A 109,357-nucleotide genomic window follows, 5' to 3' on the forward strand; every position below is an offset into this window, starting at 1 on the left:
CCGCAGTGAATCCGCCGAGTCAAAGCTTCGAAGAACCGCTTGCCACACGGGAGGCGTCCATATAAGTTTTTCCGCGAGGGCCCGCACCACTCAAGCGACGCGCGCAGCACTGCGAGCGCTAGCGAAGCAGGCGGAGAGGCACAGCATGAGCCCCCCGCCGGGGACCCCCTGCCGCAGGCAACGGACAGCAATGCGCCCGATCAACGCTGGCGCAGTCTGCAAACCTGTTCCGGCGAATACCTCCACACTCCCACCATGACCCTTCCGCCGAAGTACCTGCCCTTCTGGACCGCCGCCGAGCAGAGCCACGGGCCGCTCGACCGCAGCCGGTTCCTGGAGGCGTTCGCCTTCGGGGACGACGAGTCCATCTCGGCGGAGTTGGCCGGCCTGGTCCTGAAGGGCGTGAAGCGCGCCAGCGCTAGCCTGGCCTGGACCTACGAGGGCGGGGGAAAGGCCATGCCGAAAACGGGCGACCTGAGCATCGTCACCACCTGGACGCAGCAGCCGCTTTGCATCATCGAGACCACCGACGTCCAGGTCGTGGCCTTCGAGGACGTTGCAGCCGACTTTGCTCGGCTGGAGGGCGAAGGGGACGGCACCCTGGCGTCCTGGCGACGCGACCACACCGCGTTCTTTGCCAGGGAGTGCTCGCGGATCGGTCGCGTGCCGAACGAACGGATGCCCGTGGTCTGCGAGCAGTTCCGCGTGGTGTTCCAGTAGCGCCGCTCGAGGGCAGACCGCTTCTTACCGACGCCGCGGCGGGACCACGCCCGCGAACATCTCGAAGCTCTTCCACTTCGGCTCCAGCGGCGGCTCGGCGGCCTTGGGCAGGTAGGGCGAAGCTTCCATGAGACTCAGGTTCGGGATGTACCGCGGGCAGTTCGGAAAGATCGCCTCGGGCGTGACCCGCACCAGCAGCTGGGCGCCCGGGACGTCCGCCATCGCCGGGTCGTCCCGCACGATCTGCGCGCGCCCGTTCACCCGAAGCCGCTTGGGCGCGTCGCCCATGGCGATGAACAGGATCCCCACGTGCGCATTGACGGCGATGTTGCCCAGGCTCTTGAACATGCCGTTGCCGTCGTAGTCCGGAAAGACCAGCTGGTCGGGCGCCGCCACGCGCACGAAGCCCGGGGGCCCACCCTTGAACGAGCAGTCCGGCCGCCCCTGCGCGTCCGCCGTGGCCAGGAAGAAGAAGCCCACGCTCTGGATGAAGGCGGCGTCGTCGGGGGTGAAGCGGTCGCGCTTGAGCTTGTCCTCCAGGCGGTCGGCGAGCGCGCGGCTGCCGAAGGCGTCCTGAAGCTCACGGTTGCCGTCGTGGTACATGCTCATGGGGCCTCCTGGGGCTGCACGTGCAAAGGATAGCGGCGCCGAGGCCGTCGCGTGCAAGGTGAGCCGTGCGGTGGGACGGGCGATTTCCGGCCCGTTGGAGCCATTGCCCGCGGCGCGCGCGCGTCGGACGCTCGGTCACCACGGCGTTCCCGCAAGGGCCGCTGCAGCCCAACACCAAGAAAGAACGCCCATGGCCTCCATGTTTTCGCGCCGCGCATCCACCGCGGCGCTGGCCGCGCTTGTCGTCGTCGTCACCACGGCCTGCGGCGGTGGTGGGGGCGACTCCGGCGCGCAGGCCCCGGGCCCGGCGGCTTCCGCCGCGCCGCCGGTGGCGTCGGGCAGCACCCCGATCGCCCGCATGTTCGTGGCCGGCGACAGCCTGGCCGACGTCGGCACCTTCGGCCTGAAGGCCACGGTCCAGAACGCGGCCAACCCCGCGGCGGGCTACCCGGTCTATCCGGAACTCGTCGCCGCGGCCCTGGGCACCGGCAGCCAGTGCAACTTCTTCGCCAACGACGGCGGCAGCACCTTCACGACGCAGGCCGGCTGCACCAACTTCGCAGTGGGTGGCACGCAGGTCGTCAACCCGATCACCCGGGGCGGGTCCGCCTTGCCCCTGTCGCTCGAACACCAGCTGGAAGAGGCGGTGGCCGCCAATGGCGGCGCCTGGCGGGCCGGCGACCTGATCGTCGTGGACGCCGGCGCCAACGACGCCGCGGGCCTGGCCGACGCCTTCCTCGACGCCCGCGGGGGCGGCGCGGAAGCGGCGGTGCTGGCGGCCCTGCTGGCGCAGCAGCTCGACGCCTCCACGATCGCGGTCGCGTTCCGGCAATCCGATGGCGAGGCGGTCGCCGCCGGCCTCTACATGCAGCGCCTGGCCGGGACCTACTGGACCACCGTGAAGGCGAACACGCTGGACAAGGGCGCCACGCGCGTCGCGTTGCTCAACGTGCCCGACATCACGCTCACGCCGCGATTGCGCAGCATGGTGGCGGACCTCGCGGCCGCCGAGGGCCCTGCAGAGGCCACCGCCTTCCAGGCGGCCCTGCGGCAATGGATCGTCGGGTTCAACACCGAGCTGGCCCGGCTCGCGGCCGGTGAATCGCGCGTGGTCGTGGTGCCGTACTTCGAGGACTTCAGCGCGCAGGGCACCAACCCCGCGGCCTTCGGGCTGACCAACGCCAGCGACGACGCCTGCCCGCCGGGCGACTTCCCGGTCTGCACGGATGCCGCCCTCGACGCGTCGCCGCCCGTGGCCGGGCTGGCCCCGGGGTGGTGGCGGACCTGGTCCTACTCGGACGAGTTCCATCCTTCGCCGCGCGGCCACGAGCTGCTGGCGGCCACGGTGCTGCGCGCGCTGGCGCAGGCCGGCTGGCGCTGAAAGGGCAGGGGGCGTTTCGGCGCGTGCGCGGGCCTGCCCCGCCCCCAGGGCGGGATCACCTCAGCTGCACGCGCGCTACAGGCTCAGCCGACGAGGCGGTTCCACCAGCCGCCGTAGTCCTTGTCGACGGCCAGCACCCAGAGCGTCAGCACCACCGCGGCCAGGCCGGTGAACAGGGCGACCTGGACGGCGGCCGTCGTGCCCGCGAAGCCGAGCACCCACGGCGAGACCATCAAGGCGGCCCCGACGAGGGCGCCGAACCACTCCTCCCAGGCCCGGGGCAGGAGGATCGCGCCGACCGCGGTCGCCAGCAGCAGCACGCCCGCCACGATGAAGGTGGCCATCGCGGCCCGCGGCTGCTGCAGCCCGAGAACCCAGGGGGACAGAATCAGCCAGGCACCCAGCAATCCATTCACCGGGTCCTGCCAGTGCTTCCATTGCTTCATACCGAACTCCTTCTGCCGTGGGAGGGGCAGCATTGCTTGGATCGGATAAAGCTCGTCTTGTTCATCTCGGCAGCGGCCCGGGAGGGCCCTTCGCACCTCCTGCCGTTCCTTGTACGATTGCTGAAAACGGTTTCAGCAACCATGCCCAGCAAGCCCACGCTACCTGTCGTGACCGCCTACGGTGGACGCATCACCATCGCCGACGTCGCGGAGAAGGCCGGCGTGTCCAAGGCCACGGTCTCGCGCTTCCTGAACCGCCGCGACGAGTTGCTGACGCCGGAGATCGCCACCCGCGTCGAGTCGGCCATCGCCGCCCTCGGCTACACGCCCAGCCCGATGGCGCAGGCGCTCAAGCGGGGGCGCTCGCGGCTGGTGGGGCTGATCGTGGCCGACGTCACCAACCCGTTCTCGGTGGCGGTCCTGCGCGGTGCGGAGAAGGCCTGCCAGGACGCCGGCTACCTGCTGATGCTGTTCAACCTGGGCGAGGACGGGCAGCACGAGCGCGACGCCATCGAGACGCTGGCGTCCTACCAGGTCGAAGGGCTGATCCTCAACACGCTCGGCCGCGACGAGGGGGCCGCCGCGGCCGCCGCGCGCCGGGGCCGCCCCGTGGTGCTGGTCGACCGCCGCCACGCCAACATGGAGGCGGACTTCGTCTCCATCGACAACCAGGGCGCGGTGCGGATGGCCGCCGGGCACCTGGTGGAGCGCGGCTGGGACGACCTGCTGTTCGTCACCGAGCCGGCCGCCGGCGTCAGCTCGCGCGAGGAGCGCGCGGCGGCGTTCCGGGCCTTCGTGGCGGCCCATCCCCAGGCCGGGGGCCGCTGCTTCGAATCGACGGCGACGGAGGCCGCCGCCCTCGCGCAAGAACTGCGCGAGCTGCGCGCGCGTGGCCGCCGCCCGGCGGTGCTGGCCAGCAACTCGGTCATCACGCTGCGCGTGGTCGACGCCGTGCAGCGCCTGGGCTGGACGTTCGGTCGCGACCTGGGTTTCGTCGGCATCGACGAGACCGAATGGGCCTCGCTGGTGGGCCCCGGCCTGACCACGGTGGCCCAGCCCACCGACGCCCTCGGGCGGCTGGCCACGGCCTGCCTGCTGGAGCGCCTGCAGGGCCTGGACGTACCGCCGCGGCAGATCCTCCTGTCCGGGCAACTGGTGGTGCGCGCGTCTTCCGCGCAGCAGTAAAAAGCCCTCGGGTTTACCCCAATGAGTTTCTGAAACCGGTTTCTATAATCCGGCCAAGAAACCGGTTTCAGCCCAACAAAGCCGCCTCGCCGTGAACTACAACTTCCAGTTCCAGGACGTCTTCGCCGCCTGGCCGCTGCTGCTGCAAGGCACCTGGATCACGATCCAGCTGTCACTCACCGCCACGGTGCTCGGCCTCGCGGTGGCCATCGTCTGCGCCTGGGTCAAGACCTCGGGCCCGAAGCCGGCGCGCTGGGTGGTCAACGCGTACATCGAGTTGATCCGCAACACGCCCTTCCTGGTGCAGCTGTTCTTCTTCTTCTTCGCGCTGCCCGCCCTGGGCCTGCGCTGGTCGGCGCACTCGGCGGCGCTGGTGGCGATGGTGGTGAACCTGGGCGCGTACGCCACCGAGATCATCCGCGCGGGGATCGAGTCCATCCCGCGCGGCCAGATCGAAGCCGGCCTGGCCCTGAACCTCAAGCGCCACCAGGTGTTCCGCTTCATCATCCTGAAGCCCGCGCTCAAGGCCATCTACCCGGCGCTCACCAGCCAGTTCATCCTGCTGATGCTCAGCTCGGCGGTGGTCTCCGCGATCTCCGCCGACGACCTGACCTCGGTGGCGGCCAACCTGCAGTCGCAGACGTTCCGCAGCTTCGAGATCTACATCGTGGTGACGGCCATCTACCTGGCGCTGGCGATGAGCTTCTCGGCGCTGTTCCGATTCGTCTACCAGCTCACGCTGAACTACCCGGACCGCCGCTGATGCGCACCTTCGGCTTTCCCGAATTCCTGTTCATCCTCGAAGCCGCGAAGTGGACGATCGCGCTGTCGCTGATCGCCTTCGCCGGCGGCACGATCGGGGGCCTGCTGGTCGCGCTGGGCCGCACCAGCGGCAACGCCCTGGCCCGGCGCGCGGCCACCGCCTTCGTGCAGGTGTTCCAGGGCACGCCGCTCCTGCTGCAGCTGTTCCTGGTGTTCTTCGGCGCGCCGGTGCTGGGCATCGACCTGAACCCCTGGGTGGCGGCCGGCATCGCGCTGATCCTCAACACCAGCGCCTTCCTGGGCGAGATCTGGCGCGGCTGCATCCAGGCCATCCCCTACGGCCAGTCGGAAGCCGCGCACTCGCTGGGCCTGCACTACATCGACCGCATGCGCGACGTGGTCCTGCCGCAGGCCTTCAAGATCGCGCTGCCGCCCACGGTCGGCTACCTGGTCCAGGTGATCAAGGGCACTTCGCTGGCGGCCATCATCGGCTTCGCCGAAGTGACCCGCGCCGGCCAGATCATCAACAACGCAACCTTCCAGCCGCTGATCGTGTTCAGCCTGGTGGCTGCCATCTACTTCGCGCTGTGCTGGCCGCTGTCGCTGCTGGCCGCGCGGATGGAGCGTCGCCAGGCGGCGGCGCTCACGCGCTGACCCTTTCCCTTCCCTTCCAACACCGGAGACTTCCAAGATGCAAACCTTCTCCCGCCGTGCTTTCGCCGCCCTGGGCCTCGCGGCCAGCGTGTCCTTCCTCGCCGCGCCAGCCCTGGCCCAGAGTCCCGAAGAGCTGAAGAAGAAGGGCGAGGTCAACGTCGGCCTGCTGGTGGACTTCCCGCCCTACGGCACCACCAACGCGCAGAACCAGCCCGATGGCTACGACGCCGACGTGGCCCGCCTGCTGGCCAAGGAGTGGGGTGTCAAGGTCAACCTCATTCCGGTGACCGGCCCGAACCGCATCCCCTTCCTGCTGACCAACAAGGTCGACCTGCTGATCGCCTCGCTGGCGATCACGCCCGAGCGAGCCAAGCAGGTGCAGTTCTCCCAGCCGTACTCGGCCGCCACCATCGTCCTGTACGGCCCCAAGAAGGTCGCCATCAAGGCGCCCGCCGACCTCAAGCCGCTCAAGGTCGGTGTCGCCCGCGCCAGCACGCAGGACGTGGCGCTGACCGGCGTCGCCCCGCAGGGCACCGAGATCCGCCGCTTCGACGACGACGCCTCCGCCATGCAGGCGCTGATGTCCGGCCAGGTCGACGCGATCGGCTGCTCCACCACCGTGGCCGCGCAGATCGACAAGCGCCAGCCCGGCGCCTTCGAGCCCAAGTTCGTGCTGCGGCAGCAGGAGATGGCCGTGGCCATGCGGCCCGGCCAGGACGCGCTGCTCAAGCAGGTCAACGAGTTCGTGGCCAAGAACACGGCCAACGGCGAGCTGAACAAGCTGTACCGCAAGTGGCTGCAGACCGACCTGCCCAAGATGCAATAAGTCGGCGCGCGGGGAACAGCATGAACGACCGAGCCCAGGCCGGCGCCGAGCCCATCATCCGCATGGAAGGCGTGCAGAAGTGGTACGGCAAGTTCCAGGTGCTCACCGACATCGACCTGCAGGTCGCACCGGGTGAGCGCATCGTGGTGTGCGGGCCCTCGGGCTCGGGCAAGTCCACGCTGATCCGCTGCATCAACGGCCTCGAATCCGTCCAGAAGGGGCGAATCGAGGTCGACGGCATCGACCTCACGGGCCACAAGCGCAACGTCGACAAGGTGCGCGCCGAAGTCGGCATGGTGTTCCAGCAGTTCAACCTGTTCCCGCACCTGACCATCCTGCAGAACTGCACGCTGGCGCCCATGCGCACCCGAGGCGTGAGCAAGCAGGAGGCCGAAGCCACGGCGATGAAGTACCTCACGCGGGTGCGCATCCCGGAGCAGGCGCTCAAGTACCCGAGCCAGCTGTCCGGCGGCCAGCAGCAGCGCGTGGCGATCGCCCGCGCGCTGTGCATGACGCCGCGCATCATGCTGTTCGACGAGCCGACCTCCGCGCTCGATCCGGAGATGGTCAAGGAGGTGCTGGACACCATGATCGGCCTGGCCGAAGAGGGCATGACCATGCTGTGCGTCACGCACGAGATGGGGTTCGCGCGCAAGGTCGCCGACCGCGTGATCTTCATGGCCGACGGCCGCATCGTGGAGCAGGCGCCGCCCGAGCGCTTCTTCACCCAGCCGCAGCACGAGAAGACGCGCAACTTCCTGGGGCAGATCCTCAGCTCGCACCACCATCCCCAGCCGGTGCCGGTGTCGGCGTGATGCAGCAGGTCCTGATCTCGCTGTCGTCCTTCGGGGCCGCGCAAGTGCGCCGCCATGGCCAGCCGTGGTTCACCCGCCTGGCGCAGCAGGCCGGCGCCGACGGCGTCGAGGTGCGCAGCGAACTGCTGGTCGACCCGGCCACCGAACTGCCGGCGATCGCCCGCGCGGTGCGAGCGTGGGGCGCGCCGGTGGTCTATTCCAGCGCCGAGCCGCTCTGGGGGCCCGACGGCACGCTCGACTTCGCGGCGGTGCAGCGCGCGGTGGACGCGGCACGGCTGCTGGGCGCGGCGCGCCTGAAGATGTCGATCGGCGACGCCCGCGGCGCCTCCCGGGGCGATTTGCGCCGGCTCGCCGAGAGCGTCGGCGGCGTCGAGCTGCTGATCGAGAACGACCAGACCGCCGGCGCCGGCACGGTGGACGCACTGCAGGCGTTCTTCCGCGCTGCCGAAGAGGCCGGCTCGCCGCTGGCGATGACGTTCGACATGGGCAACTGGCACTGGGCCGGCGAAGAGCCGCTGGACGCCGCGCGAACCTTCGCCGCGCGCGTGCGCTACGTGCACTGCAAGGGCGTGCAGCAGCACGGCCGGCGCTGGGGCGCCGTGCCCCTGGCCGATTCCGCCGCACCCTGGCGCGCCGTGCTGCGAGCGCTGCCGCGCGGCCTGCCCTGGGCGATCGAATACCCGCTGGTGGGCGACGACCTGCTGCAGACGACGCGTGGCGAGATCGCCCAGCTGCGCGAGGCCTCGGCCCGCCTCGGAGCCTTCGCATGAGCTTGCGCTACGACGTCGTCACCTTCGGCGAGATGATGCAGATGCTCGTCGCCGACGGGCCCGGGCCGCTGGAGGACGTGCGCACCTTCCACAAGCGCACCGCCGGCGCCGAAACCAACGTGGCGATCGGGCTGGCGCGGCTGGGCCTGCGCGTGGGCTGGGCCAGCCGCCTGGGCGCCGATTCCCTGGGCCGCTACCTGCTGGCCGAGATGCAGCGCGAGGGCGTGGACTGCAGCAAGGTCGTGGTCGACCCCGAGCAGCGCACCGGCTTCCTGTTCAAGGGCCGCACCACCGACGGCAGCGACCCGCCGGTGGAGTACCACCGCAAGGGGTCGGCGGCCAGCCGGATGGGCCCGGCCGACGTCGACGAGGACTGGCTGCGCTCGTCGCGCCACCTGCATGCCACCGGCGTGTTTCCCGCGATCTCCGGCACGGCGCGCGCCGCCGCCCACAGGACGCTGGAGGTGATGCGCGCGGCCGGCCGCACCATCTCGTTCGACCCCAACCTGCGACCCACGCTCTGGGCCACGCCCGAGGAGATGCGGCGCGAGATCAATGCCCTCGCGTTCCAGGCCGACTGGGTGCTGCCCGGCCTGGAGGAGGGCCGCTTCCTCACCGGCGCGCAGACGCCCGAGGCCATCGCCGGCTTCTACCGCGAGCGCGGCGCCCGCTTCGTCGCCGTCAAGCTCGGGCCGGAAGGCGCGTACTTCGACACGGAGGAGGGCAGGGGCCACGTGCCCGGGTTCCCGGTCAAGGAGGTGGTGGACACTGTCGGCGCCGGCGACGGCTTCGCCGTGGGCGTGATCACCGCCTTGCTGCAGGGCCTCGGTGCGGCCGATGCGGTACGCCGTGGCGCATGGATCGGCGCGCGCGCGGTCCAGGTGCTGGGCGACACCGAAGGGCTGCCCACGCCCGCCGAGCTGGAGGCCGCCGGGCCATGGTGACGAACTTGAGGAAATCCGTCCTGGTCTTTCGCGAGCTGCCGCAGGACCAGCTCGCGCGCATCCGCGCGCTGCACGAGGTCACCGTCGCCAATCCGCGCAAGCCGGAACAGCAGGCCGCCTTCGAGGCGGCGCTGCCGCACGCGCACGGCCTTGTCGGCTCGAGCTACGCGATCACGCCGCAGCTGCTGGCGCGCGCGCCCCGGCTGGAGGTGATCTCCAGCATCTCGGTGGGCGTGGACAACTACCCGGTCGCTGCACTGCGCGAGCGCGGCATCCTGCTGTGCCACACGCCCGGCGTGCTGACCGAGACGACGGCGGACACCGTGTTCGCGCTGGTCATGGCGGCCAGCCGGCGCATCGTCGAGCTGGCCAACCACGTGCGCGACGGCCGCTGGGACCGCAACATCGGCGAGGACCTGTTCGGCTGGGACGTGCACGGCAAGACGCTGGGCATCCTGGGCTTCGGTCGCATCGGCCAGGCGGTGGCGCGGCGGGCCGCGCTGGGCTTCGGCATGCCGGTGCTCTACCACGGCCCGCGCGCGGTGGACGTGCCGGAACTCGTCGGTCGCGCCACGCACGTGCCGCTGGACGAACTGCTGGCGCGCTGCGACATCGTCGCGGCCACGCTGCCGCTCAACGACCGCACGCGGGGGCTGCTGGGCCCGCGCGAGTTCGGGCTGATGAAGGACGGCGCGATCTTCATCAACGGAGGCCGAGGCGCCACCGTGCAGGAAGACGCGCTGCTGCAGGCGCTGGACTCCGGGCGGCTGCGCGCGGCCGGGCTCGACGTGTTCTGCACCGAGCCGCTGCCGCAAGACTCGCCGCTCATGGGCCATCCGCGCGTGACCGCGCTGCCGCACATCGGCTCGGCCACCCACGAGACGCGCTACGCGATGGCCCGGATGGCGACCACCAACCTGCTGCAGGCCCTGGCCGGCGAGCGTCCCACGGCCGTCTACGCGTCCGGCGCCTGAAGCGCGGGCCGGGTCACCGGGCGGCCTGGCCGCGCATCCGCTACCCTGGACACCGATCACGATGAACGCACAAGACGCGACCGTCCTCACCTGGCAGGAAGGCGGCGAGGAGCGCCAGGCCGGCTGGCGCTCGGAGTCGGGCTGGCCCGCGCCCCGGCGCGTGCAGCTGGCCGACGACCAGATGCCCGCCGACCTGGCCTACCGCCTGGCCTGCGAGGGGACGGCGCTGCTGTGGCGCGGCGACTACCAGAACGCCCGGCAGCTCCTGCAGGCGCTGGCCCGCAGGCTGGACCGTGCGCCGCGCAAGGCGGCCGGCGCAGCGGCGTTGCCGGCGTCCTCCGCGTCCCCCGCCGAAACCTTCTACCGCTACCGTCAGGCGCAGGGGCGCCGGGCGCGGGTGCTGGGCATGGTGGTCATCGAGGTGGACGGCGATCACGGCATCGGCCTTCGCCGCGCACCCGACCTGCGCGTCGCCTGCGCCGAGGCCTGGGGGCCGCCGGACGGGCAACCCTGCGTCGTGGCGCTGCGCGAGCTGATCGGGCTGGTGGGCGCGCATGAGTGGCGCAAGAAGGGCGTGGAAGTTCCGGCGCTCGGGCCGCCGCCGGCCAACCGCGTCCACCCGCACTACGGCGTGTTCTCGCCGGTGCGCGGCGAGTACCTCGACCTGATCGCCAAGGCGCCGCTGCCGGCGGGCGCCTCGCTGGCCTGGGACATCGGCACGGGCACCGGCGTGGTTGCGGCGGTACTGGCACGACGCGGCATCGCTCGCATCGTCGCCACCGACCTGAACCCGCGTGCGCTGGCCTGCGCCGGCGACAACATTCAGCGCCTGCGTCTGCAGGAGCGGATCGAGCTCGTCGAAGCCGACCTGTTCCCGCGGGGGACGGCGCCGCTCATCGTGTGCAACCCGCCGTGGCTGCCGGGCAAGCCCAGCTCCACGCTGGAGCATGCGGTCTACGACCCCGACAGCCGCATGCTGCGCGGGTTCCTCGGCGGATTGCGGGAGCGGCTGGCGCCGGGGGGTGAAGGCTGGCTGGTGCTGTCCGACCTGGCGGAGCACCTGGGGCTGCGGTCACGGGACGAACTGCTGGCGCTCTTCACGGCCGGGGGGCTGGTCGTTCGCGAGCGCCTGGACGTGCGGCCCCGCCATCCGAAGGCCAGCGATGCGGGCGATCCGCTGGCGGCGGCCCGCAGCCGTGAGATCACTTCGCTGTGGCGGCTGGGCGCAGGCTGAGGCCCGCGCGGGTCAGTGGCTTTGCGGCCGCTCCGAGGGCAGGGGCGTCGTGATGTGCCCGGGCCCTTCGCGCCGGAACCGCTGGACTTGAACCCGTCGCGCAGCGCCTTCGAAGAGGCGCCGGCGAACGTCGGGGGTGAGCTCCTCCAGGCGCCAGGAATCCTGGAGCGGGTCCTGGTGGGACGGTGTCGCGGGCATGTTGGGAAGTCTGCGAGGCCCGGATCGCTCTCGCCATCAGCGGACGTGCTGAGCTTGTGAAGGAGCCGTCCTACAGATGAGCTTGGGGCCCGTGGCGGCCCCGCTGCTGATCAGCCCGGTGCATTGGCGAAGGCCGCGACGTCACCCGGCTTGCGCAGCATCTTGTCGACGTCGGCCGCGTGGAGTTCTTCGGCATGGATCATCTGCCGGGCGAACTCCTCCAGCGCCACCGAGCGCCCCTCGACCTTCCCCAGGAGTTCGCGGTACAGCGCCAGCGCGGCGCTTTCCGTCTCGAGGGATTCCTTCAGCATGGCCCCGATGTCATGCTTGTGCGAGTCGAGCAGGGGACCGATGGCCAGGGACGGGTAGGCACCCAGGGTGGTGATCCACTCGCCGACCTGCTGGGCGTGCAGCAGCGACTCGTCGGCCTGCTCGCGCAGCCAGGACACGATCGGTATGCGGCCGAAGCCGAACACCAGGAACGAGTAGTGCGTGTAGCGCACGACGCCGGCCAGCTCGGCTTCGAGCAGGCGGTTGAGTACGGCGACGACCTGGTCACGATCAATGTTCTGCATCGCTCGGCTCCTCGGTGATGAGCCCAGTCTACGCCGCCCGCCACCCTCCAGCTTGTCAGGCCGCGTCGTGGAAGATCAGGCCGAGCGTGCTGCGCGTGCCGCTGCGGATGCGGCTCACGCCGTGCCGCATGTTGACGCGATGGAAGCCCCGGCTTCCCTGCACGGGCCGGTGGCTGACGGCGAACACCGCCGCATCGCCCTGGCGAAGGGGCACGACCATCGGCCGCGATTGCATGCGGGGCCGCTGCTCGGTGAGAACGAGCTCGCCGCCGTCGAACGCCTCCCCCGGGGCGCAGAGCAGGATCACGGCCTGCAGGGGAAAGACGTTGGCGCCATACAGGTCCTGGTGCAGGCAGTTGAAGTCCCCCGGCCCATAGCGAAGCATCAGCGGCGTGGCGCGCGACTGGCCGGCCGCATGGCAGCGCTCCAGGTAGTCGGCGTGCGAGGGGGGAAAGGACGGCTCGAGTCCCAGCAACACGTTCCACCGGTTCGCCGTCGCGGCGAGGCGGCCGTAGAGCGCGGTGCGCAGCTGCGACACCAGCGCCGGCAGCGGGTAGTCGAAGTACTTGTACTCGCCCCGCCCGAAGCCGTGGCGCTGCATCACCACCGTGCTGCGGAAGGTGCCGGGCGCGCCGGTGTCGTAGACCGCAGCGAGGCCGGAGCATTCCGCCGGCGACAGCAGTGCGGGCAGCACCGCGACGCCGTCCCGGTCGATGTCCGCATCGAATCGGGACCAGTCCTGGGAAGCGAGGCGCAGCGCGGGGCCAGGGTCTTGCGTCGCGGCGATGGAGATCGGTTGGGGGCGGGTTGCGGCCATGGCAGGACGATAGGGCCGCAGGTCGGGGCGGTCTGGCCGGAAGCGGACATGTGGTCGTAGGGACGCGCGTGCGCCACGGATCGGATTCTTCCGCCCGCCTGGGCTCCACCGCTGCCCAAGGAATCAGCAACCTGCTGCGAGCCGCACCGGCAGTCGCGCCAACGCGATCCGCCGGTGGTTTTCCACAGCCTTTTCCACGCTTTCTGTGAGGAGCCCAAGGTCGTGACCGTTACAAAAGTTGGTACACAATCGGGCGATGCGCCGGGCCGGCCCCGGCCGCAAGCGGCCTTGGCCCCCTGGGGCATCCCCGAGGGCGGCCACGGTTGTCAGGGCCAGCCCGGCCGGGAGTACGGGCTGCCCCAGCGGTGTGCGAGGACCCGCGCGGCCCTGGATGCGGCGCTCTGGGGAGCACTGCCCGCAGCGCCCATGCGCCTGGCCTTCGACGCCGGACGCCCGGTTGCGTCCGCTTGCGCCGGGTACCGGCGCCATTCGAACGGTGTGATGATTTCGGCCGGGGCTTGCCGCTTGGAGGTCTGCATCCGTCTCGCCTTCCATCTTGTTGACGAGCCATGATGCTGGACAACGGAACAGCCAGCCTGTCGGACGGCATCGCCCGACGCCGTCATCGTTGGCACTCGTGGTCGCGTTGGCTGCAAGCCCACGACGCTCGAAGAAGTCGGAAGCACTGGATCCCCGCCTTCGCGGGGATGACGGGGGCAGAAAATGCGACGGGCGTGCGGGGGCGGGCGAAAGCGCGGCGCAAAAGATTTGTTCTGCTCGCACTCCCACTCTGTTCCACGCGGCAGGCGGTGCCTGGCCCGGGCGATTTGTGGGACGAGCCGGGCTTTCCGCGGCCCGGCCGTTGCGAGCCGCAGGCGAGCTTGATGTCAACCTCTGACTCGCGGCCGCTGTCTGAACGGAGCTGCGTAGCAGCGCAGTGAGTTCTGCCGCGCAGGCCGGGCCGCGGAATGCCCTGCGAGTTGCGAGNTGGCCCGGGCGATTTGTGGGACGAGCCGGGCTTTCCGCGGCCCGGCCGTTGCGAGCCGCAGGCGAGCTTGATGTCAACCTCTGACTCGCGGCCGCTGTCTGAACGGAGCGCTGCGCAGCAGCGCGCAGTGAGTTCGGCCGCGCAGGCCGGGCCGCGGAATGCCCTGCGAGTTGCGAGCGCGAAGCGCGAGCGACCGGCCCACCATGAGCCCGGGCCAGGCACCGCCTGCCGCGCGGGCGCCGTGCCAAACAAGGAGCGGCCCTCACCCCAACCCGGAACCGATCCATGTTGCGTGCGGCGAGGCGCGCCCGGCTTTCAAGCGCGCGTTCGCGGCCCAATTCGCCGTCTTCACGGGCAGCCAGCCGCGATAGGAGAAAGGCGAGCCAGCCGTGCTGCCGATCCTGTCCGTGCCTGCTTCTGCACGCCCGTGCGCGGGGTACATTGCGTGTGTCGCGTCACACGAAATCCGATGTCCAACCTTCGCGCGCTCTCCCTGTTTGAAGTTCGCGTTCTCGGCGTGCTGTCCGAGAAACAACGCACGGTGCCCGACAGCTATCCGCTGACGCTCAACTCGCTTGTCTCCGGATGCAACCAGAAGACGAGCCGCAACCCGATCATCGAAATCTCCGACGCCGAGGCCCAGGCCACCCTGGACAGCCTCAAAGCCCTGAGCCTCGTGACCGAATCGAGCGGCGGACGCGTCTATCGCTACGGGCACAACCTGGACGGTGTGCTGAAGATCCCCTCCCAGTCGATCGTCCTGCTCACCGTGCTGATGCTGCGAGGGCCACAAACGCCGGGCGAACTTCGGATCGCTTCGGAGCGCATGCACAATTTCGCCGACATCTCTTCCGTCGAAGGCTTCCTGGAGGAGTTGGCCGACCGCGCCGCCGGCGCTCTCGTGCGCAAGCTTGCGCGGCTTCCCGGCGCGCGGGAAAGCCGCTGGACGCACCTGCTGGCCGGTGAGCCGGCAGGGGGCGAAACGGCGGGCCTCGACGAAGCCGGCACCGGAGACCTCTCGCTGGGCGAGGTCGCGGCCTTGAAGGCCCATGTGGCGCGACTCGAGGCCGAGCTCGCGGGCGTGAAGGCGCTCCTGGGCCGTGTTTGCTCCGAGCTGGGGATCGATGGATCTTCCTGATGCCGAGCGCAGGGCCGCTCCTGGATGTCCGCCCGGACTGGGCAAGACGGGACGGCGCTAAGCTTTCGCCATGCCAGAAGCCGCCTTCACCACGCCCGATTACAAGCTCTTTCCGTCACCGCGAAACCAGCACCGCGAGGTGTTCCTGCACGAGGTGTTCGTGCCCCATCCTTACGCGCTCATCGACCTGCCCAGCTTCTACCTGCAGGGGAAGTACAGCCTGTTCGCGGCGCACCGGCTCGCCGACGGAAAGAACGGGCAGCTGGTCACCTTCGAGCTGGAGGCCGACGCGCTCAAGTTCAGCTCGAAGTTCAAACCCGACTGAAGCGGCGCTTCGCTCCGGTTACCGGTGCAAATGCCGGTAAACGCTCTCGACGGTACCGGGTGCGCCACCGTAACGTGAGCCGTTCCTTCGGAGCGCGCCCACCATGCAGTTCAGGAATCCCCGCAGTCTCACGCCGGCCGTGGTCACCCTCCTGGTGGCGGGATGCGGCGGCGGGGGAGGAGGGGGCGGCGGAGGAACCGCCCCCGAAGCCCAGGGCCTGGCGCTCAGGAACACCGCCGAGGGCCTGTGGACCGGCCAGACGTCGTCGGGCCTCACCGTCGATGCGGTCGTGCTCGAAGACGGCGAGACCTGGGGGTTGTATTCCGACGGCGACCTCATCGTGCGCGCCGTGCAGGGGAGCACGACGACGGCGGGCGGCAACCTGGTCGCCACGCTCACGGACTACTCGCTTGTCGACGACACGGTGGCGGATGCCGTCTTCACCGGCGCCGTGCGGGAGAAGGCCACCATCGATGCGACGGCTTCGACGGGAACCCGGCTGCTGCTGTCCTATGACGTCAACTACGAGAAGGCCGCATCGAGCGCGCAACTCGCGGGCACCTACGGTGTCGGCGCTGCCGGACAGGTCACCGTCGACACGTCCGGCCAGTTCACCTGGATCGCTTCCGCGCAATGCACGCTCGCGGGCCGGCTGACGCCCCGGCCGTCGGGCCGGAACGTCTTCGACGCAGCCTTGACCTATTCCGGGACCGCCTGCGTCCACGGCAACGGGACCCCGATCTCGGGTGTGGCCTACCTGGACGCGGCTTCCGCGCCGGCGCGCCTCGTGGCCCTGGCCCTGCGGCCGGACCGCGTGATCGGCTTCTTCGCCATCGGCGTGCGGCAGGCCGATCCTGTCGGCCAGGGCGCTGGCACTCCCGCGCCACCGCCACCGCCACCGCCACCGCCACCGCCTCCGCCTCCGCCTCCGCCTCCGCCTCCGCCTCCGCCTCCGCCTCCGCCTCCGCCTCCGCCTCCGCCACCGCCACCGCCACCGCCACCGCCGCCGCCGCCGCCGCCGCCGCCGCCGCCGCCGCCGCCAGAGCCACCAGAGCCACCAGCGCCACCAGCGCCACCAGCGCCACCAGCGCCACCAGCGCCACCAGCACCCCCAGCACCCCCGGCACCCCCGGCACCCCCGGCACCGTCACCGCCAGCACCCTCGCCGGACGACGACGACAACTCCGGTCCCGGCTCGGGCGGCTGAACTGCGACAGCTCATCCGGGTGCGCCGATCGAAGGGCGTCGGTAGCGCCCAGCTCTTCCCTGTCGCCATCCTCGCTCGATGTTTCCAGATGTCCTGGAGACCCCCCCACCGCCGAGGCACATGCCAAACTGAGCTGGTCTTCCCGTGCGCACGCTCCTGCGCCGGGAGCGCCGGGCAGTACGGGCGACCAAGGAGATGCACAGCCAGGAGGCGGGCATGCAAAGGCCTTTCCAGCTGACCCGGTGGTTCGCCCTGATCGGGCTCGCCGCGATCGCTGCCGTGACCATCGCTTCCTCGCTCCTGCTCTCGCGTTTCCTCATGGGCAACATGCTCTACCGCGACGCGGCGATCAGCATGGAGTTCGTGCGCAGCATCGCGGCGGTGCAGGAGGCGCGGGGCTACTTCACGGGCGAGCGCGCGGCCGACCGCAACCTGGTCGAGTTCTTCAACCACATCTCCACGATGCCGCACGTCCTGCGGGCCAACGTGTTCTCGCAGGAGCGCAAGATCATCTGGTCCAGCGACGCCAAGCTGATCGGACGGACCTTCGGCCGCAACCCCGAGCTGGAGGCGGCGCTGAACGGCAACCTCAGGATCACCGACGCGGGCAGCTGGAAACCCGAGCACCTGTTCCTGGAGGGCAGTGCCGGCCGCTTCGTGGAGCAGTACCTGCCGGTGCACAGCCAGGGCGAGGTCATCGGCGTGGTGGAGGTCTACAAGGACCCGCGCATGCTGATCTCCTCCATCAGCGAGGGGCTGCGCTGGGTGTGGGCCTGCAGCTTCGCCGGCGGAGCGTTCCTGTTCGCGGTCCTGTTCTGGCTGGTGCGCCGCGCCGACCGGATCATCCGCAGCCAGCAGACGCGGCTGGTGGAGAGCGAGTCGCTCGCGGCAGTGGGTGCGATGACCTCGGCGATCGCCCACGGCATCCGCAACCCGCTGGCCTCGATCCGCTCCAGCGCCGAACTGGAGCTGGAGAGCGCGCCGGCGATCCGGCGGGAAACCTGCGAGGACATCCTGGCCGAAGTGGACCGGCTGGAACGCTGGATCCGCGACCTGCTCGCGTACTCGCTGCCGGAAACCGGCGAGCCCGAGGACGTGCGCGTCTCGGACGTCCTGCACGACAGCCTCGCCGAGTTCTCCGATGCGTTCCTGCGCAAGAACATTGCCGTGAACTGGGTGGACAGGCACCCCTCGGTCCAGGTGCTGGGCGACCGCGGGCTGCTCACGCAGGTCTTCAACAGCCTGTTGACCAATGCGATGGAAGCCATGCCCGCCGGCGGGAGCCTGACCATCGAGACCAGCTTCCCGGAACGCGGGGGCCTGCTGCGCGTGCGTCTCACCGACACGGGCGTGGGCATCCAGCAGGAAGCCCTGTCCGACGTGTTCCTGCCGTTTCGCAGCAGCAAGCGCACCGGCCTGGGCGTGGGTCTTCCCCTGGCCAAGCGGATCCTCGAGCGCTTCGGCGGCAGCATCCGCCTGGCGAGCGCCCCGGGGTGCGGCACGACCGTCGACGTGCACCTGCTGGAGGCGCGATGAACAACGTCGTGCTGGTCGTCGAGGACAACGCCATCCTCGCGAAGAACATCGAGCGCTACCTGCGGCGCTTCGGCTACGACGTCCACACGGCCGGCGAAGCTTCCGAGGCCTTCTCGCTGATGAGCGTGATCGATCCGCGGCTGGTGCTGGTCGACTACGGCCTGCCCGGCCTGAGCGGGCTGGACATCCTGCACCGGCTGCAGCAGCGGCGCGCCCTGAGGACGGTGATGATCACCGGGCAGGGCAGCACCCAGGTCGCCGTGGCCGCGATGAAGGCAGGCGCGTGCGACTACCTGTCCAAGCCGTTCACGCTGGACGACCTGAAGCGGGTGGTCGACACGGCGATGTCGTCCGATGCGCATGCCCCGCTGGACCCGCCCGATCTCGTGCGGCAAGCCAGCAGTCCCCTGGCCCACGGGAGCCGCCTGGACGGGCTGCTGGGCCAGTCGCCCGCGATGCTGGCCGTCAAGGCCCAGGCGGCTCGCCTGCTGGACGACGAGTACGCGATGCGCCACGGGCAAAGGCCGGTCGTGCTGATCACCGGAGAAGCGGGAACCGGCAAGGAGATGCTGGCGCGTGCCCTCCATGCGGACGGCCCTTTCGGCACGCACCCGTTCGCCGTGCTCGATTGCAGGTCGATGACCGCCGACGAGGTCATGCCCACCAGCGGGACCGTGTTCCTCGACGACCTGGGCGAACTCGATCCCTCACGGGTGCCGCAATTGCTGCGGGTCCTCGACGCCGAGCCGCAGCCGGCTTCGCGGCTGTTCCGGGCGGCCCGCACGAACCGCCGGTTCATCGCCGCTGCGAGCGGCCTCCTTCGCGGCGACCTGCTGGCGCGGCTGAAGGGGGTCCACCTCGAGCTGCCACCCCTGAGGGAACGCGGCGAAGACATCCCGATGCTCGCGAACCACTTTCTCCGCGTGCATGGCGGGCGCTACGGCAGGCCGGGCCTGTCCCTCTCCGCTGCGGCACGCCGTCAACTCGCCAACCATCCGTGGCCCGGCAACGTGCGCGAGTTGAGCGATTGCATGGAGAGGGTGGTGGCGCTCACGCACGAGCACCTGATCGGCGGCCACGCGCTGAACCTGGGGCTGGGCGCGCCGGATGCGCAGGATGCGCAGGAGCTTCAGTTGCGCGAGGCCCTGGAGCGCAGCCGCTGGAACGTCGCGCGCGCGGCCAAGCTGCTCGGGGTCACGCCCGACACGCTGCGCTACCGCATGGAGCAGCGGGGCCTGCACCCGGGCCGGCCACCGTCGTGATCGCGACCCATGGGCGTCAATGCACGAGGTCCCCGTTCGGGATCACGAAGACCTGGTCCGTTCCCGACCGCACGAGCACGACGCTCGCCGCGGCATCGATGGACCGCAGCTCGACCTTCCAGCGGCCGTTCAGGAGTTGCTCGAGGGCCGTCACGCGGTACAGGTGAGGGTCGTTCGTGAGCTGCAGGAGGTCCGCCACGCTCAACTTGCGGACGGTTCGAAGTGCGTTCGCCCCCTTGGGCGCAACCTGGCGCGTGATGACATCCATGGGCAATCTCCTCGATGCAAGTGGTCCCGGCGGCTTCCTGCAGCTGTAGGTTTGCGCCGACCCGGGCGTAGGAGTTTGCTTGCGGCTGCTCGTCCATGCCTGTGAAGGACCATTGCTCACGTAATGAAAGGTGGAGCTGGCGCGCGCGCCTCGTGCCGGCGGCGGCCGTCACGTCCCTGCAAGCGATCAGCTCGAGTGCCGCGAGACAATCCGGCGTTTGGGAGGATGTGTGTCGCTGAGGTCCGCAGTCGCGTCATTCCAGGCCGAGGCGGTCGCCCTCGTGCGTCGACCCCTGTTCCGCGAAGGGGCAGGCGAGGCCCTCCCGATGGCGATCGGCGTGGCCGCGTGGGGCCTGGTCGCGGGCGTGGCGATGGCCAAGAGCGGGATGGGCGTGCCGCTCGCCATCCTGATGTCCATCGTCGTGTATGCCGGCTCCGCCCAGATCGCGGCCCTGCCGCTGATCGCGGCAGATGCGCCGACGTGGGTGGTCTGGGCCACCACCCTGTGCGTCAGCCTGCGGTTCCTGGCGTTCAGCTTCCACTACCGACCCTACTTCGCGCATCTCTCCCGCGGCAGGCGGGTTGCGCTGAGCTTCCTGATGGGCGACACGAACTTCGCGCTGTTCATCCGCCGGTTCCCCGAGGCCGTTGCGGGCCACAGGCACGAAGACTACTTCCTGGGCAGCTCGCTCGTGACATTCGGGGTGTGGCAGCTTTCCATCATCTCGGGAATCGTCGCGGGCCACGGCATCCCGGATGCCTGGGGGCTGGGTTTCGCCGGCACCATGGCCCTGCTCGCGCTCACCTGCACGCAGCTTCGCAACCCGCTCACCTGGGTGGCCGCGGTGGTCGCCGGCTGTGCCGCGATCGCGGCGTACGCGCTGCCCCTGAAGCTGAACATCGTTGTCGCGATCGCGGCCGCGGTCGCCGTCGGCGTGCTGGCGGACCGCACGTCGGCTTTCCGTGCAGGGGGCAGGCGGTGAGTCCGTTGGAGATCTTCTTCACCACGCTCGGCATGGCCTTGATCACGCTGGTCTGTCGCTCGTTCTTCCTCCTGCCGAAAGAAGACCTGCCCATGCCGCTCTGGCTGCGCGAGGGGCTCCGGTATGCCCCCATAGCCGCCCTTGCCGCGGTCGTTGCCCCGGAGCTGGTGATGACGCAGGGCCACCTGATCGGCACCTGGCGGGATGCACGCATCTTCGGCGCCCTGGCCGGCCTGGCGTTCTATGCATGGCGGGCGAGCCTGTTCGGCACCATCGTGGTCGGGACGGGCGTCATGCTGGTCCTGCGATTCGCGCTGGGTTGGTAGGCCGGGCTTGTGCAAAGGCCGGCAGCGGCTCACGCTACGGTTTTCCCTCTAAGCCTGGGAGGTCCTTGTGATGCCGCCTGAACCGGGAGATGCGCGGCTGGCGCTGGTGGAGCGGTTCTTCCAGGGCACGGGCAGCAGCTACGACCACATGGTCGATGCCGCCACCTTCGGCATCGACCGGTTGTGGAAGCGACGGATCGCCCGGCTTGTCCCGCCCCGGTCGCGGCGGGTGGCCGACCTGGCCTGCGGGACGGGCATCTCCACGTTGGCGATCGCGCGCCGCCTGCCCCACTGCCAGGTGGTCGGTGTCGAGCTGCGCGACGAGTACCTGGCGATCGCGCGCGAGAAGGTGCGACGGCGAGGTCTGTCCAGCATCGAATTCGTCCTCGGCCGCGCCGAGGACTACCGGTCCCAGGCGCCTTTCGACTGCATCAGCTCTTCCTACCTGGCCAAGTACGCCGACCTGCCACGGCTGGTGGCCAACGCCCGGGACATGCTCGAGCCTGGCGGGCTGTTCCTGATGCATGACTTCACCTACCCGCCCAAGCCTCATCTCGTGGCCGTCTGGCGCCTCTACTTCAAGGCCCTGCAGCGGCTGGGCAGCCCTTTGTTTCCAGCCTGGCGCGAGATCTTCCATGGCTTGCCGCAGCTGATCGAACAGACCCGGTGGCTGCAGGAGTTGCCCGATGCCTTGCAGGCGCACGGTTTCGTCGAGATCCGCCGGATCGACCTGACGCTCCATGGTTCGGCGATCGTCACGGCACGCCGACCGACATAGCCCGGACGATGTGGCGGGGAGCGCTGGCCAGCAGTGCGCCGTGCGGACCGTCTGGAAGCTGGGCTGCGGCAGCCAGTGCCTGCTGCAGGCGCACTTCGATCGCCGCCAGCATCTCGCTGCGCAGGCGCGGCCGCAGCCGTGCCGCATGGCCGGGCGTGAGGGGGAAAGGCTCCTGCGCCAGGTCGGCGCAGAAATGCCAGACGGCAGGGCCCAGCAGGCGCAGTTGCGCCGCCATGGGCGGACGGTCCGCGGCCCGCTCGACCAGGTCCTCGAGATCGTCGGCAAGCTGGTAGGCCTCGCCGGTTCGGGCGCCGTACTCGAACGCGTGCGCCGCGACGGACGCGGACGCACCCGCCGCGAGGGCCCCCATGCGGCCCGCCGTACCGAACAGGACACCGGTCTTGAGGTGGATGAGCTCCGGATAGAGCCTGGACCTCCCGGGGCCGGAAGACCGTGGGTCGGCCTGCACCAGCTCCTGGTAGGCCCCCGCGGCCATGGTGGCGATCGCCCCTGCCAATGCGAGACCGTCGTCCTGGCTCAGTTCCACCATGCGTTGCAACGCGGTGGCGAACATCAGGTCGGCCACCAGCACCGCGCCGCGCTGCCCCTCGGTGGTCCAGGTGGCCGGGCGATCGCGGCGCGAGGTGTCGCCGTCGACCAGGTCATCGTGGATCAGCGACGCCGCGTGCACGCATTCCACGGCCATCGCCCGCGGAACGGCCGCCGCCGGCTTTCCGCCCAATGCGTCATTCAACAGGCACACGAGGCAGCCCCGCAGGCGCTTGCCACCTGCGAGCGCCGCACGGACGGCGGCCAGACGGGTGGCAGGAAGACGGTCGAAGAAGCGCGGGAGGGTGCGTTCGAACTCGTCGTCCAGGCGCTCCCGGGTGGTCTCCCAGTAATCCTCGAACGAAGTCTCGAGGGGCGGCGCCATCTCGTCACTCGCTCAGCCAGCCCAGCGCCAGGCCGCCAGGCCTGCGCCCAGCACGATCACCCCCAGGCTCACGGCCTTGAGGATCGACTCGAACTGCCGCTGGCAGATGCGCTCCGTTTCGGACGGGGGCTCGGTTGCTGCCCTGCGCCGCAGGGTCTTGTAGGGCCGCGACGCCTTGATCTCGACCAGGGCCAGCAAGGCCGCGGCGGTCGCGACCAGCAGGGCCGCCCACGAAAGCGTGTTGGTCTGCAGGACATGGCCGGCCAGCACCGGCAGCCCTCCCCAGGACAGCGCGAACCAGCCATCGGTGTGGAACCGCCCTCGGTACCACTCGAGGTTGTAGGCGAGCAGGAAGAAGCCCTCGGCCGCGGCGATCCAGCCCAGCATGGGTGCGTCGCGCAGCATGTAGTAGATGCCCATGGCATAGGCGAGGACCAGCGAGCCGGCGGCCACGCCCCAGAGCTGGCGCCGCGAGAAGACGCTGCCCCAGGGCTTGGTGCCCCGGCTGCCCACGGCATCCAGCGCGTGGGCCGCCACGCCGAGGGCCAGGAAGTAGATCACCACGATGGCCGCCACCCGATCCCAGTGGACCGTCTCGGCCAGCATCGAGCCGATGACCGTGAACGCCAGGACCATCCCCGTGTAGGGCAGGAACAGCAGGCCCATCGCGACCCGAAAGCGCAGCGGACCGAAGCTCGGGACGAACCACTCGTTCAGCCTTGCCCCGTCTTCCGGGCGACTCATGGGGTCCTCCTGTGGGGCCAAACCTGCTCGGCTTGATGTTTACAGGATTTGGCCCTGGAGGGTGATACCGAACGTGGCCGCGGCGTTTCGCTCGACCGCGGGCGTGAGGCTCAACGTTGCCGGGCGCGTGGCGCCGGCGCGGGCAGGGAACGGGTCCGCCTACCGAGTGAACCGGACAAGCACCGTCTCGAAGTTCCCCGCGTACGCCGTGCGCCCATCCGGAGTCATCATCGGAGCAACCGAGTCGAGCACGACCCCGGCGGCATTGGCCAGGCTGCCCCCCGCGGGGGTGACAGCGCCACGGACCGCGGAGACGCTCTTCGTCGCGTCGACCAGTGCATAGGGCGGCGCAACCGTCGTGGCCGCAGCAAAGATCACCGTGCCGTTGCCGGCGACGCCCACGCCATGGCCGCTTTCGAACCCCGGTCCGCCCCACGTCACGGCGTCCAGGCCCTTGCCCTGGGCGTCCACGTGGAAGACGATCGCCTCGTCGGCGCCACTCTGGAAGCTCGCCTGTCCGGCGACATGGATGGATCCATCCGGGGCCAGAGCCACGGCGGCGCCGGAGGTGCCGTTCTTGCCGCCCCATTGGCGATCGAACACCAGCGCGCCGTCGGTCGAGAGCTTGACGACCAGGGCGTTGATGCCCACGAGCTTCTTTCCCGCCTGGATGGCGCCGGCAAAGATCGGGCCGCCGTCGGAGGCGACCGTCATCCCGCCCCGCGCGTCCACCGTCCCGCCGGCGGCGTACAGCATGTCCCAGACGAGCGCGCCGCCGCTCGTGAGCTTGAGGGCCAGGACATCGAACTCGAACGATCCGTCAGTGCGCATCTTGCTTCCTGCCGCGTAGACATGGCCGTCGGCTCCGACGGCGACCGCCGAACCGGAAGCGTCGTTCCAGATCCGTTGCCAGGGCGATGTCCCGTCCGCGTTGAACTTCACGACGAAAAGGCCGGCCGTCCCGGCCTGGTTGTCGCGTTGGGTGCCCGAGATGTAGGCGGCTCCTGCCGCGTCCGTGGCGACGGCCTCGCTCTCCTCGCGCGTGGCGCCGCCTCCCCAGGTCTTCTGCCACAGGAGGTTGCCCAGGGAATCGAACTTCAGCAGCACCGCATCGCCGCCGTTCTCCTCCGCAAGGCCGGTCACGTACACCGAGGCCTGGTCGGGCGTGAGCGCCACGGTCGGCGCACGTCCCCCGCCGCGCTGGGTGTTGCCGGTCCAGACGGTCTGCCAGTCGACCGATCCGGTGGGCGAGAACTTCACCAGGAAGATCGCCGGGCGCGGGCCGCCGAACTGATCCGTCGTGAAGCTGTCGGACAGGCCCACCATGTACGAACTGCCGTCCGTGGCGACGGCCACGCCGTGCGGGATGTCGGACCCCAGGCCGCCCCAGGACGTCTCGGACAGGAGCGTCTGGGCCTGGGCGGTTCCTCCAAGAAAGGCCGTCGCCAGGACTGCGGAACTCATCAGGCGGATGACCCGCGTGAGAAGGCAGGTTCCCCCACGGATCGCACTTGCAAGGTTCATGGCTACTCCTCGTGAAGCAAGGTTCCCGACGACTTCAAGGCGCGCCTGCGCGGCGGTGTCTCTGCATGGATGCGGCCGTGAAGTCCATCGGGCGATCACCGCCATCGCCAGTGCTGCATGGCGCGTGCCCGGCCGCGCGAGCGCAGCCCATCCGCAGCGAAGAGTCGCCAGCGTTTGCGCTTTCGTCCTTTTTTCCCAGCGTCAGCAAGAGCGTGGTGGGGGAATTCACCCTGGCACCGGGTCAACTGCCCCGCATCGGGGGGCAAGAAAAAACGGGGCCGACCTGGCCCCGCTCTGCTAACCCCGGGGCCGGCGCCAGGCAAACGTGGTAGCCCGGAGGTCTTCCTCGGCGCCCTCAGGCGAAGCTGGCGCGAACGCGACCGATCCAGCCGAAGTCCGCTTCCACGGCCTGGCCGGGGACGACCGGGATCGGCGCGACGCAGGCCCCGGTCGTGACGAACTGGCCGGATGCAATGGGCTGGCCGGCACCGCTCAGTTCGTTGACCAGCCACACCAGCGCGTCGACCGGGTCGCCCAGGACGTTGCTGCCAAGCCCCTGCGGGCGGCGGCCGTCGCTCACCAGGGCCTGCACCGCCAGCGTGGGCAGCTGCTGCAGGCGCAGCGCGTCCGGCGCCACCGGGGCGCCCACCACCATGTCGTTGGTGCAGGCGCAATCGGCGATCAGCTGCGCCTCGCCGGCGCGCTCGAACTCGAGGAACCTCGAGTCCGGCGCCTCGATGCCGGGATGCAGGCTGGCCACTGCGGCCAGCACCTCGTCCCGTCCATAGCCCGACGCGCGCGGCGCGAGGGCACGTGCGAAGCGGAACACGATCTCGCATTCGGCGACCCGCATGCGGTTGGCGTCCAGCAGGATCTGCGCGCCGTCCGCCCGCACGCGGTGCGCGAACACCGGTCCGGCGAGGGGGCCGCTCACGGCGATGTGCTGCTGGCCGGCCTGGCTGGTGGCGGCGATCTTCCATCCCGCCACCGGCTGGCCCAGCACGCCGGGCCACTGCGACTGGATGGCGTAGCCCTCGGCCCGCGTGGCGGGCCGCCACTCTTGCGGAAGGGCATCGATGTGCTCGCCGCCGGTCCAGCTGCGGGCAAGCAGCCGGGCGGCGGCGAGAGGGATGCTGGGTTCACGCATGGTCGGCTCTCGATAGCAAACGCTGGCCTTTCAGCATGGCCTCGCGCAGTTCGTCGTCGACGCGGAAACCCGGGAAGTGCGTCGCGACCAGCTTGTCGAGATCGGCCGAGTTCGGCTCCTTGCCGAGGGCGTCGAAAGCCTTGTCGAGCGTGTCCGGGTGGCACATGGTCGGTCTCCTGATCAGGGGTGCGCCAAGCTTACTGCGGCACAGCTGCAACGACGGCCTGGCTGCGCGACATGCACGCATCGCCCCCTCACGCGTTCGGTCGAGCAGGGCTAACGGTCAGCTAAGAGAGTGCTAAGGGCCGGCTAAGCGCGCTTTCCTACAGTGGGAACACGGTTGATGCGCGGCCCGCCAGGGCGGCAGCGGCCGCAAGAGCCATCCCGTTTGCTCGTTGTCCGTCCCACTGAATGCTCGAAAGGTTTGCACCATGAACACCAAGGCCCTCTTTGCCATCGCTGCCCTTGCCGCCGCCGCTTCCACGGGCGTGCGCGCCGACGAAGCCGATGCCTCGCAGTACGTGATCTCGTTCGAAGGCAGCCGCACCCGCGCCGAAGTCCAGGCCGAGGCCGCGCAAGTCGCCAGGAACCGCAGCATCGAGCCCGCGGGTTCGCGCGTCGCCGACCCGATCCGCTCCACCGTGGACGCGCAGGTGCTGCGCGCGCAGGCCGCGGAAGCCGTCCGCCTGGGCCGCATCTCCCATGGCGAAACCGGCGGCGTCTGAAACAGCCCCCGCAACCAAAGCAAAACGCCCCTTCCGGGGCGTTTTTTCATGCGGTGAACGCGCTGCTCAGCGGCTGCCGTGCTGCCGCTGCCAGCTGCCGTAGGCGTCGTCCATGCGCTGGCGCCGGTTGCTGTCGCCCCGGTCGTCGGTGGAGGCGCTGCTGACAGCGGGGCCGGCGCCCATGGCCGTGCGGCCGCCGCGGTCGTCGCCCATTCCACGCTCCGCCGGCCCCGGCGGCAGCTTGCGGGCGATGGCCTCGCCGGTGTTGCGCACCTTCGAGGCGGCCTTGCGGGTCACGTCGCCGGTCACTTCGGCGGCGCGATCGACGCCCCGCTTGGTCGCCTTGCCCGCGCGCTTGGCACCGTCGACGCTCTTGTCCGCGACGTTGCCGGCCTTCGCGCGGTTCTCGGCGCGCTGGGCGGCATCGGGGGTGGCCTTGTCCGCGACCTCGGCCGCCTTGGCGCGGTTCTTGGCGCGCTGGGCGGGGCCGGGGGTGGCCTTGTCCGCCATTTCACCGGCCTTGGCGCGGTTCTCGGCGCGCTGGGCGGGGCCGGGGGTGGCCTTGTCCGCCATTTCACCAGCCTTCGCGCGGTTCTCCGCGCGCTGGGCGGCATCGGGGGCCTGGGCGATGGCGGAGCCGCAAAGCAGGGCGGCGGCGATGGCGATGGGTACGAGCTTCATGGAGGGTCCTTCCAGCAGGGACTGCAGATGGTCCTATCAGAACCGTAAGGGCCGCGCGGGGGTGTCGGAGGATGCAGCAAGAGGATGTCGGGCGGCTTCCCCGGTGGCTCTTCCAGGATCGGACGGCGGACCGGAGCCGGGGCTGAAAGTCGCCGGGACTACGTGGTCCAGCTTCGAAAGGACTCTATCGGAGGGGATGCGTAGCTGTCGGTCCGAGTACGGCTCAGCAAGCGGCCGAGCCTGATCCAAGCCTGAAAAAGCCAAGTGTCAGGTCATTAGAAGCAGTGCGGGCAAGCCAGGAAATTGCAGCCGCCTCCTGGTCCATCTGGGCCTGGAACTTGCCGTAGTTCGAAAGATGAAGATGAAGATGAACCTTGGTCGCCCCTCGGGAGTAGAGGACCGGGAGGATCTCGGATGAACGACTTTGTGAAGTCAGCCAGGCAAAGCGTCTGCTTGCCAGCATGAGTCGCATCACACTCGCCGAAAGAAAGAAATGCTGGGGCTTCCCTGCAGAAATGAGTGAATCGATCCATCCCAAGTGGTCCACGGAAAAATCCGTTACTTCCAGCTTGTTCCGACCCACTGTCGGAACGTGCAGAAGCTCCACGAAGGACACGTTGGCCGCGTCGCCGCACTGGAAACCAAGACGCGCGAAGTTCTGGTGGTATCGCCTGCCGTCACCCCGGTACATAGGGGAGAGAAACGGGTGGTGAAATCCATGGCGTCTCCAGAACGACACTCCGTCTCGGTGGTACTCGAGCACGCTGTCATAGATGGACGATTGTTCGAGCGCCGGGGCGTAGTTCGCGTCCAACCCGATGAAAACGAACTGAGCCAAATCCGGAGATGCTCCCTGGAAGGGCCGATCCCGAAAAAGACTGTTCAACGCTGCGCTCGGATGAGTTTGATACACGCCGCCTCGCCTTGCGTCCTCGACGCTGTGATAGCTCAGGTCGGCCGGATCGTCCCACATCTGCCGTGGGTGCGGGGCGTCTCGATCGCGCGTACAGATAATTGCGACATGTCGTGCTCTTCAATGCTCCGTGATTTGCCTCCGGCATCAGTGAAATGTTGCTGAGCACTCTCGTTGAGAGAATGCCGGTTCGCTAAGGGCACCTGCATGTTCAACCTGGATTGGCTGAGAAGTGTTTTTCTCGGGGAGCCGCCCCCGAGTGCACGGTTCGATCTGCAAGTGCTACCTACGTCCAACGCCAGTGAGCTTCTATCCAGATTCGGTCGTGCGGAGTTCCCTGCGCCAGTTCAACGGCGCGGCCTCAATTTGCGACCTCGGGAGTCGATCCCGGAGGAATTCCTGGCGCGCCAGACTCCGGAAGGCCGTACGCGCCTTCTCGAAGTGATCGACTACAGAGACCGACTGCAGGAAGTTCTGGACTCCGACTGGTCAGAGCTCTCACCCGAACAGATGTACGTGCGAGCGCTCGAAGGCTACCGGTGGCTGAATCTGCTTGAGAACGCCATGGCGAAAGGACCGCAACAGTTCACGCTCCATCTGGACAACGTCACTGAGGTTCTGGAGTACGCAATCCATCAGGCGCAGCCGCGGCGTCGAGCGGCGTGAAGTGAGTCGCCTGCGCAGGCCGACTAGCCCAAAAGAGTCAGGCAATCAACTGCAGAGCTTCGCTATCGGCAATAGTGCCAGTGCCGAGCCAGCGTGCTGACCGGGAGTCCTTGCAAGCATGCATCGCCACTCGGGCAGATGGGAGATCGCCTGTGAGAGATTCAATTGATCCTATTCTTCGACGCGCCATCACCCCAAACGCGGTAAGGAGCGACGGCCCTCTCACCTTACCTCGCAGTTTTGGTGTGTACCGGATCCCAAGTTCCTCGCGTTCGACGCGCAGCTACAGATTTGGGAACCACCCGATACGGCAGTGGGAGCTTGAGCGCGAATTCGGTGAATGCCGGCTGGAGCATCTCTTTACCGCTCGGGAGGACGCGCGTGCCGTTGCCTTGGCTCTCGCCGAACGCACCGCAGGCCAAGTTCCATGATCGATCGGTCCCAGCATGGAGGCAGTTGTCATGGGTGACCTCTCGAGCCCTGAAGGCCGTGAGGTGGGGGCATACGTTTCGAGATGAACAGGTTCTTGGGGTGAAACATGAAACGCGCCTACCTCGGTGACTCGTACGACGCAGTGAAAAGGCTTTGGAGCGCGACGTTCGCTGAGTGGGCGCCGCTCTATGCGGAGTCGGGATTCGTTCCGAAGGAACTTCATTCTGATTACGAGAGACTCACTCGCATCCCCCTGCTTCGCGATCGAAGGCCGGAGGCCTACGCGATCCTGAACGATCCAGACACCGGTGTTTATCATCCCGCACGAGTGTCGCAGCGTGTCACCAGATCTCACGCGAGCCTTGATCTCATATGCATGCAGCTGGCGGACCCCTCTGTCAGGTGTGTTGTCACCTTCGACCAGAGCACCCTGCGATCGCCTGGAACGCCTGCGCTGAATCAGCGAGCGGCGAAACTCGCTTGGCTAAAGGAGAGTGGACTCTTCGCGTTTTACTATGCCTCGCATGCACCGTTCCTTTTCGCGTTCGGCAGCGAACATGCGCTTGCCCAGACGCGTCGTCGCCTTGAGAAGCAAGGAATTCCAGGCACCCGATTCCAGTACGCTGAGTGAAGGCCTGAAGGCCCAGATGGACTGAGCGGTCTGTCAATTCCCCGCCACCTCTGAACATGGCCATCTACAAGTTCAACCTTGAAAACGTTTCGCTCGCGGCCGTGGCCCCGTCGCAGTTCGCCGCTCTGGGAGTGAAAGAGCGCGAACACTTGCAACGCGCGCTTAAAAACAACATCGAAGTTATTGCCCCCGGCACGTTGGTCCTCACCGAGGAGTTCGGACGCTGGGAAGATGCCAAGCGCCGAATCGACCTGCTGTGCTTGGACAAGGATCGACAGCTGGTGGTCGTTGAGCTCAAGCGAACAGACGATGGCGGTCATCTGGAACTGCAGGCGCTCCGGTACGCTGCAATGGTCTCCGCAATGACCTTTCAGCAGGCCGTCGCTGCTCACGCGGCATACCTCGCGAATAAAGGGACTGAAGGAAGCACAGCTGAGGCGCGAGTACGTGAGTTTCTGGATGCGCCAGAAGGCCCCATCACATTGAGTACAAAGGTAAGGATCGTCCTTGCCTCTGCGGACTTCTCGCGTGAAATCACAACCACCGTGCTGTGGCTGAACAGTCAAGGACTGGACGTCACGTGTGTACGCCTGCAGCCGCTGCGCGTCGGAGGGTATTTCGTGATCGACGTGCAGCAGGTGATTCCATTGCCAGAAGCGCAGGCTTACCAGATCGCCATCCGCGACAAGGCAAATCAACAGGAGAAGGCCGAAGCTAGTGGGCGCGACTTCACAAAGTACGAAGTGACGACATCTTTCGGGACCTCCACTGGTTTGCCCAAAAGAAGATTTATGTTCGAGGTGGTCCGCGAAGCGATCAAGCATGGTATTACCCCAGAGAAGATCAACGAGGCGGTGCCATGGAGACGCACGACCATGTTCCTCAAGGCACCAGGCTTGCTCAAGGCTGGTGAGCTGATGGAGCAATTCGCGGACAAGAACCCAGCTCGGTACTTCAGCGATGACGAGGAATTGTTCCACGTCAACGACTACACCTACGCCATGAGCAACCAATGGGGCTTGAGTACCGAGGATGCTGCAAGAAACGTGATTCAGTTGCTGCCAGCGGGCGCTGTCACGTTTCTCGCGCTGACTGCGCAGGAGTGACTTGGCGTGCGGGGCGCGCGCCGTTGCTAGAAGGTGCCGGGGTCATCGCATGGGCCTGTATTACTCCGGCGAATCATTTCCGGGCGAGGCATCGTCCGGGATGCCTGCGTGCGCACCGCCCTCCGCAGGGCGACGCGCGCCGCATCAACAAGGATGCGTTTGGAGTGCATGGTTTCGTCTTCCTCCTGCAGCAAACGGGTTAAAGCCGGCCCGCATACCATCTGCGCGATGAGTGCTCACCGTGGTTTTCGATCCCCGGACCTCGGGCGCCGGGCGCTGCTGGCCACCCTGCCGTCGGCCCTCCTGGGTTGCGGGGTGGCCGTGCCTTCACGCTCGCAGGCCGTGCATTCGCAGCCACGCCCCTCGGCCAGGGTGCTGGCCTGCTACTACGCCGCGTGGGACACCCGGACGTACGCGATCAGCGACGTCCCCGGCGAATTCGCCGTGATCTACCTGTTCCACGCGAAGCCCGCCGGCCCCAGGGCCAACGGCAGCTGGAACAACGTGGGCGACGGCTCGTTCCGGTTCGAGCACCACGCCGAGGTCCCCTCCGCGCAGGTCCAGCGGTGCCGCGCCCGCGGGCAGAAGGTGATCCTCACGGTCGGCGGCGAGCGTGCGGGCTTCAATTTCGACGACCGGCGCAAGAGCCGCAACTTCGTCGACTCGTTCCGGGGCATGCACGACCGGCTGGGCGGCGTGGATGGCTGCGACTTCAACAACTTCGAGGCGAAGGTCGGCTCCTCGCCCGCCGAGATGGTCTGGATCGCGCAGCAGCTGAAGGCCTGGTACGGGCCGGACTTCGCCATCACGGCCCCGCCGGAGCCGAACTCGCTGGAGGACCGCGCGTTGCTCAAGGCGATGGCCGAAGCGGGCGTGCTGAGCTGGGCGGCGCCCCAGTACTACGGCTGGTCGGGCTTCAACGCCCCGGGCTTCATCCGCAACCGCACCGACGACTGGGTGCGCGACCTGGGCGCCGACAAGGTGATGCTGGGCCTGGCCGCCGACGCCACCAGGGGTCCATCGCTGCAGGACTGCATCCGGGAATGGGAAGCGGTGAAGGCCAGCCACCCCGGCATCCGCGGCCTGTTCTGCTGGAACGCCCAGTTCAACCTGGCCGGCGGCAACGCCTGGGGCAGGGCGATGAGGTCGCGGCTGTAGCCCGCGTCGGCGCGCGGGCGTGAGGCTGCTGTTCAGTGCACGGCGGGCTTGCGGCCGGCGCGGGGCGGCGCATCCGCCGCCGCGTCGCGCGTCTGCAGCAGCTGGCGCGAGACGACCCAGCCGTTGCGGTGGTGCTGGCGCAGCAGTTCCCGCAGCACGGCACCGGCGCGCTGGCGCAGCGCGTCCAGCACGGTGGCGTGCTCCTGCACGGCCCGCTCCCAGCGCTCGTGCTGCTGGTTGCCGGCGTAGCGGTAGCGCTGGATGCGCGCGCACTCGCTGGCGTAGATGCGCGAGAGCACCGGGTTGCGGGCGGCGTCCACCATGCGCTGGTGGATGGCCTGGTTGAGGCGAAAGTAGGTCATCAGGTCGCCGTCGCGCCAGGCCTGCTCCATGCTTGCATGCAGTTCCCCGATCGCGGCGAGCTCGGCGTCGGTGATCTGCTCGCAGGCCGGTTCGGCCGCCAGGGTCTCCAGCCCGATCAGCACCTCGATGGCCGCGGCCACTTCTTCCACGGACAGGGCGGTGACGACCGCGCCCCGGTTGGGCTCGATGCGCACCAGGCCCTCGGCTTCCAGGATCTTGAAGGCCTCGCGCAGGGGCGTGCGCGACATGCCCTCCAGCTGGTCGGACACCAGCCGCTCGGTGATGCGCTGGCCGGGCGTCAGCGAGCCCGAGACGATCAGTTCACGCAGCCGGCGGGCCGCCACCAGCGTGCGCGTGCCGCGGTCTTCCGGAAAGGAGGTCATGGACCGGTATTGTGTGGTGCATGCAATCCATGTCAATAACGAGCCATATACGGGGAATTACGGAGATCGGTCCGCAAGATTGCATGCAATAGTCGCGGACCCATGAATCTCCTGACCCACTACGCCGCCGCCCAACGCCCCGTCGAGACCTGCGTCGTCGGCAGCGGCGGCTTCGGCCGCAGCTTCCTGGCGCAGGCGCTGCGCATCCCCCTGGTGAAGTGCCGCGTGGCGGTGGACCGCGAGGCCGGCATCGCCGCCGAGGCCCTGCGCTCCATCGGCCTGTCGCCCGACCAGTTCGCCGTCTGCGAGACGCCCGAGCAGGCGGCTTCTGCCTGGCAGCGCGGCCTGCACATCGCCGCCGGCGACGTGTCGGTGGTCCTGGGCCTGCCGCTGGACCTGCTGATCGAGGCCACCGGCCATCCGGAGGCGGGCGCGCGCCATGCGCGGCTGGCGATCGAGGCCGGCCTGCACGTGGCCCTGACCTCCAAGGAAGTCGACAGCGTGGTCGGCCCCGGGCTGGCGCACCTGGCGCAGCAGAAGGGCCGTGTCGTGACGCCGGTGGACGGCGACCAGCCCTCGCTGCTGATCGGCCTGGTCACCTGGGCGCAGACGCTGGGCCTGGAGATCGTCTCGGCCGGCAAGTCCAGCGAGTACGACTTCGTCTTCGACGCCAAGGCCGAGACCATCGAGAGCAACGGCAGGCGCATCCCGGCGCCCGGCTTCGGGATGCTGTGGACGCTGGGCGATGGCGATGTCGCCACGCTCGCGCGCGCCCGCGCCGAGGCCTGCGCCGCCCTGCCGCAGCGCGCCGTGCCCGACCTGTGCGAGCTGCTGGTGGTGGCCAACTCCACCGGCCTGGTGGCCGACCGCAAGGACCTGCACGCGCCCATCGCCCGCATCACCGAGGTGCCCACCGCCTTCGTGCCGCGCGAGGCCGGCGGCCTGCTGGAGCGCCCCGGCACGCTGGACGTCTTCCATTGCCTGCGCGCGCCGCAGGAGGTGAGCCTGGCGGGCGGCGTGTTCGTGGTCGTGCGCTGCGAGGACGAGGAGACCTGGCGCCTGCTGGATGGCAAGGGCCACGTCCTGAGCCGCGACAAGAAGCACGCCATGCTGTCCATCCCGCGCCACCTGCTGGGGCTGGAGGCGGCGACCAGCGTGCTCGACGCGGTCGTCCTCGGCCGCTCCAGCGGCGCGCAGCAGCCCAAGCCGGTGCTGGACCTGGTGGCCCGCGCGACGCAGGCGCTCAAGTCCGGCACCCGGCTGGAGATGGGCGGCCATCACCACGCCATCGCCGGTGTCGCGGCCGACCTGATCGCGGCCGCCCCTCTGGGCGATGAAGCGCCCGCGCCGTTCTACCTGGCCGCCAACCGCCTGCTGGTGCGCGACGTCGCCGCCGGCCAGCCGATCCGCCTGGCCGACATCGCCATCGAGCCCGGCTCGGAACTGCTGTCGCTGCGCCGCCAGCAGGACGCCCACTTCTTCCCGCAGGGCCGCTGAAGCGCGGCCCGCACGACCCCACCCCCCAAGGAGACACCATGCCCCAGCCTTTCGCCTCCCTCGCCCAAGCCGGCGCGGTCGCCCTCGTGGCCGCCGCGGCCCTGCCCGCGATCGCCGCCGACTGGAAGCCCTCGCGCCCGGTCGAATTCATCGTCACCGCCGGCCCCGGCGGCGGCACCGACCAGTTCGCGCGGGTCGTGCAGTCGGTGGTGCAGAAGTACAAGCTGATGCCGGTGCCCGTGGTGGTCAGCAACAAGAGCGGCGGCGCCGGCACCGAGGGCCTGATCGCGGCCAAGGCGGCCAAGGGCGACCCGCACAAGCTGGTGTTCTCCACCAACCTGGCCTACCTGATGCCCATGATCACCAAGGTGGGCTACAGCATCGACGACGTGACGCCGGTGGCCATCATGGCGGCCGACGAATTCATCCTCTGGTCCAACGCCGAAGGCCCGTACAAGACCGCCCGGGAGCTGATCGCCGCGGCGAAGGCCAAGAACGGCGGGTTCAAGATGGGCGGCGCGCAGTCCAAGGACACCGACCACATCCTCACGCGCCAGGTGGAGAAGGCCACGGGCATCACCGTCACCTACGTGCCTTTCAAGTCGGGCGGCGAGGTCGCGGTGCAGCTGGCCGGCGGCCACGTCGAGGCCAACACCAACAACCCTTCGGAGAACATCTCGCACTGGCGCGCCGGCAAGGTGCGGCCGCTGTGCGTGTTCGCCAAGCAGCGCCTGCCCATGAAGGACAAGGTGGCCGGCGACATCGGCTGGAACGACATCCCCACCTGCAAGGAGCAGGGCATCGCGGTCGAGGAGTTCCGCATGCCGCGCACCGTGTGGGCCATGGGCGACATCACGCCCGAGCAGTCCGAGTACTTCCGCAAGGTGATGGCGCAGGTGCGCGAGAAGCCCGAGTTCAAGGAGTGGCTGCACAAGGGCCTGCAGAGCGACATGTTCATTACCGGCACCGAGCTGGCGCGCTACATCGCCAACGACAAGGCCAACCACAAGGTCCAGTTCAGCCAGGACGGCTGGCTCCTGAAGGACTGACATGACGAGCCCCCACGTTCGTTCACTGCGTGTAACTCCCTGCCCCCCGAGGGGGCCCTCAGCGCCCTTCGGGCGGCCGGGCGGGCGCTGACGTGGCAGTGTCCCGCCGCACCCTGGAGATCGCCACCGCCGCGACGCTGGGGGTGTTCGCCTCCGCCGTCATCGCCGGTTCGCTGCAGCTGGACACCGGCTGGGGCACGACCGGGCCGCAGGCCGGCTACGTGCCCCTGCGGCTGGGCGGGCTGCTGCTGGTGGTGAGCCTCCTCATCCTGCTGCAGTCGGTGCGCACGGCGATCCCGGGCAGCTTCGCCACGCGCGAGGAATTCGGGCGCAGCTTCTCGTTGCTGTGGCCCACCCTGGTGATGGTGGTGGCGATGCCCTGGCTGGGCATCTACCTCACCGCGGCGGTCTACCTGGCCTTCATGGCGCACCGCCATGGCGGGCAGGGGTGGGCGCGCGCGGCCGCGCTGGGCATCGTGACCACGGTGCTCTTCTTCCTGGTGTTCGAGTTCTGGTTCGGCGTGTCGCTGGCCAAGGGCCCCATCGAAAACTGGCTGGGCTTCTGACGCAATGCTGGACCAACTGAATCTCCTGATGGGCGGCTTCCAGACCGCCTTCAGCGTCTACCACCTGTCGCTGATGGTGGCGGGCGTGCTGCTGGGCATCCTGGTCGGTGTGCTGCCGGGGCTGGGCGCGCCCAACGGCGTGACGCTGCTGCTGCCGCTCACGTTCACCATGACGCCGGTGGCGGCGATCATCCTGCTGTCGTCGATGTACTGGGGCGCGCTGTTCGGCGGCTCCACCACGTCGATCCTGTTCAACATCCCCGGCGAGCCTTCCTCGGTGGCCACGACCTTCGACGGCCACCCGATGGCGCGCAAGGGCGACGCCGCGCGGGCGCTGGCCATCGCCTTCCTGTCGGCCGGCTTCGGCGCGCTGGCGGGCGTGGTGGTGGTGACGCTGGTGGCCAACGCCATCGCCGGCTTCGCCCTGAAGTTCAGCCCCGCCGAGTACTTCGCCGTGTACCTGCTCACCTTCTGCAGCTACGCGGGCATGAGCGGGGGCAAGCCGCTGAAGACCATCGCGGCGCTGCTGCTGGGCCTGATCCTGGCCGGCGTGGGCACCGACACGGTCTCGGGCGAGATGCGCATGACGTTCGGGTCGGACCTGCTGGTGGGCGGCGTCTCCTTCCTGGCGGCGGTGGTCGGCCTGTTCGGCATCGGCGAACTGCTGGTGACGGTGGAGGAGGGCCTGGCGTTCAAGGGCCTGCATGCGCGCATGAGCTGGCGCACCGTGTGGCAGGCGGCCAAGGAGATGCCGGCCTACGCCTGGACGCTGCTGCGCTCCACGGCGATCGGCTGCTGGATGGGCATCACGCCCGGCGGCCCGACGGCGGCTTCGTTCATGTCGTACGGCATCGCCAAGCGCTTCTCGCGCCGGCGCGACAACTTCGGCAAGGGCGAGCCCGAGGGCGTGGTCGCGCCCGAGACGGCCGACCACTCGGCGGGCGTCTCGGCCCTGCTGCCCATGCTGGCGCTGGGCGTGCCGGGCTCGGCCACGGCGGCGGTGATGATGGGCGGCCTGATGATCTGGGGCCTGCAGCCCGGGCCGATGCTCTTCATCGAGCACGCCGATTTCGTCTGGGGCCTGATCGCCTCGATGTACATGGCCAACGTGGTGGCCATCGTGCTGGTGCTGGCCACCATCCCGCTGTTCGCCGCGATCCTGCGGGCGCCGTTCGCCATCATCGGCCCGCTGATCGTGGTGGTGTGCCTGATCGGCGCCTACACCATCGGCGGCAAGATGTTCGACGTGTACCTGGCCATGGGCTTCGGCGTCGTCGGCTACGTCTTCAAGAAGCTCGACTACCCGATCGCGCCGCTGATCCTGGCCATGGTGCTGGGCGACAAGACCGAGGATGCCTTCCGGCAGTCGATGCTGCTGTCCAACGGCTCGCTCGGGATCTTCTTCAGCAACGGCCTGGTCGGCTCGCTGGTCACGGTGGCCCTGGGTCTGCTGGCCTGGAGCTTCGTGGCGCCGCTGCTGAAGCGCCGCACCCCGGCCGCCACCGCGTGAGGTTCGCATGACTGAAGCGCCCCGTCGCCTCGTGCTCGGCGTGATCGCCGACGACTTCACCGGCGCGACCGACGTCGCCAGCATGCTGGTGCGCGCGGGCATGCGCACCGTGCAGGTGATCGGCGTGCCCGATGGCCCCGTGCCGGAGGCCGATGCCGTGGTGGTGGCGCTCAAGTCGCGCACCACCCCGGCGGCCGACGCGGTGCGCGAATCGCTCGCGGCGCTGCGCTGGCTGCAGGCCGGCGGTGCGCGCCAGTTCTACTTCAAGTACTGCTCCACCTTCGACTCCACCGCGCAGGGCAACATCGGGCCGGTGGCCGAAGCCCTGCTGGACGCGCTGGGCAGCGACTTCGCCATCGCCTGCCCCGCTTTCCCGGAGAACGGCCGCACGGTGTTCCGCGGCCACCTGTTCGTCGGCGACGAGCTGCTGTCCGACTCGGGCATGCGCCACCACCCGCTCACGCCCATGGCCGACGCCAGCCTGGTGCGGGTGCTGCAGGCCCAGTCGCGCGGCAAGGTGGGGCTGGTGCGCTACGACGACGTGGCCCGGGGCGAGGCGGCGACACGCGAGTGCTTCGATCGGCTGCGCGCCCAGGGCGTGCGGCTCGCGGTCGCCGACGCGATCGGCAACGACGATCTGAAAACGCTGGCTGCGGCCTGCGCCGGGCTGCCGTTGATCACCGCGGGGTCTGGCGTCGCGCTCGGGTTGCCCGCGGTGTACCAGGCGCAGGGCTGGATCCAGCCGGATGCCGCGGCCGCGGACCTGCCCTCCGTGGGCGGCCACGCCGCGGTGCTGTCGGGCTCCTGCTCGACGGCGACGAATGCGCAGGTGAAGCACTGGATCGAGGCCGGCCGCCCGGCGCTGCAGGTTGATGCGCTCGCGCTCGCCCAGGGCCAGCCGCTCGCCGAGCGCGCGCTGGACTGGGCGCGTCCGCTGCTGGCCGCGGGGCCGGTGCTCGTCTATGCCACCGAGGCGGCGGACCGCGTGCGGGAGGTGCAGTCCACGCTGGGCGCGGGGCGCGCCGGCCAGCTGGTCGAGGACTGCCTCGCCCAGGTGGCGCGCGGGCTGGTCGATCTTGGCGTGCGGCGCCTGGTGGTCGCCGGCGGCGAGACGTCGGGCGCCGTGGTGCAGGCGCTGGGCGCCACGCAACTGCGCATCGGCGGCCCGATCGACCCGGGCGTGCCCTGGACGCAGGTCGAGGGCCGGCCGCTGCTGCTGGCGCTGAAGTCCGGCAACTTCGGCACGGTGGACTTCTTCGACAAGGCGCTGAAGCAGGTCGGCTGAGGAAGGGCCCCGCGCGAGCCGGCGCGCGCGAGACCCGGGCGCTCCCTAGCGCTTGTCCTTCGCCATCGCCGCCTGGTAGCGCGCCTTGTTCTCCGCGTTCGGCGGGTAGAGGCCGGGCAGGGCGGCGCCCTGGTTCACCTCGTCCATGATCCAGCCCTCCAGGCGCTCCTGCTCGGGCGCCTCCTGCAGCACCTGGTCGAGCAGGGCGGCCGGGATCAGCACGGCGCCGTCGTCGTCGCACACCATCACATCCCCGGGGAACACGGCCACGCCGCCGCACGCGATGGGCTGCTGCCACGCCACGAACGTCAGGCCGGCGACGGACGCGGGCGCGGCCGCGCCGCTGCACCACACGGGCAGGTTCGTGCCCAGCACGCCCTGCACATCGCGCACCACGCCGTCGGTGACCAGGGCGGTGATGCCGCGCCTGGCCATGCGGGCGCAGAGGATGTCACCGAAGATGCCGGCGTCCTGCACGCCCATCGCGTCGACCACGGCGATGCAGCCGGCCGGCATGTCCTCGATGGCGGCGCGGGTGGAGAGGGGCGAACCCCAGGACTCGGGCGTGGCCAGGTCCTCGCGGGCCGGAACGAAGCGCAGCGTGAAAGCTCGGCCCACCAGCCGCGGCTGGCCGGTGCGGATCGGCCGCGAGCCGCGCAGCCAGACGTTGCGCAGGCCCTTCTTGAGCAGCACGGTGGTGATCGTGGCCGTGGTGACCTTCGAAAGGGTTTCGACGACCTTCGGGTCGAGGTCCATCGCGGGGGGAGCGGAAGGGGAAGGCATGGGCATGGATGTCTCCGGTTATCCGAGTTCGCTCAGGCGCTTGTCCTGCCGGCGCACCAGGCGGGCGATGTCGGCGAGGTCGGGGGCCGAGAGCCTGGGCCCCGGCTTGCGGATGAACGCCGACGCGATGGCGCCGCGCTCGTGCAGCAGGTGCTTGCGCACCGCCAGGCCGATGCCGGCCTGCTGCTCGTAGCGCGCCAGCGGCAGGTAGGCGTCGAAGAGGTCATGGGCCCGCTCGACGTCGCCGCGGGCATGGGCCGCGACCACGTCGACCATCATCTCGGGCCAGGCGAAGCCGGTCATGGCGCCATCGGCGCCGCGCGACAGCTCCTCGGGCAGGAACAGGCCGCCGCCGTTGCCGGTGAGGATGGACACGCGCCGCACCTCGCCCTTGTCGCCGGCGGCGCGGATCGCCGAGAGCTTGGCCAGGCCCGGCCAGTCCTCGTGCTTGAGCATCACGCAGTGCGGCGAGTTCTTCAGGATGCGCAGCACCACTGCGGTCGACATCTGCACGCCGGTGGCCACGGGATGGTCCTGCAGGCACCAGGGCACCGCGCCCAGCGTCTCGTTGACCATGTCGAAGTAGCCGGCGATCTGGTCGTCGGTGCGCACGGTGGAAGGCGGCGCCACCATCACGCCGGAAGCGCCCAGGTCCATCACGGCTTTCGTGAGCTCGCCCATGGCGGCGAAGCCGGGCGAGGACACCCCGACCACGGTGGGCACGCGGCCGCCCACGCGCTGGACGACCTGTCGGGTGAAGGCCTTGGCCTCCTCGGCGGTGAGCTTGGTGGCCTCGCCCATGATCCCGAGGATGGTCAGGCCGGTGACGCCGCGCTCCAGGCAGAAGTCCACCATGCGGTCGGTGCTCGCGAGGTCGAGCGCGCCGGCATCGGTGAACGGGGTGACGGTGATGAGGTAGACGCCCTTGGCGGACGGGTCGAATCGGTGCATGTGTCAGGACTTTCGGGTCTACACGGGAGCGCCCGCGCCGGCGTGGCGGGGCATCAGGAAGTCGTCACGGATGTCGGCAACGGTCGTCACGCCCAGCATGGCCATGTCGCGCGACACCTCTTCTCGCAGCAGCGAGATCGCCTTGCGCACGCCGGCCTCGCCGGCGACCGAGGCCGCGTAGTTGAAGGGCCGGCCGACGAAGACGAACCGGGCGCCCAGCGCGAGCGCCTTGAGCACGTCGGTGCCGCGCCGGAAACCGCTGTCGATCATCACGGGCACCTCCGGGCAGGCCTGCACGATGCGCGGCAGCACCCGCATCGGCGACACCGTGCCGTCCAGCTGCCGGCCGCCGTGGTTGGACACGATGATGCCGTCCGCGCCGTTCTCGATGGACAGGCGCGCGTCGCGCACGTCCAGGATGCCCTTGACCACCATCTGGCCGGGCCACATCTTTCGGATCATCCGGATGTGCTGCCAGCCCAGGTGGCCGCGGTCGGAGAAATCGCGCAGGACGCTGGCCGAGAGGATGGGGGCGCCTCGCCGTGCGTAGTTGTTCTCGAAGTGCGGCATGCCGTGCCGGGCGATCGTCTTCAGGAAGGTGCCGAACAGCCAGCGCGGGTGTGTGAGGCCTTCCCAGGCCAGGCGAACGCTGGGCCGCAGGGGCGTGGAGAAGCCCGCGCGGATGTTGTTCTCGCGGTTGGACGCGATGGAGGCGTCCAGGGTGACCACCAGGGTGCCGTAGCCGGCCGCCTTCACCCGCTCGACCAGCGCGACGATCTCCGCCTCGGCGCCCGGCAGGTAGGCCTGGAACCAGGCCTGCGGGTTCGCCTTGGCGATCTCCTCCATGCGGATCAGCGACGACCCGCTCATGATCATGGGCAGGTTCTCGCGGGCGGCCGCCTGCGTGAGGACCAGGTCGCCGCGATAGGCCGACAGGGCGCTGATGCCCATGGGTGCGATGCCGAAGGGCGCCGACCAGGTGCGGCCCAGGAGCGTCGTCTCGGTCGATCGCTTCGAGGTGTCGATCAGCACCCGGGTCACGAACTCGTAGTCGTCGAAAGCGCGCTCGTTGGCCCGCAGCGACTGGTTGCGCTCCACGCCGCCGGACACGTACGCGAACACCGGCGCGGGCAGGTGCCGGCGCGCCGCGGCTTCGAAGTCATCCAGGCACAGGACATGGCCCAGCCGGGCGGGCAGGGCCAGGGGCCTGTCGACGGGGGTCGGGGCGGCGGCACGGTGCGGCGCGACCGTGCTGCCGCCCGAAAGGTCGGGCGGCATCGAGGTTTACTTCTCTCCCCAGGGCATGGCCTGCCACAGCTGCTTGAAGCCGGCCTCGGCGTCCTTCAGCTCGGTGGCGTAGGCGGCCGGCGGCAGGAAGCGCAACGGCGCGAAGAAGCCGGCGGCCTTGGCCTGGAACTCCGGATCGTTGGCGGCCTTCTGCACGGCGGCGGCGAGCTGGTCGCGCACGGCGGGCGGCAGGCCCTTGGGCGCGCCGATGCCGCGCAGCGACGCCATGATGATGTCGTAGCCCTGCTCCTTGAACGTGGGCACGTTGGGCGCCAGCGCGGTGCGGGTGGTGCTCATCTGGCCCAGCTGGCGCATCGCGCTGCCGCCCTTGACGTACTGCAGGGCCTCGCCGATGTTCATCGCCGCCACCGTGATGTCCTTGCCGACGATGGCCTTGTGGACTTCGGCGGCGCCCTTGAAGGGCACGTGCGTCATCTTGATCCCCGCGGCGCGCTCGAAGGCCAGCGTGGCGATGTGGTCGTCGGAGCCGATGCCGGTGGTCCCGTAGGTCACCGCGCCCGGGTTGGCCTTGGCGAAGGCCACCAGGTCCTTGAGGCTCTTGTGCGGGCTGTCCGCGTGCACGGAGAAGTTGCCGGGGTCGTCCACCAGGTTGCCCAGCAGGTCGAAGTCCTGCCAGTGGAAGTTCGACTTGCGCTCGATCGGGATCGTCAGCACGTTGGGCGTGTTCAGGAAGCCGATCGTGTAGCCGTCGGCCGGCGCCCTGGCGATCTCGGAGAAGCCGATGCCGCCGCCCGCGCCGGGGCGGTTGACCACGACGATGCTGGCGTTGTTGCCCAGGTGCTTGGCGATGAACTGGGCCGCCGTGCGGGCCAGGATGTCGGTGCCGCCGCCGGGGGCGTAGGCCACGATCATCTTGATCGGCTGCTCCGGGTAGGCGGCGAACGCCACGCTGGGGGCGGCGGCCACGGCCGACAGCAGCAGGGCCGGCAGCAGGCGGCGCAGGGTGGAGGGGATGCGTTGCATGGGGGATGTCTCCTCGGTTCTGGAAAAAAAAAGGATGGGTGGTTCGTGGACGCTTCAGCCCAGGATCCGGGCGCGCCGCTTCTCGTAGGCGGACCAGGCCTCGGGGTTGATGAGGCGCGGCGGCCGCTCGCCGGCCAGCAGGCCCGCGATCTGTTCCGCCGCCATGCTGGCGACGTTGCGGCGGGCCTCGTGGGTCACGCCGGCGGTGTGGAAGGTGGCGAAGACGTTGTCCATGGCCAGCAGCGGATGGTCCAGGGGCGGGGGCTCCTGGTCCCACACGTCCAGGCCGGCGCCCGCGAGGTGGCCGGAGCGCAGCGCCTCGACCAGCGCCGCTTCGTCGTGGATGCCTCCGCGCGCGGTGCTGATGAAGATCGCGCCCTTCTTCATCCGCCCGTAGGTGGACGCGTTCATCAGCTTGAGCGTGCTGGCGTCGCGCGGGCAGTGCAGCGACACGAAGTCGGATTGCTCGACGAGCTCGTCGAACGAGACGGCGCGCGCACCCCGGCTGGCGATCTCTTCCGGCGACAGGAAGGGGTCGGTCGCGATGACGTCCATGCCGAAGGCCTGGCCCAGCGCCGCGACGCGCCGGCCGATGTGGCCGATGCCCACCAGGCCCAGGGTCTTGCCGCGGATCTCGTGGCCCATCACGTCCTCGCGCGAGAAGCCCGTTTCGCGCCGCATGCGGCGGTCGCTCTCCAGCATCCGGCGGGAGACGCCCAGCATGAGCCCGAGCGTGTGTTCCGCGACGGAAGGGGCATTGGCGCCCGCCTGGTTGACGACCAGGACGCCGGCCGCGGTGCAGTCGGCCACGTCGACGGTGTCGTAGCCGGCGCCGCTGGACGACACGCACAGCAGGTCGGGGCAGCGCGCCAGCAGGTCGGCCTTGGCGAACCATTCCGGGGGCAGCTCGTCCTTGGCGGCCGACACGTGGTAGACGTGGGCAGCGCCCAGCAGGTCCCAGGCCGCGGCGGCCTGGCCGCGCACCTGGAAGACGGAGAGGGACACGGCCGGTTCGCGGGCCAGGCGCTCATCGAACGCGGGGTTGATCCAGAGGTCCGAGCGGACCACTCGCTTTTCGCCGGTCTTCATGTCACTGCGGGTCCGGGTTGCAGCCGATGCGCTTGAGCGTGGCGTCGATCCAGGCGGTGTCCAGCTTGTTCGCGGCGATGTCCGCGAGCGTCTTCTTTTCCGCTTCCATCTTCTTGAGCGTGGCGGCCAGGACCTCCTCGACGCTGTCGAAGGGCACGCACAGCAGGCCGTCGGCGTCGCCCAGCACCAGGTCGCCGGGATGGATGACCATGCCGTCGATGGCGACCGGCACGTTGATCTCGCCCGGGCCGTCCTTGTAGGGGCCGCGGTGCGTCACGCCCGCGGCGTACAGGGGGAAGTCGCCCTCGCCGATCTCCTCGGAATCGCGCACGGCGCCGTTCAGCACCACGCCGGCCACGCCGCGGCCTTTGGACGACGCGACCATGATCTCGCCGAAGAGCGCGTTGGTCAGGTCGCCGCCGGCGTCGACCACGATCACGTCGCCCCGCTGCGCCATCGTGAGCGCCTTGTGGATCATCAGGTTGTCGCCCGGGCGGCATTTCACGGTCAGCGCCGGCCCGGCCAGGTAGCCGCTCTTGTGCATGGGCCGCAGGCGGGCGCCGCCCGCCGTCATGCGCGTCATGCAGTCGCTGACGTTGGCGACCGGAAGGCCCTTGAAGGCCTGGACGTGGCGGTCCGACACCTGGCGGGTCCGTTTGAGGATCTGGAGTCCGAGCATGCTGTCCTTCTCTCTTGCAAAGTGGTTTGGCAGGGTGCGGCGAATGTACAATAAAAAAACAATCAAAGGACACGAAAACCCTCGCGCTGAGCCGTCCATAGTGGTTTGCGAGCAGGGAGCGCCCTGCGAAAGTACAAAAGGGAAACAAAAGTGGCCATCGCTTCCGACAAGGCTTACGAGCTCCTGAAGCAGCGCGTGATCGCCGGCACCTATGCCCCCGGCGCGCAGCTGAAGGAAGAGCACATCGCCCGCGAGCTGGACATCAGCCGCACGCCGATCCGCGCCGCGCTCAAGCGCCTGGTGCAGGACGGGCTGGCGACGGCCGATGCCGGCCGCGGCGTGCGCGTGTCGGAGTGGACCGAGTTCGACATCCAGGAGACGTACGAGCTGCGGGCGCTGCTGGAAGGCCACGCGGCCGACCTGGCGGCGCGGCGCGGCGGGGCCGAGCTGGCCGACCGCCTGGACGGGCTGAACGCGCGGATGGGCGCGGCCATCTCGCATGGCGGCGAATCGACCGCCGAACAGCTCCAGGACATCAATGCGCACTTCCATCGCGCCATCCTGGAGGCGAGCGGTTCACCGCGCCTGCGCGCCATGCTGGCGGGCCTGATCGACATGCCGGTCGTCATCCGCTCGCACTTCATCAGCCGGCCCGAGGATTTCCTGCAGAGCCTGAACCACCACCGCGATCTGGCGGCCGCGGTGCGCGCCGGCGATCCGGAACTCGCGCGGCAGGTGATGCAGGTTCACCTGAAGGTCGCGGCGCATCGCTTCCAGCAGCGGCGCAGCGAGTTCACCGGGGCGCAGTGGACGGGCGCCACGCCGGCCCGGCGCCGCGCGGGCGAGTGAGCCGGTGGCCATGATCCCCGCCCTGCGGCCGGACGACCGGCCTTCGTCCCTCGCGGTCGACTACGTGGCGGAGCTGCGGCTTCGCGGCTTCGAAGGCGACATCGCGCAGGGCCATGCGGACCGCACCGTCTTCGCGACGGACAACTCGATCTACCAGCTCGCCCCGCAGGCGGTGGTCTTTCCCCGCCACGAGCTGGACGTGGTCCGCGTGGCGAAGCTGGCGGCCGAACCGCGCTTTTCCTCGCTCAAGTTCACGCCGCGCGGCGGCGGCACCGGCACCAACGGCCAGTCCCTCACCAGCGGGGTGTCGGTCGACCTGTCCCGCCACATGAACGCGATCCTGGAGATCAACCTCGAGGAAGGCTGGGCGCGCGTGCAGGCCGGGGTGGTGAAGGACCAGCTGAACGCCGCGGTCGAGGCGCAAGGCTTCTTCTTCGCGCCGGAGTTGTCCCCGTCGAACCGGGCCACCATCGGCGGGATGATCGCGACCGATGCCTCGGGGCAGGGCTCGGTCCTCTACGGCAAGACGCGCGACCATGTGCTGGAGTTGCAGGCCGTGCTGATGGACGGCACCGGCTGGCATTCGCGACCGCTGACGGCCGACGAGCTGGAGGCGGCCAAGCGCCGCACCGACCGCGTCGGCGCGGTGCATCGCCTGCTGGACCGCATCCGGCAGGACGATGCGGACCTGATCGCCGAGCGCTTCCCCAAGCTGAACCGCTGCGTCACCGGCTATGACCTGGTGCACCTGTGCGATTGCCACGGCCGGTTCGACCTCAGCGCGGTGCTGTGCGGCGCCGAGGGCACCCTGGCCTTCGTGACGGAAGCCAAGGTCCGGCTGCTGCCGGTTCCCCGCTGCACCGCCTTGCTGAACATCCGCTACGCCAGCTTCGACGCCGCGCTGCGAGACGCGGGCGCCCTGATGAAGCTGGAGGCGGCCTCCAGCGAAACCATCGATGCGACGGTCCTCGCGCTGGCCCGCCAGGACCCGGTGTGGCTCAAGGTGCGGGAGTTCTTCCCCGACGACGCGGAGGGCGCGGCCGAAGGCGTGAACATCGTGGAGTTCGTCGCGGCCGATGAAGCGGCGCTCGAAGCCAAGCTGGCCCGGGTCGAGGCCGCGCTGGCCGGCACCGGTGCCGGCGCCACGTCCGGCCGGCTGGGCTACACGGTCGCCCGAGGTGCCACGCACGCCGCGGCGATCTGGTCCATGCGCAAGAAGTCGGTCGGCCTGCTGGGCAACATGCCCGGCGAGCGCCGCCCGATGCCCTTCGTCGAGGACACGGTCGTGCCGCCGGAGCACCTGGCCGACTACATCCGCGAATTCCGCGCCGCCCTGGACCGGCGCGGCCTGGTCTACGGGATGTTCGGCCACGTCGACGCCGGCTGCCTGCACGTGCGGCCCGCGCTGGACATGAAGGACCCGCAGCAGGAGAAGCTGGTGCGCGAGATCACGGACGAGGTGTTCGCGCTCACGCGCAAGTACAAGGGCGTGCTCTGGGGCGAGCACGGCAAGGGCTTCCGCTCCGAGTACGCGCCCGCGTTCTTCGGGCCGCTCTATCCCCGGATGCAGGAGATCAAGGCCGCGTTCGATCCGCACAACCAGCTCAACCCGGGGAAGATCGCCGCGCCGCCGGGGCACGCGCTCACCCGGCTCGACGAGGTGCCGACGCGGGGGCAGGCGGACCGCCGCATCCCGCTGGTGGTTCGGCAGGCCAACCAGGACTCGCTGCACTGCAACGGCAACGCCGCGTGCTTCAACTACGACCCCGACGACGCCATGTGCCCTTCGTGGAAGGCCACGCGCGACCGCAGGCATTCGCCCAAGGGCCGCGCCTCGCTGATGCGCGAATGGCTGCGCCTGCTGGCGGAGCAGGGCGTCGATCCGGCGCAGGCCTCGGCACGCTCCGGTGGCGGCGCGCGGCGTTGGCTGGCGCTCCCCGCGCGGGCGCTGAACACCCTGCGTGTGCGGCGCGATGACGACTTCTCGGTGCAGGTGAAGGAGGCGATGGACGGTTGCCTGGCGTGCAAGTCCTGCGTGGGCCAGTGCCCCATCAAGGTGGACGTGCCGGCCTTCCGCTCACGCTTCCTGGAGGCGTACCACGGGCGCTACCTGCGGCCGGCCAAGGATTTCCTGGTCGCGGGGCTGGAATCCGTTCTCCCCCTGGCCGCGAAGGCGCCGCGCCTCGTGAACGCCATTACCCATGGCCGTGCGGGCCGCAGCATCTCGCGCGCCCTGGGCCTGGTGGCGCTGCCGGAGCTGGCCACCGGCGACCTGCGGTCGGCGCTCGCGCGGGCCGGCGTCCGCACCGCCACGCCCGAAGCATTGAAAGCCTTGACGCCGGCCGAGCGCGGCAAGAGCGTCGTGGTCGTCCAGGATGCGTTCACCACGCACTACGACCCGGCCGTCGTGCAGGACTTCTGCGAACTGCTGCAGCGGCTGGGCTTTCGTCCCTGGCTGGCGCCGCTGCAGGCGAACGGCAAGCCGCAGCACGTGCTGGGCTTCCTGGCGCGGTTCGAGCGGACGGCGCGCCGCAACGCGGGCCGGCTGCGCGAGCTGGAGGCGACCGGCGTCCCGCTGGTGGGCATCGATCCTTCGATGACGCTCACCTACCGCGCGGAGTACGTCAAGGCGCTGGGCAAGGAGGCCGTGCCGGACGTCGCCCTGCCGCAGGAGTGGCTCGCCCGGCGGCTGCAGGAGCTGCCGCAGCTGGCCTCGGACGGCGGCGCCGCCTGGGCGCTGCTGCCGCACTGCACCGAGCGCACCAACGCTCCCGCGGCCACGTCGGACTGGGTGGCGCTGGGCCGCCGCTTCGGCGTCGACCTGCGCATCGTGCCCAGCGGGTGCTGCGGCATGGCGGGCCTGTACGGGCACGAGCGGGCGAACCGCGCGACCTCCGAGGCGATCTACCAGCTCAGCTGGGGGCCGATCCTGGCGGACGCGAAGAACGCGGGGCGCGTCCTCGCCACGGGCTACTCCTGCCGGTGCCAGGCCGCACTGATGGACGGGATGCCCTTGGCGCATCCGCTCCAGGTGCTGCTGCGCGCGCTCAAGAGCACCGGCAGCACCGGTTCGCCGCGGCATGCCCCAGCTTCGCCCTTGCGGGTGCTGGAGCATCACGAGGAGTATTGAGCGGCGGGACCGCCCCCGGGATCAAGCCGGGCTGGGCAGGGGCTGGCCGTCGAAGAAGGCCGCCAGGTTGTCCAGCACGCGCTGCCCCATGCCGGCGCGGGTCTCGTGCGTGGCGCTGGCGACGTGGGGCAGCAGCACGACGTTGTCGAGCGAAAGGAGTTCCTGCGGCACGCTGGGCTCGTGCTCGAACACGTCGAGCGCCGCGCCCGCGATGCTGCGGCGCTCCAGCGCGGCCACCAGCGCCTTCTCGTCCACCACGCTGCCGCGCGCGATGTTCACCAGGAAGCCTTCCGGGCCGAGTGCGTCCAGCACGCCCGCGTCGATCAGGTGGCGGGTGTCGGCACCGCCCGGCGTGCTGACGACCAGGAAGTCCGACCAGCGCGCCAGCTCCTGCAGCTGCGGCACGAAGGGAAGCGTTGCGCCCTGCACGGGCCGGCGGCCGGTGTAGCGCACGTCCATGGCGAAGCCGCTCGCGCGCTGGGCGATGGCCTGGCCGATGCGGCCGAGCCCGACGATGCCCAGCCGCGCCCCGCTGACTTTTCGTGCCAGCGGAAAGGCCTGGGGCGGCTGCTGCACCCAGCGGCCGGCGCGCACGTAGCGGTCGCCCTCGGGGATACGGCGGGCGATCGACAGCAGCAGCCCGAAGGCGAGGTCGGCCACGCAGTCGGTCAGGACGTCGGGCGTGTAGCCGACGGGGATGCCCCGGCGCCGCGCCGCCGGCACGTCGAGCACGTCTAGGCCCACGCCGAAGCTGGAGATGACGCGCAGGTTGGGCAGGCGCGCGAGCAGGGCTTCGTCGAAGCCGGCCCGGGCCGACGTCACCAGGCCGTCGATGGCCGGGCCGACCTGCGCGAGCTGGGCATCCCGCTCGGCGCCGGCAGGCGCGAGCCGGTGGACGGTGTAGCGCTCCAGCAGGGCGCGGTCGACTTCGGGCAGCAGGGCGATGGCCTGCAGGAGGATGGGGCGGTCCATGGTGTTCACTGCGCGCTGATCTTGCGGTCGCGGATGATCTGTCCGTAGCGCTTGCGGTCCTTGTCGATCATGGCCGCGAACTGCGCGGGCGTGCTGGTCGCCGGCACCGCGCCCAGGTCCACCAGCTTGCCCCGGACCTCGTCGCGCGCCACCACCTCGCGGATGTCGGCCGAGATCTTCTCGGCCAGGTCGGCGGGCGTTCCGACGGGCGCGAGGATGCCGATCCAGGAGATGCTGTTGAAGCCGGGCAGGCCGGACTCGGCGAGCGTGGGCACGTCCGGCAAGGCGGACACGCGTTTGTCGCTGGTCACCGCGAGCGCGCGCAACTTGCCCGCCTTGATCTGCCCGCTGGCCTCGAACACCGTCATGAAGGACAGCTGCACGTGGCCGGCCAGCAGGTCGGCCACCGCCGGGCCGCCGCCGCGGTACGGCACGTGCAGCACGAAGGTGCCGGTGGCGTCCTTGAACATCTCTGCCGCCAGGTGCGGGCCGCCGCCGGCGCCGGAGCTGCTGTAGCTGAGCTTGCCGGGCTGGGACTTGGCCAGTTCCACGAACTCCTTGACGTTGCGGGCGCGCACGCCGGGGTGGACCATCATGGCCAGCGGCAGCTCCGCCACCAGCGACACCGGCGCGAACGCCTTGTCGGGGTCGTAGGGCAGCTTGGGGTAGAGAACGGGGTTGATGGCCTGCGTGCCGATGTTGCCCATCAGCAGCGTGTAGCCGTCGGGCCTGGCCTTGGCCACGGCATCGGCGCCGATCTGGCCCGCGGCGCCGCCCTTGTTGTCCACCAGGACCGGCTGGCCCCATTTCTTGGACCGCTGCTCGGCCAGGATGCGGGCACCGGTGTCGGTGCCGCCTCCGGGCGGGAACGGCACGACGATGGTGACGGCCTTGCCCGGCCAGGCCTGGGCCAGCGCCATCGAGGCCGCCAGGCACAGCGCCGCGAACGTGAATGCTCTCTTCATGCGTTTGTCTCCTTGCTGCGCGCCAGTCTAGGAGCACATCGATCCAAGGCCAAACCAGAGAGTGGATGGATCGATGCAGAATCTGGATCGATGTTCGACCTGCCCCAACTGCGCTGCTTCGTCGCCGTCGCCGAGGAACTGCACTTCGGCCGGGCCGCCGAGCGGCTGCACATGACGCAGCCGCCGCTGTCCCGCCAGATCCAGCTGCTGGAGCACGCCGTGGGCACGCAACTGCTGGAGCGCACCAGCCGCAGCGTGCGCCTGAGCGTCGCCGGCGCCGCCTTCCTGCGCGAAGCGCAGGCGATCCTGCGGCACGCGGAACGCGCGGCGGAGCTCGCACGCCGCGCGGCCTCGGGGCACCTCGGGCGGGTGGTGATGGGCTACACGGCGGTGGCCGGCTACGTGCTCGTGCCCTCCCTGCTCAATGCGGCCACGACCGCTTATCCCGACATCGAGATCGTGCTGCAGGAGATGGTGTCGTCGGCGCAGATGCCGGCGCTGGCGCAGGGCGACATCGACATCGGGCTGGCCCGCCCGCTCGGCGCGCAGCGCGGCGTGCGGCACCAGCGCATCTCGCGCGAGCCGATGCTGCTGGCGCTGCCGGCGCGGCATCCGCTCGCGGGCCGCACGCAGGTCCGCCTGCAGGACCTGGCCGAGCAGCCGGTGGTGATGTACTCGTCGGGTGAGGGCCGCTACTTCCACGACCTGATCGCGCAGCTGCTGCGCCCCTGCGAGCCGCCGCCGCGCTTCGTGCAGCACGTGGGCCAGACGCACACCGTCCTGGCGCTGGTGCGCGGCGGCATCGGCCTGGGCATCGTGCCCGCGTCCGCGCAGCACCTGCGGCTGGAGAACGTGGTGTTCCGCAAGCTCTGGCGCCGCGATGCGGTGGCCGACATCGACCTGTACTGGCGGGAAGGCGAGGGCAACCCCGCGGCGGACGTGATCCGCGACTTCGCGACGAAGGTGTGGACGCCGCCGTAGGGCGGGGCAACGCCGGGGCAGCGCGCCGTCTGCCAGCGCCGGTGCATCCCGTCCGACAGTCGAGCTTGGCGGTTGCCGGTACCGTGGTCCCATGGTCCTCACGTCCGTCACACACCTGCGCGTTTCCTGCGAGCAGGACACCCCCGTGGTGGCGATGCTCCGCCCGCGCAGCGGCCACGCGCAGTGGGTGCTGGCGCAGCGCTACGACCTGTCGCCCTGGGTGCCGGCGCGCGAGTACGTCGACCAGTACGGCAACCTGTGCCAGCGCTTCGTGGTGCCGCAAGGCGAGATGACGTTGAAGGTCACGTCCGAGGTGGAGGTGGCCGAGCAGGTGGCGGTCGACCCCCACGCGAGCTTCACGCCGGTGGAGCGGCTCCCCGACGACATCCTGGTCTACCTGCTGCAAAGCCGCTACTGCCCCAGCGAGGCGATGGACGAGCAGGCGCGCGAGATCGTGCGGGGCACCGCGCCGGGCTACGCGCAGGCCGCGCGCATCTGCGACTGGATCCACGCCACGCTGGAGTACCGCTACGGCGTGAGCGACGCCTCCACCTGCGCGCAGAAGACGCTGCAGGACGCGGCAGGCGTCTGCCGCGACTTCGCGCATGTCGGGGTGGCGCTCAGCCGCGCGCTGCACATGCCGGCACGCTTCGTCGTCGGTTATCTCCACGAACTCGACCCCATGGACATGCACGCCTGGTACGAGGTGTACCTGGGGGACCGGTGGTACACCTTCGATCCGACGCAGGACAAGCCCCGCGGCGGCCGCATCGTGGTGGCCTATGGGCGCGACGCCACGGACGTGGCGTTCCTTTCCAGCTATGCACCGCTGGAAGTCGTCGACATGACGGTCACGGTAGAGGCGGCCAAGACCGGTCCGGCCTCTTGAACAGGCAATCCTGTGCGGGGCACGCCTACCGAGTACCGGAAGTCACGGTACGGCGGTGACGGGTCGCCCGCGTCAACGCGGGCTGGCCGCCGAAGCCGCCAGTGCGGGGCCGGCAGTCGCGCGACCGGCGTCGCGGCGACGCAGGACGACGAGTGCCACCACTGTCGCGCAGCAGACGAGGTTGCCCGTCGATACCGCCAGCAGCTTGCCGTCCTCGAGGACCAGTCCCGCATACAGGACGGCCGTGAGATGCGAGACGGCCCAGTAGGACCAGGTCAGCAGCGAGATGGAGCGCGCGCCGTCGCGGCAGCGCCAGATCGCCACGATCTGCGGCAGGTAGCTGGCCACGCGGCCGGTGTTCGCCAGGACGTAGGCCCAGGCCACGAGCCAGAGCGCCTGTTCGGAGTCCATGGCTGCTCTCCCGTGGCGCAGAGCAGGTGCCAGCGCAGCACGGCGCGATGGCAATGCCGCACCACGACATGCTGGACAAGGGCTTCGCCCGGGAAGTCGGGCTGATCCCAGTCCCGCGCGATCCACTGGAAGCCCTCGTGAAGGTCGTCCGGCCGGCCCGACCGGTCGAATCGTGCGATCAACCGCCCGGCCAGCTCGGCGCTGGCGTGCACGTTGCCCTGCATGGCATGCATGCGCACGGGATCGAGATTGTCGAAGGCAATCGTCGCGCCATCGTCCACAGCGTGTCGCGGCGCAGCGGCCGGTCGGGCAGGCGCGTGCGCCGGCACGTCCGGCCATAGCGATGCGCCCAGCACGAAGCCAGCGACCGCGGCCAGCAACACGGACCCGAAGAGTCTTTCGGGGCGAAGACGAAGCAGGCGAAAGCGCTGCATGAGGTTCTCCTGAGGTGGGCCCGCTCCCGTCGCTGCGCCACGGCCCTGATCGAGCCGAAGTGAATCACTCGCGGCCGGCGCGCGGAAGATGAAGGAAACGTGTGGGACATAGCCGGGGGTTATCGCCTGCCCAGCCGATGCTGCTTCGGACGGCCGGCAGGGACCGGCTCGATTTCTCTCGCCGTCTCACGCCTGCGGCGTGAAACCGGACTGCCGGATCACCGGTCCCCAGAAGCCGTGCTCCTGCCGCATCGCGGCCTGCAACTGCTCCCGCGCCACCGAATCCACCAGCACGCCCAGGCGCTCCCAGGCGTCACGTACCTCCGGTTCGCCGAGGATCGACTCCAGGACGCCGGCCTGCTGCTCGAGGATCCCGGCCGGCGTGCGCGCCGGTGCGAACGCCCCGAACCACTCGCGCTGCGACAGCGTCGCCCAGCCCTGTTCCTGGAACGTCGCGACCTCCGGGAAGACCGTGCGGCGCACGCCGGTCGTGGCCAGCACGCGGAGCTTCCTCGCTTCGTGCAGCGTGCGGGCGGAAGACTCGGTCACCATGGCGATCGGGACGTCCCCGGCGGCCACCGCCTGCATGGACGGTGCTCCGCCGCGGAAGGGCACGTGGGTCAGCTCGAGCCGAGCCTCGCGCGCCAGCAGCGTGGCGAGCATGTGCTGCATCCCGCCCGACCCCGAGTTGCCGCACGGCAGCGGTCCGCCCTGCGCGCGAGCCCAACCGGCAAGTTCCCGCACGCCCGTCACCGACGGGGGAACGGCGGGCCCGGCGGCGAGGGCGAAGCAGGTGGCGGCCACGCCGTGCACCGGGCTCAGGTCTCGCAGCGGGTCGTAGTCCAGGCGTTGGTACACGTACGGGTACATCGTGAGGGTGGAAGCCGGCGTGAGAAGCAGCGAGCTGCCGTCGGCCGACGCTCGAACCAGCTCGGCAATGGCGAGGCGGCCGGCGGCGCCCTGGCGGTTCTCGACGATGGCCGGCTGCCCGGTGCGCGCGGTCCATCGTTCCGCGAGCTTTCGGCAGACCCCATCCAGAACTCCGCCCGGCGCGAACCCGAGGAGCAGGCGCACGGTCGTGGTACGCGGCTGCGGCACAGCAATCGATGGGGCGCCCAGGATCGCCGCCGCGCAGGCCAGCATCCGCCGGCGTGAGAGCAAGGTGGCTGCCATGTCCAGTCCTTTCAGGTGCGTGCGCCGCAGGAATTCGGTGGAGTTCGGCCTTGTCGCCAGCCAGCGCTGCGGCGGCAGGTCATGGCGTCCAGAGTAGTAGCGCCAGTGATGCGTGGGAAGCTCTCATTGCTGATCGGGTGATCCACATCCAGAATCACGCCCCAAAGGAGCGGCCATGGACATCACGCAGGTTCAGCGACGCATCCGCCTGCGCGACCTCGAGACGCTGGCGACCGTTGTCCAGGCCGGCAGCATGCGCAAGGCGGCGCAGCTCATGCACCTGTCGCAGCCGGCGATCTCGCGGTCGATCCGCGACCTGGAGCAGGCCGTCGGTTGCGAGCTGCTCCAGCGCAGCCGGGGCGGCATCGAGCCGACGCTTTTCGGGGAAGCGCTGGTCCGCAGGGGCCGCGGCGTCTTCGACGAGTTGCAGGGCGCGTTGCGCGAACTGGCCCACCTGGCCGACCCCGGCGCAGGCGAGGTGCACCTCGCCTGCATGGAGACGCTTCACGCCGGCCTTGTGGGAGCGTGCGTCGAGTCGTTGCTGGCCCAACACCCCCGGATCCGCGTCGTGCTTGAGTCCGGGCAGGCGCCCGACCTCATCGGCTTGTTCCTCATGCAGCGCCTGGTGGACTTCACGGTCGCTCGACCCTCCGAGCTGCCGCTGCCACCGGGCGTCGAGGGCGAGACGCTGTTCCACGACGTGCCGCGCGTGCTGGTCGGGCGCGCGAGTCCCCACGTGCGGCGGCGCAAGGTGCGGCTGGCCGACTTGGCCGAGGACCACTGGGTATTGGGTCGCACCGAGCTGATGGCGGCCTCGCCGGTGGCGCGCGCATTTGCCGAGGCCGGGCTCGCCATGCCGGCGCGCGTGACCGCCTCCGGTTCGTTGCACACCCGCTACCGGTTGCTGGACACCGGCCGCTGCGTGACGGTCGTGCCGCACTCGCTGCTGCCCTTTGCCAATCCCGGCGATCGCTTCCGGGTGCTGCCGATCGAGATGCCCGCCTGGGAGTTCCCCACCATGGTCCTCAAGCTGCAGCATCGCGTGCTGTCGCCCGCAGCGCACCTCTTCATCGACGAACTGCGTCGTCTGGCACGGCCGCTGGCAGTGGATCGGCCGGTCGGGAGTCCTGGCCAGCAGCGATCGTCTGCCTAGGGTCGGGAGCTGCCGTACATTGACCCGGTCGTTCGTCGATGGAGCGCTTGATGCACCGGATCGTTCTCATTTTCGCGATCAGCACGCTGTTGGGCGGGTGCGGCTGGTTTGAAAGGAAAGTCACCGCCAACATCACGGGCCACGCGGTGACGTGCGTGGAGGGCGTCGCCTACCTTCAGTTTCCGAGCGGGGTCACCGTGCAGTACGACCGCAGCGGACGCATCAAGACCTGCTGAGAGCGGCGCGTGCCGGACGGCTGCGAAGCCGCGTCCGGCGCGGGTGGTGTCCTGTGCCTGGTGCGGCCGGCTGGGCTGGACCCTGCGCGTTCGACGAGCCGGAATCGTTCCGGCCTGAACGCTGGACTGCTGGCAGAGCATGTCCGGAACGGGTTTCCCGTGCCGGCCCGCTGACCCCCGCACGGGTGGTCTTGAGTTCCGGGCGGACGACTCAAGCCGGTGTCACTCCGCCCGCACGTTGGCTGCCTTGACGATATCGCGGTACTTCACGATGTCACTGGCCACCAGCTTGCCGAAATCGGCCGGTCCGCTGCCGGAGGCCTGCAGGCCCATGGAAACCAGCTTGTCCTTCGTCTCGGGCTGCGCCAGCAGGCGCGTCAACTCCGCGTGCAACTTTTCCACGACGGGCGCCGGCGTGCCCTTGGGCGCCACGATGCCGTACCAGGTGCCGTCCTCGAAGCCCGGCAGCCCCGATTCCGCCAGTGTCGGCACGTCGGGCAGTGCCGGAACGCGCTGCAGCGAAGAGACGGCCAGGGCGCGCACCTTCCCGGCCTTCACATGCGGCACCAGGGTCACGAGGTTGTCGATCGACGCGTCCACTTGGCCGCCCAGCAGGTCGTTGGTCGCCGGCGCGCTGCCCTTGTAGGGCACGTGGTTCACGTCCACGCCGGCCTTCATCGAGAAGTGGACGCCGCCGAGGTGCTGCGCCGTCCCGGTGCCGCCGTTGGCCAGCGTGAGCCGGCCAGGCGACCGTTTCGCCAGCTCGATGAACTCGCGCGTGTTCTGCGCCGGCACCTTCGGGTTCACCGCCAGCAGCAGCGGCGCTTTCACCAGCAGCGTGATCGGCTGGAAATCGGTGGCGGAGTTGTAGGTCAGCTTGGGGTAGATCGAAGGATTCGCGGCCATGAAGCCGGCGGCCGCCAGCAGCAGCGTGTAGCCGTCGGGCGCCGCCTTCGCGGCGGCCTCGGCGCCGATGTTGCCGCCGGCGCCCGGCCGGTTCTCCACCGTGACCGGCTGGCCGAGCGCCGACGCCAGGTGCTGGCCGGCCATGCGGGCGAGCTGGTCGCTCGCCCCGCCCGGCGGGAAAGGAACGATGATGCGCAGCGGCTTGTTCGGGAAATCGCTCTGGGCGAGCGCGGCCGGTGCGGCGACGGCCGCGAGGGCGGCAAGGGCCAGCAGGCGCAATGCCGTGCGTTTGGTCGAGAGGGTCATCTGTCTGTCTCCTGGGGGGTCAATCGATCCGGGCGCCCGAGTCCTTCACCACCCGCGCCCAGCGCGTCGTCTCGGTGGTGATGTAGCGGGAGAACTCCTCGGGCGAGCTGGGCATCGGGGTCACGCCCATCTTCGCCAGCTGCGCCTGGAAAGCCGGATCGTTCAGCACCTTCAGCATCTCCGCGTTGAGGCGCGTCACGATCGGCGCAGGCGTTCCCTTGGGCGCCAGGATCCCGAACCACACCGTCATGTCGAAGCCCTTGAGGCTCTCGGCAATGGCGGGCACCTCCGGGGCGGCCGCCGAACGCTTCATGCTGGACACGCCGAGCGCGCGCACCCGTCCGCCCTGCACCTGCGGCAGCACCGCGGGCATCTGGTCGAACAGCATGTGCACCTGGCCGGCCAGCAGGTCCTGCATCGCGGGCGCACCGCCGCGGTAGGGGATGTGCAGGATGTAGAGCCCGGCGGCTGCCTTGAGCATCTCGGCCGCGAGGTGGCTCGACGTGCCGTTGCCATTGGAGGCATAGGCCAGCTTGCCGGGGTTCGCGCGGGCATGGGCGATGAGCTCCGCGACGCTGTTGGCCGGCACCGACGGGTGAACCACCAGCAGGTTGGGCACGCCTGCGTACAGGCCGATCGGCGCGAAGTCCCGCTGCGGGTCGAATGCCATCTTCGGGTAGAGCGCGGGATTGATCGCCAGTCCGATCGGTCCCATGAGCAGGGTGTAGCCATCCGGCTCCGCCTTGGCGACGGCATCCATGCCGACGTTGCCGCCGGCGCCGGGACGGTTGTCGACCACGAAGGGCTGGCCAAGGCCCTGGCCCAGGCGCTCGGCCAGCAGGCGCGCCAGGATGCTGGTCGTGCCGCCGGCCGCGAAGGGAACCACCAGCTTCACCGGCTTCTGGGGGTAGCCGGCCTGGGCCTGCACGCCGGTGGCGCAGCAGCCGATGGCGAGCGCCGCGAGCGCCAGCAGGCCGCGGCGGAGGGGGGAAGTTGCACGCATGGTTTGTCTCTCTCTTTTCTTTCGACGCCAGGTCAGGCCACCTGGTGGCGCTGGACGAACTCCTCGCGCACGGTCACGCCGAGACCCGGCCGCTCCGGGATCTCCAGCATTCCGTCGCTGACGGTGAACTGCTCGACCGCCAGTTCCTGCAGCAGCGGATTGGCGCCCAGCGAGTATTCGAGCAGCCAGCCGGCGGGTGAGGCCGCCGCCACGTGCATGCCCGCGGCGAAAGCAAGCGCGCCGGTCCACAGGTGCGGCGCCAGCTTGATGTTGGCCGCCGAGGCGATCGCACCGATGCGCATCGCCTCCGAGATGCCGCCACAGATCGCCAGGTCGGGCTGGAAAACGTCGGCCGCGCGCAGCTCCGCGAGGTCGCGAAAGTCGAACCGGTTGAATTCGCTCTCGCCGGCCGCGATCGGGATGGCGGTGGCGGCGCGCACTTCGGCCATGCCGCGCTTGTCGTCGGCGGTGACGGGTTCCTCGAACCACAACAGGTTGCAGTCTTCCACCAGCCGGCAGAACCGCTTGGCTTCCGCGACCGTATAGGTGCCGTGCGCGTCGCAGGCGATGCCGATGTCCGGCCCGAGCGCCTCGCGCGCTGCGTGCACCCGGCGCGCCGAGTTCACCGGGTCGCCGTCGATCACGCCCACCCGCATCTTCACGGCCTTGAAGCCGCCGGCGTCGACGTAGCCCTGCAATTGCCGACCGATGTTCTGCGCATCGGCCCAGCCGCCGGAGGCGTAGGCCGCCATGCGCGGCGCCTTGCGTCCACCGAGCAGGCGCCACACGGGCGCGTCCAGGCTCTTGCCCAGGATGTCCCACAGCGCCATGTCGATGCCGCTGATGGCGGAGACCGACACCCCGCGGCGTCCCAGAATGGGGAACACGTGGGCCTCGCGCAGCGCGTAATGGCCGCGGCAGCCGCTGTACATCTCCTCCCACAGGCGGTTGATGTCGCGCGGGTCCTGGCCGACCAGCGTGGGGCCGAACTTGCGGTTGATGATGGCCGTCAGCCCGTGGCTGTTGCCCTCGCTGCCGACCTCCTCCTTCGCTTCGCCCCAGCCGACGATGCCGCACTCGGTTTCGATGCGCACGATGACGGAGTCGAAGGAGGCGACCCGGCCGAAATCGGAGACGTGCTGCTTCTCGTAGGGGATGGGGACGTGGACCCAGCGGGCCAGGATGCTCTTGATCTTCATGGTTGCTCGGTGAGGGAGGCCCAGCGCGAAAGGATGGCGGCGCCGGCCTCGGGGTTGCAGAGATGGACAGGCAACTGCCCGGAGAACATGGCGAGCAGTTGCGACAGCACGCCCTCGCTCATGCGGCGCATGCTCTCCCGGGTGATGCCGGCCAGGTGCGGCGACAGCAGCACGTTCGGCAGGCCGCGCAGTGGCGACGCTTCGGCCAGCGGCTGGGTCTCGAAGACGTCGAGCGCCGCGCCTGCGAGGCGCCCGGAACGCAGCGCCTCGACCAGTGCGGCTTCCTCGACCACCGGCCCGCGCGCGACGTTGACCAGGCGCGCGCCCGGCTTCAGTCGCGCCAGTTCGGTCGAGCCGATGAGCCCGCGCGTTTGCGGGGTGAGCGGACAGGCGATCACCAGGTAGTCGGCTTCGGGCAGCGCCTGCTCCAGGGTGACGAAGCGCGTGATCTCGGTGTCTGCCGCTGGTGAGCGGCGCACGCCCAGCACGCGCATGCCGAAGCCGAGCGCGCAGATGCGGGCGAGCGACTGGCCGATCTGGCCCATGCCGACGATGGCAAGCGTCTTGCCGCCCAGGTCGGTGGCGTCGTCGGCGCGCTGGCGCGCCGCGGCCCAGGACTCGGTGCGCACCAGCGTATCGATCCGGGGCAGCATGCGCGCCAGGTTCAGCATCTGGCCGACCGCGTATTCCGCGACGGTCACCGCGTTCACGCCCGGAACGTTGGCCACCGCCACGCCGTGACGGCTGGCCGCGGCGACCGGGATCATGTCCAGCCCGGCGCCGTGGCGCACGGCAGCACGCAGCCGCGGCGTCGCCTCGAAGATGTCCTCCGGGAGCTGGGCCCGCACGACCAGGTAGTCGGCGTCGCGCGCCTGGTGGCGCAGGGCATCGAAATCCAGCGCCGAGGCGGTGCGCACCTCGGCGTGGCGGCGCAGTTCGAGCGCGACCTGCGGGTCGATCGGGTTGGTCAGGAGGACCCGGGGCTGCGTCACCGTCATTTCCTCCCGCTTGTGCCGCCGCCTTGCGCCCCGACATGGTCCCGCCAGAAGCGTTCGACGTTGCCCAGGTGCAGTCCCAACACTTCCATCGCCGCCGACGTGTCCCGCGCGCCGATCGCGTCGCGCAGCGCGCGGTGCTGGCGCAGCGAGCGCCGCGCGTTCTCGGCGTTGGCGAAATAGAGCTCGCGTCGCGCCGAGGAAGCCAGCCAGAAGGAGTGCGCCGCGCGCCGGATCAGCCGGTTGCCGCTGGCCGCGCAGATCGCCATGTGGAATTGCGCATCCTGCGCGGCCAGCGACTCGCCGGCGGCCAGCCGCTGCTGCGAGAGCTGCAGGATCGCGTCGATGGCGGCCAAGTCCTCGTCGCTGCGGTTGCGGCAGGCCAGGCCGATCGCCTGCACTTCCAGCATCTGCCGGAACTCGTTGAGGTCGCGCACGTCCTCCTGCGACAGCGGCAGGCCCAGATCGGACTGCAGCGCCAGCAGGTCGAGCGAGACCTCGCGCGTATCGCGCATGTAGATGCCCGACTGTGGCCGGCGCTCGATCACGCGCATCGACTCCAGCACGGACAGCGCCTCTCGCAGCATCGGGCGGCTGACGTCGAAGCGGTCGGCCAGGTCACGCTCGGAACCGATGCGCTCGCCGGACACGTAGCCCCGGTCGCGGATCAAGGGAAGAAGCTTGGCTATGACGAGGGAAGATTCTGTCATCTGGTATGACCAAATTGGACAGACCAGTATGCGGCGAGGCGGACCGAGGGTTGACCCGGGAAAACCCGGGTAGCGCCACCGGAAACCTCGATTCACTCCGCCTCGAAGTACTCCGGATGCACTTTCGCGATCGCGTCCAGGAAGGTCAGCGGGGAGTGGATGTGCACGCGCATGGCTTCCGCGGCCCGGCGCCCTTGCCCCGCGACGATGGCGTCGACGATGTCCCGGTGGTGGTCGATGGCGATGCGGGGGCTGCCCACGGCGGGGATGGCCAGGTGGCGGATGCGGTTCATCCCGGTGCGCGCCAGCCGCAGCGCCGTCCACGCGTGCGGGTGGCCCGCCAGCACCAGGATGGCGTGGTGGAAGTCCTCGTCGGCCGAGAGGTGGGCCGGGTAGTCCTTGCGTGCCGACGCGCCGGCCTGGCGCCTGACGATCCCGGCGAGCTGCTTCTTGTCGGGCAGGGGGGCCGATGCGGCCAGTTCGGCGGCGCGGCACTCGATCGCCTCGCGCACGAAGATGGCGTCGGCGATGCGGGCGCGGTTCAGGCGGGCGACGAAGGTGCCGCGCTGGGGGATGCTCTCCAGCAGGCCCTCCACCGCCAGCTGCCGGAAGGCCTCGCGCACGGGCGCGCGACTGACCTGCAACTGCTCCGAAACCGACAGCTCCGACAACGCCATGCCCGGCGGGAAAGTGCAGTCGAGCACGGCGCGGCGGATCGACTCGTACACGCCGCGTCCGACGGCGCCCCGCGCAGCGGGGACGGTGGACGACTCGACCGGCGCCGCGGGGCGCGCCAGGCCGGGGATCTGGGGACGGGTGCGGGGCATGTCGGGGTAAACGCTCAACCCGAGGGGGCCGCGGGCGCCGGATCGGGCTGCTAGGATTCTAGTATCCTAGATCAGGAGACGACGATGTCCAAGCGCAGCTTCCTTCGCACGGCCGCGGCCGGCGCCCTCGCCACCGCCTTGCCCTGGCCCGTGCTGGCCCAGGCCGACTTCCCCGGCAAGCCGGTCAAGCTGGTCTCGCCGTTCCCCGCGGGGGGCACCAGCGACGTGATGGCGCGCATGATGGCCGACGAGCTGGGCAAGGTGCTCAAGCAGCCGGTGGTGGTGGAGAACATCGGCGGCGCCGGCGGCGTGATCGGCACGGACCGCGCGATCAAGGCCGCGGCCGACGGCTACACGCTCATCCAGACGGGCGTGGGCCAGAACGCTGTGGCGCACGGCCTGAGCGTGAAGGTGCCCTACGACTCCAAGGCCGACTTCATCCACCTCACGCAGGTGCACCAGGGCCCCAACATCCTGGTGGTGCATCCGTCCACGCCGTTCATGAAGTTCCAGGAGCTCATCGCCTACGCGAAGAAGAACCCGGGCAAGCTGAGCTACGGCTACACGCCGGCCGCTTCGGGCCACATGGCGATGGAGCTGCTCAAGCAGACGGCCGGCATCTTCATGGTGGGCATCCCCTACCGCGGCGGCGGCCCGATGATGACCGACATGCTGGGCGGCACCATCCCGCTGATGTTCATCAACCAGGACGTCGCGCTGCCGCACATCAAGGCCGGCAAGCTGCGGCCGCTGGCGGTCAGCAGCCTGAAACGCAATCCGCTGTACCCCGACGTGCCCACCATCGACGAATCCGGCTTCAAGGGCTTCGAGGCGCTGTCCTGGTCCGGCCTCTCGGTGGCCAGGGGAACACCCAAGCCCATCGTCGACAAGCTGGAAGCCGCGGTGGTGCAGGCCATGCAGTCGTCCGCGGTCAGGCAGCGCCTGGAGTCCACCGGCTTCGTGGTCCCGCCGCTCGGGTCGGCCGAATACACCCGGTTCGTCGCGGCGGAGCATGACCGCTGGGTGAAGGTGATCAAGACCGCCGGCATCAAGGGCGAGTGAGCGGCACCATGACCCGCAAGACGTACGACCAGCTCCGGTCCGCGCGCTGGTTCGCGCCGGACGACCTGCGCTCCTTCGGCCACCGCTCGCGCGCCATGCAGATCGGCTACGACCACGCCGACTGGCAGGGCAAGCCGGTGATCGCCATCCTCAACACCTGGAGCGACATCAGCACCTGCCACTCGCACTTCAAGCAGCGCGTGGAGGAGGTCAAGCGCGGCGTGCTGCAGGCCGGCGGCCTTCCGCTGGAACTGCCGGCGATCTCGCTGTCCGAGAGCTTCGTCAAGCCGACGACCATGCTCTATCGCAACCTGCTCGCCATCGAGGCCGAGGAGCTGCTGCGCAGCCACCCGGTCGACGGCGCGGTGCTGATGGGCGGCTGCGACAAGACGACGCCGGGCCTGCTCATGGGCGCCCTCAGCATGGGCATCCCGTGCATCTACCTGCCCGCCGGCCCGATGCTGCGCGGCAACTGGAAGGGCAACGTGCTGGGCTCCGGCTCCGACAGCTGGAAGTACTGGGACGAGCGCCGCGCCGGCCACATCACGCAGACCCAGTGGATGGAGATCGAGGGCTCCATCGCCCGCAGCGCCGGCACCTGCATGGTGATGGGCACGGCCGCCACGATGATGGGCATCACCGAGGCGCTGGGCCTCACGCTGCCGGGCGCCTCCAGCATCCCCGCCGTCGACGCCAACCACCAGCGCATGGCCACCCATTGCGGCCGCCGCATCGTCGACATGGTGTGGGAGGACCTCACGCCCGCGAAGATCCTCACGCGCAAGAACTTCGAGAACGCCATCACGGTCGCCATGGCCGAGGGCTGCTCGACCAACGCGATCATCCACCTCGTGGCCATCTCGCGGCGCGCGGGCGGCGACTGCACGGTCACGCTGGACGACTTCGACGCGTTCTCGCGCAAGGTGCCGGTCATCGCCAACATCCGTCCCAGCGGCGACAAGTACCTGATGGAGGACTTCTACTACGCCGGCGGCATGCGCGGCCTGATGAAGACGCTGGCGGACGGCGGCCTGCTGCACCTCGATGCGCTCACGGTCACCGGGCAGGCGGTCGGGGCCGGACTGGAAGGCGCCGAGGTCTACAACGCCGACGTGATCCGGCCGCTGTCCAACGCGATCTACGACGAAGGCGCCCTGGCCGTGCTGCGCGGCAACCTGGCACCGGACGGCTGCGTCGTCAAGCCGAGCGCCATGGCGCCGCATCTGCTCAAGCACACCGGTCCCGCGCTCGTGTTCGACGACTATCCCTCGCTGAAGAAGGCCACGGACGACCCCGACCTCGACGTCACCGCGGACCACGTCCTGATCCTGCGCAACGCCGGCCCGCAAGGCGGCCCCGGCATGCCCGAATGGGGCATGCTGCCCATCCCCACCAAGCTGGTGAAGCAGGGCGTGCGCGACATGCTGCGCGTCAGCGACGCGCGCATGAGCGGCACGAGCTACGGCGCCTGCGTGCTGCACGTCTCACCGGAGTCGTACGTCGGCGGCAACCTCGCGCTGGTGAAGACCGGCGATCTCATCTCGGTCGACGTCCCCAACCGCCGCATCCACATGGAGGTGGGCGACGAGGAACTCGCGCGCCGGCGTGCCGCCCTGACGCCGCCGCCGCGCCGCTACCAGCGCGGCTACGGCTACATGTTCAGCCAGCACATCCTGCAGGCCGACAAGGGCTGCGACTTCGACTACCTGGAAACCGAGTTCGGCGCGCCCGTGCCCGAGCCCTCGATCTACTGATTTCGACGAGCACCCCATGCCCCTGAAGCCCGAGACCCGCGACAAGCTCAAGACCGTGAGCTGCGCCACGCTGTGCACGGCCCTGTTCAAGCGCGGGCTGCGCAACCAGTTCATCCAGGACGTGCGCCCGCTCAACGCCACGCTGCCCAACATGGTCGGCGAGGCGTTCACGCTGCGCTACATCCCGGCCCGCGAGGACCTGAACCCGATCACGGTCTTCCAGGACCGCCAGCACCCGCAGCGGCAGGCCGTCGAGCAGTGCCCGCCCGGCGCGGTGATGGTGTTCGACAGCCGCAAGGATGCGCGCGCCGCCTCGGCCGGCGCCATCCTGGTGTCGCGCCTGATGGTGCGCGGCTGCGCCGGCGTGGTCACCGACGGAGGCTTTCGCGACTCGCCCGAGATCGCGGCCCTGCCGTTCCCCGCGTACCACTCGCGCCCGAGCGCGCCGACCAACCTCACGCTGCACCAGGCGCTGGACATCAACGTCCCGGTCGGCTGCGGCGACGTCGCCGTGTTCCCGGGCGACGTGCTGGTGGGCGACAAGGAAGGCGTCACGGTCATCCCCGCCCACATCTCCGACGAGATCGCCGACGAGGCGGTGGAGATGACCGCCTTCGAGGATTTCGTCTCCGAGGAAGTCCTCAAGGGCCGCAGCATCCTGGGCCTGTACCCGGCCACCGACCCGAAGACGAAGGACGAGTTCGCGGCCTGGCGCAAGGCGAAGGGGCGGTGACCCGACTGCCGAACGGCTCCACGCGGGTGGTGATGTGGCGCGACCTCGCGGTCACTCGCTCCCGAGGTGGTAGCCCCGGCCGGCGTAGTCGAACGCGACGAGCTCGTTGATCTTCACGCCCTTGTCCGCCGGCGCGGCGTAGTAGGCGCGGATCTCGGCGATCTTGCCGGTCTGGGGATCGAAGCGGTACCACTCGTCTCCGCGCAGCGCCGTTCCGCTCTTGTTCTTCCAGTGGGTCCACTCGATCACGGCCTCGGGGCTGTCGTGGCTCACCAGGATCTTCTCGATCGTCCACTGCGAACCGAGCTCGTCGACGCACCAGATCCATTTCCTGGCGATCGTGTCGCTGCCGCGCCAGGGGATCTCGGGCAGGCCGGACGGGAAGTAGTGCACCGCATCGGGCGTGAAGCAGTCGACCAGCGCCTGGTAGTCGGCGTCGTTGCAGGCCTTGAAGTAGCGGCGGATCAGCGCGGCGTGGTCGGCGGGGGAGAACTTGGGCATGTCAGCTCCTGGGCGGGGTGGCGGCGGGGCCGCGCGGTTCGATGGGCGGGCCGCCGGCGCCCACCCAGGCCCGGTACTGCGCGCGTGTCTCCTCGCTGGGCGGGTACAGCCCCCACAGCGGCTCGCCCGCCTTCACGCGCATCGCCAGGTAGGCCTCGATGCCGTCGCGCTTCTCGCAAAGGTCGGCCATCTCCCCGGCCCATTGCGCCGGGATGATGGTGATGTTGTCGCCGTCCCCGTGCACCACGTCGCCCGGGTAGACCGCGACGCCGGCGCAGCCGATCGGCACGTTGAGGTCGGCCACGTGGTGGTACGACAGGCGGGTGGTGTTGGTGACGCCGGTGCACCACACCGGGAAGTCCATCCCGGCCAGCTCGACGCCGTCGCGGAACGTGCCGTCGGTGACCACGCCGCGCGCACCGCGCATCATCATCCGCGTGACCAGCATGTTGCCCATCGACGCCGCCCGCCCGTCGCGGTTGCTGTCGATCACCAGCACGTCGCCCGGCTGGAGCTGCTCCACGCCCACCCATTGCAGGTGGTCGTGGTGCGGCCGCGTGACGAGGTTGCCGTAGGTGTCGATGTCCTCGCGGGCCGGGATGAACCGCATGGTGTAGGCGCGGCCCGCGAATGGCTTCACCTTCCTGTTGAGCGGCGTGATGCCGTGCAGCACGGGCTGGCGGATGCCCTTGATGTACAGCTGCGTGGTCAGCGAGCCGGCGGTGCAGCGCGCCAGCCGGGCGAGCACCTCGTCGGAAACGTGCGCCTGCGGCGGACGCTTCGGGACGTCGCTGTCGGCCAGCGGTGGCGTGTTGAAGAACTGCGTCATGCGGTCACTCCTTCAGGGGCGCTTGCCGAACTCGGCTTTCTCGGCCCGCCAGGCGAGGGCCTGCTCCGACAGCGAGAAACCGAGGCCGGGGCGATCGGGCACGAACATGCGGCCGTTTTTCAGCTGCAGCTGCTCGTTGAACAAGGGGCCGAGCCACTCGAAGTGTTCCAGCCAGGGCTCGATGCCGTAGGCCGCGGCCAGGTGCAGGTGGATCTCCATCGCGAAGTGCGGCGCGAGCTTGCGGCGCTTGTACTCGCCCAGCGCCATGATCTTCAGGAACGGCGTGACGCCGCCCACCCGCGGTGCGTCGGGCTGGATGAAGTCCGTGCCGGCCATGACCAGCTGCGCGTGCTCGTCGAAGCTCGTCAGCATCTCGCCCGTGGCGATGGCCGTGTCGAAGCGCTCCGCCAGCAGCCCGTGGCCTTCGAAGTCGTGCGCATCGAGCGGCTCCTCGATCCAGGTGAGGTCGAACGCCTCGAACTGGCGGCAGGCCCGCGTGGCCTTCTGGCGGTCCCATTGCTGGTTGGCGTCGACCATCAGCGGGAAGCCGTCGCCCAGCAGCTTGCGGACCTCGCCCACGCGCTTGACGTCGATGGACAGGTCGGGCTGGCCCACCTTGATCTTGATGCCGCCGATGCCGCTCTCGCGCGAGGTCTCGACGTTCTTCAGCACCTGCGAAAGCTCGGTATGCAGGTAACCGCCCGAGGTGTTGTAGCACTGCACTGAATCCCGCTGGGCGCCGAGCAGCTTGGCCAGCGGCAGCCGGGCGCGCCTGGCCTTCATGTCCCACAGGGCGATGTCGAAGGGCGCGATGGCCTGGGTGGTCAGCCCGGCGCGGCCCATGGACGCACCGGCCCAGGTCAGCTTGGTGAAGATCTTCTGGATGTCGTTGGGATCCTCGCCGATCAGGTTGGGCGCGAGCTCCCTGGCATGCGCGTACATGCCCGGCCCGCCCGCGCGCTTGGAGTAGCCGAAGCCGATGCCATCGTGGCCGTCGCGCGTGCGGATCTCCGCGAAGATGAAAGCGATCTCGGTCAGCGGCTTCTGCACGCCGGTGAGCACCTTGGCGTCGCTCACCGGGGTGGCCAGCGGCAGGTTGATGAGCGACAGCTGCACCCACTCGATGCGGTCCGCGCTGTCGGCGGCGGTGCGCGCGTCGGGCGCGACCTTGGCGTAGGAAACGACGTTGGATTCGATGGCCATGTCAGGCGCTCCTCATTCGGGTTTGATGCCGGCGGTCTGGATGACCTTGGCCCAGCGGTTGATTTCTTCCTGGACGAACCGGGTGTAGTCGGCGGAACGCGAGGCGACCACCACGAAGCCGTTCGCCTCGAGCTTCTGGCGCGCGGCGGGCTCGTTGAAGGCCTTCACCATCGCCGCTTCGAGCTTGTCCACGATCTCCCTGGGCGTGCCCTTGGGCGCCGAGAGGCCGGTCCAGGACACGGCGGCGAATTCCGGGTAGCCGGATTCCGCGACCGTCGGAACATCCGGGTACAGCGGGTTGCGCTGGGGGCTGGTGACGGCCAGCGCGCGCAGCTTGCCCGCCTTGACGTGCGGCAGCACCGCGTCCTGGTTGGTGAACATCAGCGGGATCTGGCCCGCCAGGATGTCCGTCACCGCGGGGGCGCCGCCCTTGTAGGCGATCCCCACCATCTGCAAGCCGGCGACCTGCTTCAGGTACTCGGTCGTGAGGTGGCCCGAGGAGGCCGTCACCTGGCCGTAGTCGACCTTCCCGGGATTGGCCTTCGCGTAGGCGATGAACTCCTTGAACGTCTTCGCCGGGAACGAGGGGTTCGCCACCAGCACGTTGGGGCCGGCTGCCAGCTGCGAGATGTGCACCAGGTCGCGCATCGAGTCGTAATTGGGCTTGGGCGCCGCGAAGCCGTGGATGACGGCGTTGCTGCCGATGCCCGACAGCAGCAGCGTGTAGCCGTCGGGCGTGGCCTTGGCGACCTGCTCGCTGCCGATGGCGCCGCCCGCGCCGGCCTTGTTCTCCACCACGAAGGGCTGCTTGAGCTGTCTGGTCAGCTCCTCGGCGATGGCCCGGCCCATGATGTCGCTGGTGCCGCCGGGCGGGAAGGGCACCACGATCTTCACGGGACGCGAGGGGTAGTCGGCCTGCGCGAAAGCGGCGGATAGCGGGCTGCCGAGCACGGCCACGGCCAGCGCGGCGGCCAGGAACTTGCGCTTGTGCATTGGAGTCTCCATTCGATGAAAGCGCTTTCATTGTATGGTGAAAGCGCTTTCATCGGCAAGCGCGGCCTTGGAGGAAAATGCGGTCATGAAATCACGCTCGACTGTCCGCATGTCCGATGTCGCCGAGGCGGCCGGCGTTGCGCTTGCCACGGTCTCGCGCGCGCTGAACGAACCCGGGAAGGTCACGCCCGAGACGCGCGCGCAGGTCGAGGCCGCCGTGCGCAAGCTGGGGTACGTGCCTGACCGGACCGCGAGCAGCCTGGCTTCGTCGCGCTCGCGAATCGTCGGGGCCATCGTGCCGACGCTCGCCAATGTGTGGTTCGCCGAGACGATGGAGGGCCTCGCGGCCGAACTCGGGCGCGCGGGCTACCAGCTCATGCTGTCCCAGTCCAGCTATGTGCCCCGGGCCGAGGCCGGGCTGATCGATGCCTTTCTCGGTCGGCGCGTCGATGCGCTGGTGCTGACCGGCTCGTTGCGGGATGCCTCCGCGCGCGCGAGGTTGCGCCGCATGCAGCTGCCCGTGGTCGAAACCTGGGACCTTCCCGCGCGCCCGGTCGACATGGCCGTGGGATTCTCGAACGAGCAGGTCGGGGCGGAGGTCGCGCGCCGGCTCGTGGCGGCAGGCCGGCGCAAGATCGCCTTCCTGGGCGCCGACGAAGTGCGCTCCCAGATGCGCAGGGCCGGCCTGGAAGCCGGGCTGCAGGCCGCCGGCCTGTCGCTCGTCACCGCCGAACTGGTCGAGCCGCCTTCGTCCATTGCCCTGGGCCGCGAGCTGATGGCTCGCCTCGCGGCGGCGCATCCGCAGGTCGATGCCGTCTTCTGTGGCAACGACTTCATCGCCATCGGCGCCATGATGTGGGCCCGCGCGCACGACTGGTCCATCCCCGGCCGCCTGGCGGTCGTGGGATTTTCCGACCTCCCGGTGGCAGAGGCGGCCTGGCCCGCGCTCACGACGGTGCGGGTGCGCGGGGGCGAGATGGGCCGGCGCGCCGGCGAGATGCTGCTGGCGCGGTTGCGCGGCGAAGAGCCCCCGCACAAGGTCGTGGACATGGGCTTCGAGTTCGTCGAACGGTCGACCATGTGAGGCGCGCGCTGCCGCCGTGCTGGCGGGACCGGCCCTCGCTACACTTTTGCGCTCCCACCAGCGGCAGAACACCATCATGAGCATTCGCGTCGGCATCATCGGGATCAGCGGTTACGGCGGCGGCGAGGCGATGCGCCTGGTTGCGGGCCACCCGTCGTTCGAGCTGGTCTACGCCGCCGGCGAGGGCAGCGCGGGCAGCCGGCTCGTCGACCGGTTTCCCGGCGCGCCCGCGAAGGTGGCAGACCTTGTGATCCAGAAGTGGGACCCCACCGCATTGCCGAGGCTCGACGTGCTGTTCGCGTCCCTGCCGACCGGCGCCTCGGCCGACGCGCTGGCCGCCGTACCGAAGGACGTGAAGATCGTCGACATCGGCGGCGACCACCGCTACGTCGAGGGGTGGACGTACGGCCTGGCCGACGTCTGGCCGGCGCAGATCGAGGGCAAGACCCGCATCGCAAACCCCGGCTGCTTCCCCGCAGCCACGCTGACCGCGTTGGCGCCGCTGCTGGCGGACCAGCTGATCGAGCCGGGCAACATCGTGGTCGACGTCAAGACCGGCGTCTCCGGCGCCGGCCGGGGCGGTGGCGACACCAGGTTCGGCTACGCCGAGGTGAACGAGGACCTGGCGCCCTACGCCTTGCTCAGGCATGCGCACATGCCCGAGATCGCGAACACGATCGAACGCCTGAGCGGCGGGGGCAGCGCGGGCGGGCTGGTGTTCACCCCCCACCTCGTGCCGATGACCCGCGGCATCCTCGCGACGGTCTACTGCCGCGGCCGGGCGACGACCGGGCAGTGCTTCGACGCGGCCAGGCGGTTCTACGCCGATCGCGCGTTCGTCCGCGTGTCGGACCAGCCGCCGCACACGAAGTGGGCCACCGGTTCGAACCTCGCTTTCGTCAGCTATGCCGCCGATCCGGACCGGAACCTCGTGATCGCGATGGGCGTGGTCGACAACCTCGGCAAAGGCGCTGCCGGCCAGGCGGTGCAGAACGCGAACCTGATCTGCGGCCTGCCCGAGACGGCGGGGCTGGAGGGCGCGTCCGTGTGGCCCTGAGATCCGTTGCGAGTCCGCGTGATCTCCGGCGCCCGCTCCCATGCCCCGAGGAGGAAAGCAGCGCAGGGCGAACGCATTTCGACAATGAGCTGCTGGCCCGGCTTGCATATGATCAACCCATGACGGCGCGCTGGTACTTCGGCTGGAACATCGTCGCCGCGGCGGCTTTCCTGACCCTGCTGTCCTCGGGCATGCGCCTGAGCTTCGGTCCTTTCTTCCTGCCGATGGCGCAAGACCTCGGCTTCAGCCGCAGCCTCCTGTCGACCATCGTGGCGGTCGGGATGCTGGCTTACGGACTGGCGATGCCGCTGGCCGGCATGCTGATCGCGCGCTTCGGCACCCCCCCGGTCCTGCTCCTGGGGAACGCGCTGGTCATCGCTGCCACGTGGTGGACCGTGGTGGCAGCGGATGCATTCGGCTTCCTGCTGGCCTTCGGCCTCCTGCTCTCGGTGGGACTGGCCTTCACCAGCCCGGTGGCGGTGACGCCCGTGATCAGCAACTGGTTCACGCGCCGCCGGGGGATGGCGCTGTTCTTCCTGTCGACGGGCTCGATGGCGGGCATGGCGGTGATGACGCCGGTCCTCAGCTTCTCCATCGAGCATTTCGGCTGGCGTGCGACGCTGGTGGGATTTGCCGCGGCCTTCACGCTGTTCACGCTGCCCGCTGCCCTGTTCGTGATCCGCGACGGCGCCCCCGATCACACGGACCTGGGCCCCGAGGAATTCGCCGCGCAGCGAGCGCGCAGCGGCGTGCAGCCGCAGAGCCTGAAGCTGCGCGAGGCGATGCGCACGGCGCCCTTCTGGAAGATCTTCTTTGGCCTGTTCGCCTGCGGTTTCAGCATGAACCTGCTGGGCACCCACGGCATGCCCATGCTCATGGACCACGGCTTCGACGTGTTCACCAGCTCGATGGGCATCGGCCTGATCGGCTTCGTCGCGATCGGCGGCACGCTGGTGCTGGGGCGGCTGGCCGACCGGCTGCCCCGCCGGCACATCCTGGCGACCATCTACTTCGTGCGGGGACTCGGGTTCTTCGCGCTGGTCGTGGTGGGAACGCACTGGGAGCTGTACCTCACCTCCACCATCGGCGGGCTGGTGTGGGCCGGCAGCATCGCGCTGTCCTCGGCCATCCTCGCGGACGTCTACGGCGTGCGGCTGGTGGGCGTGCTCTATGGAACGGCCTACCTTGGCCACCAGATCGGCGGGATGCTCAGCTCCTGGCTGGGCGGCTGGGGGTACGAGCATTACGGCACGCACTGGGTGGCCTTCGGCGCCGCGGGCGTGCTGCTGATCGGGGCGGGCCTGATTTCCCTGCAGCTGCCGCGCAAGGGTTTCGTGCTGATGGCTTCGCCGACACCGGCCTGACGCGACGTCCGCGGCCGGCGCTCGCCATGCCTGAGTGGTTCGTTCTCCTGACGACGTGGCCGGCGATCACCGCCGGCTACCTGGTGTTCGGCATGGTGGGTTTCGGCACCACCCTGGTCGCGGTGCCGGTCATCGCGCACGTGGTGCCGCTGTCCACCGCGGTGCCGGCGGTGGCGGCCACCGACTTCCTGGCCGCCACGGGCAACGGCATCCGCATGGGCGCGCAGGTGGTGAAGCGCGAGGTGTGGCGGCTGCTGCCTCCGATGTTCGCCGGGAGCGCCGTGGGCGCCTGGCTCCTGTTCGCGGTGCCGGTCCGCACGCTCATGCTCGCCCTGGGCGTCTTCGTGTGCCTGTACGCGCTGCAGGGACTGAGACCGAAGGCCGCGGCCCGGCCGGTGGCGCCGCGCTGGGCGTGGTGGTACGGCCTCGCCGGTGGCGTGCTGAGCGCGCTCTTCGGCGCCGGCGGGTGGGTCTACTCGATGTACCTGGTGCGACGCATCGAGGAGCCCGCGCAGATCCGCGCCACCCAGACCGCGGTGCTGATGTTCAGCTCGTTCCTGCGGGTGGCGCTGTTCGCGGCGGCCGGTCGGTATTTCGATGTGGCGCTGCTCTGGCTCGTCGCGTGCCTGCTCCCGGCGATGGTGCTGGGCTTGTACCTGGGGCACCGCGTCACCCTGGGTATGGAGCGATCGCGTTTCATGCGGCTGCTGTACTGCGTCCTGCTGGTCACGGGGGCCAGCCTGATCGCCCGCGCGCTGCTCCAGTCCGGATGACTTCCTCCCGCCGCAACTTCATGAAGCTCGTGGGCACGGGCGCGATGGTCGCGCCGCTGGCCGCCCTCTACGCCCGTGCCGCCGATGTCTCGCCATCTTTCGGGCCCGGCTTCGGCGACCCGGCGCCGACCCTGCCGTTGAACACCGCGGACCTCGCCGTGGCCGGCGTGTTCGACTACCGCAACCAGCCGCTGCTGGCGCTGCCGCCCGGCTTCCGCTACTGGGCGGTGTCGTGCACCGGCCAGGCCATGAGCGATGGCAGCCTGGTGCCCGGCGACCACGACGGCATGGCCTGCTTCCCGGGCCCGCAGGGGACGATCCTCCTGGTCCGCAACCACGAGCTCGGCAACCGGGAGGTGAAGTTCGGCAACGACAAGGGCGTCGATGTGCCGGCCGGCCTGAAGTTCGACCCGTACGCCAACGGTGGCACGACGACCCTGGTCCTGGATTCGCGGGGGCGCCTGCTGCGCGACTTCGCGTCCCTGGGCGGCACCAACAACAACTGCGCCGGCGGCCCCACGCCCTGGGGCAGCTGGCTGACCTGCGAGGAAAGCACCTCGCTGCCCGACGCCGCACCCTCGACCTACCAGCAGCGCCATGGCTACGTGTTCGAAGTGCCGGCTCTGGCGGCCGGCCCGACCGCGGCCAAGCCCCTCGTCGGCATGGGGCGCTTCAACCACGAGGCTACCGCCACCGACCCGCGCACGGGCATCGTCTACCAGACCGAGGACACCGGCGACGGCCTGTTCTACCGGTATGTCCCGCACACCCGCGGGCAGCTGATCCTGGGGGGCCGGCTGCAGGCGCTCAGGCTTCGGGAGTCTCCTGCCGGCGTCAACACGGGCAGGGGCTTCCTGGAACGGTTGAACCAGCGGCTGGCGGTCGACTGGGTCGACATCCCGGAGCCGGACCCGCGCGACAACTCGCCCGCCAGCAGCACGCGGGGCCAGGGCCAGGCGCAGGGGGCCGCCCGGTTCGTGCGCGGCGAAGGCGCCTGGTACGGCGATGGCCTGGTCTATTTCTGCTGCACCAGCGGCGGCGACATCGCGGCCGGCCAGGTGTGGGCCCACGACCCCGTGCGCGAGACCGTCACGCTGGTCGTGGAGCCGACGAACCGCGCCGTGCTCGACGCCCCCGACAACATCACCGTGGGCCCGGACGGCCGGCTCTACATGTTCGAGGACGGCAGTGGCGGCAACAACATCGTCGGCCTGGACAGCACAGGCCAGCTGTTCCGCGTGGCCGGGAACGCGATCAACGGCAGCGAATTCTGCGGCGGCTGCTTCTCGCACGATGGCCGGTTGCTGTTCGTGAACATCCAGGGCCCGGGCCTGACGCTCGTGATCGAAGGGCCCTGGCGCAAGGGGTAGCCCATCCCTGTGATGTGATTGTTATGCAATTAGTAGTGTGCGTATATCGGATACTTGCAATTTGATTCCGCACAGAACAAGATGCGGGCGATGGATGCCCTCATCTCGCGACTGACAGACCTCCTGGGCGCGGACGCCGTGCTGACGGCGCCCGCCGACGTCGCCGGCTACGTGGAGGACTGGCGCGGGCGGTACCGCGGCCTGGCCTGCTGCGTGGTGCTGCCGGCCAGCACGCAGCAGGTGTCCGACGTGGTGCAGGCCTGTGCCCGGGCGGGGGTGCCGATGGTCCCGCAGGGCGGCAACACCAGCCTGTGCGAAGGCTCGGTGCCGCGCGCCGACGGCGAGCCCTGGGTCGTGATCAGCCTGGCGCGCATGCGCCGCATCCGCTCGATCGACATCGCCAACAACTCGATGGAGGTGGACGCGGGCTGCGTCCTGGCGCAGGTGCAGCAGGCGGCGGCCGAACAGGGACGGCTGTACCCCGTGAGCCTCGGGGCCGAGGGCTCCTGCCAGATCGGCGGCAACCTCGCCACCAACGCGGGCGGCACCGGCGTCCTGCGCTACGGCAACACGCGCGAGAACGTGCTGGGGCTGGAGGTCGTGCTCCCCGATGGCCGCATCTGGAACGGCCTGTACGGCCTGCGCAAGAACAACACCGGCTTCGACCTCAAGCACCTGTTCATCGGCTCGGAAGGCACGCTGGGCGTGATCACCGGCGCCACGCTCAAGCTGCACCCGCTGCCCGATTCGCACGCCACGGCGTGGATGGCGCTGGCTTCGCCGACCCTGGCGCTGGAGATGCTGGGCCGCTTCCAGCAGCGCAGCGGCGGGGTGCTCTCGGCCTTCGAGATGGTCAACGACGTCCAGCTGAACATCGTGCTGGCCCACGTGGCGAACCGCCGCGCGCCGGTCTCGTCGCGGCATCCCTGGCACGTGCTGGTGGAGCTGTCGGACACCGGCGGCGAACAGGTGCTGCAGGACGCGCTGCAGGAGGTGCTGGCGCAGGGCGTGGAAGACGGACTGGTGCTCGACGCCGCGGTGGCCGCCAGCGGGGCCCAGCGGGCCGCCTGGTGGGAGGTGCGCCACAGCGTGTCCGAGGGCAACAAGAAGGCCGGCATGGGCATCAACACCGATCCGGCCGTCCCCGTCTCCGCGGTGCCCGCCTTCATCGAGCGCGCCACCGAGGCCGCGCACCGCATCCTGCCCGGCGCGCCCATCATCGTGGTGGCCCACCTGGGCGACGGCAACGTGCACTTCATCCCGCAGGCCAGCTTCGAGCAGTGGCGCGCCTTCCAGGATGCCGACGCCACGGCGCACGCCGTCAAGCATGCGGTCAACGAGGTGGCCCACGCGCTGGGCGGCACCTTCAGCGCCGAGCACGGCATCGGCCAGGTGCTGACCGACGAGATGGCGCTGTTCAAGCCCGGCGTCGAGGTGGACCTGATGCGCGGCATCAAGGCCCTGATCGACCCCCAAGCCCTTTTCAACCCGGGACGGCTCCTGCCGTCCGCTTCCCCCCGCCCCGGTCCTTGACCGTCCCACAGGAGATCCCGATGAAAGACCTGAACCTGTCCAATCCCTCGCGCCGCCGCGCGCTCCAGGTGGCGGCCGCCACCGGGCTCCTGGCTTCGCCGGCCGTGCTGCGCTTCGCGCGCGCGCAGTCCAAGCGCATCGTGGTGCGGGACGACGGCGGCATCTACACCAAGGCCTACGCCGAGTGCTTCTACAAGCCCTTCACGCAGAAGACCGGCATCGAGGTGGTCGGCGTGCAGGCCAACGCCGAGCCGGTGGCGCAGATCAAGTCCATGGTGGAGACCAGGAACTACACCTGGGACATGGGCAAGATCAGCCAGCCCGCCATCCTGCTGCTGACCGAAGGCGGCAAGGTCTACCTGGAAAAGCACGGCCTGGAGAACGATCCCAACGTGCGCACCATCCCCAAGCAGTTCATGTCGCCCTACGGCGTGGGCACCAACGTGTACAGCACCGTGCTGGCCTACCGCACCGACGCCTTCAAGAACCGCAAGGCGCCCAACTCCTGGGCCGACCTGTGGAACGTCAAGGACTTCAAGGGCCGCCGCGCGATCCGCAAGCACCCCTTCGACACGCTGGAGGAATCGCTGATGGCCTCCGGCGTCGCGCCCGCGTCGCTGTACCCGCTCAACCTCGAGCAGGCCTTCGCCAACCTCGACAAGATCAAGCCGAACGTCGACGTGTGGTGGAACTCCGGTGCGCAGGCCACGCAGCTGCTCACCTCTGGTGAAGTCGACATGATCGCCACCTGGGCCTCGCGTCCGCAGCAGGCCATCGCGGACGGCGCGCCCGTCGCCATCGTCTGGAACCAGAACCTCTGGGGCGTGGACAACTGGTCCATCCTCGCCGGCACGCCCAACGCCGACGCCTGCCGCGAGTTCATCAAGTTCGCCTCCGACGTCAAGCGGATGGCGCAGCAGGGCGACTTCTACCCGGCCGGCGTGACGCAGCCCGAGGCCTTCAAGTTCATGAAGCCGGAAGTCGCCAAGCATTCGCCGACCCACCCGGACAACATGAAGAATGGCGTGCAGATCAACGCCAAGTACTGGCTGGACAACCAGGCCGCCGTCACCGAGCGCTTCAACAGCTGGGTCCTCAAGTAAGTCCAGGCCAACGCCATGAATTCGTCCAGCCTCCAGATCTCCGGACTCACGAAACGCTACGGCGACTTCGTGGCCCTCGCACCCACCGACCTGGAGGTTGCCAAGGGCGAGTTCCTCACGCTGCTGGGGCCTTCGGGCTCCGGCAAGACCACCCTGCTCAGCCTGATCGCCGGCCTGGCCCTGCCGGACGGCGGCCGGCTGCTGATCGACGGCCAGGACGTCACGCATGGCGCGCCCTACGAGCGCGACATCGGCATGGTGTTCCAGAACTACGCGCTGTTCCCGCACATGACCGTGGCGGAGAACATCGCCTTCCCGCTCAAGATGCGCAACGTGGATGCCGCCAGCGCGAAGCGGCGGGCGATGGAGGCGCTGGAGCTGGTGCGGCTGCCGCACCTCTCCCAGCGCTATCCCAAGGAGCTTTCCGGCGGGCAGCAGCAGCGCATCGCGCTGGCGCGCTGCCTGGTCTACAAGCCGGCCATCGTGCTGATGGACGAGCCGCTGGGCGCGCTGGACAAGAAGCTGCGCGACCAGATGCAGCTGGAGATCAAGCGCATCCACCGGGAACTGGGCACGACCATCGTCTACGTCACCCACGACCAGGAAGAGGCGATGACGATGTCCGACCGCATCTGCCTGATGAACCAGGGGCGGGTGGAGCAGCTGGGCACGCCCTCGGACCTGTACTTCCGACCGCGCACGCTGTTCGTGGCGGACTTCCTGGGCGAATCCAACCTGCTGGCGGGCACGGTGGAGAGCGTCGAGGGCGGCGAGGCGCAGGTGCAGCTGGCGCAGAACGGTGGCCGCGCCCTGGCCGCCGTGCACGCCCCGCTTTCGGCCGGCAGCAAGGTTCGCGTGATGGTGCGGCCGCAGAACATCGCGGTGCGCGCCGGCGCGGGTGACGTGAACGCCGTGCACGGCAAGGTGCTGGACAGCATGATCACCGGCAGCCTGACCAAGCTGTACGTCTCGGCGCCCTCCGCGGGACCCGAGCCCCTGGTGATGTGCTACCCCACGTCCAGCGGCACGGCGCCGCATGCCATCGGCGACGACATCACGCTGCACTGGAGCCGCGGCGACGCCGTGGCCGTGCCGGAGGAGGCATGAGCGTTCAGGTCGCCACCGCCGGTGCGGGCGCCGCTGTGCGTCCGGCGGCGCGCCGCCGCCCCGAATGGCTCAAGCCCGTGCTGATGGCGGCGCCGCTGGTGCTGCTGCTCACGGTGCTGCTGGTCTACCCGGTGGGCCAGCTGCTGCTGCTGTCGGTCTACAGCGGCGGCGAGTTCTCGCTGGCCAAGTACCGCCAGCTGTTCGAATCCTCCGTGTACTTCAACGTGATGCTCATCACGCTGAAGATCTCGCTGTGGACCACGGTGCTGTCGGTGGTGGCGGGCTACCCCGTGGCCTACCTGATCTCCTCGCTGCAGAAGGACCGCAAGGCGCGCTGGGTGTTCTGGGTGCTGCTGTCGTTCTGGACCAGCTTCCTGGTGCGCGCGTTCGCCTGGGTCGTGATGCTGGGCCGCAATGGCGTGGTGAACCAGCTCCTGACCGCGCTGGGCCTGCAGGACACGCCCACCAGCCTGCTCTACAGCATGGGCGCCGTGCTGGTGGGCATGGTGCACGCGCTGATGCCGCTGGCCGTGCTGACCATGCTGTCGGTGATGGAGAACATCGACCGCAACCTGCCGCGCGCGGCCCTCACGCTGGGCGCCCGGCCGGGCACCGCCTTCTGGCGCATCTACTTCCCGCTCTCGATGCCGGGCGTGGCCGCGGGCGCGATCATGGTGTTCGTCACCGCCATCGGCTTCTTCATCGTCCCGCAGCTGCTGGGCGGCCGCAAGGAGATCATGATCACCCAGCTCATCATCGAGCAGGTGCTGCAGATCATGAACTGGGGCTTCGCCGGTTCGATCGCGGTGCTGATGCTGGTGGTGGTGATGGCGGTGTTCGCGTTCTACGACAAGGTGCTGGGCCTGTCGACGATGACCGGCGCCTCCGCCCGCGACCGCGTGCGGGCGGCCAGGGAAGGGCCGCTGCACAAGCTGGGCGATGCGACGCTGGGCGCGCTGGGCACGGTGAGCGACCGGGTGATCGCGCTGTTCCCGCGGCGGCGGTCCCTGCACGAGGCGGGCACCTCGCTGCCGCTGCGCGGCCTGGCCCTGCTGGTGCTGGTGTTCCTCAGCGTGCCGGCGCTGCTGATGATCCCGCTGTCGTTCGGCAAGACCGGGCTGAACTGGCCGCCCTCGGGCTTCACCCTGCAGCACTACCAGAGCCTGGTCGCCTCGCCGCTGTGGATGTCCGCGGCCGTGCGTTCGCTGGGGATCGGCTTCGTCGCGGCGCTGCTGGCCATGGCCATCGGCACGCCGGTCGCCTTCCTGCTGGTGCGCGGGCAGATGCGCGGCAAGTCGCTGATGCTGGCCTTCGTGCTGTCGCCCATCATCATCCCCCGCATCATCATCGCGGTGGGGATGTTCTACTTCTTCGCGCGGGTGGGACTGGTGGGCACCTCGCTGGGCCTGGCCATCGGCCACACGGTGATCGCCGTGCCCTACGTGGTCATGACCATGATGGCGGTGCTGCGCAACTACGACACGCGGCTGGACCTGGCGGCGCAGAGCCTGGGCGCCACGCCGTGGCAGACCCTGAGGCACGTCACCTTCCCGATCCTCGGGGCGGGGATGCTGTCGTCCTTCCTGTTCGCCTTCGCCACCTCGTTCGACGAGCTGACCATCTCGCTGTTCGCCTCGGGCGGTCTCACGTCCACGCTGCCCAAGCAGTTCTGGGACGAGGTGACCCTGCAGATCTCGCCCGTGATCGCCGCGGTGTCCACCTGCCTCTTCGTCTTCGTGGCCGCGCTCATCTCGCTGGCCGAGTGGCTGCGGCGCCGCGCCGCCGCCCGTTGAACCGTTTTTCCAGGATTCCCATGCAGACCCGACTCACTTGCGCGCACCTGCGCGGCATCTTCCCCGCGATCCCGACGCCCGTGACGGCCGAGGACCGCATCGACGACAAGGCCGTGCGCACGCTGGTGCAGCAGCTGGTGCGCCAGAAGGTGGACGGCATCGTCCCCCTGGGTGGCACCGGCGAGTACGGCGCGCTGCCGCGCGGGGAGCGCGTCCGCATGGCGGCGCTGACGGCCGAGGCCGCCGGCGGTGCCGTGCCGGTGGTGGCCGGCGTGCTGGACACGGGCTTCCACGACGCGCTGGCCAACGGCAAGGCCTTCGCCAATGCCGGCGCCGACGCGCTGATGGTGCTGACCCCGTTCTACACCACCCCGACCCAGCGCGGCATCCGCGACTACTTCATGCGCTACGCCGACGCGTCGCCGGTGCCGGTGGTGATCTACGAGATCCCGTACCGCACCCGCATCGCCATCGCGCCGGAGGTGCTGCACGAGCTGTCGCGCCACGAGAACATCGTCGGCATGAAGGCCTGCAACACCGACCTGTACCACTTCCTCAAGGTCGTGGCCGGCGTGTCGGACAGCTTCTCGGTGCTCAGCGGCGAGGACACTTTGTTCCCGGTGCAGATGGCCGCGGGTGCCCGCGGCGGCATCATCGTCACGGCCACCGCGCTGCCGCGCACCTGGCGCGCGCTCTACGAACTGTGCAAGGCCGGACGCACCGCGGAAGCCATGGCGATGCACCGCACCCTGATCCCGCTGCTGGACCTGGCCTTCGGCGAGACCAATCCCGGGCCGCTCAAGTCCGCCTGGGACCTGATCGGCGTGGATGCGCCGCGCGTGCTGGCGCCCCTGGTGCCGGCCGCCGCCGAGCTGACGGAGCGCTTGCGCGCGGAGCTTTCCGAGCGGCTGCGCGCCGAGTCCGCGCTGGGTTGAGCATGCTCCCCGCCGTCAAGGACTACCGCGAACTGGCGCGCCGCCGGCTCGCCCGTTTCGCGTTCGACTACCTGGAAGGCGGCGCGGAGGACGGCCGCACGCTGGCGCGCAACGTCGAGGCCTGGCAGGCGGTGCTGTTCCGCCCGCGCGCGCTGCAGGACGTGGCGCAGGTGGACACCGGCGTCGAGCTGTTCGGCCGCCGGCAGGCGCTGCCGATGCTGGTCGGCCCCACCGGGCTGAACGGCCTGTACTGGCCGCGCGCCGAAGAAGCGCTGGCCCGCGCCGCGCGCGACGCCGGCGTGCCCTTCGTGCTGTCGACCGCTTCCACCTCGCTGCTGGAGGACGTGCGGGCCGCCAGCGAAGGCGAGCTGTGGCTGCAGCTCTATGTGCAGCGTGAGCGCCGCATCGCCGAGGACATGATGGCGCGCGCCCGCGCCGCGAACTTCCATGCACTGATGCTCACCGTGGACACCATGGTGCACGGCAAGCGCGACCACGACGTGCGCAACGGCTTCCGCATGCCGGTGCCGTGGACGCCGCGGTTGATGGCCGACCTGGCCCGCCACCCGCGCTGGTGCCTGCGCATGCTGCGGCAGGGCGGCTCGCCCCAGCTGGTGAACCTGGCGCGCAGCTCGGGCCTGTCGCCCGACCTGCGCAAGCAGGCCGCCGCGATGAGCCGCCAGATGGACATGTCGCTGAACTGGGGCGACCTGGCCTGGGTGCGCCGGCACTGGGCGGGCCCGGTGATCGTGAAGGGCATCCTCAGCGCCGAGGACGCCCGCACCGCGCGGGACCACGGCGCCGACGGCATCGTGGTGAGCAACCACGGCGGACGCCAGCTGGAGGGCGCCCCGAGTTCGCTGGAGCGGCTGCCCGAGATCGTCGACGTGGCCGGCGACCGCATGCACGTCTTCATCGACGGCGGCGTGCGCCGCGGCAGCGACATCGCCAAGGCCCTCGCGTTGGGCGCGAAGGCGGTGCTGCTGGGACGCGCCCCGCTGTACGGCCTGGCCGCGCGCGGCCCGCAAGGCGCGGCGGAGGTGCTGGAGATCCTGCGCAGCGAATTCGAGACCACGCTGCGCCTCCTGGGCGTGACGGCTGCCAGCCGGCTGGACGCCAGCTCGCTGTGCGAAGATCACCGGCAGCGCCTGCGGGCGCTGTGAGGACACGGAGCGAACCACCAGCATGTCGACCAAACCGAACCGCGAAGCGCTGCGGCTGCAGCCCGAGCGCTCGTCGCTGTTCGTCGGATCGGTGGAAAAAGCCTTCCAGGTGCTGGAGGCCTTCCGCGACACGCAGCGCCTGATGTCGATGGCCGAGATCGCGCGCGCGGCCAACCTGGACCGCAGCGCCACGCAGCGGCTGGTGCACACGATGGAGCAACTGGGCTACATCCGCCGCCTGCCCGAGTCGCCGCTCTACGGCCTGGCCTCCAAGGTGCTGCGCCTGTCGTACAACTACCTGCGCTCGCGCGAGATCATCGACCGCGCCGCGCCCTACCTGCTGGAGATCACGCACTCGGTGGGCGAGACCTCCAACCTGCAGGAACTGGATGGCACCGACATCGTGTTCCTGGCGCGGTTCCCGGGCCGGCACCTGGTGAACGTGGACATCGCGGTCGGTTCGCGGTTGCCGGCGGTGTTCACCGCCTCGGGGCGCGCGATGCTCTCCAAGCTGGACATCGCCCACCGCGAAGAGGTCATCCGCTCCACGCCGCTGCAGGCGATCACCCCGATGACGGAGACCGACCCCCAGCTGCTGCTGCGCCACATCGACGACGCCGCGAAGCGGGGCTTCGCGCTGGTGCAGAACCAGACGGTGATCGGCGACATCTCCATCGCCGCCGCGATCACCGGCCACCAGGGCGAGCCGATCGGCGCGGTCAACATCTCCGTGCCTTCCACCCGCTGGACGCTGGAGCGGGCCGAGGAGCAGCTGCTGCCGCACGTGCTCCTGGCCGCCACGTCGATCTCGCAGGCGAGGGCGGTCACCTGACCGCCTGACCGCGCCCCGGCCCGTCACGAGCCGAACACCAGCCTGGCGATGATGCCCGTCGCGACCGCGGCGAGCACGTAGTCCGGCCCGACCTGCACCCACTGGTAGCCGCGGGGCGGCGCGGACAGGTGGTGGCCGCGCCAGTTGGACACCACGTACTCCCGATGGCGCAGCTCCCCGGGGATCCGGCCGCCGCGCCGGAATTCGGCGCCGCGCGCGTCGTGGTAGCGGCGGACGTGGCGCCGGTCTTCGCGCGCTTCACGCGCCTCGCGCGCCTCCCGCAGGTCGCGCTGCGCTTCGCGAAGGTCCTGCCGCGCCTCGCGGGCTTCCCGGGGGTTGTCGGCCTGGCGCAGATCGCGCTGGGCCTCCCGGATGTCCTGCCGGGCTTCGCGCGCATCCTGGCGTACCTCGTGGCGCGCAGGTTGGGCGAACGACAGGGAAGAAAAGCCCAGGGAGGCGATGGCGATGCTGCAGACGATGGTCTTGGCTGTCATGTCCGGTTTGCTCCGTAGTTGGAGCCTCCATGCTCGCCAGGCCCCGCAAACCCCCGGCGTACGCCGGGTGCAGGTTTGGTACGCAGTTGCAAGACAGTGTGTCGGGCGGAGCGGAAAGCGGAGTGCTCCATGCGGGCACTCACCATCCTCCGGCCCTCAGATCATGAAGGCCCCGCCGTTGACATCCAGCGTGGCGCCGGTGACGAAGCCGGCGTCGACACTCGCGAGGTAGGACACCGCGGCGGCCACGTCGTCGGGCGTGCCGAAGCGGCGGACCGGGATGTTGGCGCGGTAGCGCTCGTTGACCTCGGGGCTGACGGTCTGCGCCATCGGGGTGTCGATGCGTCCCGGCGCCACGGCGTTGACCGTGATGCCGAGCTCGCCCACCTCGCAGGCCAGCGTCCGGGCCAGGCTGGCCAGGCCGGCCTTGGACGCGCCGTAGTGCGCCCCCGAGATCTCGCTGCGCGTTCGTCCCGCCTGCGAGGCGATGTTCACGATGCGGCCCCAGCGCGCCTCGACCATGCCCGGCAGGCAGGCCCGCGCGCACAGGAACGCGCTGGTCAGGTTGACGTCCAGCACCTGGCGCCATTCCTGCAGCGTGGCCTGCGCCACGGTCGCCTTGCGGCCCTGGTGCTTGGGCGAGATCGCGGCGTTGTTGACCAGGATGTCGATGCCGCCGAAGGCCTGCGTCACGCGGCGGGCCATCTGCTGCACCTCGTCCTCGCGGGACACGTCGCAGACGACCGCCAGAGCGCGCCCGCCGCCTTGCGGCAGGCCGCTCAGCGCTTCGTCCAGGGCGGCGCGGTCGAGGTCGACCAGCGCCACGTCCGCGCCTTCGCGCAGCAGGCGCTGCGCGATGCCCAGGCCGATGCCGCGCGCGGCCCCGGTGACGACCGCACGCCGGCCCGCGTGCAGCACGGGGGAGAAGCAACCCGGGGTGGCCATGCCGGTCACTCGAACTTCAGCTTGTTGTCCTGGATCAGCTTGGCCGTGCGGGCAGCTTCGGCCCGGATGAAGTCCGAGTACTCCTTGGGGCCCAGCGCGACCGGGATCATGCCCAGCTCGACGAACCGGGCGCGCACGTCCGGCATGGCCATGATCTTGGCGGTCTCGGCCTGCAGCCGCTGGGCGATGGGCGCCGGCGTGCCGGAGGGGATCAGCATGCCGATGGTGGAGCCGAACACGAAGCTGGGGAAGCCTTGCTCGCGCATCGTGGGCACGTCGGGCACCAGCTGCGAGCGGGTGGCGCTGGTGACGGCCAGGGCCTTGAGCTTGCCCGCCTTCACGTGCGGCGCGGAGGACGCGACCGTGTCGAAGAACAGGTCGATGCGGCCGGCCAGCAGTTCCGTGATGGCGAGCGCGCTGCCCTTGAACGGCACGTGCGTCATCTCGACGCCACCCTGGTTCTTCAGCAGCTCCGCCGCCAGGTAGGAGGTGGTGATGCCGCCGAAACTGGCGAAGTTGAGGGTGTTGGGGTTGGCCTTGGCGTGCCGCACCAGGTCGGCCACGCTGTTGAAAGGCGAGTTGGCGGGCACCACCAGCATGTTGGGCGCCGTCACCAGGCCGCCCAGCGGCGTGAAGTCGCGCTCGACGTTGTACTGGATCTGGTGGCCCATGACGGTGGGCGCGACGGTCAGGTCGGTGCTGGTCCCCATGTAGAGGGTGTTGCCGTCCGGCGCGGACTTGGCCGCGGCGGTCGCCGCGATGGTGGAGTTGGCGCCGGGCTTGTTCTCCACGACGACGGGCTGCCCCAGCGCGGCGGAATACTTCTGCGCCATCAGGCGCGCGGTCACGTCGCCGGCACCGCCGGGCGCGAAGCCCAGGATCAGCTTCAACGGGCCCGAGGGCCAGGCGGCCTGCGCAAAAGCCGCAGGGGCGGCGGCGACGAGCAGCGAGGAAGCCAGGGCCGCCAGCACGGTGCGGCGGGGGAGGAGGGTTGCACGGTTCACGGGAGTCTCCTTGTGGTTGGGATGGACCTTCAGCACAGCGGGCAGGCCAGGGCCAGCTCGCCGCGCAACTTGATTTCGCCTGCCGTGTCGGTCAGCGTCACGGCGAACGAGACCCGGCGCTCGGCGCCGGTGGTGGAGATGCTCTGCGCGACGGCGCGCAGCGACAGGCGGGCGCCCGGCGGCACCGGCGCGGTGAATCTCACGCGGCAGGACCGCAGTGCCTGCTGTGGCCACCGGTCGGTGAACAGGCGCAGCATTCGCGCGCAGGTGTACATGCCGTGGGCGATCACGTCGCCCATGCCGTGCTCGCGAGCGTAGTCGCTGTCCACGTGCACGGGGTGGTGGTCGCCCGAGCCACCGGCATAGAGCGCGAGGGCCAGGCGGGTCACGGGTTCGGCGTCCTCGATGACGAGCGCCTGTCCCACCTCGACGGCGGACAGCGAGGCGAAGCCTTGGTGGGGCAGGTCAGCCATGGCGCACCACCAGGACGCTGACCAGGTTGGCGACGGGCCGCCCGTCGGCGTGGGTGACGGTGGTCCGGCGCTCGACCGCCTCGAGCAGGCCGCCCTTCTTCGATTCGATGCCGGTGATGCGGGCCGAAACGTGAAGGGTCTGCCCGGCGAACGCGTCGCCCAGCCATTCGAACGACTGTTCCCCGTGCAGCATGCGGGCCGGCGGCACGCCGAGGACCTCCGCAATCGCGCGCCGACCCGGCAGGTCGCTCTCCAGCGTGAAGGCGTAGGTGGGCGGCACCAGCAGGTCCGGATAGCCCGCGGCCCGCGCCGCGTCCAGGTCGAAGCAGGCGGGATCGCGCAGGCCCACGGCCTTGGCGAACAGTCGCAGCCGGCCACGCTCGACATGGACGGCGCCCGAGGCCACGGTGGTTCCGATCAGCGCCCGGTCGATCATGCTCAGAGCCCCAGCGCGGTCCTGGCGATGATGCCCAGCTGGACCTCGGCGGCGCCGCCGAAGATCGTGGCCGCGCGGCTGTTCGCATGGTCGGGCACGAGGGCGGCCAGGGCGGGGTCGTCCATCCCCTGCGGGTCGTGCCAGCGCAGTGCTTCGTCGCCCAGGCACTCCACCCCCAGTTCGGCGATGGCCTGCTTGAGGCGGCTGGCGCGCAGCTTGAGAATGGAAGATACCGGCCCCGGGTTCTGCCCCGGCGCCAGCGGCGCGATCGCACCCAGCTCCAGCCGCTCGAACGAGTCCAGGTCGGCCAGGACCTCGCCAAAGCGGATGGCGAGCGAGTCGTCCGCAGCGCTGTCCGCCCCGATGGCGAGCCCGACCCGCTTGAGCTGCGAGCGCAGGCGCGGCGCGAAGATGCCGGCGCCCCGCTCGAACTCCAGCAGGTACTTTGCGCATTCCCAGCCCGCGTTCTCGGCGCCGATGCGGTGGGCCTGCGGCACCCGCACGTTCTCGAAGAACACCTCGTTGACGTCGTGGTCGCCCCCGATCGTGGCGATCGGGCGCACCTTGATGCCGGGGCTGGCCATGTCGACCAGCAGGAAGCTGATGCCGTCCTGCCGCTTGCCCTCGGTGCTGGTGCGCACCAGGGCGAACATCCAGTTGGCATGCTGGGCGTGGGTGGTCCAGATCTTGGAGCCGTTGAGCACGTAGTCGTCGCCGTCCGGCGTCGCCTGCAGGCGCAGCGACGCCAGGTCGGAGCCGGCGCCCGGCTCGCTGAAGCCCTGGCACCAGTAGTCCTCGCTCGAGAGGATGCGCGGCAGGAAGCGCTGCTTCTGCTCCTCGGTGCCGAAGCGAAGGATCACGGGCCCCACCAGGCGCACCCCCATCGGATGCACCAGCGGCGCGCCGGCGAGCATGCATTCGTTCTCGAAGGCGAACCGCTGAAGTGAACTCCAGCCGGTGCCGCCCCATTCCCGTGGCCAGAGCGGCACCAGCCAGCCGCGCTGCGACAGCGCGCGCTGCCAGGCGATGGCGATCGGCGGCTCCGGGTAGACCCCGCTGGCCTGCCGCTGGCCGGCCCGCATCTCGTCGGTGAGGTGCTCCTCGATGAAGTCGCGCACCTCGGCGCGGAAGGCCTGCAGGCCGGACGGGCCGGCGGGCGAGCCTTGCGGGCCCAGGCTGGCGCTGTGCTGCCAGGAGCGGCTGGCCAGGGCCTGCCGCCCATAGGCCGCGCCATGGCGCAGGGCCGTGCCGGCCACGGCGCCGAAGGCGGTCAGCCGCCGGAAGGTGGCGGCGATGGGCAGTTCCTCGCACACGCCCATGGCGCCGTGCACCTGCACGGCTTCCTGCGCGATGAAGCGTGCGCAGCGGCCGACCTTGGAGCCCACCAGCGAGGCCATCGCCTCGGCCAGGTCCGCGTCGCCCGGCGCCGCATCGAGGCGCGTGGACGCCAGTTCGCAGGCGGCGCGGGCTTCCTCCAGCGCCACCGCCATCTCGGCCAGCCGGTGCTGGATGACCTGGAAGCGTGCGATCGGCTGGCCGAACTGGACGCGCTGGCCGGTGTAGTCGACGCTGCCGCGCAGGGCGGCGTCCATGGCACCGCAGGCGTCCCAGGCCAGGGCCACGTGGGCGCGCGCCAGCGTCAGGCGAACCGCACGCAGGGCGGCCTCCCCCGAGGCCAGCAGCACCGCCGGGGTGTCCGCGAAATCGATGTCCGCGGCCAGGCCGTCATCCGCCGTCCGCACCGGGCGCAGGGTCACGCCCGCCGCAGTCGCGTCCACGAGGAGCACCGCCGCAGCGCCGGCTTCATCCCGGGCACTCACCAGGAGATGGCTGGCACCGGGGGCGCCGGCCACCAGCCGCTTGCGGCCGGACAGCACGAGATCCTTGCCCGCGAGCCGCACCCGCACCGACGCATAAGGGTCCGAGCCACCGCGGCGACCGCCCCGGTGCGCGAAGGCGACGCGCCGGCCCGCCGCGACCTCGCGCAGCAGGGCCGCGTGCCCGTCGCCGGCCAGCTCGCACAGCAGGCGCGCCGCGACCACGGTGCAGGCGTGGAACGGCTCCACCACGCGGTGGCGCCCCAGCTCCTGCATCAGCAGGCCGAGGTCGAATTCGCTGCCGCCGAGACCGCCGCAGCGCTCCGGCAGCGGCAGGGCCGGCCAGCCCATCTCGGCGAAGTGCCGCCAGACGACCGCCCGGCAGCGCTGCGGGTCGCGCACGCTCAGCTCGCGCTGCGCGAAGCCGTATTCGGCGGACAGGAAGGCGTGCGCGCTGTCCTGCAGCATGCGCTGGTCGTCGGATCGCTCCAGGTTCATCGCGCCTCCGGCAGGAGCAGGGCATCCAGCGCCACGGCACCTTCGCCCTCGGCGCGCACGAGCAGCGGGTTCACTTCGATCTCGCGCACGCTGCCGCGCAGCGCTTCGGCCGCGCGCGCCAGGCCCGCGATGCCGGCCGCCGCGGCCGCGACATCCCCGCGCGGGCGGCCGCGGAAGCCCTCCAGCAGGGCCCGCGCCTTCAGCTCGCCCAGCATCTCCCGGGCCAGCGTTTCGTCGACTGGAAGGAGGCGGTGGCTGACGTCCTGGTAGATCTCGGTGAGCACGCCGCCCAGGCCCACGGTCAGGGCCGCGCCGAACACCTCGTCGCGGGTGACGCCGGCGATGAGCTCGGCCACGCCGGTGCTCATCTTCTGCACCAGCACGCCGTCGATGCGGGCGCCGGGGGCGCGTTCCCGCGCCGCGGCGAGCACCTGGCGGCAGGCCATTCGCACCGCGTCGGCATCGCCCAGGTTCAGGCGGACGCCGCCGATCTCCGTCTTGTGGGCGATGTCGGCGCTGAGAATCTTCAGGGCGACCGGAAAGCCCAGCCGCTGCGCCTGCGCGACGGCGGTGGCTTCGTCGCCGGCCGGCGCTTCGGCCACGGCCTCCACCCCATAGCGCGCCAGCAGCCGCTTGCTCTCGTACTCGTTTGGCGCCTCGTGCAGGGTTTCGCGGTCGGTTCCGGCTGCATCCCGCAGGCCGGCCCAGCGAAGCGTGGCAGCGCGTCCTGCGTGCCAGCGGCAGAAGGGCGCGATGGCCTGCACGGCCCGGCCGAGGTCGGTGAACACCGGCACGCCCGCCGCCGCCAGCTCGGCGCGACGCTTGGCCAGCCCGGTGTCGATCACCACGAACAGGCGGCCGTGGCGCCTGACCACGTCCATCAGCGGGTCCGCCATCCGGTCCAGCAGGGCGCCCATGGCGTAGATCACGACCACGTCCACCTCGGGGGCGGTGGCCAGCGCTTCCAGGATGGAAGCCGCGCGGCCCGGGTCGTTGACGATGTTCCCGGTGCAGTCCACCGGGTTGCTGACCATGCCGTAGTCCGGGATCACCCCGCGAAAGCGCGCCTGCGTGGCCGCGGGCAGCGTGGGCACTTCCAGGCCCGCGGCCGAGAACTTGTCGGCCAGGATCGCGCCCAGCGCGCCGGAGAGGGTGAGCACGCCGACACGCCGGCCGGCCGTGCGGTCGCGCAAGGCGCTGAGCATGGCGAGGTCGGCCATCTGCGCGAAGTCCTCGGCCTGGATGACGTTGAGCTGGCGGAACGCTGTCCGGTAGAGCGCCAGGTTGCCGGCCAGGGCGGACGTGTGCGAGCGCACCGCCTCGGCCCCCTTCTCGGTCTCGCCTGCCTTGTAGAGGATCAGCGGCTTGTTGGCGCGGGCGAAGCGCACGGCCGCGTCGATGAACGCGGGGCCGTCGCGCAGCTGCTCCACATAGCCCACCACGCAGTCGGTCGCGTCGTCCTGGACCAGGTAGTCCAGGTACTGCGAGAACTCCAGCGTCGCTTCGTTGCCGGTGTTGATGAAATGGCTCACGCCGACGTCCACGCCGCGCAGCAGCGCGAAGACGGCGGCGCACACGTTGCCGCTTTGCGTCAGCAGGCTCACGCGGCCGGGGCGCTCCTGGGGCGCCGTCGCCCGGAACACGCCGGCGAAGGCGGTGAAGACGCGCGCGTTGAGGTTGGCGAAGCCCATGCAGTTGGGGCCGGCGATGACCATGCCGCTCTCGGCGGCGAAAGCCTCGAGGTCGCGCTGGAGTGCAGCGCCGGCCGCGCCGGCTTCGGCGAAGCCGGCGCCGTAGACGATGGCCGCGCGGATGCCGCGGGCGTGGCACTGGCGCAAGGCCGCTGTCACTTCGGGCGCGGCGATGGCGACGACGACGAGGTCAGGCGCCTCGGGCAGGGAGGCGACGTCGGGATAGCTTTCCAGCCCCTGCACGAGCTTGTACTTGGGGTTGACCGGGTACACGGTGCCCGGGTAGCCGAAGTGCCGCAGCAGGTCGATGCCCATGCCGCCGATGCGCGCAGGATCGTTGCTGGCGCCGAGCACGGCAATGGAGCGGGGGGCCAGCAGCGGGTCAAGACGATGCGCCATGCGCTGCCCCCTTCGCGATGGCGCTGCTCAGGCCGGCGCGCACGGTGGCACCGTACTCCTGGCTGACGTGGCTGAGCTGGTGCAGGTCGAAGTGCGCCGACAGCGCCTGGCGCATGCCCTGCACGTCCACCGAGCGGTTGAGGGAGCGCTTGAGCAGCCGCATGGCGAACGGCGGCGCCTGCGCGATGCGGCCGGCCAGCGCCAAGGTCTGCGCCTCCAGGTCGGCGCGGGGCACGACCCGGTTGACCATGCCGAGCTCCTGCGCGCGCCGGGCGCCCAGGCGTTCGCCGGTGAACAGCATCTCCTTGGCCTGCCGCAGGCCCATCACCCAGGGATGGATCAGCACCTCGAGCGAGGCGGCACCCATGGTGGCCGTGACCGGATCGCTGAAATAGGCCTCTTCGGAGGCGACGACCAGGTCGCACATGTTGGCGAGCATGAAGCCGCCGGCGACACAGGCGCCCTGGACCTGCGCGATGGTGGGCTTGGGGAAATCCCAGATGCGCATGCAGTAGTCGAAGTAGCGCAACGACTCGTAGGCCCAGCGTTCCTCGACGGTGAAGTTGCCGCGCGAGGCCTGCGCTTCCTTGAGATCGTGGCCGGCGGAGAAGTGGTCGCCGCGGGCGGCCAGCACGACGACGCGCGTCTGCTCGTCGGACCGCGCGTCTTCGAGCGCGGCATCCAGTTGGTCCAGGAGCGCCTGGCTCTGGGCGTTGCGCGCCTGCGGCCGGTCCAGGCTGATGCGGCGGACGCGATCGAACTGCTCGACCGCGACGAAACTGTTTTCCATGCGATGGGTCTCCTGCGGGCAAGTTTCAGTGCAAGGACATTGCGGCTCAATGGAATTCGATGAAAAATCCCACGATATGGACACTCAATCGCAATTGGTGGGAGGCGCGCAAAGCTTCCGCCGGGCCATCTCGCTGCTCCGGCTGGTCGCCCGGGACCACGCGCAGGGCGTGCGCGCGGCGGACCTGGCGAGCAGCTGCGGGCTGGAACGCTCCACCGCCTACCGGCTGCTGGCCGCCCTGGAGGAGGAGCAGCTCGTGCGCAAGGACGCCAACACCAAGCGCTTCCACCTGGGCATGAGCGCCATGCAGCTGGGCTTCTCGGCCATGAGCCGCATCCCGCTGCTGGACCTGTACCGCCCCACCTTGCAGCAGATCGCGCGGGTGTCGGGCGACACCGTGTTCATGCTGCTGCAGCAGGGCGAGTACTGCATCTGCGTGCACCGGGAGGAGGGGCCGTTCCCGATCCGGGTCTTCGCCACCTACGTGGGCGCCGTGCGGCCGGTGGGCATCGGCGCCGGCGGGCTGGCCATCCTGGCCACGCTGCCGGACGAGCAGATCGAGGCCGTGCTGGCCCGGCACGCCGCGTCGTTCGAGACCGCCGGGCTCAACGCGCAGAGCGTGCGCCGCATCGTGGCGCGCACCCGCCGTCTGGGCTATTCCGAGACGCTGGGCGTCATCACGACCGGGGTGTCCGCCGTCGGCGCGGTGATCCCGCTGCCGGGGGACGTGCGTGCCGCCGTCTCCATCGGCGCGATCGATGCCCGCATGAAGCCCGAGCGGCGCGCGCAGCTCGGCGAGTACCTCGTGAAGACGCTCGCCAACCCGGTGCCGTCGGCGGGGTGATGGGGGAGGGGGAATTCATCTAATGAGTACACTCATCAAATGACCGGACAGCCAGCCCCCGCCGCGACTCGCGGATTCGAATCGCTTGCGCAGCAGCTCAAGGAGGCCCGGTTCACCGGCCTGTTCGGGCTGATGGGCGATGCCAACCTGGACCTGGTGGCCGCCTGCGTGCAGCGCCACGGCCTGCGCTTCGTCGCGGCGAGGACGGAGGCAGGCGCAGTGGCGATGGCGGACGGCTGCGCGCGCGTCACCGGGCGGCCCGCGCTCGCCACGGTGACCTGCGGACCGGGCCTGACCAATGCGATCACCGCGTTGACCACGGCCGTGCGCGCCGGCACGCCGCTGCTGCTGGTGACCGGCCAGATCCCCCTGCAGGCGGTCAGCCGCAACCAGCGCTTCGACCATGCGGCGGTGCTGGCGCCGACCGGCGCGGCCGTGCTCACGATCGAGTCCGCGCAGCAACTGCACGGCTGCGTCGCACGGGCGCTGGCCCTGCTGAACGAGCAGGGCCGGCCGGTCGTCCTGAACGTGATGGTGCCGGTGCTGGATGGCCAGGCGCCGGGTGGCGGCGACGCCGAGGCGGACACGGCGCCGCGGGCACAGAACCCTGCACCCGCTCCGGCGCCCGAGGCGCTGCAGCTGTTCGCGCGCAAGCTCACCCAGGCGCGACGCCCCGTCCTGCTGGCCGGCCGCGGAGCCGTGCGCGCGGGGGCGCTCGATGCGTTGGGGCAGCTTGCCGACCGCACGGGCGCGATGCTGGCGACCACGCTCTGCGCCAAGGATGCCTTCGCGGGTTCGCCGCGCGACCTCGGCCTGTCGGGCGGCTTCGCGCTCGAAGCCGGCGCGTGCGTGTTGCGCGATGCCGACCTGATCGTGGCGTTCGGCGCCAACCTCAACGCCTGGACCACGGCTGCCGGCAGCGCTTACGGCCAGGCGGAAATCCTGCAGTGCGACGCGGACCCCTCGGCCTTCGCGCGCGCCAGCGTCGCGCTGGCCGGCCATTGGCAGGGCGATGCGGCCGGATGCACACGCCAGCTGCTGGCGGCCTTGCCCGCGGGTGAACGGCCGGCGTGGCATGCGCCCGTGGCGCGGGAAGACGGTCCCGCAGCGGCGCACGGTGCCACGGGCGGGCGCGTCGACCCGCGTGCGCTCTGTGCCTGGCTCGACCGCAGGCTGCCGGCCGACCGCCTGCTGGCCGTCGACGGCGGGCACTTCTTCGAGTTCCCGAGCAAGTTCATCCGCGTGCCGCGGGCGTCGGCCTCGATCTTCTCGCTCGACTTCGGCTCCATCGGCCTGGCCATGGGCATGGGCCTGGGCGCGGCGGTCGGACAGCCGGCGAGCCTGTCCGTGATCGCGGTGGGCGATGGCGGATTCATGATGGCGCTGCCGGAACTGGACACGGCCGTGCGGCACCGGATCCCCAGCCTGTTCGTGGTGTTCAACGACGCCGCCTACGGCGCCGAGGTCAAGCACCTGGAGGAGCGCGGCTGGTCGCCGGAACTCGCGGCCTTCGACATGCCGGACATCGCGCGGCTCGCCACATCGATGGGGGCCCGCGGGATCACCGTGCGCTCCGTGGCCGACCTGGAGTCGCACGCCGCCCAGATCGCCGCGCCCACCGGGCCGCTGGTGCTGGACGTGCACATCGACCCCGCCATCGAAGCCGAGTGGATCGGCCTGGCCCGCAGGATCCGGGGCCGCTGAACGATCCGCCCGCGCTTGCGGCGGGCGGGATGCAGGTCAGTTGTCGAACTGCAGCTTGGCTTCGGTGATGAGCTTGCGGTTGCGCTCGGTCTCGCTGGCCAGGAAGGCGCGGTACTCGTCCGGCGTGCTGGGGGCCGGCACCATGCCCAGGCCCGCGATCCGCTGCCGCACGTCGGGCATCGCCATGATGCGCGCCGTTTCCTTGCTCAGCCGCTCGATGATGGCCGCAGGCGTCTGCGCCGGCGCGGTGATGCCGATGAAGGCCTGCGAGATGAAGCCGGGAACGCCCGCTTCCTGCATGGTGGGGATGGCCGGCTGCATGGGCACGCGCGCCGCGCTGGTGACGGCCAGCGCGCGGACCTTGCCCGCCTGGATCTGGGCGTTCGCCGAAGCGAAGGTATCGAACAGGAAATCGACGCGCCCGGCCAGGAGCTCGGTCATCGCGGGCGCGCTGCCTTTGAACGGTATGTGCGTGATGAACGTCCGGGTCAGGCTCTTGAACAGCTCGGCGGACATGTGCGCGCTGGAGCCGTTGCCGAACGATGCGTAGTTGAGCTTTCCGGGGTTGGCCCGCGCGGCCTTGACCAGGTCGGCCACGCTCTGGAAGGGGCTGCCGGCCGGCACCACCAGCACGCTGGGCACGATGGTGAGCAGACTGATCGGCGAGAAGTCCTTGGGTACCGAGTACGGCAGGTTGGACATCGTGATCGGGCCGATCGTGCTGTCCGGCCCGGTGTTCACCAGCAGGGTGTAGCCGTCGGCCGGCGCCTTGGCGACCGCGGCGGCGGCCAGGGTGGCGCTGGCGCCGGGACGGTTCTCCACCAGGGCGGGCTGCCCCAGCACTTCTCCGTACTTCTGCGCCATCAGGCGGGCGATCGCATCGCCGGCGCCGCCGGGCGTGTAGCCGATGAGCAGCTTGAGGGGGCGGTCGGGATACGTCTGCGCCGATGCGAGCGTGGGCAACAGCAGCGGCAGGGCAATCGCCTTCAGGGCGGCGCGACGGGTGGAAGCATTCGGCATGGAGGAACCTGCGGGAGGGAAGGGGGTGCGAAAATCGTGAGAGTACTCACTAAATGCGGCGCCGGGAAGGGGGTTGGTGCGGATCCCGGACGGACCGCGAACACCCCCCGCCGCAGGTGAGGAGGTTCGGACTACTCCTGCGCCGCGCGCATGCGGCGCCAGGGCAACTCGGCCGCGGCTTCCTGCCCGCCTTCGTGCGCTCGGACCACGCGGTCGATCATCTCGAGGAAAGCCTTGCGCTCTTCAGGCTGCAGCGGCGACAGCAGGTGCTGCGACGCCCGCCGCGCCTCGATGGCGGCCTTCTCGAGCAGATCGCGCCCCTCCGGGGTGAGGTACAGCAGGCGCGTGCGCCGGTCGACGACGCCCGGCTCGCGCCGCAGCAGGCCCCTGGCCTCCAGCCGCGCGACCACGTCCTTCATGGTCGAGGTGTCGATGCGCGCCCGGGTGGCGACGGTGACCTGGTCGAGGCCGTCTTCCTTCTGCAGGTGCAGCAGGATGGTGTTCTGCAGCGGCGTGATCTCCAGCGGGCTCAGGTACTCGTGGAAGATGGCCACGGAGACCTGCTGCAGGCGCCGCACGAGAAAGCCCGGGCCGCGCGCATGCCGGGCCTGCGCCCCCGTGACGGTGCTTCGGGGCGACGGCATCTCAGGCAATCCTCGTTTCCAGCGTCCCGATCTGGTGCACCGTCGCACGGACGACATCCCCCGGCTGCAGGTAGAACGGTGCAGGGTCCGGCTTGCGCGAGATCGCCACGCCCTCGGGGCTTCCGGTCGTGACCAGGTCGCCGCGGTCCAGGCCCATCCGGGACCAGTGTGCGACCAGCGCGGGGAAACCGAAGATGAGGTCGGTGCAGCTGGCCTGCTGCCGCACCTCGCCGTTGACGGTGAGCTCCAGCTCGAGCACCGACGGGTCCGGCACCTCGTCGGCGGTGATGATCCAGGGCCCGAGCGGTCCGAGCCCGGGGAAGTTCTTGCCCAGCAGGATGCTCTGGTTCTGCATCTCCTTGCGCTGCAGCTCGCGCGCGGAGAGGTCGTTCAGGATCGTGTAGCCGAACACGGCCGACAGGGCTTCCTTCTCGCTGGCGCGTTCGATGCGGCGGCCGATCACCGCGGTCGCCTCGATCTCGTAGTCGAACCACTGGGTCTCGGGCGGCCGGTGGACGACTGCGCGCGTGGGCACCATCGAGCTCGCGAGCTTGATGAACCCCATCGGGATCTCGGTGTGCGCCTGCACGCCGCGCTGCTTCCAGTACTCGAGCGACTCGGCCATGTGGGCGCCGAAGTTGCGGCCGCCGGCGATGCAGTTGCGCACGCGCACAGGCACCATCCAGGGCACGTCGGCTTCGGCAGTGAACCAGGCGGGGTCGCCTTCCCGCAGGGCCCAGGCCACGCATTCGTTGGCGGCATCGAGCCCGGCCTCGCCCGCGTCCATCAACGCGTCCATGGTGTTCTGGAACCCAGTTGCGCGGCCGCGCGAGCGCATGGCCGTGCCCAGGTCGAGCACGCGCAGCGTGTGCCCGTCGGGCAGCACCACGCCCAGGCGTTCGCCAGACCCGTCGGCGGCTTCGTATCGTCCGATCTTCATGTGCGCTCCGGTTTCAGACGGCTTCGAGTTCGCGCACGCCGCACCAGCGCATCTGCCGGGGCTGGCTGCCCTTGTAAGGCGTGGCTCGGTGCATGGTCCAGGAGTCGTCCCACATCACCAGTTCCCCGCGCTGCCAGGCATGCGAATAGACGAACCGCGGCTGCGTCGCGTGGGCCATCAGTTCCTGAACCAGCGCGCGACCCTCGTCCAGCGGCCGGCCGATGATGTGCGACGCGTGCGAGGCCAGGTAAAGCGACTTGCGGCCGGTGCGCGCGTTCAACCGCACCAGCGGGTGGACCACGGGCTGGCGCTCGCGCAGCGTCTCCTCACTGAAGTCGCTGGCCTTCATGCCGATCTGCTCGCGCGACCACAGGATGCTGTGCTGCACCTGCAGGCCCTCCAGCTCCCGCTGGCGCGAAGCGGGCAGTGCGTCCCAGGCGGCGCGCATGTCCGCGTACTCGGTGTTGGGCGGGTTGTCGGGCAGCACGCGCGCGTGCAGCGCGGTCAGCCGGATCGGTGGCTGGTTCTGCGAGCCGTCGGTGTGCCACAGCAGGTTGGCCAGCAGGTACATGCCGCGGGCGCTGCTCTCGGGGATGGGGTTGCCTTCGTCGTCGACCGTGGAGATGTCGTAGAAGTGCGGATGCCCGGACGCGATCTCCTTGAGCCTGGTCACGACGGGCGGCCCGAACTGCTGGATGAAAGCCTGTTGCTCGTCGTCGCCGATCGGCTGCTGGCCGAAGACCAGCACGCCGTAGGTGGCGATCGCCTGTTCGATCGCCTCGACTTCTGCCGCGCCGATGCCGGACTTGAGGTCGGCGCCGGTCACTCGGGCGCCGAAGGTTTCGCGAAGGGGGTGGAACTGGAGGGTCATGACGATTCCTGGAGCAAGGATCGGGAGGGCGCGCCGTGGGAGGCGAGCGGGGCGGGGGCGGGGGCGGCGGCCGGAACCGGCGTGCCGGCCACGCGGAGGAATTCGCTGGAAAGCCGATCGACGTCGGGGCAGCCGAGCAATCCGAGCACGCGCGTGGTCTCCTCGGTCAGGATCTGGAGCGCACGCGCCGCCCCGGCTTCGCCCGCGGCCGCCACACCCCAGAGCGGCGCGCGTCCGACGAGGACGCCGCGCGCGCCCAGCGCGAGCGCCTTGACGATGTCGCCGCCGCGCCGGAATCCGCTGTCGACGTACACCTCCATGTTCCGGCCGACCCGGTCGACCACTTGCGGCAGTACTTCGATCGGCGGGATGGAGGCATCGAGGTTGCGGCCTCCGTGGTTGGAGACGACGACGGCATCGGCGCCGCAACGGCGCGCCATGTCCGCATCCTCGGGTGTCAGGATGCCCTTGAGGATGAGGGGGCCGTCCCAGCGCTTGCGCAGTTCGCGCAGGTCGTCCCAGGTGAGCGAGTCGTTCTTGGGCATGCGGCGCCCGGCGGGGGCGTCGGCCAGCGAGCGGCGCAGCTTCTCCGGATAGTTCTCGAAGCGCGGCACGCCCGAGCGCAGCAGGTAGCGCGCGAACACGTTGAAGAACCAGCCCGGGTGGAGCGCGACGTCCAGCGCGTTCTGCGAGGTGATCTTCAGCGGCAGAGAGAAGCCGTTGCGAAGGTTGTATTCGCGGTTGGGCGTCACGGCCGTGTCCACCGTCACCATCAGCGCCTCGTAGCCGCTGGCGCGCGCACGGTCCACCAGCTCGTAGGACATGGAGCGGTCGGGCCACATGTAGAGCTGGAACCAGAGCCGGCCACCCGCTTCGGCCGCCACCCGCTCCATCGAGACGATCGATGCCGTCGACAGCGTGAACGGCACGCCGGCCTTGGCCGCCGCGCGGGCGACGGCGACTTCGCCGTCCACCCACAGCAGCCCGGCCGCGCCGGTGGGCGCCACGGCGAACGGCAGCCGGCTGGGCTTGCCGAAGAAAGTGCGCTGCGTCGAGCAGGCGGACACGTCCACCAGCACCCGCGGCCGAAGGGCGATCTGCTCCAGCGCCTGCTGGATGCGCGGGATCGCCTGCTCATCCTCGGTGCCCCGGTCGACGAATTCGAACAGCCCGCGCGGGAGCACCCCCCTGGCGCGCAGCCGGAGGTCTTCGATGTTGTGGATGCCTTGCACGGAGTGGCCCGGGACGGGTTGAAAAACGTGAGTGTACTCATGATAACGGCGAATGCAAGCCGGCCGCGGGCCACCGTCGAGCCTGCTCCTAGGCATTAGCCCCGAGGCGACGCCCCGCCGCGCGATCTACGCTCGCCACCCCAGTCAAGGAGCCACGATGATCAAGTTCAACGTCATGTACCCCTTCAAGCCCGGCATGCGCTTCGACCACGACTACTACCGCGACAAGCACATGCCCATGGTGGCGCAGCGGTTGGGCAAGGCCTGCCTGTACTACAGCATCGACAGGGGCCTGGCCGGTGGCGCACCCGGGGCGCCGACGCCCTTCGCAGCCGCATGCAGCATCCATTGCGACTCGGTCGAAAGCCTCCAGGCCGCGATGGATCCCCACGTCAAGGAGATCCTGGCCGACATCCCGAACTACACGGACGCGCAGCCGGTGGTCTGGATCAGCGACGTGGTGGTGGAGCGCAGCTAGTCGCCGCGGATGTCGGCGATTCGCGCCGGGGACGGCTCGCCGCCCTCCGCCGCTTCGGCGGCCCCGCCCAGCAGCGGGGCGGGCAACCTGTCCCCCGACTGGCGCCCGCGGAACAGCGCGGCCCGCGCCAGCAGCAGCGTCGTGACCGGCGCGGTGATGGACAGCACGACGATGATCAGCCACACGTGCAGCGCCAGGCTGCCCGCGGCGACGCTGAAGTGCAGGATCGAGGCCAGCGTGACCGACCAGGTGCCGGTCGTGTAGAGCAGCGCCGGCGCATGCATGCGCATGAAGAAGTCCGGCAGCCGCAGCAGGCCCAGCGCCGAGGACAGCACCACGATGCCGCTGAAGACCAGCAGGAGGGCGACGACCGCTTCGACCAGGATCATTCGATCACTTCGCCGCGCAGCAGGAACTTGGCCAGCGCCGCCGAACTGAGGAAGCCGAACAGCGCCATCAGCAGCGCCGCCTCGAAGTACATGCTGCTGTCGTAGCGGATCGCCAGGACCAGCAGCACCAGCATGGCCACCATGAAGATGAAGTCCAGGGCCACCACCCGGTCCTGGGCGCGGGGGCCGCGGAACAGGCGCAGCATCGCGACCACGGCCGCGCAGGCGTAGAGCACCAGGGTCAGCGTGACGGCGGCGGACAGCAGGGTCATCCGAAGATCTCCAGGAGCGGGCGCTCGTAATCGGCCTTGAACTGCGCGACGAAAACGGCCTCGTCGCCGGGCTCGAAGACGTGCAGCAGCACGGCGCTGCGGTCCGGCGCCAGTTCGGACCACACCGTGCCCGGCACCACGGTGGTGATGATGGCCAGGGCGGCCAGCGCGTGCGGGTCGCGCAGCTCCAGCGGCACGCGCACGAAGGCGCCGCGGGGCACCCGCTGGGTCATCACGCCGCGTGCCACCGCCAATCCCGAGACGATCACGTCGCGGCCGACGCGCAGGACGAGTCGCGCGAGCACGAGGGGACGCCGCACCGCCGGGCCGGCCGGCCGGAGCGGCGCCACCAGCCAGGGCAGGGCCCAACCGAGCACGGCGCCCAGCAGCAGGTGGGCCGGCGCCAGCGAGTCGTTCAGCACCAGCCACATCGCCCAGAGGCCGGCGGAAAGCAGCGGCGAGGGGAACCAGCGTTTCATCGCTCGCCTCCGCGGGGCGGCGGCACCGGCTGGCTGCCCAGCACGGCGCGGATGTACAGGTCCGGCGAATGCAGCTGCTCGGCGGCGCCGCGCAGGTAGCCGAGCGCGCGGTCGCCGGCGAAAGCCAGCGCCAGGCAGGCGGCCAGCAGCAGCGCGATCGGCAGGCCCTCGATCACGCGCAGCCGCGGCGCGGCGCGGTCCTGCAGCGCCCAGAAGTGGGCGATGAAGGCGCGGGTGAACGCGACGGCCGCCAGCAGGCCCGAGGCGATGAGCAGCGCGAACAGGTGCCAGCCCTGCGCCGGGAAGGGCGCCGCCACGCTTCCGCGCGCGTCCAGCAGGGCGTCGATCATGGCGACCTTGCCGACGAAGCCCGAAAGCGGCGGCAGGCCCGCCAGCACCAGCGTGCACAGCAGGAAGCCCACGCCCAGGAAAGCCATCGACGCGGGGATCGCCCGGCCCACCAGGGCCACCTGCTGGTCGTCCAGGTTGGCGTCGGCCGGGGCGGGCTCGGCGAACGACGGCAGGCGGTCCTCGCGCTCGTCGGCCGAGGGCGGCTCCACCTCCAGCTGGCGGCCCCGCTCGACCAGCTCCACCAGCAGGAAGAGGGCGGCCGCGCCGAGCGTGGAGCTGGCCAGGTAGAGCAGGGCCGCGCCCGTCACCTCGGGCAGGTCCAGGCTCATGGCGGCCAGGAGGATGCCCGAGGTGGTGATCACGCTGTAGCCGCCCAGCCGCCCGAGCTGCTGCGAGCTGAGCATGCCGATGGCGCCGAAGGCGGCCGTGAAGAGGCCGCCCCACAGCAGGGCGACGCCGCCGTACAGGGCCGAGTCGCCAGCCGTCGCCGGGAAGCACAGGGTCCACAGGCGCAGGACGGCATAGATGCCGACCTTGGTGAGCACGGCGAACATCGCCGCCGCCGGGGCGCTGGCGGCGGCATAGGCCGACGGCAGCCAGAAGTTCAGGGGCCACAGCGCCGCCTTGGCCAGGAAGGCCACGCCCAGCAGCGCCGCGCCCGCATGCAGCAGGCCGCGGTCGCCCAGCGGCACCTGCGGGAGCTTGTTCGCCATGTCGGCCATGTTCAGCGTCCCGGTCACGCCGTACAGCACCGCCACGCCCACCAGGAACAGCAGCGAGGCCAGCAGGTTGACCGCGATGTAGTGCAGCCCGGCGCGCACGCGGTTGGTGCCGCCCCCGTGCAGCACCAGCCCGTACGAGGCGGCCAGCAGGACCTCGAAGAACACGAACAGGTTGAACAGGTCGGCGGTGAGGAAGGCGCCGTTCAGCCCCATGAGCTGCAGCTGCAGCAGCGGATGGAAGTTCACGCTGGCCCGGTGCCAGCGGGCCAGGGAGAACAGCAGCGCGGCCAGCGCCGCCGCGGCCGCCAGCACCAGCATCAGCGCGCTCAGCCGGTCCAGCACCAGCACGATGCCGAAGGGCACGGGCCAGTTGCCCGGCAGGTAGGCCACGAAGGCGTCCGGCACCGCGGCCGCGCCGACCCGCATCGCCAGGAGCACCGCCAGCGCCAGCGAGGCGGCCACGGACAGCAGGTTCAGCAGGGCCTTGAACCGCCGCCAGCGGTCGCCCATGGCGATCAGCACGGCCGCGGTCAGCAGTGGCAGCAGGACGGGGAGGACCAGCAGGTGGGCGGTGCCGGGGACGTTCATGGCCGCTCCTCCTGCCCGTCCACATGGTCGCTGTCGGCCAGGCCGCGCAGCGCGAGCAGCACGACCAGGAACAGCGCCGTGGTGGCGAAGCCGATCACGATGGCGGTGAGCACCAGCGACTGGGGCAGCGGATCGGTGTAGTTCACCAGGTTGGCCGCCAGGCCCGGCTGGACGATGGGCTCGCGGTCCAGCGACAGGCTGCCCACGCTGAAGATGAACAGGTTGGTCGCGTACGACAGCAGCGAGAGCCCGATCAGCATCTGGAAAGTGCGGGGCCGCAGCACCAGCCACACGCCGGCCGCCACCAGGACGCCGACCGCGATGGAGATGATCGCTTCCATCAGCGGCGCTCCCGGCCGGGTCGGCGGCGCGCGCGCAGCGACTGGTGGGCCAGCGCGGTCAGCAGCAGCAGCGTGGCGCCCAGCACGACGCAGAACACGCCCAGGTCGAAGAGGGCGGCGGTGGGCAGGTGCAACTCGCCCAGCACCGGCAGTGTCACGTGCGCCGTGTACGTGGTCAGGAAGGGATAGCCCCAGGCCAGCGAGCCCAGGCCGGTGCCCACGGCCAGCAGCAGGCCCACGGCGATCCAGCGCGGCGGATGCAGGTTCATGTGGTCTTCCACCCAATGCGTGCCGCCCACCATGTACTGGGCCAGGAAGGCGATGGCCACCACCAGCCCCGCGACGAAGCCGCCGCCCGGCAGGTTGTGACCGCGCAGGAACAGGTGGATCGCGACCACCAGCGCCACGGGCAGCAGCAGCCGCACCAGCACCGCGGGCACCAGCAGGTAGCCCTGGGCAGGGTCGCCGGCATCGCCCTCGGCCCGCAGCTCCTGCGGCCGCAGCAGGTCGGTGCCGTGGCCGGGCGGCAGCACGACCTGCTGCGGCGGCAGGCCGATCACCTCCTGCGGCGGCCGGAAGCGCCGCAGCAGCGCGAAGATGGCCAGGCCCACCAGGGCCAGCACCGTGATCTCGCCCAGCGTGTCGAAGGCCCGGAAGTCCACCAGCATCACGTTGACCACGTTGGTGCCGCCGCCCGCGGGCAGGGCCTGCTCGATGAAGAAGGGAGAGATGCTCTGCGCGCCCACGCGCGTGAGCAGCGCGTAGGAGAGCGCGGCCAGCCCCGCCCCGACCAGGCCGGCGAGCACCAGGTCGCGCCGGCGGCGCCACACCGAGCGGGCCCGCGTGCGCGGGTCGTCCAGGGTGACGCGCTTGGGCAGCCAGCGCAGCCCCAGCAGGAACAGCACCGTGGTCACCGCCTCGACCGCGAGCTGCGTGAGGGCCAGGTCCGGCGCGGAGAACCAGGCGAACGTGACCGAGACCACGATCCCCACGACGCCCAGGAGGGCCAGCGCCGCCAGCCGGTGGAACTTGGCCTGCCAGGCCGCGCCCACCGCCGCGGCGGCGCCCACCACCCACAGCAGCGCGAACTCGGGGGTGGCCGGCACGCGCGGGCGGTCGCCCCATTCGAGCGGGACGAACAGCGCCGACCCCAGCCCGAAGGCGCCGGCCACCACCAGCAGCCACAGCACCTGCACCTGCAGGCGGCGCGAGCTGGTGCGCCGCACGATGCGCCGCGCCGTCCAGCTCAGCCCGCCCAGCATGGCCTCGAAGGCCTGCTTGCCGTCGGTGCGCTCCAGCAGCGGCGCGCCCTGCAAGGTGCGCTGCCGGAAGCGCAGGCCGACCGCCTTGTAGATCGCCGTGCCGCCGACCAGCGCGACGATGCTCATCGCCAGCGGCGCGTTGAAGCCGTGCCAGATCGCCAGGTCGTACTGCGGCAGCTCGCCGCCCACCACCGGCGCGGCGGCCGCCGCCAGGAAGGGCCCGATCGACAGGTTGGGCACGATGCCCACCACCAGGCAGGCCAGCACCAGCAGCTCGATGGGCACGCGCATCCATCGCGGCGGCTCGTGCGGGGTGCGCGGGCAGTTCGGCGGCGCGCCGAAGAACACGTCGTGGCCGAACCGCAGCGAATACACCACCGCGAAGATCCCCGCCAGCGTGGCCGCCGCGGGCAGGACATAGCGCACCCACGTCGAGGCCTGCACCAGCGCCGCCTCGGCGAAGAACATCTCCTTGGACAGGAAGCCGTTGAGCAGCGGCACCCCGGCCATCGCCGCGCAGGCCACCATCGCCAGCTTGGCCGTCCCGGGCATGTAGGGGTAGAGGCCGTCCAGGCGCCGCATGTCGCGCGTGCCGGTCTCGTGGTCGATGATGCCGACGGCCATGAACAGCGAGGCCTTGAAGGTGGCGTGGTTGACCATGTGGAACACCGCCGCCACGGCCGCGAGCGGGCTGTTCAGGCCCAGCAGCAGCGTGATCAGGCCCAGGTGGCTGATTGTCGAATACGCCAGCAGCGCCTTCAGGTCGTTCTGGAACATGGCCGCGTACGCCCCCAGCAGCAGCGTCGCCAGGCCGGCGCCGCCCACCACCCAGAACCAGGTGTCGGTGCCGGCGAGCACCGGCCACAGCCTGGCCATGAGGAACACGCCCGCCTTGACCATCGTGGCCGAGTGCAGGAAGGCCGACACCGGCGTGGGCGCGGCCATCGCGTGCGGCAGCCAGAAGTGGAAGGGGAACTGCGCGCTCTTGGTCAGCGCCCCCAGCAGCACCAGGCCCACGGTGGCGCCGTAGAGCTCATGCGAGCGCACGCGCTCGCCGGCCGCCAGCACCTCCTGCAGTTCGTAGCTGCCGACGATGTGGCCCAGGATCAGCACGCCGGCCAGCAGCGCCAGCCCGCCGGTGGCCGTGACCACGAAGGCCATGCGCGCGCCGCGCCGCGCGTCCTTGCGGTGGTGCCAGTAGCCGATCAGCAGGAAGGAGAACAGGCTGGTGAGCTCCCAGAACACCACCAGCTGCACCAGGTTGCCGGACAGCACCACGCCCAGCATCGAGCCCATGAAGGCCAGCAGCAGCGAATAGAAGCGCGCGGCCGGGTCCTGCGCCGAGAGGTAGTAGCGCGCATAGAGCACGACCAGCGCGCCGATGACCGACACCAGCATGCCGAACAACCAGGCGAAGCCGTCCAGCCGCAGCACCAGGTCGATGCCCAGGTGCGGCAGCCAGGCGATGCGCTCGGTGATGACTTCGCCGCCGGCGATCGCGGGGAAGGCGGTCGCCAGCAGCAGCGCGCAGGCGGCGGCCGCCGTGCCCGCCAGAAGCGATTCGCTGTTGCGGCCGCTCGTGGGCAGCAGGGCCGCGAGCAGGCTTGCACCGAAAGGGAGGACGAGGACCCACCAGTAAGACATGGCAGGCGAGTGTAGACGTGGGGGTGGTCCACGAGTCGTCACGCCGCCGGGTGCAATGCACTTGCGCCGGTGGGCTCCGGCACGGTGGCGCGGACTTCGCGCAGGAAGCCTTCCAGGTCCCAGCCCTGGCCAAGCAGGATCATCCGCGTGTGGAAGTCCTCCAGCGTTTCGGCGCCGATGGCGCGGCCGAGGTAGCCCAGGCCCTTGTCCTTCAGCGTGACGTACCCGAGCGGGTGGTGCTTCGCGAGCGAATGCCAGAGCGCGTGGGCGCCGGTCGACTGCCGGGGGCCGGAGATCAGGCACATCCCCCGGTCCAGCGCCCAGCGGTAGACGGCGCTGGCGATCCCGCGGCGCTGGTACAGGCGGCCGTACTTCGAATGGGGGCTGCGCAGGAGGCGGTCGGCCCGCCGGTCGAGTTCGATGAGCCGGTTGAACACCGTGCAGCCGGCGAGCCGCCCGTTCGCGAGGTCCTCGACATAGACGAAGTGCTCGCCGTCCGCCTCGCGGTGGCGGAAGGCCAGGCCCGGCAGGCGCAGGTCCAGCAGGGTCATGGCACGCAACGAGCGGCCGGCGGCGTGCAGCCGCGCCTTGACCCGTTCGATCTCGGCCTCGACGCTGTCGGTGGGCAGTTGCACGTCGATGCGCAGCTCCGTCCACGGACCGAACAGCCGCCGCAGGGAAGGGGCGTGGGCCATCTCATCCCTCCATCGGCGCTTCGCACGCCAGGAGCTGCGAGGGGTCGCACCAGAGCCCGCTGAGCAGGCGGTCCGGCCGCGACGCGGCCGAGACGACGGCGCTCGTCTCCCAGGCATCGAAGGGGATGTCCAGGCCCGCGTGGATGCCGTAGCCCGTGCCGGCGCGCAGCGCCCCTTCCGTGCGGATACTCTCGCCCGCGCGGATGGCGCCGCCGGCGCCGATGCCGCCGATGGCCCGGATGCCGAGGCCCGCCTCCAGGTGGCCGCCCGCCGCCACGGACTGCGCGCACTCGATACCGTGCCCGGTCCGCAGGTTTCCGCCCACGGCGATCCTGCCCGCGACGCGCAGCGCCCTGGCGCACTCCACGTCGCCTTCCACCAGGAGGTCGTCGCGCAGCGTGGCGTCGCCCAGCACGCACAGGTGGCTTTCGCTCGACACCAGGGACCCGGCCTTCAGCCGGCCACCGCAATGCACCCTGCCGCTGGCCTGGACTCCCGCACCGGCCCCCAGGTCGCCGCCGATGTGAACGCTCCCGCCGGACCGCACCACGCCGCGCGCGCGCAGGTCGGTCCCGGCGACGATGGCGGAGCCCGCGCAGACGCTGGCGCCGCTGCGGATGGCGCGGCCCGCCCGCACCACCGTGCCCACGTCGATGCCGCGCCGGGCCTCGATGCTTCCGGCGAACACCACGGCTTCGCCGACGAGCTCGTCCACCTGCAGCAGCGAGGTGGTCGGGCCAAGCTGGTCCATAAGCCAGCAGGCGTCGTCCACCCGGCCGGCCTCGACCAGCGAATCGAGCACCTGCTGGTAGGAGCCGCCCTGCTCGTGGTGGCGCAGGTACCAGCGCAGGCCGGCCGCGCAGGGGCCCTTGGATCGGATGAAGGCGGTGGTGAAGTCGATGGCGCGATCGCGCGCGCTCGCCCCCGCGTGGAAGGAACGGGACATGCAGGCACTCCGTGCGCCCGCCGCCAGGGCGGGCGCGTGTCAATGCGCAAGGCTGCTGCCCGGCGGTCGAAGTGTCAGCGCTGAAGGGGGAAGGGTGCGACCGCCGGGCTCAGGGATGTGCGGGCGTTCGGTGGCCCACTGCGGCCGCGCGCGGCGGCCACGCTGCGTCGACGCGCGTCGGCACGAAGCGACGGGCGAAGGCGGCGGCGAGGCGGGTGCGGGTCCTGGGTTCCACGCGGCGAGTATAGAAGTCGCTCCCCGTGCGATCGACGCAATCTGGCAAGGATCGACGGGTCTTTGGACGCGGCTTGGCGCGAAGGCTGAGTCCCTCCTACACTGGCCGCGTGAACTCCTTGCCTGCATCGCCGCAACCGCTGCACGACATGCGCAACGCCGCATCGTCGTGCCTGCACGGCAGCAGGCCCCTCACGGTCGCGACACTGGCGTTCGACCCGCCGCCATTGCAGACAGCACTTCCCTGAGCCCGACGATCCGCTCCCCCTCTCGCGCATCCTGATCGTCGGGCCCCCACAGCGCCGGTAGCCCCTGCCCGGACAGGCGGCACCTCGTTCCAGGGAATGTGTGTGGGTACCTCTTTCTCGTCCGAGCCCAGGCTCGAAGCCATCCCTCCGCCGGCGGCCGCCTGGGCCGCCCCTTCCGCCTGCATCGACCGCGACGGCCTGCCGCGCGGCATCCTCGCCGTCGTCGACGCCGGCGCGGGCGGCACCCACGCGGCCTGGCGCGCGGCGCTCGTCGCGCGCGACCACGGGCGGCCGCTGCACCTGGTCACCATCCAGCCGCGCGCCCGCGACGCGCTGGCGGCCAAGCCCCTGCTGCAGGACCTGGCCGGCCAGCTGGAGCAGCGCATCCAGGTCCGCGCCACGACCGCGGTGGTGGCCGGCGCGTTGCGCGAGTGCCTGGTGGAGCTCGCGGCCCACCGGGAGCTCGTCGTGGTGCCCTGGCAGCGGAGCGCCTCGTGGTCCGACAAGGTGCTGGGGACGCCGCCCGAGCGCATGCTCCGCTGGCTGGCCGCGCCGCTGCTGATCGTGCGGCGCCCCGCGACCGCCAGCTACCGGCGCGTCCTCGCACCGGTGAAGCTGGAGGCCGGCGCCGAGCCGCAGATCGCCGTCGCGCGCTACCTGGCCCGCGGCCAGGGGCTGCGCGTGCTCCACGTGCTGGACGAGTGGCCCGAAGGCTCGCTGCGGCTGGCGGACGCCTCGGACCACACGGTGAGCCTGCACCGCCAGCGGCGCCTTCGCCGCGCGTACCAGGAGATGAATGCGCTGATCGACCGCACCGGTGTGGGCGCGGCAGGCGCGGCGGCGCTCATCTCCTTCGGGCACGTCCCCAGCCGGGTGCTGGATGCGGCGCGCGGGCACAACGCGCAGCTCATCGTGGCCGGCACGGGTCGGCGCTCGGTGTTCGCCGACGTGGTGTGCGGCGGCCTGGTGCAGGACCTGGTGCGGCAAGCGGAAGCCGACGTGCTCGTGGTCCCGGTGCAGGAAGCGCGGGGCTCGGGCAGTGTCCGCAAGGAGAGCCGCCATGCTGCGCGATAGCCTCGACCTGCTGCCCCTGCGCCAGGCGATCACGCCCACGGGCGAGGCCGCGACGGCATTCGCCGGGCAGGGCCTGCTCGACTGGCTCTCCAAGCCGGAGCGCTACCAGATCCTGCGCCACGGCCAGGGCGGGCAGATCCTCGCGGCCGACGAACTCGCGCTGCTGGAGGCGCAGCACCTGCTGCGGCTGGCCTACGGGGCCAGGGTCGGCTTCGGCGAGCCCACCGTCCACACCTACGTCGATCCTTCCGATGACAGCGTGAGGGTCCCCGTCATGTTCCTGCGCGTGGACTCGCCGCGCGCCCATGCCGCCGAGGTGCTGCGGATGATCAAGAGCCGCCCGTCGCGGCTGCAGGAGGTGGACGTGCAGCGGCACCGGGTGGTCCTGCGGGCGGAGCTGCGGCTCGCCAGCCTGCTCGGCCTGGAGCGCTGCATCCTCGAGGCCACCGACGGGTCGGCGCACGTGCGGTCGTGGCTGCTGCGGTACGAGCGATGACGCAGGAGCACCTTGCCACCCTGCTCGGGCTGCTGGCCGCGACGATCCTGCTCGCGGCCTGGATCTCCTGGCGCACGGGCGACGCCAAGCGCGACGCCTGGCTGATCACCGGCGCGGGCGCGGGCCTGGCCGTGGTCGCCGCGGCCCTCGGCGCCGCGTGACGCCTTCGACACCTTTTTTTTCCCCACTGTCCGGGAGCCG

Annotated in this window: 111 protein-coding genes; 57 read left to right on the forward strand and 54 right to left on the reverse strand. The window is 70.3% G+C overall.

What is annotated here, in order from left to right; translation table 11 throughout:
- The first annotated feature begins 255 nt into the window (after positions 1–255).
- The gene (locus ASG30_RS04160) at positions 256–720 is read left to right on the forward strand and encodes an ASCH domain-containing protein (protein ID WP_055893090.1); all 465 of its coding nucleotides are present in this window, start codon (positions 256–258) and stop codon (positions 718–720) included.
- 24 nt (positions 721–744) lie between these two features.
- Here ASG30_RS04160 and ASG30_RS04165 read toward each other — a convergent pair whose 3' ends face one another.
- On the reverse strand, positions 745–1,329 hold the full coding sequence (locus ASG30_RS04165; RefSeq protein WP_200947237.1) for a pyridoxamine 5'-phosphate oxidase family protein: 585 nt from the start codon (positions 1,327–1,329) through the stop codon (positions 745–747).
- A gap of 190 nt (positions 1,330–1,519) precedes the next feature.
- Between ASG30_RS04165 and ASG30_RS04170 the strand changes: the two genes are divergently transcribed.
- Entirely contained in the window at positions 1,520–2,710 is a 1,191-nt protein-coding gene (locus tag ASG30_RS04170) for an SGNH/GDSL hydrolase family protein (RefSeq protein WP_055893093.1), read from the forward strand.
- A gap of 83 nt (positions 2,711–2,793) precedes the next feature.
- Here the strand turns inward: ASG30_RS04170 and ASG30_RS04175 are convergent, their stop codons facing one another.
- Positions 2,794–3,156: an SPW repeat protein gene (locus ASG30_RS04175; protein WP_055893095.1), complete on the reverse strand. Its 363-nt coding sequence runs from the start codon at positions 3,154–3,156 to the stop codon at positions 2,794–2,796.
- A 141-nt stretch (positions 3,157–3,297) separates the two neighbouring features.
- Here ASG30_RS04175 and ASG30_RS04180 point away from each other — a divergent pair, with 141 nt between their 5' ends.
- The 9 genes from ASG30_RS04180 (at position 3,298) to ASG30_RS04220 (ending at position 11,320) form a co-directional block, all read left to right on the forward strand.
- Positions 3,298–4,341, forward strand: a complete 1,044-nt coding sequence (locus ASG30_RS04180; protein ID WP_055893099.1) for a LacI family DNA-binding transcriptional regulator — start codon at positions 3,298–3,300, stop codon at positions 4,339–4,341.
- Positions 4,342–4,432: 91 nt separating this feature from the next.
- Positions 4,433–5,104 (forward strand): amino acid ABC transporter permease, encoded by a 672-nt coding sequence (locus tag ASG30_RS04185; protein WP_055893101.1) that lies wholly within the window; start codon positions 4,433–4,435, stop codon positions 5,102–5,104.
- Complete coding sequence (locus tag ASG30_RS04190) at positions 5,104–5,757, forward strand: amino acid ABC transporter permease (RefSeq protein ID WP_055893103.1); 654 nt, start codon at positions 5,104–5,106, stop codon at positions 5,755–5,757. The genes ASG30_RS04185 and ASG30_RS04190 overlap by 1 nt, the downstream gene beginning before the upstream one ends.
- Before the next feature lie 37 nt (positions 5,758–5,794).
- Positions 5,795–6,583 carry a transporter substrate-binding domain-containing protein gene (locus ASG30_RS04195; RefSeq protein WP_055893106.1) on the forward strand — a complete coding sequence of 263 codons (789 nt, stop codon included), beginning with the start codon at positions 5,795–5,797 and terminating at the stop codon, positions 6,581–6,583.
- Between the two features lie 20 nt (positions 6,584–6,603).
- Positions 6,604–7,398, forward strand: coding sequence for an amino acid ABC transporter ATP-binding protein (locus tag ASG30_RS04200; protein ID WP_055893109.1), 795 nt, complete (start codon positions 6,604–6,606; stop codon positions 7,396–7,398).
- Positions 7,398–8,168, forward strand: coding sequence for a sugar phosphate isomerase/epimerase family protein (locus ASG30_RS04205; protein WP_055893111.1), 771 nt, complete (start codon positions 7,398–7,400; stop codon positions 8,166–8,168). The genes ASG30_RS04200 and ASG30_RS04205 overlap by 1 nt, the downstream gene beginning before the upstream one ends.
- Positions 8,165–9,112 (forward strand): sugar kinase, encoded by a 948-nt coding sequence (locus ASG30_RS04210; RefSeq protein WP_055893115.1) that lies wholly within the window; start codon positions 8,165–8,167, stop codon positions 9,110–9,112. Before ASG30_RS04205 ends, ASG30_RS04210 begins: the two co-directional genes overlap by 4 nt.
- The gene (locus ASG30_RS04215) at positions 9,106–10,086 is read left to right on the forward strand and encodes a 2-hydroxyacid dehydrogenase (protein WP_200947239.1); all 981 of its coding nucleotides are present in this window, start codon (positions 9,106–9,108) and stop codon (positions 10,084–10,086) included. The genes ASG30_RS04210 and ASG30_RS04215 overlap by 7 nt, the downstream gene beginning before the upstream one ends.
- 61 nt (positions 10,087–10,147) lie before the next feature.
- Positions 10,148–11,320, forward strand: a complete 1,173-nt coding sequence (locus ASG30_RS04220; protein WP_055893119.1) for a methyltransferase — start codon at positions 10,148–10,150, stop codon at positions 11,318–11,320.
- Between the two features lie 308 nt (positions 11,321–11,628).
- Here the strand turns inward: ASG30_RS04220 and ASG30_RS04225 are convergent, their stop codons facing one another.
- Together ASG30_RS04225 and ASG30_RS04230 are read right to left on the reverse strand one after the other, a co-directional pair.
- Positions 11,629–12,093 (reverse strand): ferritin-like domain-containing protein, encoded by a 465-nt coding sequence (locus ASG30_RS04225; RefSeq protein ID WP_055893121.1) that lies wholly within the window; start codon positions 12,091–12,093, stop codon positions 11,629–11,631.
- 55 nt (positions 12,094–12,148) lie between these two features.
- Positions 12,149–12,910, reverse strand: a complete 762-nt coding sequence (locus tag ASG30_RS04230) for a 2OG-Fe(II) oxygenase (RefSeq protein WP_055893124.1) — start codon at positions 12,908–12,910, stop codon at positions 12,149–12,151.
- A gap of 1,457 nt (positions 12,911–14,367) precedes the next feature.
- Between ASG30_RS04230 and ASG30_RS04235 the strand changes: the two genes are divergently transcribed.
- The 5 genes from ASG30_RS04235 (at position 14,368) to ASG30_RS04250 (ending at position 19,366) form a co-directional block, all read left to right on the forward strand.
- Complete coding sequence (locus tag ASG30_RS04235) at positions 14,368–15,036, forward strand: YceH family protein (protein WP_055893127.1); 669 nt, start codon at positions 14,368–14,370, stop codon at positions 15,034–15,036.
- 70 nt (positions 15,037–15,106) lie between these two features.
- Positions 15,107–15,361: a hypothetical protein gene (locus tag ASG30_RS04240; RefSeq protein ID WP_055893129.1), complete on the forward strand. Its 255-nt coding sequence runs from the start codon at positions 15,107–15,109 to the stop codon at positions 15,359–15,361.
- A gap of 103 nt (positions 15,362–15,464) precedes the next feature.
- Entirely contained in the window at positions 15,465–16,568 is a 1,104-nt protein-coding gene (locus ASG30_RS22840) for a hypothetical protein (protein ID WP_200947241.1), read from the forward strand.
- Positions 16,569–16,784: 216 nt separating this feature from the next.
- Positions 16,785–18,104, forward strand: coding sequence for a sensor histidine kinase (locus ASG30_RS04245; RefSeq protein WP_162243708.1), 1,320 nt, complete (start codon positions 16,785–16,787; stop codon positions 18,102–18,104).
- Complete coding sequence (locus ASG30_RS04250; RefSeq protein ID WP_055893135.1) at positions 18,101–19,366, forward strand: sigma-54-dependent transcriptional regulator; 1,266 nt, start codon at positions 18,101–18,103, stop codon at positions 19,364–19,366. The genes ASG30_RS04245 and ASG30_RS04250 overlap by 4 nt, the downstream gene beginning before the upstream one ends.
- 16 nt (positions 19,367–19,382) lie before the next feature.
- Here ASG30_RS04250 and ASG30_RS04255 read toward each other — a convergent pair whose 3' ends face one another.
- A complete protein-coding gene (locus ASG30_RS04255; protein ID WP_055893139.1) occupies positions 19,383–19,634 on the reverse strand; it encodes a hypothetical protein in 252 nt (83 codons plus the stop codon).
- Positions 19,635–19,959: 325 nt separating this feature from the next.
- Between ASG30_RS04255 and ASG30_RS04260 the strand changes: the two genes are divergently transcribed.
- The 3 genes from ASG30_RS04260 to ASG30_RS04270 all read left to right on the forward strand — a co-directional run bounded on the left by ASG30_RS04260 (position 19,960) and on the right by ASG30_RS04270 (position 21,720).
- Positions 19,960–20,616, forward strand: coding sequence for an AzlC family ABC transporter permease (locus ASG30_RS04260; RefSeq protein WP_082521890.1), 657 nt, complete (start codon positions 19,960–19,962; stop codon positions 20,614–20,616).
- A complete protein-coding gene (locus tag ASG30_RS04265; RefSeq protein WP_082521891.1) occupies positions 20,613–20,942 on the forward strand; it encodes an AzlD domain-containing protein in 330 nt (109 codons plus the stop codon). The genes ASG30_RS04260 and ASG30_RS04265 overlap by 4 nt, the downstream gene beginning before the upstream one ends.
- Before the next feature lie 70 nt (positions 20,943–21,012).
- Positions 21,013–21,720: a class I SAM-dependent methyltransferase gene (locus ASG30_RS04270; RefSeq protein WP_055893142.1), complete on the forward strand. Its 708-nt coding sequence runs from the start codon at positions 21,013–21,015 to the stop codon at positions 21,718–21,720.
- Here the strand turns inward: ASG30_RS04270 and ASG30_RS04275 are convergent.
- The 5 genes from ASG30_RS04275 to ASG30_RS22410 form a co-directional block, all read right to left on the reverse strand.
- Positions 21,698–22,654 carry a polyprenyl synthetase family protein gene (locus ASG30_RS04275; protein WP_055893145.1) on the reverse strand — a complete coding sequence of 319 codons (957 nt, stop codon included), beginning with the start codon at positions 22,652–22,654 and terminating at the stop codon, positions 21,698–21,700. The two genes, ASG30_RS04270 and ASG30_RS04275, sit on opposite strands and share 23 nt — an antisense overlap.
- A gap of 12 nt (positions 22,655–22,666) precedes the next feature.
- The gene (locus ASG30_RS04280) at positions 22,667–23,398 is read right to left on the reverse strand and encodes a hypothetical protein (protein ID WP_055893148.1); all 732 of its coding nucleotides are present in this window, start codon (positions 23,396–23,398) and stop codon (positions 22,667–22,669) included.
- Positions 23,399–23,557: 159 nt separating this feature from the next.
- Positions 23,558–24,922, reverse strand: coding sequence for a hypothetical protein (locus ASG30_RS04285; RefSeq protein WP_156385415.1), 1,365 nt, complete (start codon positions 24,920–24,922; stop codon positions 23,558–23,560).
- 355 nt (positions 24,923–25,277) lie between these two features.
- Positions 25,278–26,069 (reverse strand): 2-keto-4-pentenoate hydratase, encoded by a 792-nt coding sequence (locus ASG30_RS04290; protein WP_055893153.1) that lies wholly within the window; start codon positions 26,067–26,069, stop codon positions 25,278–25,280.
- Positions 26,062–26,235: a hypothetical protein gene (locus ASG30_RS22410; protein WP_156385416.1), complete on the reverse strand. Its 174-nt coding sequence runs from the start codon at positions 26,233–26,235 to the stop codon at positions 26,062–26,064. The genes ASG30_RS04290 and ASG30_RS22410 overlap by 8 nt, the downstream gene beginning before the upstream one ends.
- 265 nt (positions 26,236–26,500) lie before the next feature.
- Between ASG30_RS22410 and ASG30_RS04295 the strand changes: the two genes are divergently transcribed.
- Complete coding sequence (locus ASG30_RS04295) at positions 26,501–26,794, forward strand: DUF4148 domain-containing protein (protein WP_055893156.1); 294 nt, start codon at positions 26,501–26,503, stop codon at positions 26,792–26,794.
- Positions 26,795–26,860: 66 nt separating this feature from the next.
- On the opposite strand, the gene ASG30_RS04300 is transcribed toward ASG30_RS04295, so the two are convergent.
- A complete protein-coding gene (locus ASG30_RS04300) occupies positions 26,861–27,475 on the reverse strand; it encodes a hypothetical protein (RefSeq protein WP_055893161.1) in 615 nt (204 codons plus the stop codon).
- Positions 27,476–27,698: 223 nt separating this feature from the next.
- Positions 27,699–28,448 carry a hypothetical protein gene (locus ASG30_RS22045; protein WP_200947242.1) on the reverse strand — a complete coding sequence of 250 codons (750 nt, stop codon included), beginning with the start codon at positions 28,446–28,448 and terminating at the stop codon, positions 27,699–27,701.
- Positions 28,449–28,595: 147 nt separating this feature from the next.
- On the opposite strand from ASG30_RS22045, the gene ASG30_RS22415 reads away from it, so the two are divergent.
- The 4 genes from ASG30_RS22415 (at position 28,596) to ASG30_RS04315 (ending at position 32,381) form a co-directional block, all read left to right on the forward strand.
- Complete coding sequence (locus ASG30_RS22415) at positions 28,596–29,054, forward strand: hypothetical protein (protein ID WP_156385417.1); 459 nt, start codon at positions 28,596–28,598, stop codon at positions 29,052–29,054.
- 538 nt (positions 29,055–29,592) lie between these two features.
- The gene (locus ASG30_RS22420; protein WP_156385418.1) at positions 29,593–30,117 is read left to right on the forward strand and encodes a hypothetical protein; all 525 of its coding nucleotides are present in this window, start codon (positions 29,593–29,595) and stop codon (positions 30,115–30,117) included.
- Positions 30,118–30,173: 56 nt separating this feature from the next.
- A complete protein-coding gene (locus tag ASG30_RS04310; protein ID WP_055893166.1) occupies positions 30,174–31,223 on the forward strand; it encodes a hypothetical protein in 1,050 nt (349 codons plus the stop codon).
- 228 nt (positions 31,224–31,451) lie between these two features.
- Positions 31,452–32,381, forward strand: a complete 930-nt coding sequence (locus ASG30_RS04315; protein ID WP_162243709.1) for a glycosyl hydrolase family 18 protein — start codon at positions 31,452–31,454, stop codon at positions 32,379–32,381.
- Between the two features lie 32 nt (positions 32,382–32,413).
- Here ASG30_RS04315 and ASG30_RS04320 read toward each other — a convergent pair whose 3' ends face one another.
- Positions 32,414–33,127: a GntR family transcriptional regulator gene (locus tag ASG30_RS04320; protein ID WP_055893171.1), complete on the reverse strand. Its 714-nt coding sequence runs from the start codon at positions 33,125–33,127 to the stop codon at positions 32,414–32,416.
- 102 nt (positions 33,128–33,229) lie between these two features.
- Here ASG30_RS04320 and ASG30_RS04325 point away from each other — a divergent pair, with 102 nt between their 5' ends.
- The 5 genes from ASG30_RS04325 (at position 33,230) to otnK (ending at position 39,034) form a co-directional block, all read left to right on the forward strand.
- Positions 33,230–34,624, forward strand: coding sequence for an NAD(P)H-dependent oxidoreductase (locus ASG30_RS04325; RefSeq protein WP_055893172.1), 1,395 nt, complete (start codon positions 33,230–33,232; stop codon positions 34,622–34,624).
- Between the two features lie 38 nt (positions 34,625–34,662).
- Entirely contained in the window at positions 34,663–35,673 is a 1,011-nt protein-coding gene (locus ASG30_RS04330; RefSeq protein ID WP_055893175.1) for a tripartite tricarboxylate transporter substrate binding protein, read from the forward strand.
- 92 nt (positions 35,674–35,765) lie between these two features.
- Positions 35,766–36,239, forward strand: coding sequence for a tripartite tricarboxylate transporter TctB family protein (locus ASG30_RS04335; RefSeq protein WP_082521892.1), 474 nt, complete (start codon positions 35,766–35,768; stop codon positions 36,237–36,239).
- Positions 36,240–36,246: 7 nt separating this feature from the next.
- Complete coding sequence (locus ASG30_RS04340; protein ID WP_055893431.1) at positions 36,247–37,749, forward strand: tripartite tricarboxylate transporter permease; 1,503 nt, start codon at positions 36,247–36,249, stop codon at positions 37,747–37,749.
- A 7-nt stretch (positions 37,750–37,756) separates the two neighbouring features.
- On the forward strand, positions 37,757–39,034 hold the full coding sequence (gene otnK / locus ASG30_RS04345) for a 3-oxo-tetronate kinase (protein ID WP_055893180.1): 1,278 nt from the start codon (positions 37,757–37,759) through the stop codon (positions 39,032–39,034).
- Between the two features lie 45 nt (positions 39,035–39,079).
- On the opposite strand, the gene ASG30_RS04350 is transcribed toward otnK, so the two are convergent.
- Genes ASG30_RS04350 through ASG30_RS04375 form a run of 6 tightly spaced genes read right to left on the reverse strand, consistent with a single transcriptional unit; the run spans position 39,080 to position 44,807 of the window.
- Complete coding sequence (locus ASG30_RS04350) at positions 39,080–39,817, reverse strand: ribonuclease activity regulator RraA (RefSeq protein ID WP_442965664.1); 738 nt, start codon at positions 39,815–39,817, stop codon at positions 39,080–39,082.
- A gap of 18 nt (positions 39,818–39,835) precedes the next feature.
- Entirely contained in the window at positions 39,836–40,768 is a 933-nt protein-coding gene (locus tag ASG30_RS04355) for a dihydrodipicolinate synthase family protein (protein WP_055893184.1), read from the reverse strand.
- An 18-nt stretch (positions 40,769–40,786) separates the two neighbouring features.
- Positions 40,787–42,046: an alpha-hydroxy acid oxidase gene (locus ASG30_RS04360; RefSeq protein WP_055893187.1), complete on the reverse strand. Its 1,260-nt coding sequence runs from the start codon at positions 42,044–42,046 to the stop codon at positions 40,787–40,789.
- Positions 42,047–42,052: 6 nt separating this feature from the next.
- On the reverse strand, positions 42,053–43,039 hold the full coding sequence (locus ASG30_RS04365; protein ID WP_055893191.1) for a tripartite tricarboxylate transporter substrate binding protein: 987 nt from the start codon (positions 43,037–43,039) through the stop codon (positions 42,053–42,055).
- Positions 43,040–43,093: 54 nt separating this feature from the next.
- On the reverse strand, positions 43,094–44,128 hold the full coding sequence (locus tag ASG30_RS04370; protein ID WP_055893194.1) for a hydroxyacid dehydrogenase: 1,035 nt from the start codon (positions 44,126–44,128) through the stop codon (positions 43,094–43,096).
- A gap of 1 nt (position 44,129) precedes the next feature.
- A complete protein-coding gene (locus tag ASG30_RS04375) occupies positions 44,130–44,807 on the reverse strand; it encodes an RraA family protein (RefSeq protein ID WP_055893197.1) in 678 nt (225 codons plus the stop codon).
- A gap of 150 nt (positions 44,808–44,957) precedes the next feature.
- On the opposite strand from ASG30_RS04375, the gene ASG30_RS04380 reads away from it, so the two are divergent.
- Positions 44,958–45,656 carry a GntR family transcriptional regulator gene (locus ASG30_RS04380; RefSeq protein ID WP_055893199.1) on the forward strand — a complete coding sequence of 233 codons (699 nt, stop codon included), beginning with the start codon at positions 44,958–44,960 and terminating at the stop codon, positions 45,654–45,656.
- Between the two features lie 10 nt (positions 45,657–45,666).
- On the forward strand, positions 45,667–48,786 hold the full coding sequence (ydiJ, locus tag ASG30_RS04385) for a D-2-hydroxyglutarate dehydrogenase YdiJ (RefSeq protein WP_055893202.1): 3,120 nt from the start codon (positions 45,667–45,669) through the stop codon (positions 48,784–48,786).
- A 21-nt stretch (positions 48,787–48,807) separates the two neighbouring features.
- On the opposite strand, the gene ASG30_RS04390 is transcribed toward ydiJ, so the two are convergent.
- Complete coding sequence (locus tag ASG30_RS04390; protein WP_055893433.1) at positions 48,808–49,758, reverse strand: 2-hydroxyacid dehydrogenase; 951 nt, start codon at positions 49,756–49,758, stop codon at positions 48,808–48,810.
- A 5-nt stretch (positions 49,759–49,763) separates the two neighbouring features.
- Positions 49,764–50,723 carry a Bug family tripartite tricarboxylate transporter substrate binding protein gene (locus ASG30_RS04395; protein ID WP_055893206.1) on the reverse strand — a complete coding sequence of 320 codons (960 nt, stop codon included), beginning with the start codon at positions 50,721–50,723 and terminating at the stop codon, positions 49,764–49,766.
- A 90-nt stretch (positions 50,724–50,813) separates the two neighbouring features.
- Between ASG30_RS04395 and ASG30_RS04400 the strand changes: the two genes are divergently transcribed.
- Positions 50,814–51,704 carry a LysR family transcriptional regulator gene (locus ASG30_RS04400; protein ID WP_055893208.1) on the forward strand — a complete coding sequence of 297 codons (891 nt, stop codon included), beginning with the start codon at positions 50,814–50,816 and terminating at the stop codon, positions 51,702–51,704.
- Positions 51,705–51,795: 91 nt separating this feature from the next.
- Positions 51,796–52,593 (forward strand): transglutaminase-like domain-containing protein, encoded by a 798-nt coding sequence (locus ASG30_RS04405; RefSeq protein ID WP_055893211.1) that lies wholly within the window; start codon positions 51,796–51,798, stop codon positions 52,591–52,593.
- A 72-nt stretch (positions 52,594–52,665) separates the two neighbouring features.
- On the opposite strand, the gene ASG30_RS04410 is transcribed toward ASG30_RS04405, so the two are convergent.
- The gene (locus ASG30_RS04410) at positions 52,666–53,004 is read right to left on the reverse strand and encodes a hypothetical protein (RefSeq protein ID WP_055893213.1); all 339 of its coding nucleotides are present in this window, start codon (positions 53,002–53,004) and stop codon (positions 52,666–52,668) included.
- Positions 53,005–53,057: 53 nt separating this feature from the next.
- Between ASG30_RS04410 and ASG30_RS04415 the strand changes: the two genes are divergently transcribed.
- Complete coding sequence (locus ASG30_RS04415) at positions 53,058–53,345, forward strand: hypothetical protein (protein WP_055893217.1); 288 nt, start codon at positions 53,058–53,060, stop codon at positions 53,343–53,345.
- A gap of 279 nt (positions 53,346–53,624) precedes the next feature.
- On the opposite strand, the gene ASG30_RS04420 is transcribed toward ASG30_RS04415, so the two are convergent.
- A complete protein-coding gene (locus ASG30_RS04420) occupies positions 53,625–54,611 on the reverse strand; it encodes a Bug family tripartite tricarboxylate transporter substrate binding protein (protein ID WP_055893220.1) in 987 nt (328 codons plus the stop codon).
- Between the two features lie 175 nt (positions 54,612–54,786).
- On the opposite strand from ASG30_RS04420, the gene ASG30_RS04425 reads away from it, so the two are divergent.
- A complete protein-coding gene (locus ASG30_RS04425) occupies positions 54,787–55,764 on the forward strand; it encodes a LysR family transcriptional regulator (protein ID WP_055893221.1) in 978 nt (325 codons plus the stop codon).
- Positions 55,765–55,814: 50 nt separating this feature from the next.
- Positions 55,815–56,000: a hypothetical protein gene (locus ASG30_RS04430; RefSeq protein WP_055893224.1), complete on the forward strand. Its 186-nt coding sequence runs from the start codon at positions 55,815–55,817 to the stop codon at positions 55,998–56,000.
- 222 nt (positions 56,001–56,222) lie between these two features.
- Here ASG30_RS04430 and ASG30_RS04435 read toward each other — a convergent pair whose 3' ends face one another.
- The 6 genes from ASG30_RS04435 to ASG30_RS04460 all read right to left on the reverse strand — a co-directional run bounded on the left by ASG30_RS04435 (position 56,223) and on the right by ASG30_RS04460 (position 61,946).
- On the reverse strand, positions 56,223–57,212 hold the full coding sequence (locus tag ASG30_RS04435) for a Bug family tripartite tricarboxylate transporter substrate binding protein (protein ID WP_055893227.1): 990 nt from the start codon (positions 57,210–57,212) through the stop codon (positions 56,223–56,225).
- A 19-nt stretch (positions 57,213–57,231) separates the two neighbouring features.
- Complete coding sequence (locus tag ASG30_RS04440; RefSeq protein WP_055893229.1) at positions 57,232–58,215, reverse strand: tripartite tricarboxylate transporter substrate binding protein; 984 nt, start codon at positions 58,213–58,215, stop codon at positions 57,232–57,234.
- 32 nt (positions 58,216–58,247) lie between these two features.
- Positions 58,248–59,414 carry a mandelate racemase/muconate lactonizing enzyme family protein gene (locus ASG30_RS04445; protein ID WP_055893232.1) on the reverse strand — a complete coding sequence of 389 codons (1,167 nt, stop codon included), beginning with the start codon at positions 59,412–59,414 and terminating at the stop codon, positions 58,248–58,250.
- Positions 59,411–60,406, reverse strand: a complete 996-nt coding sequence (locus tag ASG30_RS04450; RefSeq protein ID WP_162243710.1) for a hydroxyacid dehydrogenase — start codon at positions 60,404–60,406, stop codon at positions 59,411–59,413. The genes ASG30_RS04445 and ASG30_RS04450 overlap by 4 nt, the downstream gene beginning before the upstream one ends.
- Positions 60,407–60,408: 2 nt before the next feature.
- The gene (locus tag ASG30_RS04455; RefSeq protein ID WP_082521894.1) at positions 60,409–61,119 is read right to left on the reverse strand and encodes a FadR/GntR family transcriptional regulator; all 711 of its coding nucleotides are present in this window, start codon (positions 61,117–61,119) and stop codon (positions 60,409–60,411) included.
- Between the two features lie 92 nt (positions 61,120–61,211).
- The gene (locus tag ASG30_RS04460; protein WP_055893242.1) at positions 61,212–61,946 is read right to left on the reverse strand and encodes a GntR family transcriptional regulator; all 735 of its coding nucleotides are present in this window, start codon (positions 61,944–61,946) and stop codon (positions 61,212–61,214) included.
- A gap of 84 nt (positions 61,947–62,030) precedes the next feature.
- Here ASG30_RS04460 and ASG30_RS04465 point away from each other — a divergent pair, with 84 nt between their 5' ends.
- From ASG30_RS04465 to ASG30_RS04475, 3 genes are read left to right on the forward strand one after another with little or no spacing between them, the layout of a single operon-like run.
- Complete coding sequence (locus tag ASG30_RS04465) at positions 62,031–63,008, forward strand: Bug family tripartite tricarboxylate transporter substrate binding protein (protein ID WP_055893243.1); 978 nt, start codon at positions 62,031–62,033, stop codon at positions 63,006–63,008.
- 8 nt (positions 63,009–63,016) lie between these two features.
- Positions 63,017–64,762, forward strand: a complete 1,746-nt coding sequence (araD, locus tag ASG30_RS04470) for an L-arabinonate dehydratase (RefSeq protein WP_055893435.1) — start codon at positions 63,017–63,019, stop codon at positions 64,760–64,762.
- A 22-nt stretch (positions 64,763–64,784) separates the two neighbouring features.
- Positions 64,785–65,495, forward strand: a complete 711-nt coding sequence (locus ASG30_RS04475; protein ID WP_055893437.1) for a ribonuclease activity regulator RraA — start codon at positions 64,785–64,787, stop codon at positions 65,493–65,495.
- A gap of 51 nt (positions 65,496–65,546) precedes the next feature.
- Here the strand turns inward: ASG30_RS04475 and ASG30_RS04480 are convergent, their stop codons facing one another.
- The 4 genes from ASG30_RS04480 to ASG30_RS04495 are packed head-to-tail and all read right to left on the reverse strand — an operon-like array spanning position 65,547 to position 69,021.
- Positions 65,547–65,996, reverse strand: a complete 450-nt coding sequence (locus tag ASG30_RS04480; RefSeq protein WP_055893246.1) for a nuclear transport factor 2 family protein — start codon at positions 65,994–65,996, stop codon at positions 65,547–65,549.
- Between the two features lies 1 nt (position 65,997).
- A complete protein-coding gene (locus ASG30_RS04485; protein WP_082521895.1) occupies positions 65,998–66,825 on the reverse strand; it encodes a ribonuclease activity regulator RraA in 828 nt (275 codons plus the stop codon).
- A gap of 12 nt (positions 66,826–66,837) precedes the next feature.
- The gene (locus ASG30_RS04490) at positions 66,838–68,028 is read right to left on the reverse strand and encodes an L-talarate/galactarate dehydratase (RefSeq protein WP_055893248.1); all 1,191 of its coding nucleotides are present in this window, start codon (positions 68,026–68,028) and stop codon (positions 66,838–66,840) included.
- Between the two features lie 12 nt (positions 68,029–68,040).
- Positions 68,041–69,021 (reverse strand): Bug family tripartite tricarboxylate transporter substrate binding protein, encoded by a 981-nt coding sequence (locus ASG30_RS04495; RefSeq protein WP_055893250.1) that lies wholly within the window; start codon positions 69,019–69,021, stop codon positions 68,041–68,043.
- Between the two features lie 85 nt (positions 69,022–69,106).
- On the opposite strand from ASG30_RS04495, the gene ASG30_RS04500 reads away from it, so the two are divergent.
- From ASG30_RS04500 to ASG30_RS04555, 12 genes are all read left to right on the forward strand, one after another.
- The gene (locus tag ASG30_RS04500; RefSeq protein WP_162243711.1) at positions 69,107–70,105 is read left to right on the forward strand and encodes a LacI family DNA-binding transcriptional regulator; all 999 of its coding nucleotides are present in this window, start codon (positions 69,107–69,109) and stop codon (positions 70,103–70,105) included.
- Between the two features lie 76 nt (positions 70,106–70,181).
- Positions 70,182–71,162 (forward strand): N-acetyl-gamma-glutamyl-phosphate reductase, encoded by a 981-nt coding sequence (gene argC / locus ASG30_RS04505; RefSeq protein ID WP_055893255.1) that lies wholly within the window; start codon positions 70,182–70,184, stop codon positions 71,160–71,162.
- A 119-nt stretch (positions 71,163–71,281) separates the two neighbouring features.
- Complete coding sequence (locus ASG30_RS04510; protein ID WP_055893258.1) at positions 71,282–72,526, forward strand: MFS transporter; 1,245 nt, start codon at positions 71,282–71,284, stop codon at positions 72,524–72,526.
- Positions 72,527–72,552: 26 nt separating this feature from the next.
- Positions 72,553–73,299 carry a sulfite exporter TauE/SafE family protein gene (locus ASG30_RS04515; RefSeq protein WP_055893259.1) on the forward strand — a complete coding sequence of 249 codons (747 nt, stop codon included), beginning with the start codon at positions 72,553–72,555 and terminating at the stop codon, positions 73,297–73,299.
- Positions 73,296–74,669, forward strand: a complete 1,374-nt coding sequence (locus ASG30_RS04520; RefSeq protein ID WP_055893262.1) for an alkaline phosphatase PhoX — start codon at positions 73,296–73,298, stop codon at positions 74,667–74,669. The genes ASG30_RS04515 and ASG30_RS04520 overlap by 4 nt, the downstream gene beginning before the upstream one ends.
- 81 nt (positions 74,670–74,750) lie before the next feature.
- Positions 74,751–76,202: an FAD-binding oxidoreductase gene (locus ASG30_RS04525; RefSeq protein ID WP_055893265.1), complete on the forward strand. Its 1,452-nt coding sequence runs from the start codon at positions 74,751–74,753 to the stop codon at positions 76,200–76,202.
- A gap of 20 nt (positions 76,203–76,222) precedes the next feature.
- Positions 76,223–77,305 (forward strand): ABC transporter substrate-binding protein, encoded by a 1,083-nt coding sequence (locus tag ASG30_RS04530; protein WP_055893267.1) that lies wholly within the window; start codon positions 76,223–76,225, stop codon positions 77,303–77,305.
- A 15-nt stretch (positions 77,306–77,320) separates the two neighbouring features.
- On the forward strand, positions 77,321–78,412 hold the full coding sequence (locus ASG30_RS04535; RefSeq protein ID WP_055893270.1) for an ABC transporter ATP-binding protein: 1,092 nt from the start codon (positions 77,321–77,323) through the stop codon (positions 78,410–78,412).
- Between the two features lie 83 nt (positions 78,413–78,495).
- Positions 78,496–80,205, forward strand: a complete 1,710-nt coding sequence (locus ASG30_RS04540; RefSeq protein ID WP_200947248.1) for an ABC transporter permease subunit — start codon at positions 78,496–78,498, stop codon at positions 80,203–80,205.
- A 20-nt stretch (positions 80,206–80,225) separates the two neighbouring features.
- Positions 80,226–81,140 carry a dihydrodipicolinate synthase family protein gene (locus ASG30_RS04545; protein ID WP_055893283.1) on the forward strand — a complete coding sequence of 305 codons (915 nt, stop codon included), beginning with the start codon at positions 80,226–80,228 and terminating at the stop codon, positions 81,138–81,140.
- A gap of 2 nt (positions 81,141–81,142) precedes the next feature.
- Positions 81,143–82,303, forward strand: coding sequence for an alpha-hydroxy acid oxidase (locus ASG30_RS04550; RefSeq protein WP_055893285.1), 1,161 nt, complete (start codon positions 81,143–81,145; stop codon positions 82,301–82,303).
- A gap of 22 nt (positions 82,304–82,325) precedes the next feature.
- A complete protein-coding gene (locus ASG30_RS04555) occupies positions 82,326–83,135 on the forward strand; it encodes an IclR family transcriptional regulator (protein ID WP_055893288.1) in 810 nt (269 codons plus the stop codon).
- A gap of 23 nt (positions 83,136–83,158) precedes the next feature.
- On the opposite strand, the gene ASG30_RS04560 is transcribed toward ASG30_RS04555, so the two are convergent.
- The 8 genes from ASG30_RS04560 to ASG30_RS04595 form a co-directional block, all read right to left on the reverse strand.
- A complete protein-coding gene (locus ASG30_RS04560; RefSeq protein WP_055893291.1) occupies positions 83,159–83,629 on the reverse strand; it encodes an RcnB family protein in 471 nt (156 codons plus the stop codon).
- A 156-nt stretch (positions 83,630–83,785) separates the two neighbouring features.
- Positions 83,786–84,574 (reverse strand): SDR family oxidoreductase, encoded by a 789-nt coding sequence (locus ASG30_RS04565; RefSeq protein WP_055893441.1) that lies wholly within the window; start codon positions 84,572–84,574, stop codon positions 83,786–83,788.
- A 5-nt stretch (positions 84,575–84,579) separates the two neighbouring features.
- Entirely contained in the window at positions 84,580–85,578 is a 999-nt protein-coding gene (locus tag ASG30_RS04570; protein ID WP_156385422.1) for a Bug family tripartite tricarboxylate transporter substrate binding protein, read from the reverse strand.
- Positions 85,579–85,607: 29 nt separating this feature from the next.
- Entirely contained in the window at positions 85,608–86,051 is a 444-nt protein-coding gene (locus ASG30_RS04575) for a MaoC/PaaZ C-terminal domain-containing protein (protein WP_055893295.1), read from the reverse strand.
- A complete protein-coding gene (locus tag ASG30_RS04580; protein WP_055893297.1) occupies positions 86,044–86,487 on the reverse strand; it encodes a MaoC family dehydratase N-terminal domain-containing protein in 444 nt (147 codons plus the stop codon). Before ASG30_RS04580 ends, ASG30_RS04575 begins: the two co-directional genes overlap by 8 nt.
- Positions 86,488–86,489: 2 nt before the next feature.
- Positions 86,490–88,802 carry an acyl-CoA dehydrogenase gene (locus ASG30_RS22050; protein WP_082521897.1) on the reverse strand — a complete coding sequence of 771 codons (2,313 nt, stop codon included), beginning with the start codon at positions 88,800–88,802 and terminating at the stop codon, positions 86,490–86,492.
- A complete protein-coding gene (locus tag ASG30_RS04590) occupies positions 88,799–90,892 on the reverse strand; it encodes an acetate--CoA ligase family protein (protein ID WP_055893300.1) in 2,094 nt (697 codons plus the stop codon). The genes ASG30_RS22050 and ASG30_RS04590 overlap by 4 nt, the downstream gene beginning before the upstream one ends.
- On the reverse strand, positions 90,876–91,682 hold the full coding sequence (locus ASG30_RS04595) for an enoyl-CoA hydratase (RefSeq protein WP_055893303.1): 807 nt from the start codon (positions 91,680–91,682) through the stop codon (positions 90,876–90,878). Before ASG30_RS04595 ends, ASG30_RS04590 begins: the two co-directional genes overlap by 17 nt.
- Before the next feature lie 76 nt (positions 91,683–91,758).
- Between ASG30_RS04595 and ASG30_RS04600 the strand changes: the two genes are divergently transcribed.
- Both ASG30_RS04600 and ASG30_RS04605 read left to right on the forward strand, forming a co-directional pair.
- Positions 91,759–92,526: an IclR family transcriptional regulator gene (locus tag ASG30_RS04600; RefSeq protein ID WP_162243712.1), complete on the forward strand. Its 768-nt coding sequence runs from the start codon at positions 91,759–91,761 to the stop codon at positions 92,524–92,526.
- Positions 92,527–92,565: 39 nt separating this feature from the next.
- Positions 92,566–94,230, forward strand: coding sequence for a thiamine pyrophosphate-binding protein (locus ASG30_RS04605; protein ID WP_055893308.1), 1,665 nt, complete (start codon positions 92,566–92,568; stop codon positions 94,228–94,230).
- Between the two features lie 36 nt (positions 94,231–94,266).
- On the opposite strand, the gene ASG30_RS04610 is transcribed toward ASG30_RS04605, so the two are convergent.
- The 5 genes from ASG30_RS04610 to ASG30_RS04630 all read right to left on the reverse strand — a co-directional run bounded on the left by ASG30_RS04610 (position 94,267) and on the right by ASG30_RS04630 (position 98,937).
- Positions 94,267–95,250 (reverse strand): Bug family tripartite tricarboxylate transporter substrate binding protein, encoded by a 984-nt coding sequence (locus ASG30_RS04610; RefSeq protein ID WP_055893311.1) that lies wholly within the window; start codon positions 95,248–95,250, stop codon positions 94,267–94,269.
- A gap of 131 nt (positions 95,251–95,381) precedes the next feature.
- Positions 95,382–95,894, reverse strand: a complete 513-nt coding sequence (locus ASG30_RS04615; RefSeq protein WP_055893315.1) for a MarR family winged helix-turn-helix transcriptional regulator — start codon at positions 95,892–95,894, stop codon at positions 95,382–95,384.
- A gap of 1 nt (position 95,895) precedes the next feature.
- Positions 95,896–96,834, reverse strand: coding sequence for a fumarylacetoacetate hydrolase family protein (locus ASG30_RS04620; protein WP_055893317.1), 939 nt, complete (start codon positions 96,832–96,834; stop codon positions 95,896–95,898).
- 13 nt (positions 96,835–96,847) lie between these two features.
- Positions 96,848–97,705 carry a TauD/TfdA dioxygenase family protein gene (locus ASG30_RS04625; protein WP_055893320.1) on the reverse strand — a complete coding sequence of 286 codons (858 nt, stop codon included), beginning with the start codon at positions 97,703–97,705 and terminating at the stop codon, positions 96,848–96,850.
- Positions 97,702–98,937: an alpha-hydroxy acid oxidase gene (locus tag ASG30_RS04630; protein WP_235579736.1), complete on the reverse strand. Its 1,236-nt coding sequence runs from the start codon at positions 98,935–98,937 to the stop codon at positions 97,702–97,704. Before ASG30_RS04630 ends, ASG30_RS04625 begins: the two co-directional genes overlap by 4 nt.
- A 157-nt stretch (positions 98,938–99,094) precedes the next feature.
- On the opposite strand from ASG30_RS04630, the gene ASG30_RS04635 reads away from it, so the two are divergent.
- The gene (locus ASG30_RS04635; RefSeq protein WP_055893324.1) at positions 99,095–99,415 is read left to right on the forward strand and encodes an EthD family reductase; all 321 of its coding nucleotides are present in this window, start codon (positions 99,095–99,097) and stop codon (positions 99,413–99,415) included.
- Here the strand turns inward: ASG30_RS04635 and mnhG are convergent.
- The 8 genes from mnhG to ASG30_RS04675 are packed head-to-tail and all read right to left on the reverse strand — an operon-like array spanning position 99,412 to position 107,104.
- On the reverse strand, positions 99,412–99,804 hold the full coding sequence (mnhG, locus tag ASG30_RS04640) for a monovalent cation/H(+) antiporter subunit G (protein WP_055893327.1): 393 nt from the start codon (positions 99,802–99,804) through the stop codon (positions 99,412–99,414). The genes ASG30_RS04635 and mnhG overlap by 4 nt on opposite strands.
- Complete coding sequence (locus ASG30_RS04645; protein WP_055893328.1) at positions 99,801–100,076, reverse strand: K+/H+ antiporter subunit F; 276 nt, start codon at positions 100,074–100,076, stop codon at positions 99,801–99,803. The genes mnhG and ASG30_RS04645 overlap by 4 nt, the downstream gene beginning before the upstream one ends.
- Positions 100,073–100,555, reverse strand: coding sequence for a Na+/H+ antiporter subunit E (locus tag ASG30_RS04650; protein ID WP_055893331.1), 483 nt, complete (start codon positions 100,553–100,555; stop codon positions 100,073–100,075). Before ASG30_RS04650 ends, ASG30_RS04645 begins: the two co-directional genes overlap by 4 nt.
- Positions 100,552–102,216, reverse strand: coding sequence for a monovalent cation/H+ antiporter subunit D (locus tag ASG30_RS04655; protein ID WP_055893333.1), 1,665 nt, complete (start codon positions 102,214–102,216; stop codon positions 100,552–100,554). Before ASG30_RS04655 ends, ASG30_RS04650 begins: the two co-directional genes overlap by 4 nt.
- Positions 102,213–102,557, reverse strand: coding sequence for a Na+/H+ antiporter subunit C (locus ASG30_RS04660; protein WP_055893338.1), 345 nt, complete (start codon positions 102,555–102,557; stop codon positions 102,213–102,215). Before ASG30_RS04660 ends, ASG30_RS04655 begins: the two co-directional genes overlap by 4 nt.
- On the reverse strand, positions 102,557–105,463 hold the full coding sequence (locus tag ASG30_RS04665) for a monovalent cation/H+ antiporter subunit A (RefSeq protein ID WP_055893339.1): 2,907 nt from the start codon (positions 105,461–105,463) through the stop codon (positions 102,557–102,559). The genes ASG30_RS04660 and ASG30_RS04665 overlap by 1 nt, the downstream gene beginning before the upstream one ends.
- A 38-nt stretch (positions 105,464–105,501) precedes the next feature.
- The gene (locus tag ASG30_RS04670; RefSeq protein WP_055893341.1) at positions 105,502–106,158 is read right to left on the reverse strand and encodes a hypothetical protein; all 657 of its coding nucleotides are present in this window, start codon (positions 106,156–106,158) and stop codon (positions 105,502–105,504) included.
- Position 106,159: 1 nt separating this feature from the next.
- Complete coding sequence (locus ASG30_RS04675; RefSeq protein WP_055893342.1) at positions 106,160–107,104, reverse strand: hypothetical protein; 945 nt, start codon at positions 107,102–107,104, stop codon at positions 106,160–106,162.
- A 584-nt stretch (positions 107,105–107,688) separates the two neighbouring features.
- Between ASG30_RS04675 and ASG30_RS04680 the strand changes: the two genes are divergently transcribed.
- From ASG30_RS04680 to ASG30_RS22425, 3 genes are read left to right on the forward strand one after another with little or no spacing between them, the layout of a single operon-like run.
- Positions 107,689–108,660 carry a universal stress protein gene (locus ASG30_RS04680; RefSeq protein WP_156385423.1) on the forward strand — a complete coding sequence of 324 codons (972 nt, stop codon included), beginning with the start codon at positions 107,689–107,691 and terminating at the stop codon, positions 108,658–108,660.
- Positions 108,647–109,156 carry a hypothetical protein gene (locus tag ASG30_RS04685; protein WP_055893347.1) on the forward strand — a complete coding sequence of 170 codons (510 nt, stop codon included), beginning with the start codon at positions 108,647–108,649 and terminating at the stop codon, positions 109,154–109,156. The genes ASG30_RS04680 and ASG30_RS04685 overlap by 14 nt, the downstream gene beginning before the upstream one ends.
- A complete protein-coding gene (locus ASG30_RS22425) occupies positions 109,153–109,317 on the forward strand; it encodes a hypothetical protein (protein WP_156385424.1) in 165 nt (54 codons plus the stop codon). Before ASG30_RS04685 ends, ASG30_RS22425 begins: the two co-directional genes overlap by 4 nt.
- The last annotated feature ends 40 nt before the right edge of the window (positions 109,318–109,357 follow it).

It is taken from the genome of Ramlibacter sp. Leaf400, assembly GCF_001424545.1.
Lineage (GTDB): Bacteria > Pseudomonadota > Gammaproteobacteria > Burkholderiales > Burkholderiaceae_C > Ramlibacter.

What these genes read in the sequence shown, in the direction of transcription:
- ASG30_RS04160 (WP_055893090.1), top strand. Translation starts at nt 256, where the DNA reads ATGACCCTTCCGCCGAAGTACCTGCCCTTCTGGACCGCCGCCGAGCAG.
- ASG30_RS04165 (WP_200947237.1), bottom strand. Translation starts at nt 1,329, where the DNA reads ATGAGCATGTACCACGACGGCAACCGTGAGCTTCAGGACGCCTTCGGC.
- ASG30_RS04170 (WP_055893093.1), top strand. Translation starts at nt 1,520, where the DNA reads ATGGCCTCCATGTTTTCGCGCCGCGCATCCACCGCGGCGCTGGCCGCG.
- ASG30_RS04175 (WP_055893095.1), bottom strand. Translation starts at nt 3,156, where the DNA reads ATGAAGCAATGGAAGCACTGGCAGGACCCGGTGAATGGATTGCTGGGT.
- ASG30_RS04180 (WP_055893099.1), top strand. Translation starts at nt 3,298, where the DNA reads ATGCCCAGCAAGCCCACGCTACCTGTCGTGACCGCCTACGGTGGACGC.
- ASG30_RS04190 (WP_055893103.1), top strand. Translation starts at nt 5,104, where the DNA reads ATGCGCACCTTCGGCTTTCCCGAATTCCTGTTCATCCTCGAAGCCGCG.
- ASG30_RS04195 (WP_055893106.1), top strand. Translation starts at nt 5,795, where the DNA reads ATGCAAACCTTCTCCCGCCGTGCTTTCGCCGCCCTGGGCCTCGCGGCC.
- ASG30_RS04200 (WP_055893109.1), top strand. Translation starts at nt 6,604, where the DNA reads ATGAACGACCGAGCCCAGGCCGGCGCCGAGCCCATCATCCGCATGGAA.
- ASG30_RS04205 (WP_055893111.1), top strand. Translation starts at nt 7,398, where the DNA reads ATGCAGCAGGTCCTGATCTCGCTGTCGTCCTTCGGGGCCGCGCAAGTG.
- ASG30_RS04210 (WP_055893115.1), top strand. Translation starts at nt 8,165, where the DNA reads ATGAGCTTGCGCTACGACGTCGTCACCTTCGGCGAGATGATGCAGATG.
- ASG30_RS04215 (WP_200947239.1), top strand. Translation starts at nt 9,106, where the DNA reads ATGGTGACGAACTTGAGGAAATCCGTCCTGGTCTTTCGCGAGCTGCCG.
- ASG30_RS04220 (WP_055893119.1), top strand. Translation starts at nt 10,148, where the DNA reads ATGAACGCACAAGACGCGACCGTCCTCACCTGGCAGGAAGGCGGCGAG.
- ASG30_RS04225 (WP_055893121.1), bottom strand. Translation starts at nt 12,093, where the DNA reads ATGCAGAACATTGATCGTGACCAGGTCGTCGCCGTACTCAACCGCCTG.
- ASG30_RS04230 (WP_055893124.1), bottom strand. Translation starts at nt 12,910, where the DNA reads ATGGCCGCAACCCGCCCCCAACCGATCTCCATCGCCGCGACGCAAGAC.
- ASG30_RS04235 (WP_055893127.1), top strand. Translation starts at nt 14,368, where the DNA reads ATGTCCAACCTTCGCGCGCTCTCCCTGTTTGAAGTTCGCGTTCTCGGC.
- ASG30_RS04240 (WP_055893129.1), top strand. Translation starts at nt 15,107, where the DNA reads ATGCCAGAAGCCGCCTTCACCACGCCCGATTACAAGCTCTTTCCGTCA.
- ASG30_RS22840 (WP_200947241.1), top strand. Translation starts at nt 15,465, where the DNA reads ATGCAGTTCAGGAATCCCCGCAGTCTCACGCCGGCCGTGGTCACCCTC.
- ASG30_RS04245 (WP_162243708.1), top strand. Translation starts at nt 16,785, where the DNA reads ATGCAAAGGCCTTTCCAGCTGACCCGGTGGTTCGCCCTGATCGGGCTC.
- ASG30_RS04250 (WP_055893135.1), top strand. Translation starts at nt 18,101, where the DNA reads ATGAACAACGTCGTGCTGGTCGTCGAGGACAACGCCATCCTCGCGAAG.
- ASG30_RS04255 (WP_055893139.1), bottom strand. Translation starts at nt 19,634, where the DNA reads ATGGATGTCATCACGCGCCAGGTTGCGCCCAAGGGGGCGAACGCACTT.
- ASG30_RS04260 (WP_082521890.1), top strand. Translation starts at nt 19,960, where the DNA reads ATGGCGATCGGCGTGGCCGCGTGGGGCCTGGTCGCGGGCGTGGCGATG.
- ASG30_RS04270 (WP_055893142.1), top strand. Translation starts at nt 21,013, where the DNA reads ATGCCGCCTGAACCGGGAGATGCGCGGCTGGCGCTGGTGGAGCGGTTC.
- ASG30_RS04275 (WP_055893145.1), bottom strand. Translation starts at nt 22,654, where the DNA reads ATGGCGCCGCCCCTCGAGACTTCGTTCGAGGATTACTGGGAGACCACC.
- ASG30_RS04280 (WP_055893148.1), bottom strand. Translation starts at nt 23,398, where the DNA reads ATGAGTCGCCCGGAAGACGGGGCAAGGCTGAACGAGTGGTTCGTCCCG.
- ASG30_RS04285 (WP_156385415.1), bottom strand. Translation starts at nt 24,922, where the DNA reads ATGAACCTTGCAAGTGCGATCCGTGGGGGAACCTGCCTTCTCACGCGG.
- ASG30_RS04290 (WP_055893153.1), bottom strand. Translation starts at nt 26,069, where the DNA reads ATGCGTGAACCCAGCATCCCTCTCGCCGCCGCCCGGCTGCTTGCCCGC.
- ASG30_RS22410 (WP_156385416.1), bottom strand. Translation starts at nt 26,235, where the DNA reads ATGTGCCACCCGGACACGCTCGACAAGGCTTTCGACGCCCTCGGCAAG.
- ASG30_RS04295 (WP_055893156.1), top strand. Translation starts at nt 26,501, where the DNA reads ATGAACACCAAGGCCCTCTTTGCCATCGCTGCCCTTGCCGCCGCCGCT.
- ASG30_RS04300 (WP_055893161.1), bottom strand. Translation starts at nt 27,475, where the DNA reads ATGAAGCTCGTACCCATCGCCATCGCCGCCGCCCTGCTTTGCGGCTCC.
- ASG30_RS22045 (WP_200947242.1), bottom strand. Translation starts at nt 28,448, where the DNA reads ATGTGGGACGATCCGGCCGACCTGAGCTATCACAGCGTCGAGGACGCA.
- ASG30_RS22415 (WP_156385417.1), top strand. Translation starts at nt 28,596, where the DNA reads ATGTTCAACCTGGATTGGCTGAGAAGTGTTTTTCTCGGGGAGCCGCCC.
- ASG30_RS22420 (WP_156385418.1), top strand. Translation starts at nt 29,593, where the DNA reads ATGAAACGCGCCTACCTCGGTGACTCGTACGACGCAGTGAAAAGGCTT.
- ASG30_RS04310 (WP_055893166.1), top strand. Translation starts at nt 30,174, where the DNA reads ATGGCCATCTACAAGTTCAACCTTGAAAACGTTTCGCTCGCGGCCGTG.
- ASG30_RS04315 (WP_162243709.1), top strand. Translation starts at nt 31,452, where the DNA reads ATGAGTGCTCACCGTGGTTTTCGATCCCCGGACCTCGGGCGCCGGGCG.
- ASG30_RS04320 (WP_055893171.1), bottom strand. Translation starts at nt 33,127, where the DNA reads ATGACCTCCTTTCCGGAAGACCGCGGCACGCGCACGCTGGTGGCGGCC.
- ASG30_RS04325 (WP_055893172.1), top strand. Translation starts at nt 33,230, where the DNA reads ATGAATCTCCTGACCCACTACGCCGCCGCCCAACGCCCCGTCGAGACC.
- ASG30_RS04330 (WP_055893175.1), top strand. Translation starts at nt 34,663, where the DNA reads ATGCCCCAGCCTTTCGCCTCCCTCGCCCAAGCCGGCGCGGTCGCCCTC.
- otnK (WP_055893180.1), top strand. Translation starts at nt 37,757, where the DNA reads ATGACTGAAGCGCCCCGTCGCCTCGTGCTCGGCGTGATCGCCGACGAC.
- ASG30_RS04350 (WP_442965664.1), bottom strand. Translation starts at nt 39,817, where the DNA reads ATGCCTTCCCCTTCCGCTCCCCCCGCGATGGACCTCGACCCGAAGGTC.
- ASG30_RS04355 (WP_055893184.1), bottom strand. Translation starts at nt 40,768, where the DNA reads ATGCACCGATTCGACCCGTCCGCCAAGGGCGTCTACCTCATCACCGTC.
- ASG30_RS04360 (WP_055893187.1), bottom strand. Translation starts at nt 42,046, where the DNA reads ATGCCGCCCGACCTTTCGGGCGGCAGCACGGTCGCGCCGCACCGTGCC.
- ASG30_RS04365 (WP_055893191.1), bottom strand. Translation starts at nt 43,039, where the DNA reads ATGCAACGCATCCCCTCCACCCTGCGCCGCCTGCTGCCGGCCCTGCTG.
- ASG30_RS04370 (WP_055893194.1), bottom strand. Translation starts at nt 44,128, where the DNA reads ATGAAGACCGGCGAAAAGCGAGTGGTCCGCTCGGACCTCTGGATCAAC.
- ASG30_RS04375 (WP_055893197.1), bottom strand. Translation starts at nt 44,807, where the DNA reads ATGCTCGGACTCCAGATCCTCAAACGGACCCGCCAGGTGTCGGACCGC.
- ydiJ (WP_055893202.1), top strand. Translation starts at nt 45,667, where the DNA reads ATGATCCCCGCCCTGCGGCCGGACGACCGGCCTTCGTCCCTCGCGGTC.
- ASG30_RS04390 (WP_055893433.1), bottom strand. Translation starts at nt 49,758, where the DNA reads ATGGACCGCCCCATCCTCCTGCAGGCCATCGCCCTGCTGCCCGAAGTC.
- ASG30_RS04395 (WP_055893206.1), bottom strand. Translation starts at nt 50,723, where the DNA reads ATGAAGAGAGCATTCACGTTCGCGGCGCTGTGCCTGGCGGCCTCGATG.
- ASG30_RS04400 (WP_055893208.1), top strand. Translation starts at nt 50,814, where the DNA reads ATGTTCGACCTGCCCCAACTGCGCTGCTTCGTCGCCGTCGCCGAGGAA.
- ASG30_RS04405 (WP_055893211.1), top strand. Translation starts at nt 51,796, where the DNA reads ATGGTCCTCACGTCCGTCACACACCTGCGCGTTTCCTGCGAGCAGGAC.
- ASG30_RS04410 (WP_055893213.1), bottom strand. Translation starts at nt 53,004, where the DNA reads ATGGACTCCGAACAGGCGCTCTGGCTCGTGGCCTGGGCCTACGTCCTG.
- ASG30_RS04415 (WP_055893217.1), top strand. Translation starts at nt 53,058, where the DNA reads ATGCCGCACCACGACATGCTGGACAAGGGCTTCGCCCGGGAAGTCGGG.
- ASG30_RS04420 (WP_055893220.1), bottom strand. Translation starts at nt 54,611, where the DNA reads ATGGCAGCCACCTTGCTCTCACGCCGGCGGATGCTGGCCTGCGCGGCG.
- ASG30_RS04425 (WP_055893221.1), top strand. Translation starts at nt 54,787, where the DNA reads ATGGACATCACGCAGGTTCAGCGACGCATCCGCCTGCGCGACCTCGAG.
- ASG30_RS04430 (WP_055893224.1), top strand. Translation starts at nt 55,815, where the DNA reads ATGCACCGGATCGTTCTCATTTTCGCGATCAGCACGCTGTTGGGCGGG.
- ASG30_RS04435 (WP_055893227.1), bottom strand. Translation starts at nt 57,212, where the DNA reads ATGACCCTCTCGACCAAACGCACGGCATTGCGCCTGCTGGCCCTTGCC.
- ASG30_RS04440 (WP_055893229.1), bottom strand. Translation starts at nt 58,215, where the DNA reads ATGCGTGCAACTTCCCCCCTCCGCCGCGGCCTGCTGGCGCTCGCGGCG.
- ASG30_RS04445 (WP_055893232.1), bottom strand. Translation starts at nt 59,414, where the DNA reads ATGAAGATCAAGAGCATCCTGGCCCGCTGGGTCCACGTCCCCATCCCC.
- ASG30_RS04455 (WP_082521894.1), bottom strand. Translation starts at nt 61,119, where the DNA reads ATGACAGAATCTTCCCTCGTCATAGCCAAGCTTCTTCCCTTGATCCGC.
- ASG30_RS04460 (WP_055893242.1), bottom strand. Translation starts at nt 61,946, where the DNA reads ATGCCCCGCACCCGTCCCCAGATCCCCGGCCTGGCGCGCCCCGCGGCG.
- ASG30_RS04465 (WP_055893243.1), top strand. Translation starts at nt 62,031, where the DNA reads ATGTCCAAGCGCAGCTTCCTTCGCACGGCCGCGGCCGGCGCCCTCGCC.
- araD (WP_055893435.1), top strand. Translation starts at nt 63,017, where the DNA reads ATGACCCGCAAGACGTACGACCAGCTCCGGTCCGCGCGCTGGTTCGCG.
- ASG30_RS04480 (WP_055893246.1), bottom strand. Translation starts at nt 65,996, where the DNA reads ATGCCCAAGTTCTCCCCCGCCGACCACGCCGCGCTGATCCGCCGCTAC.
- ASG30_RS04485 (WP_082521895.1), bottom strand. Translation starts at nt 66,825, where the DNA reads ATGACGCAGTTCTTCAACACGCCACCGCTGGCCGACAGCGACGTCCCG.
- ASG30_RS04490 (WP_055893248.1), bottom strand. Translation starts at nt 68,028, where the DNA reads ATGGCCATCGAATCCAACGTCGTTTCCTACGCCAAGGTCGCGCCCGAC.
- ASG30_RS04495 (WP_055893250.1), bottom strand. Translation starts at nt 69,021, where the DNA reads ATGCACAAGCGCAAGTTCCTGGCCGCCGCGCTGGCCGTGGCCGTGCTC.
- ASG30_RS04500 (WP_162243711.1), top strand. Translation starts at nt 69,107, where the DNA reads ATGAAATCACGCTCGACTGTCCGCATGTCCGATGTCGCCGAGGCGGCC.
- argC (WP_055893255.1), top strand. Translation starts at nt 70,182, where the DNA reads ATGAGCATTCGCGTCGGCATCATCGGGATCAGCGGTTACGGCGGCGGC.
- ASG30_RS04510 (WP_055893258.1), top strand. Translation starts at nt 71,282, where the DNA reads ATGACGGCGCGCTGGTACTTCGGCTGGAACATCGTCGCCGCGGCGGCT.
- ASG30_RS04515 (WP_055893259.1), top strand. Translation starts at nt 72,553, where the DNA reads ATGCCTGAGTGGTTCGTTCTCCTGACGACGTGGCCGGCGATCACCGCC.
- ASG30_RS04520 (WP_055893262.1), top strand. Translation starts at nt 73,296, where the DNA reads ATGACTTCCTCCCGCCGCAACTTCATGAAGCTCGTGGGCACGGGCGCG.
- ASG30_RS04525 (WP_055893265.1), top strand. Translation starts at nt 74,751, where the DNA reads ATGCGGGCGATGGATGCCCTCATCTCGCGACTGACAGACCTCCTGGGC.
- ASG30_RS04530 (WP_055893267.1), top strand. Translation starts at nt 76,223, where the DNA reads ATGAAAGACCTGAACCTGTCCAATCCCTCGCGCCGCCGCGCGCTCCAG.
- ASG30_RS04535 (WP_055893270.1), top strand. Translation starts at nt 77,321, where the DNA reads ATGAATTCGTCCAGCCTCCAGATCTCCGGACTCACGAAACGCTACGGC.
- ASG30_RS04540 (WP_200947248.1), top strand. Translation starts at nt 78,496, where the DNA reads ATGGCGGCGCCGCTGGTGCTGCTGCTCACGGTGCTGCTGGTCTACCCG.
- ASG30_RS04545 (WP_055893283.1), top strand. Translation starts at nt 80,226, where the DNA reads ATGCAGACCCGACTCACTTGCGCGCACCTGCGCGGCATCTTCCCCGCG.
- ASG30_RS04550 (WP_055893285.1), top strand. Translation starts at nt 81,143, where the DNA reads ATGCTCCCCGCCGTCAAGGACTACCGCGAACTGGCGCGCCGCCGGCTC.
- ASG30_RS04555 (WP_055893288.1), top strand. Translation starts at nt 82,326, where the DNA reads ATGTCGACCAAACCGAACCGCGAAGCGCTGCGGCTGCAGCCCGAGCGC.
- ASG30_RS04560 (WP_055893291.1), bottom strand. Translation starts at nt 83,629, where the DNA reads ATGACAGCCAAGACCATCGTCTGCAGCATCGCCATCGCCTCCCTGGGC.
- ASG30_RS04565 (WP_055893441.1), bottom strand. Translation starts at nt 84,574, where the DNA reads ATGGCCACCCCGGGTTGCTTCTCCCCCGTGCTGCACGCGGGCCGGCGT.
- ASG30_RS04575 (WP_055893295.1), bottom strand. Translation starts at nt 86,051, where the DNA reads ATGGCTGACCTGCCCCACCAAGGCTTCGCCTCGCTGTCCGCCGTCGAG.
- ASG30_RS04580 (WP_055893297.1), bottom strand. Translation starts at nt 86,487, where the DNA reads ATGATCGACCGGGCGCTGATCGGAACCACCGTGGCCTCGGGCGCCGTC.
- ASG30_RS22050 (WP_082521897.1), bottom strand. Translation starts at nt 88,802, where the DNA reads ATGAACCTGGAGCGATCCGACGACCAGCGCATGCTGCAGGACAGCGCG.
- ASG30_RS04590 (WP_055893300.1), bottom strand. Translation starts at nt 90,892, where the DNA reads ATGGCGCATCGTCTTGACCCGCTGCTGGCCCCCCGCTCCATTGCCGTG.
- ASG30_RS04595 (WP_055893303.1), bottom strand. Translation starts at nt 91,682, where the DNA reads ATGGAAAACAGTTTCGTCGCGGTCGAGCAGTTCGATCGCGTCCGCCGC.
- ASG30_RS04600 (WP_162243712.1), top strand. Translation starts at nt 91,759, where the DNA reads ATGGACACTCAATCGCAATTGGTGGGAGGCGCGCAAAGCTTCCGCCGG.
- ASG30_RS04605 (WP_055893308.1), top strand. Translation starts at nt 92,566, where the DNA reads ATGACCGGACAGCCAGCCCCCGCCGCGACTCGCGGATTCGAATCGCTT.
- ASG30_RS04610 (WP_055893311.1), bottom strand. Translation starts at nt 95,250, where the DNA reads ATGCCGAATGCTTCCACCCGTCGCGCCGCCCTGAAGGCGATTGCCCTG.
- ASG30_RS04615 (WP_055893315.1), bottom strand. Translation starts at nt 95,894, where the DNA reads ATGCCGTCGCCCCGAAGCACCGTCACGGGGGCGCAGGCCCGGCATGCG.
- ASG30_RS04620 (WP_055893317.1), bottom strand. Translation starts at nt 96,834, where the DNA reads ATGAAGATCGGACGATACGAAGCCGCCGACGGGTCTGGCGAACGCCTG.
- ASG30_RS04625 (WP_055893320.1), bottom strand. Translation starts at nt 97,705, where the DNA reads ATGACCCTCCAGTTCCACCCCCTTCGCGAAACCTTCGGCGCCCGAGTG.
- ASG30_RS04635 (WP_055893324.1), top strand. Translation starts at nt 99,095, where the DNA reads ATGATCAAGTTCAACGTCATGTACCCCTTCAAGCCCGGCATGCGCTTC.
- mnhG (WP_055893327.1), bottom strand. Translation starts at nt 99,804, where the DNA reads ATGATCCTGGTCGAAGCGGTCGTCGCCCTCCTGCTGGTCTTCAGCGGC.
- ASG30_RS04645 (WP_055893328.1), bottom strand. Translation starts at nt 100,076, where the DNA reads ATGACCCTGCTGTCCGCCGCCGTCACGCTGACCCTGGTGCTCTACGCC.
- ASG30_RS04650 (WP_055893331.1), bottom strand. Translation starts at nt 100,555, where the DNA reads ATGAAACGCTGGTTCCCCTCGCCGCTGCTTTCCGCCGGCCTCTGGGCG.
- ASG30_RS04655 (WP_055893333.1), bottom strand. Translation starts at nt 102,216, where the DNA reads ATGAACGTCCCCGGCACCGCCCACCTGCTGGTCCTCCCCGTCCTGCTG.
- ASG30_RS04660 (WP_055893338.1), bottom strand. Translation starts at nt 102,557, where the DNA reads ATGGAAGCGATCATCTCCATCGCGGTCGGCGTCCTGGTGGCGGCCGGC.
- ASG30_RS04665 (WP_055893339.1), bottom strand. Translation starts at nt 105,463, where the DNA reads ATGTCTTACTGGTGGGTCCTCGTCCTCCCTTTCGGTGCAAGCCTGCTC.
- ASG30_RS04670 (WP_055893341.1), bottom strand. Translation starts at nt 106,158, where the DNA reads ATGGCCCACGCCCCTTCCCTGCGGCGGCTGTTCGGTCCGTGGACGGAG.
- ASG30_RS04675 (WP_055893342.1), bottom strand. Translation starts at nt 107,104, where the DNA reads ATGTCCCGTTCCTTCCACGCGGGGGCGAGCGCGCGCGATCGCGCCATC.
- ASG30_RS04685 (WP_055893347.1), top strand. Translation starts at nt 108,647, where the DNA reads ATGCTGCGCGATAGCCTCGACCTGCTGCCCCTGCGCCAGGCGATCACG.
- ASG30_RS22425 (WP_156385424.1), top strand. Translation starts at nt 109,153, where the DNA reads ATGACGCAGGAGCACCTTGCCACCCTGCTCGGGCTGCTGGCCGCGACG.